The sequence below is a fragment of the Streptomyces sp. ISL-100 genome, from assembly GCF_018614615.1.
GTDB lineage: Bacteria > Actinomycetota > Actinomycetes > Streptomycetales > Streptomycetaceae > Streptomyces.
Genome location: NZ_JAGGOK010000070.1, coordinates 1 through 115,343 on the forward strand (window position 1 = coordinate 1; position 115,343 = coordinate 115,343).

General features: G+C 70.1%; 86 protein-coding genes and 4 pseudogenes (1 of these 90 running past the window's edge). 61 read left to right on the forward strand and 29 right to left on the reverse strand.

The window, feature by feature from the left end; all coding sequences use genetic code 11:
- Positions 1-7,713: non-ribosomal peptide synthetase (locus tag J7E89_RS29945; protein WP_214977603.1), on the forward strand; the 7,713-nt coding region annotated here is incomplete at its 5' end.
- Positions 7,714-7,786: 73 nt separating this feature from the next.
- Here J7E89_RS29945 and J7E89_RS29950 read toward each other — a convergent pair.
- On the reverse strand, positions 7,787-8,824 hold the full coding sequence (locus J7E89_RS29950) for a threonine/serine dehydratase (RefSeq protein WP_251061288.1): 1,038 nt from the start codon (positions 8,822-8,824) through the stop codon (positions 7,787-7,789).
- Between the two features lie 250 nt (positions 8,825-9,074).
- Between J7E89_RS29950 and J7E89_RS29955 the strand changes: the two genes are divergently transcribed.
- From J7E89_RS29955 to J7E89_RS30000, 10 genes are all read left to right on the forward strand, one after another.
- Positions 9,075-9,986 (forward strand): ATP-binding cassette domain-containing protein, encoded by a 912-nt coding sequence (locus J7E89_RS29955; protein WP_308315642.1) that lies wholly within the window; start codon positions 9,075-9,077, stop codon positions 9,984-9,986.
- Entirely contained in the window at positions 9,983-10,840 is an 858-nt protein-coding gene (locus tag J7E89_RS29960) for an ABC transporter permease (protein WP_214977606.1), read from the forward strand. Before J7E89_RS29955 ends, J7E89_RS29960 begins: the two co-directional genes overlap by 4 nt.
- A 418-nt stretch (positions 10,841-11,258) precedes the next feature.
- Complete coding sequence (locus J7E89_RS29965; protein ID WP_214977607.1) at positions 11,259-12,842, forward strand: MBL fold metallo-hydrolase; 1,584 nt, start codon at positions 11,259-11,261, stop codon at positions 12,840-12,842.
- 79 nt (positions 12,843-12,921) lie between these two features.
- On the forward strand, positions 12,922-13,944 hold the full coding sequence (gene hppD / locus J7E89_RS29970; protein ID WP_214977608.1) for a 4-hydroxyphenylpyruvate dioxygenase: 1,023 nt from the start codon (positions 12,922-12,924) through the stop codon (positions 13,942-13,944).
- Entirely contained in the window at positions 13,941-16,394 is a 2,454-nt protein-coding gene (locus J7E89_RS29975) for an aminotransferase class I/II-fold pyridoxal phosphate-dependent enzyme (RefSeq protein ID WP_214977609.1), read from the forward strand. Before hppD ends, J7E89_RS29975 begins: the two co-directional genes overlap by 4 nt.
- Positions 16,395-16,442: 48 nt before the next feature.
- On the forward strand, positions 16,443-17,519 hold the full coding sequence (locus J7E89_RS29980) for a pyridoxal-phosphate dependent enzyme (RefSeq protein WP_251061289.1): 1,077 nt from the start codon (positions 16,443-16,445) through the stop codon (positions 17,517-17,519).
- Entirely contained in the window at positions 17,519-18,991 is a 1,473-nt protein-coding gene (argH, locus tag J7E89_RS29985; RefSeq protein ID WP_214977610.1) for an argininosuccinate lyase, read from the forward strand. Before J7E89_RS29980 ends, argH begins: the two co-directional genes overlap by 1 nt.
- Entirely contained in the window at positions 18,988-20,331 is a 1,344-nt protein-coding gene (locus J7E89_RS29990; RefSeq protein ID WP_214977611.1) for an ATP-grasp domain-containing protein, read from the forward strand. Before argH ends, J7E89_RS29990 begins: the two co-directional genes overlap by 4 nt.
- A complete protein-coding gene (locus tag J7E89_RS29995) occupies positions 20,324-23,563 on the forward strand; it encodes an amino acid adenylation domain-containing protein (protein ID WP_214977612.1) in 3,240 nt (1,079 codons plus the stop codon). The genes J7E89_RS29990 and J7E89_RS29995 overlap by 8 nt, the downstream gene beginning before the upstream one ends.
- A 54-nt stretch (positions 23,564-23,617) precedes the next feature.
- On the forward strand, positions 23,618-24,487 hold the full coding sequence (locus J7E89_RS30000) for a kinase (RefSeq protein WP_308315643.1): 870 nt from the start codon (positions 23,618-23,620) through the stop codon (positions 24,485-24,487).
- A 76-nt stretch (positions 24,488-24,563) separates the two neighbouring features.
- Here J7E89_RS30000 and J7E89_RS30005 read toward each other — a convergent pair whose 3' ends face one another.
- Entirely contained in the window at positions 24,564-25,502 is a 939-nt protein-coding gene (locus J7E89_RS30005; protein ID WP_214977613.1) for a TauD/TfdA family dioxygenase, read from the reverse strand.
- Between the two features lie 432 nt (positions 25,503-25,934).
- Between J7E89_RS30005 and J7E89_RS30010 the strand changes: the two genes are divergently transcribed.
- Both J7E89_RS30010 and J7E89_RS30015 read left to right on the forward strand, forming a co-directional pair.
- Positions 25,935-26,618: an FkbM family methyltransferase gene (locus J7E89_RS30010; RefSeq protein WP_308315644.1), complete on the forward strand. Its 684-nt coding sequence runs from the start codon at positions 25,935-25,937 to the stop codon at positions 26,616-26,618.
- A 16-nt stretch (positions 26,619-26,634) separates the two neighbouring features.
- Positions 26,635-27,792 carry a glycosyltransferase family 4 protein gene (locus J7E89_RS30015; protein WP_214977614.1) on the forward strand — a complete coding sequence of 386 codons (1,158 nt, stop codon included), beginning with the start codon at positions 26,635-26,637 and terminating at the stop codon, positions 27,790-27,792.
- A 51-nt stretch (positions 27,793-27,843) separates the two neighbouring features.
- On the opposite strand, the gene J7E89_RS30020 is transcribed toward J7E89_RS30015, so the two are convergent.
- From J7E89_RS30020 to J7E89_RS30030, 3 genes are read right to left on the reverse strand one after another with little or no spacing between them, the layout of a single operon-like run.
- On the reverse strand, positions 27,844-28,134 hold the full coding sequence (locus J7E89_RS30020) for a cold-shock protein (protein WP_214977615.1): 291 nt from the start codon (positions 28,132-28,134) through the stop codon (positions 27,844-27,846).
- A gap of 40 nt (positions 28,135-28,174) precedes the next feature.
- Complete coding sequence (locus tag J7E89_RS30025; protein WP_214977616.1) at positions 28,175-30,124, reverse strand: ABC transporter ATP-binding protein; 1,950 nt, start codon at positions 30,122-30,124, stop codon at positions 28,175-28,177.
- 29 nt (positions 30,125-30,153) lie between these two features.
- A complete protein-coding gene (locus J7E89_RS30030; RefSeq protein ID WP_214977617.1) occupies positions 30,154-30,954 on the reverse strand; it encodes an alpha/beta fold hydrolase in 801 nt (266 codons plus the stop codon).
- Between the two features lie 503 nt (positions 30,955-31,457).
- On the opposite strand from J7E89_RS30030, the gene J7E89_RS30035 reads away from it, so the two are divergent.
- Positions 31,458-31,670 carry an MbtH family protein gene (locus J7E89_RS30035; RefSeq protein ID WP_308315645.1) on the forward strand — a complete coding sequence of 71 codons (213 nt, stop codon included), beginning with the start codon at positions 31,458-31,460 and terminating at the stop codon, positions 31,668-31,670.
- 135 nt (positions 31,671-31,805) lie between these two features.
- Here J7E89_RS30035 and J7E89_RS30040 read toward each other — a convergent pair whose 3' ends face one another.
- The 7 genes from J7E89_RS30040 to J7E89_RS30070 all read right to left on the reverse strand — a co-directional run bounded on the left by J7E89_RS30040 (position 31,806) and on the right by J7E89_RS30070 (position 39,318).
- Positions 31,806-32,990: a ParB N-terminal domain-containing protein gene (locus tag J7E89_RS30040; protein ID WP_251061290.1), complete on the reverse strand. Its 1,185-nt coding sequence runs from the start codon at positions 32,988-32,990 to the stop codon at positions 31,806-31,808.
- A 701-nt stretch (positions 32,991-33,691) separates the two neighbouring features.
- Positions 33,692-34,693: a proline racemase family protein gene (locus J7E89_RS30045; RefSeq protein WP_214977619.1), complete on the reverse strand. Its 1,002-nt coding sequence runs from the start codon at positions 34,691-34,693 to the stop codon at positions 33,692-33,694.
- Entirely contained in the window at positions 34,693-35,652 is a 960-nt protein-coding gene (locus tag J7E89_RS30050) for a dihydrodipicolinate synthase family protein (RefSeq protein WP_214977620.1), read from the reverse strand. Before J7E89_RS30050 ends, J7E89_RS30045 begins: the two co-directional genes overlap by 1 nt.
- Positions 35,649-37,124 (reverse strand): FAD/NAD(P)-binding oxidoreductase, encoded by a 1,476-nt coding sequence (locus J7E89_RS42130; protein ID WP_214977621.1) that lies wholly within the window; start codon positions 37,122-37,124, stop codon positions 35,649-35,651. Before J7E89_RS42130 ends, J7E89_RS30050 begins: the two co-directional genes overlap by 4 nt.
- Positions 37,121-37,432: a (2Fe-2S)-binding protein gene (locus J7E89_RS30060; RefSeq protein ID WP_214977622.1), complete on the reverse strand. Its 312-nt coding sequence runs from the start codon at positions 37,430-37,432 to the stop codon at positions 37,121-37,123. The genes J7E89_RS42130 and J7E89_RS30060 overlap by 4 nt, the downstream gene beginning before the upstream one ends.
- Positions 37,429-38,637 (reverse strand): FAD-binding oxidoreductase, encoded by a 1,209-nt coding sequence (locus J7E89_RS30065; RefSeq protein ID WP_214977623.1) that lies wholly within the window; start codon positions 38,635-38,637, stop codon positions 37,429-37,431. Before J7E89_RS30065 ends, J7E89_RS30060 begins: the two co-directional genes overlap by 4 nt.
- Positions 38,638-38,694: 57 nt before the next feature.
- Complete coding sequence (locus J7E89_RS30070) at positions 38,695-39,318, reverse strand: XRE family transcriptional regulator (RefSeq protein WP_308315646.1); 624 nt, start codon at positions 39,316-39,318, stop codon at positions 38,695-38,697.
- Positions 39,319-39,552: 234 nt separating this feature from the next.
- Between J7E89_RS30070 and J7E89_RS30075 the strand changes: the two are divergent.
- A pseudogene (locus J7E89_RS30075) lies at positions 39,553-41,546 on the forward strand (SpoIIE family protein phosphatase).
- A gap of 3 nt (positions 41,547-41,549) precedes the next feature.
- Here the strand turns inward: J7E89_RS30075 and J7E89_RS30080 are convergent.
- The gene (locus tag J7E89_RS30080) at positions 41,550-44,267 is read right to left on the reverse strand and encodes a SpoIIE family protein phosphatase/ATP-binding protein (RefSeq protein WP_214977774.1); all 2,718 of its coding nucleotides are present in this window, start codon (positions 44,265-44,267) and stop codon (positions 41,550-41,552) included.
- Positions 44,268-44,445: 178 nt separating this feature from the next.
- On the opposite strand from J7E89_RS30080, the gene J7E89_RS30085 reads away from it, so the two are divergent.
- From J7E89_RS30085 to J7E89_RS30110, 6 genes are all read left to right on the forward strand, one after another.
- Positions 44,446-45,024, forward strand: coding sequence for a PadR family transcriptional regulator (locus J7E89_RS30085; RefSeq protein WP_214977624.1), 579 nt, complete (start codon positions 44,446-44,448; stop codon positions 45,022-45,024).
- Positions 45,025-45,075: 51 nt separating this feature from the next.
- Positions 45,076-46,803, forward strand: a complete 1,728-nt coding sequence (locus J7E89_RS30090; protein ID WP_214977625.1) for an acyl-CoA dehydrogenase family protein — start codon at positions 45,076-45,078, stop codon at positions 46,801-46,803.
- A 250-nt stretch (positions 46,804-47,053) separates the two neighbouring features.
- A complete protein-coding gene (gene lanKC, locus J7E89_RS30095; RefSeq protein ID WP_251061308.1) occupies positions 47,054-49,675 on the forward strand; it encodes a class III lanthionine synthetase LanKC in 2,622 nt (873 codons plus the stop codon).
- A 6-nt stretch (positions 49,676-49,681) separates the two neighbouring features.
- Positions 49,682-49,825, forward strand: a complete 144-nt coding sequence (locus tag J7E89_RS30100; RefSeq protein ID WP_214977627.1) for a SapB/AmfS family lanthipeptide — start codon at positions 49,682-49,684, stop codon at positions 49,823-49,825.
- Positions 49,826-49,957: 132 nt separating this feature from the next.
- Positions 49,958-51,712 (forward strand): ABC transporter ATP-binding protein, encoded by a 1,755-nt coding sequence (locus J7E89_RS30105; protein WP_214977628.1) that lies wholly within the window; start codon positions 49,958-49,960, stop codon positions 51,710-51,712.
- A complete protein-coding gene (locus J7E89_RS30110; protein WP_214977629.1) occupies positions 51,709-53,517 on the forward strand; it encodes an ABC transporter ATP-binding protein in 1,809 nt (602 codons plus the stop codon). The genes J7E89_RS30105 and J7E89_RS30110 overlap by 4 nt, the downstream gene beginning before the upstream one ends.
- Before the next feature lie 27 nt (positions 53,518-53,544).
- Here J7E89_RS30110 and J7E89_RS30115 read toward each other — a convergent pair whose 3' ends face one another.
- A complete protein-coding gene (locus J7E89_RS30115; protein ID WP_214977630.1) occupies positions 53,545-54,150 on the reverse strand; it encodes a response regulator transcription factor in 606 nt (201 codons plus the stop codon).
- A 224-nt stretch (positions 54,151-54,374) separates the two neighbouring features.
- On the opposite strand from J7E89_RS30115, the gene J7E89_RS30120 reads away from it, so the two are divergent.
- From J7E89_RS30120 to J7E89_RS30130, 3 genes are read left to right on the forward strand one after another with little or no spacing between them, the layout of a single operon-like run.
- Entirely contained in the window at positions 54,375-55,055 is a 681-nt protein-coding gene (locus J7E89_RS30120; protein WP_214977631.1) for an ABC transporter permease, read from the forward strand.
- A complete protein-coding gene (locus J7E89_RS30125) occupies positions 55,052-55,726 on the forward strand; it encodes an ABC transporter permease (RefSeq protein ID WP_214977632.1) in 675 nt (224 codons plus the stop codon). Before J7E89_RS30120 ends, J7E89_RS30125 begins: the two co-directional genes overlap by 4 nt.
- Positions 55,723-56,673 (forward strand): ABC transporter substrate-binding protein, encoded by a 951-nt coding sequence (locus tag J7E89_RS30130; protein ID WP_214977633.1) that lies wholly within the window; start codon positions 55,723-55,725, stop codon positions 56,671-56,673. The genes J7E89_RS30125 and J7E89_RS30130 overlap by 4 nt, the downstream gene beginning before the upstream one ends.
- A 4-nt stretch (positions 56,674-56,677) precedes the next feature.
- Here the strand turns inward: J7E89_RS30130 and J7E89_RS30135 are convergent, their stop codons facing one another.
- Both J7E89_RS30135 and J7E89_RS30140 read right to left on the reverse strand, forming a co-directional pair.
- Positions 56,678-57,397, reverse strand: a complete 720-nt coding sequence (locus J7E89_RS30135) for a cupin (protein WP_214977634.1) — start codon at positions 57,395-57,397, stop codon at positions 56,678-56,680.
- Between the two features lie 112 nt (positions 57,398-57,509).
- Complete coding sequence (locus J7E89_RS30140; RefSeq protein WP_214977635.1) at positions 57,510-58,679, reverse strand: ABC transporter ATP-binding protein; 1,170 nt, start codon at positions 58,677-58,679, stop codon at positions 57,510-57,512.
- Between the two features lie 110 nt (positions 58,680-58,789).
- Between J7E89_RS30140 and J7E89_RS30145 the strand changes: the two genes are divergently transcribed.
- Positions 58,790-60,088: an alpha/beta fold hydrolase gene (locus J7E89_RS30145; RefSeq protein ID WP_214977636.1), complete on the forward strand. Its 1,299-nt coding sequence runs from the start codon at positions 58,790-58,792 to the stop codon at positions 60,086-60,088.
- Positions 60,089-60,156: 68 nt separating this feature from the next.
- Positions 60,157-60,918: a PIG-L deacetylase family protein gene (locus J7E89_RS30150; protein ID WP_251061291.1), complete on the forward strand. Its 762-nt coding sequence runs from the start codon at positions 60,157-60,159 to the stop codon at positions 60,916-60,918.
- Between the two features lie 73 nt (positions 60,919-60,991).
- On the opposite strand, the gene J7E89_RS30155 is transcribed toward J7E89_RS30150, so the two are convergent.
- Positions 60,992-61,897 carry a SigB/SigF/SigG family RNA polymerase sigma factor gene (locus J7E89_RS30155; RefSeq protein WP_214977637.1) on the reverse strand — a complete coding sequence of 302 codons (906 nt, stop codon included), beginning with the start codon at positions 61,895-61,897 and terminating at the stop codon, positions 60,992-60,994.
- A 300-nt stretch (positions 61,898-62,197) separates the two neighbouring features.
- On the opposite strand from J7E89_RS30155, the gene J7E89_RS30160 reads away from it, so the two are divergent.
- From J7E89_RS30160 to J7E89_RS30225, 14 genes are all read left to right on the forward strand, one after another.
- Positions 62,198-64,840 (forward strand): beta-N-acetylglucosaminidase domain-containing protein, encoded by a 2,643-nt coding sequence (locus J7E89_RS30160; protein WP_214977790.1) that lies wholly within the window; start codon positions 62,198-62,200, stop codon positions 64,838-64,840.
- Between the two features lie 256 nt (positions 64,841-65,096).
- Positions 65,097-66,488, forward strand: coding sequence for a hemolysin family protein (locus J7E89_RS30165; RefSeq protein WP_214977638.1), 1,392 nt, complete (start codon positions 65,097-65,099; stop codon positions 66,486-66,488).
- A complete protein-coding gene (locus J7E89_RS30170; RefSeq protein WP_214977639.1) occupies positions 66,485-67,519 on the forward strand; it encodes a hemolysin family protein in 1,035 nt (344 codons plus the stop codon). Before J7E89_RS30165 ends, J7E89_RS30170 begins: the two co-directional genes overlap by 4 nt.
- Positions 67,520-67,625: 106 nt before the next feature.
- Positions 67,626-68,594 carry an NADPH:quinone oxidoreductase family protein gene (locus J7E89_RS30175; RefSeq protein ID WP_214977640.1) on the forward strand — a complete coding sequence of 323 codons (969 nt, stop codon included), beginning with the start codon at positions 67,626-67,628 and terminating at the stop codon, positions 68,592-68,594.
- Complete coding sequence (locus J7E89_RS30180; protein WP_214977641.1) at positions 68,591-69,772, forward strand: acyl-CoA dehydrogenase family protein; 1,182 nt, start codon at positions 68,591-68,593, stop codon at positions 69,770-69,772. The genes J7E89_RS30175 and J7E89_RS30180 overlap by 4 nt, the downstream gene beginning before the upstream one ends.
- Positions 69,769-70,878: an acyl-CoA dehydrogenase family protein gene (locus J7E89_RS30185; protein WP_214977642.1), complete on the forward strand. Its 1,110-nt coding sequence runs from the start codon at positions 69,769-69,771 to the stop codon at positions 70,876-70,878. The genes J7E89_RS30180 and J7E89_RS30185 overlap by 4 nt, the downstream gene beginning before the upstream one ends.
- An 89-nt stretch (positions 70,879-70,967) precedes the next feature.
- Positions 70,968-72,563, forward strand: coding sequence for an ABC transporter substrate-binding protein (locus J7E89_RS30190; RefSeq protein ID WP_214977643.1), 1,596 nt, complete (start codon positions 70,968-70,970; stop codon positions 72,561-72,563).
- Between the two features lie 38 nt (positions 72,564-72,601).
- Positions 72,602-73,567, forward strand: coding sequence for an ABC transporter permease (locus J7E89_RS30195; protein ID WP_214977644.1), 966 nt, complete (start codon positions 72,602-72,604; stop codon positions 73,565-73,567).
- Complete coding sequence (locus J7E89_RS30200) at positions 73,560-74,441, forward strand: ABC transporter permease (RefSeq protein ID WP_214977645.1); 882 nt, start codon at positions 73,560-73,562, stop codon at positions 74,439-74,441. Before J7E89_RS30195 ends, J7E89_RS30200 begins: the two co-directional genes overlap by 8 nt.
- 392 nt (positions 74,442-74,833) lie before the next feature.
- A complete protein-coding gene (locus J7E89_RS30205; protein WP_214977792.1) occupies positions 74,834-75,745 on the forward strand; it encodes an ABC transporter ATP-binding protein in 912 nt (303 codons plus the stop codon).
- Positions 75,738-76,400 (forward strand): ABC transporter ATP-binding protein, encoded by a 663-nt coding sequence (locus J7E89_RS30210; RefSeq protein ID WP_214977646.1) that lies wholly within the window; start codon positions 75,738-75,740, stop codon positions 76,398-76,400. The genes J7E89_RS30205 and J7E89_RS30210 overlap by 8 nt, the downstream gene beginning before the upstream one ends.
- Before the next feature lie 134 nt (positions 76,401-76,534).
- Positions 76,535-77,410, forward strand: a complete 876-nt coding sequence (locus J7E89_RS30215) for a phosphatidylinositol-specific phospholipase C/glycerophosphodiester phosphodiesterase family protein (protein ID WP_214977647.1) — start codon at positions 76,535-76,537, stop codon at positions 77,408-77,410.
- 120 nt (positions 77,411-77,530) lie between these two features.
- A complete protein-coding gene (locus tag J7E89_RS30220) occupies positions 77,531-77,725 on the forward strand; it encodes a hypothetical protein (protein ID WP_214977648.1) in 195 nt (64 codons plus the stop codon).
- A gap of 79 nt (positions 77,726-77,804) precedes the next feature.
- A complete protein-coding gene (locus tag J7E89_RS30225; RefSeq protein ID WP_214977649.1) occupies positions 77,805-79,382 on the forward strand; it encodes a hypothetical protein in 1,578 nt (525 codons plus the stop codon).
- Between the two features lie 20 nt (positions 79,383-79,402).
- Here the strand turns inward: J7E89_RS30225 and J7E89_RS30230 are convergent, their stop codons facing one another.
- The gene (locus J7E89_RS30230) at positions 79,403-79,753 is read right to left on the reverse strand and encodes a DUF779 domain-containing protein (RefSeq protein ID WP_214977650.1); all 351 of its coding nucleotides are present in this window, start codon (positions 79,751-79,753) and stop codon (positions 79,403-79,405) included.
- A gap of 226 nt (positions 79,754-79,979) precedes the next feature.
- On the reverse strand, positions 79,980-80,306 hold the full coding sequence (locus J7E89_RS30235; protein WP_214977651.1) for a hypothetical protein: 327 nt from the start codon (positions 80,304-80,306) through the stop codon (positions 79,980-79,982).
- A gap of 212 nt (positions 80,307-80,518) precedes the next feature.
- Between J7E89_RS30235 and J7E89_RS30240 the strand changes: the two are divergent.
- A pseudogene (locus J7E89_RS30240) lies at positions 80,519-80,680 on the forward strand (ABC transporter ATP-binding protein); the annotation flags it as partial.
- A 65-nt stretch (positions 80,681-80,745) separates the two neighbouring features.
- On the opposite strand, the gene J7E89_RS30245 reads toward J7E89_RS30240, so the two are convergent.
- Complete coding sequence (locus tag J7E89_RS30245; RefSeq protein ID WP_214977652.1) at positions 80,746-81,330, reverse strand: antibiotic biosynthesis monooxygenase; 585 nt, start codon at positions 81,328-81,330, stop codon at positions 80,746-80,748.
- A gap of 213 nt (positions 81,331-81,543) precedes the next feature.
- Positions 81,544-82,443: an SGNH/GDSL hydrolase family protein gene (locus J7E89_RS30250; protein ID WP_308315647.1), complete on the reverse strand. Its 900-nt coding sequence runs from the start codon at positions 82,441-82,443 to the stop codon at positions 81,544-81,546.
- Between the two features lie 183 nt (positions 82,444-82,626).
- Between J7E89_RS30250 and J7E89_RS30255 the strand changes: the two genes are divergently transcribed.
- From J7E89_RS30255 to J7E89_RS30275, 5 genes are all read left to right on the forward strand, one after another.
- Positions 82,627-83,265 carry a LysE family translocator gene (locus tag J7E89_RS30255; protein WP_214977654.1) on the forward strand — a complete coding sequence of 213 codons (639 nt, stop codon included), beginning with the start codon at positions 82,627-82,629 and terminating at the stop codon, positions 83,263-83,265.
- An 87-nt stretch (positions 83,266-83,352) separates the two neighbouring features.
- Positions 83,353-84,153, forward strand: a complete 801-nt coding sequence (locus J7E89_RS30260) for an SDR family oxidoreductase (RefSeq protein ID WP_214977655.1) — start codon at positions 83,353-83,355, stop codon at positions 84,151-84,153.
- Positions 84,154-84,176: 23 nt separating this feature from the next.
- Positions 84,177-85,181: a M28 family peptidase gene (locus J7E89_RS30265; RefSeq protein ID WP_308315648.1), complete on the forward strand. Its 1,005-nt coding sequence runs from the start codon at positions 84,177-84,179 to the stop codon at positions 85,179-85,181.
- A 156-nt stretch (positions 85,182-85,337) separates the two neighbouring features.
- A complete protein-coding gene (locus J7E89_RS30270; protein WP_374196915.1) occupies positions 85,338-87,761 on the forward strand; it encodes a SpoIIE family protein phosphatase in 2,424 nt (807 codons plus the stop codon).
- A gap of 144 nt (positions 87,762-87,905) precedes the next feature.
- The gene (locus J7E89_RS30275; RefSeq protein WP_214977798.1) at positions 87,906-88,553 is read left to right on the forward strand and encodes an SUMF1/EgtB/PvdO family nonheme iron enzyme; all 648 of its coding nucleotides are present in this window, start codon (positions 87,906-87,908) and stop codon (positions 88,551-88,553) included.
- 48 nt (positions 88,554-88,601) lie between these two features.
- Here the strand turns inward: J7E89_RS30275 and J7E89_RS42135 are convergent, their stop codons facing one another.
- Both J7E89_RS42135 and J7E89_RS42140 read right to left on the reverse strand, forming a co-directional pair.
- Positions 88,602-88,898, reverse strand: a complete 297-nt coding sequence (locus J7E89_RS42135) for a hypothetical protein (protein ID WP_308315649.1) — start codon at positions 88,896-88,898, stop codon at positions 88,602-88,604.
- Positions 88,898-89,086, reverse strand: a complete 189-nt coding sequence (locus J7E89_RS42140; protein ID WP_308315650.1) for a hypothetical protein — start codon at positions 89,084-89,086, stop codon at positions 88,898-88,900. Before J7E89_RS42140 ends, J7E89_RS42135 begins: the two co-directional genes overlap by 1 nt.
- A 282-nt stretch (positions 89,087-89,368) precedes the next feature.
- Between J7E89_RS42140 and J7E89_RS30285 the strand changes: the two genes are divergently transcribed.
- The gene (locus J7E89_RS30285) at positions 89,369-89,923 is read left to right on the forward strand and encodes an HPP family protein (RefSeq protein ID WP_214977656.1); all 555 of its coding nucleotides are present in this window, start codon (positions 89,369-89,371) and stop codon (positions 89,921-89,923) included.
- A gap of 91 nt (positions 89,924-90,014) precedes the next feature.
- Positions 90,015-90,491, forward strand: coding sequence for a hypothetical protein (locus J7E89_RS30290; RefSeq protein WP_374196920.1), 477 nt, complete (start codon positions 90,015-90,017; stop codon positions 90,489-90,491).
- Positions 90,492-90,537: 46 nt separating this feature from the next.
- Here the strand turns inward: J7E89_RS30290 and J7E89_RS30295 are convergent, their stop codons facing one another.
- Positions 90,538-93,300, reverse strand: a complete 2,763-nt coding sequence (locus tag J7E89_RS30295) for a BTAD domain-containing putative transcriptional regulator (RefSeq protein WP_214977657.1) — start codon at positions 93,298-93,300, stop codon at positions 90,538-90,540.
- Between the two features lie 250 nt (positions 93,301-93,550).
- Here J7E89_RS30295 and J7E89_RS30300 point away from each other — a divergent pair, with 250 nt between their 5' ends.
- Both J7E89_RS30300 and J7E89_RS41255 read left to right on the forward strand, forming a co-directional pair.
- A complete protein-coding gene (locus J7E89_RS30300) occupies positions 93,551-93,970 on the forward strand; it encodes a nuclear transport factor 2 family protein (protein ID WP_214977659.1) in 420 nt (139 codons plus the stop codon).
- Positions 93,971-94,094: 124 nt separating this feature from the next.
- Entirely contained in the window at positions 94,095-94,298 is a 204-nt protein-coding gene (locus tag J7E89_RS41255) for a hypothetical protein (protein WP_251061292.1), read from the forward strand.
- Here J7E89_RS41255 and J7E89_RS30305 read toward each other — a convergent pair.
- Positions 94,243-94,629 (reverse strand): annotated as a pseudogene (locus tag J7E89_RS30305) (GNAT family N-acetyltransferase); the annotation flags it as partial. The gene J7E89_RS41255 and the pseudogene J7E89_RS30305 sit on opposite strands and share 56 nt — an antisense overlap.
- 308 nt (positions 94,630-94,937) lie before the next feature.
- Between J7E89_RS30305 and J7E89_RS30310 the strand changes: the two are divergent.
- A complete protein-coding gene (locus J7E89_RS30310) occupies positions 94,938-96,452 on the forward strand; it encodes an alpha-N-arabinofuranosidase (RefSeq protein ID WP_214977660.1) in 1,515 nt (504 codons plus the stop codon).
- 67 nt (positions 96,453-96,519) lie between these two features.
- Here J7E89_RS30310 and J7E89_RS30315 read toward each other — a convergent pair whose 3' ends face one another.
- Positions 96,520-97,383, reverse strand: coding sequence for a rhamnogalacturonan acetylesterase (locus J7E89_RS30315; protein WP_214977661.1), 864 nt, complete (start codon positions 97,381-97,383; stop codon positions 96,520-96,522).
- Positions 97,384-97,542: 159 nt separating this feature from the next.
- Here J7E89_RS30315 and J7E89_RS30320 point away from each other — a divergent pair, with 159 nt between their 5' ends.
- Together J7E89_RS30320 and J7E89_RS30325 are read left to right on the forward strand one after the other, a co-directional pair.
- The gene (locus J7E89_RS30320; protein ID WP_214977662.1) at positions 97,543-98,799 is read left to right on the forward strand and encodes an alginate lyase family protein; all 1,257 of its coding nucleotides are present in this window, start codon (positions 97,543-97,545) and stop codon (positions 98,797-98,799) included.
- Between the two features lie 97 nt (positions 98,800-98,896).
- On the forward strand, positions 98,897-100,963 hold the full coding sequence (locus J7E89_RS30325) for a pectinesterase family protein (RefSeq protein ID WP_214977663.1): 2,067 nt from the start codon (positions 98,897-98,899) through the stop codon (positions 100,961-100,963).
- A 10-nt stretch (positions 100,964-100,973) separates the two neighbouring features.
- Here the strand turns inward: J7E89_RS30325 and J7E89_RS30330 are convergent, their stop codons facing one another.
- Positions 100,974-102,503: an APC family permease gene (locus J7E89_RS30330; protein WP_214977664.1), complete on the reverse strand. Its 1,530-nt coding sequence runs from the start codon at positions 102,501-102,503 to the stop codon at positions 100,974-100,976.
- A 157-nt stretch (positions 102,504-102,660) separates the two neighbouring features.
- Between J7E89_RS30330 and J7E89_RS30335 the strand changes: the two genes are divergently transcribed.
- Complete coding sequence (locus J7E89_RS30335) at positions 102,661-103,500, forward strand: class I SAM-dependent methyltransferase (protein WP_214977665.1); 840 nt, start codon at positions 102,661-102,663, stop codon at positions 103,498-103,500.
- Positions 103,501-103,538: 38 nt separating this feature from the next.
- Here the strand turns inward: J7E89_RS30335 and J7E89_RS30340 are convergent, their stop codons facing one another.
- Together J7E89_RS30340 and J7E89_RS41260 are read right to left on the reverse strand one after the other, a co-directional pair.
- On the reverse strand, positions 103,539-104,522 hold the full coding sequence (locus J7E89_RS30340; protein WP_214977804.1) for a LacI family DNA-binding transcriptional regulator: 984 nt from the start codon (positions 104,520-104,522) through the stop codon (positions 103,539-103,541).
- A 2,355-nt stretch (positions 104,523-106,877) separates the two neighbouring features.
- A pseudogene (locus tag J7E89_RS41260) lies at positions 106,878-107,468 on the reverse strand (NACHT domain-containing protein); the annotation flags it as partial.
- Between the two features lie 431 nt (positions 107,469-107,899).
- Between J7E89_RS41260 and J7E89_RS30350 the strand changes: the two are divergent.
- The 7 genes from J7E89_RS30350 to J7E89_RS30380 all read left to right on the forward strand — a co-directional run.
- Positions 107,900-108,583: a CPBP family intramembrane glutamic endopeptidase gene (locus tag J7E89_RS30350; protein WP_214977666.1), complete on the forward strand. Its 684-nt coding sequence runs from the start codon at positions 107,900-107,902 to the stop codon at positions 108,581-108,583.
- Positions 108,584-108,655: 72 nt separating this feature from the next.
- Positions 108,656-111,481: a SpoIIE family protein phosphatase gene (locus tag J7E89_RS30355; RefSeq protein ID WP_374196917.1), complete on the forward strand. Its 2,826-nt coding sequence runs from the start codon at positions 108,656-108,658 to the stop codon at positions 111,479-111,481.
- 182 nt (positions 111,482-111,663) lie between these two features.
- Positions 111,664-111,942, forward strand: a complete 279-nt coding sequence (locus J7E89_RS30360) for a hypothetical protein (protein ID WP_214977667.1) — start codon at positions 111,664-111,666, stop codon at positions 111,940-111,942.
- A 118-nt stretch (positions 111,943-112,060) separates the two neighbouring features.
- Positions 112,061-112,378, forward strand: coding sequence for a carbonic anhydrase (locus tag J7E89_RS30365; protein WP_214977820.1), 318 nt, complete (start codon positions 112,061-112,063; stop codon positions 112,376-112,378).
- A 92-nt stretch (positions 112,379-112,470) separates the two neighbouring features.
- Positions 112,471-113,925 carry a SulP family inorganic anion transporter gene (locus J7E89_RS30370; protein ID WP_214977822.1) on the forward strand — a complete coding sequence of 485 codons (1,455 nt, stop codon included), beginning with the start codon at positions 112,471-112,473 and terminating at the stop codon, positions 113,923-113,925.
- A 179-nt stretch (positions 113,926-114,104) separates the two neighbouring features.
- Positions 114,105-114,497 (forward strand): MmcQ/YjbR family DNA-binding protein, encoded by a 393-nt coding sequence (locus tag J7E89_RS30375; protein WP_214977668.1) that lies wholly within the window; start codon positions 114,105-114,107, stop codon positions 114,495-114,497.
- Positions 114,498-114,833: 336 nt separating this feature from the next.
- On the forward strand, positions 114,834-115,343 hold the start of the coding sequence (locus J7E89_RS30380; RefSeq protein ID WP_214977669.1) for an RICIN domain-containing protein. It continues 1,515 nt past the right edge of the window; 510 of the gene's 2,025 nt are visible here — the first part of the coding sequence; it begins with the start codon at positions 114,834-114,836; its stop codon lies off the right edge, out of view.

The window sequence follows — 115,343 nt, forward strand, 5'->3', positions numbered from 1 at the left end:
CGCCTCGTCGCCTACGTCGTAGCCGCCGAGCATGAGAGCGACACCAGTGGACTCCCCGCACTGGTACGGGAGTTCGCGACTGATCAGCTGCCCGGGTACATGGTGCCCTCCGCCGTTGTGGCCCTGGAATCCCTGCCGCTGTCGGCAAACGGCAAACTGGACCGCAAGGCCCTGCCCGCACCGGACTACTTCGACACAGAGGCGGCGGGCCGAGGCCCTGCGACCCTCCAGGAGGAGCTGCTGTGCGGCGTGTTCGCGCAGGTGCTGGGGATCCAGAGCGTCGGAGTCGACGACGACTTTTTCGCGCTCGGCGGGCATTCGCTGCTCGCGGTCCGGTTGGTCAGCCGGATCCGTACGGTCCTGGATGTGGAGGTGCCGCTGCGGGCGCTGTTCGAGGCCCCGACGGTCGCCGCTCTCGCCGCCCACCTCGTCGGCGCCGACACGGCCCGGCCGGCGCTGACGGCGAGGGAGCGTCCGGAGCGGGTGCCGCTGTCGTTTGCTCAGCGACGCCTTTGGTTCATTGGGCAGTTGGAAGGACCGAGCGCCACCTACAACACTCCGATCACCGTGCGGCTGTTCGGCGAGGTGGACCGGGACGCACTTGGTGCGGCGCTGCGGGATGTGATCGGCCGGCACGAGGTGCTGCGCACGGTGTTCAAGGTGGCGGACGGTGAGCCGTATCAGCGCGTACTGAACCTGGACGACCTGGCCTGGGACCTGAGCGTGGTCGAGCTCGCCCCGACGGAGATGAGCGATGCTGTCGCCGAGGCCACCAGGTATGCATTCGATTTGGCGTCCGAAGTGCCGATCCGGGCCTGGTTCTTCGATGCCGGGCCGGATGAGCAGGTACTCGTGGTCGTGGTCCATCACATAGCGAGCGACGGCTGGTCGCGGGCACCGCTGGCCCGGGACTTCTCCGCGGCCTACGAGGCGAGGTGTGAGGGCCGCACCCCCGAGTGGCAGCCGTTGTCGGTGCAGTACGCCGACTATGCCCTGTGGCAGCGCGAGGTGCTCGGTGGAGAGCGGGACCCCGAGAGCCTGATGTCCCACCAGGTCGCGTACTGGCGTGAGGCGCTGGCGGGGGCTCCGGAGGAGCTGGCGCTGCCCTTCGACCGTGCGCGGCCGGCGGTCGCTTCTCACCGTGGGCACACCGTGCCGTTGGTCGTTCCGGCGGAGGTGCACGCGAGCCTCGCGCAGGTGGCGCGGGCCGAGGGCGTGACGAGGTTCATGGTGCTGCAGGCCGCCTTGGCGGTGCTGCTGTCCCGCCTGGGCGCGGGCACCGACATCCCGATCGGTTCGGCACATGCCGGGCGTACGGACGCGGCCCTGGAAGGCCTGGTGGGCTGCTTCGTCAACACCGTCGTACTACGTGCTGACTTGACCGGCGATCCGACGTTCCGTGAGGTGCTGGCGCGGGTACGGGAGGCGGGCCTTTCGGGCTTCGCGCACCAGGATGTGCCGTTCGAGCGGCTGGTGGAGGAGCTTGCACCGAGCCGGTCGATGGCTCGTCACCCGCTGTTCCAGACCGTCCTGACGATGCAGAACACCATCGATGCAATGCCGGACCGGCCGGTTGCACGGGCCGGAGGGGAGCCGACGGACGGGCGGGCGGCGAAGTTCGACCTGGACGTGATGGTGGGGGAGGTGCTCGATGCGGATGGCGCCCCCGCCGGGTTGCATGGTTCGGTGACGGTGGCGGCTGATGTATTCGAGCCTGAGTGGGCTGGGCGGATCGCGCAGAGGTGGGCGCGGGTTCTCGAGTTGCTGGCTGGTGATCCGCAGATTCGTCTCAGTGCTGTTGACGTGCTCGATGAGGCTGAGCGGCAGCGGGTGTTGGTCGAGTGGAATGACACGGCGACCGATTCTGTGGCTCCGTTCGTTCACGAGCTGTTCGCGGCTCAGGTGGGGCGTACTCCCGATGCGGTGGCGATCGTCGCCGATGGCGTGGAGGTGTCCTTCGCGGAGTTGGATGTGCGGGCGAATCGGCTGGCGCATTATCTGGCTGGTCAGGGTGTGGGTGCGGAGTCGGTTGTGGGTCTGTGCCTGGGCCGGGGTGTGGAGATGATCGCCGGGATCCTGGCGGTGTGGAAGGCCGGTGCGGGCTATCTGCCCATTGATCCGGAGCAGCCGACCGAGCGGATCGCGTTCATGATGCGTGACAGCGGTGCGGTGCTGACGCTGACGACCGAGGAGATCCTTGACGAGCTGCCGGCCGGACGCGGGCGTCTGGTCGCGGTGGACGATGTCCTGACCGGGATGCAGCTGGCCGCGGCACCGACGACGGCACCGGAAGCCTGGGTGGCGCAGGGCTCGTTGGCCTATGTCATATACACCTCTGGGTCCACGGGGCAACCGAAGGGTGTGGCGGTTACGCATGGTTCGTTGGCGAACTATGTGTCTTCGGTGCCGGGCCGTGTGGGGTTCGGTGAGCCGGGTGGCCGGTATGCGCTGCTGCAGGCGCAGGCGACGGACCTGGGGAACACGGTGGTGTTCGCCAGCCTCGCGACCGGCGGTGAGCTGCACATTCTGGAGGAGGGTGCGGTCACCGATCCGCAGGCGGTGGCGGCCTATCTGGCCGAGCACGCCATCGACTGTCTGAAGGCGGTGCCCTCACACCTGGCGGCGCTGAGTGCGGCCGGCGGTGTGGAAGGCGTGCTCCCGGGGAAGTCGCTGGTGCTGGGCGGTGAGGCTGCTTCGCCGTCGTGGGTACGGGAGTTGATGGCTGCGGCCGGTGAGCGCGGGGTGTTCAACCATTACGGACCCACCGAGGTCACCATCGGCGTGGCGACCACCCGGCTGACTCCGGAACGTGTGGCGGGTGAGGCGGTCCCGGTGGGATCGCCGATCGGCAACACCCGCTTCTATGTTCTGGATGAGTGTCTGCGGCCAGTTCCGGTAGGTGTGGTGGGTGAGCTGTACGTCGCGGGCGCTGCTCTGGCGCGTGGGTATGTCCGTCGTGCAGGTTTGACGGGGGAGCGCTTCGTTGCTGACCCGTTCTCTTTTCCCGGGGAGCGGATGTACCGGACGGGTGACCGGGTGCGGTGGACGGCTGAGGGCCAGGTCGTGTTCCTGGGGCGGGCTGACGATCAGGTGAAGATCCGTGGTTTCCGGATTGAGCCGGGTGAGGTTCAGGGGGTACTGGCTGGTCATCCGCTGGTGGACCAGGCGGTCGTGATCGCCCGTACTGATTCCTCGGGTGACACGCGTCTGGTGGCCTACGTCGTCCCCGACGACGCGGAGAGCGTGGATGAAGAACTGCCCGTAACCCTGAGGAAGTTCGCTGCCCTGCGGTTGCCTGAGCACATGGTGCCCTCGGTGGTTGTGGTGCTTGACAGTCTGCCCCTGACAGGCAATGGCAAGCTGGATCGCAAGGCTCTGCCCGCACCGGACTACGCCGCCACGACGGGCGGTGGCCGTGGCCCGGCCACTGTTCAGGAAGAGATCCTCTGCCTGGCGTTCGCCGAGGTCCTCGGCCTGGAGAGCGTCGGTGTCGACGACGACTTCTTCGACCTGGGCGGGCATTCGCTGCTTGCCGTCCGGCTGGTCAGCCGGATCCGTACCGTGCTGGGCGTCGAGGTCGAGATCCGCGAGCTCTTCGAGGCTCCCACGGTCGCCGGCCTCGCTGCCGGCCTGGCCGACGCGGGCGCGGCACGGGCCCCGCTGACGGCAGCGGAACGCCCCGAGCGGATACCCCTGTCCTACGGACAGCGCCGCATGTGGATCATCGCCCAGCTCGAAGGTCCCAGCGCCACGTACAACATCCCGGTCGCCGCACGGCTGTCCGGCGGTGTGGACGCCGAAGCGATGGCGGCTGCCTTCCGTGACGCGCTCGCGCGGCACGAGGTGTTGCGCACCGTGTTCCCGGTCACCGACGGTGAGCCGTACCAGCAGATCGTCGACGTCGAGGAGCTGGCCTGGGAGCTCACCGTGGCCGATGTCGCCCCGGGTGACCTCGCGTCGGCCGTGGCCGAGGCGGAGGGCCACACATTCGATCTGTCCTCCGAGATCCCCATACGGGCCTGGCTGTTCCGGGCCGGACCGGCTGAGCATGTCCTCGTGGTGGTGGTCCATCACATCGCCAGTGACGGCTGGTCCTGGGCCCCGCTGGCGCGGGACGTCTCCACGGCCTACGCGGCCCGGTGCGAGGGCCGGGCTCCGGAGTGGGCACCGCTGCCGGTGCAGTACGCCGACTACGCCCTCTGGCAGCGCGACGTCCTCGGGGACAGTGAGGATCCGGACAGCCTGATCTCCAGCCAGGTCGGCTACTGGCGCGAGACACTCGCCGGTGTGCCGGAGGAGCTGGAGCTGCCGTTCGACCGGATGCGTCCGGAGGTGGCCGGCCACCGGGGGCACCGAGTACCGCTCGAGATCCCGGCGGATGTGCACGCGCGGCTGCAGGGGGTGGCGCGGGCCGAGGGCGTGACCATGTTCATGGTGCTGCACGGCGCCCTGGCGGTGCTGCTGTCCCGGCTGGGGGCGGGCACGGACATCCCGATCGGGTCGGCGATCGCCGGGCGCACCGACGAGGCGCTGGACGACCTGGTGGGGTACTTCGTCAACACCTTCGCTCTGCGCACCGACCTGTCGGGCGACCCGACCTTCCATGAGGTGCTGGAACGGGTGCGGGAGGCCGGTCTCGGGGCGTTCGCGCACCCGGACGTACCCTTTGAGCGCCTGGTGGAGGAGCTGGCCCCGACCCGCTCGATGGCGCGCCATCCGCTGTTCCAGGTGATGCTGCTGTTGCAGAACACCGCGAGCGCGGTGCTCGACCTGCCCGGTCTCGACGCCGGTCGCGGAGCGCAGACCGAAGTGCCGGCCGAAGCGCCGGCCGACGCGGGGCCCGAGAAGCCGGCCGACGCGGAGGCCGGTACATCCGTCGGCACGTCGGTCGTGAAGTTCGACCTGGACGTGAGCCTGGCCGAGACGTTCGACGCCCAGGGCGCACCGGCGGGGATGCGCGGCGGGATGGTCGCGGCGGCGGATCTGTTCGACCCCGAGTCCGTCGCCCGGATCGCTCAGCGGCTGGTACGCGTCCTCACGACCCTGGCCGCCGACCCGGGCATCCGGCTGAGCGCCGTGGACGTACTGGACGAGGACGAGCGCCAGTGTGTGCTCACCGAGTGGAACGACACCGAGGCCAAGGTGCCGCACGCGACGGTGGTCGAGCTGTTCGAGGCACAGGTCGCCCGTACCCCCGACCGGACCGCTCTGACCTTCGGGGACGTGGAGCTCGGCTACGCGGAACTGGAAGCCCGGGCGAACCGCCTCGCGCGGTACCTGATCGGCCGGGGAGTGGGGCCGGAGTCGGTCGTCGCGGTCGTCTTCGAGCGCACCGTCGACCTCGTGGTGGGGCTGCTCGCAGTGATCAAGGCAGGCGCCGCCTACCTGCCGATCGACCCGCACTACCCGGCCGACCGCATCGCGTACGTGATCGCGGACTCGGGCGCGGTGTGCCTGCTGACCGGCGAAAGCATGCGCGAACGGCTGCATGAGTTCGAGGTCGACGCCAAGGACGGAGCAGGCGTGCCCGTGGTGATCGTCGACGACCCCACCATGGCCGAGGAGTTGGCCGGCTACGCCGACGATGCGCCGGCCGACGCCGAGCGGACGACCCCTCTGCTGCCCGAGCACCCGATGTGGGTGATCTACACCTCCGGGTCCACTGGACGCCCCAAGGGCGTGCTCGTCGAACACCGGGCGATCGTGAACTTCCTGGCCTCCATGCAGGACAGGTTCACGCTGGACGCGGACGACCGGCTCCTCGCGGTCAGCACGCACGGCTGCGACATGGCGGGCTTCGAGTTCTACCTGCCGCTGATCAACGGCGCGAGGCTGGTGCTCGCCGCGCAGGAGCAGGTGCTCGACCCGTGGGCGCTGCGCGAGGTGATCCGTTCCACCGGTACGACGATGGTGCATGCCACGCCGAGCCTCTGGCGCGGCCTTGTGGCCGACGCCGACGACCCGGTGGACTGGACACGGGTGCGCGCGATGATCGGCGCCGAGGCACTGCCCAGTGACCTGGCACGCACCATGCTGGCCAGGACGCCCACCCTGACGAACCTGTACGGCCCGACCGAGACCACGGTCTGGTCGACCGCCGCGGAGCTTCGGGGTGACTCGGCCGACGTGTCGTCGATCGGCGGCCCGATCGGAAACACCCAGGTGTACGTCCTTGACGACGCGCTGGCCCCGGTACCCCCGGGCGTGGCGGGCGAGTTGTACATCGCCGGCAAGGGCATGGCGCGTGGATATCTGGGACGGCCGGGTCTGACGGCGGGCCGCTTCGTGGCCTGTCCGTTCGGCGCTGCCGGTGAGCGGATGTACCGTACGGGCGACGTGGTGCGGTGGACCGCCGGCGGCGAGCTGCGGTACGTCGGACGCTCCGACGACCAGGTGAAGGTGCGCGGGTTCCGCGTCGAGCTCGGGGAGATCGAGGCGCTCCTGGCCTCGCACCCCGAGGTGTCGCAGGCAGTGGCGCTCATACGGGAGGACAACCCCGGCGACCAGCGGCTGGTGGCCTACGTCGTGCCGACCCGGGATGCCGCGAGCGACGCGACCGACGGGCTCGCCCAGGCGGTACGCGCGATCGCCCAGGACCGGCTGCCCGGGTACATGGTGCCCTCGGCGGTGGTGGTGATCGAAAAGCTGCCGCTGATGCCGAACAGCAAGCTGGACCGCAAGGCACTGCCGGTCCCCGACAGCACGGCGGGGGAGGAGACCACCAACTGGGAGGTCAACTCGGTCGAGGCGAATGTCTGCGCGGCGTTCGCCGAGGTCCTCGGGGTGGAGTCGGTCGGGGTGGACGACGACTTCTTCGCCCTTGGCGGACACTCCCTGCTGGCGGTCCGGCTGGTGGAGCGGCTGCGGGCGCGTGGAGTGTCGATCGCGGTCCGCGACCTGTTCGCGGCCCCGACCGCCGCCGAACTCATGAAGCGGATGTCCCTGTCGTCCGTACGGGACTCACTCGACGTCCTGCTGCCGATCCGGACCCAGGGCAGCGAGCCGCCCTTCTTCCTCGTGCACCCCGCGGGCGGGCTGAGCTGGTGCTACATGCCACTGGCCCGGTACGTCCCGGCCGACATCCCGCTGTACGGACTGCAGGCCCGAGGCCTGGACGGAGCGGGCGAACTCGCCGGTTCCATCCGGGAGATGGCGGCGGACTACATCGAGCAGATCCGCTCGGTGCAGCCGAGCGGTCCGTACCACCTTCTGGGCTGGTCCTACGGAGGTCCGATCGCGCACGAGATGGGCGTTCAGCTGCAAGCCGCGGGAGAAGAGATCGCGGCCCTGGTCATCATGGACATGAGCCCGTGGGTCCAGCAGCCGGACGAGGAGCCCGCCGGGCAGGGCGACGAGCCGCAGGAGGATCTGGAGGCCAAGGTGGACCGGCTGCTGGACGTCGTGCGCCAGGAGGCCGGCAGTACTCTCGGGGCGGTGACCGACGAGGAGTACCGGAGGTTCGCACGCGTTCTTCAGAACCACCGGACGATACGGGTCGGTCATGAGTTCGGGCGATTCGACGGTGATGCCCTGCTGATCGTGGCGGAGGAGGACAGGCCGGAGGACGGTCCCACCGCCGAGCACTGGAAGCCGTATGTGGCGGGTGAGGTCTCCGAGACCGGAATTCCGTGCACTCACTACGAGTTGGGCAGTCCCGAGGCTCTGGGCACGGTGTGGTCCGCCGTGTCGGATTGGCTGGGACGCGAGGAGTGACAACGCGAAGGGAGCTCCCGCCATCTGGCGGGAGCTCCCTTCGCGTGGGGGTGTTCGCACTTCATCCGGGCGCTTACGGCATCGGGATCCCGTCCACGTGGTCGGTCAGCAACGAGGTGACCAGGCCCGGTTCGACGTTTCCGCCACTGAGCAGGACTCCGACGTCGGTCCCGCAGTCGGCGGCGTGACTCAAGGCCGCCGCCAGCGCGGTGGCTGCCGCCGGCTCGATGACCAGCCGGGAGTGGAGAAAGGCGGCGCGCAGCGCATCGGCTATCGCTGATTCCCGTACGGTGACGACCGTGGCAACGCTCTGCCGGGCGAGGTCGAAGGGAAGGTCGCCGATCCGGTCGGGGCGGAGCCCGTCGGCGATGGTGTGCAGTGCGGGAACGGTCACCGGCCGCTGTTCGCGCAGTGCGGCGGTGAACGCGGGCACAGCCTCCGGCTCCGCCCCCACCACCGTCACGTCGTGCCCCGAGGCCGCCAGGCAGGCACCGGCGATCGCGCTGCCACCGCCGATCGGCACGACCACGGCGTCCAGCCGGGTGCCTTCCCCGGCCACCTGGCTGATCAGTTCGGCTGTGGCGGTTCCCTGGCCCGCGACTACGTGCGGGTTCTCGTAGGGGTCGACCACGTCGTACCCGTGCAGCTCCCGCAGTTCCTCCACCACGGCCACCCGCTCGGCGAGCCTGGTGCCGACGAGTACGACCTCGGCCCCGGTTTCCCGAATACGCCGGACTTTGGCCGGTGCCGCGTCGGAAGGCAGCACCAGTGTGGTGGGTAACCGGTATTCGCCGGCGGCCATGGCGACCGAGATCGCGTGGTTGCCCGTACTCTGCGCTATCACGCCCCGGCTCCCGGCGGCGGCCAGTTGCTCCACGGCCAGGAGCGCTCCCCGGATTTTGAATGACCCACCGCGCTGCAGGTTCTCGGCCTTCAACCACAATCGGGCGCCCGAAAGCGCGTCCAAATGGTCCGAGCGGACAACCGGAGTCCTCCATACCCGTCCGATCAGCCGCCGCTCCGCGCTGTCAATGTCGCCGCGGGTAAGTCGCGGAGTGCATTTTGTCGCCGCGGAAAATGCGGATGTCTCCTGCGTCCACGTTTTCCCCATGGGGGTCTCCTTATGGGGGATCGGGGAATGCTGTAGGCGTGCCCGTCATCGTTGCATGGCAGTTCTCGCGGGCGGAAGGTTCAGACGATGACGCATATGTACCGTCCAAACCCTGGTTACTTGACTTCAATAACCTCGGTGGCATTAGGGCATCAGACCATTGGGGTACCTCTCAGGAGGCAGACGCCTGCCCCCAAGTACCCCCGGTGGAGGGATGACGTCCGGGGCCGGCAACGGCACCGTTGGGAGCGTGATCGAAGCCAATGAACTGACGAAGCGCTACGGCAGTACGACGTCCGTCAACTGCCTGAGCTTCACCGTGCGCCCCGGGCGCGTCACCGGGTTCCTCGGCCCGAACGGTGCAGGCAAGAGCACCACGCTGCGGATGATCCTGGGGTTGCACGATCCCACCAGCGGATCCGTCACTGTCGACGGCCGCAGCTTCCGGGACCGCCCCCGCGGGTTGCGGCACGTCGGCGGGCTGCTGGACGCGCACGACGTACACGGCGGGCGCAGCGCGCGGGCGCATCTGTCCATGCTGGCCCGCAGCAACCGCATCCCGCGGCGCCGGGTGGGCGAGGTACTGCAGGAGGTCGGCCTGGCCGAGGTGGCGGGGCGCAGGATCGGCGGCTTCTCACTCGGCATGAAGCAGCGGCTCGGAATCGCCGCCGCTCTGCTCGGCGACCCGCCGGTGCTGCTGTTCGACGAGCCGCTGAACGGGCTGGACCCCGAAGGTGTGAAGTGGCTGCGCGGGCTGTTCCGCCGGCTGGCTGACGAGGGCCGTACGGTGTTCGTCTCCAGCCATCTGATGAGCGAGATGGAGAACACCGCGGACGAGCTCATCGTCATCGGCCGGGGCGAGTTGATCGCCGCGGAGAGCTTGGCGCAGTTCTCCGCCCGCGGCTCCGGCACGAGTGTGACCGTGCGCACGCCCGACGTCGCCGCGCTGACAGCGATTCTGACCGACGAGGGCGCGACGGTACGGCTGGACGCCGGCGGCTTGCTGACGGTCACCGGCATGGACGCGGCCACCATCGGAGACCTCGCCTTCGAACACGTGGTGCCGGTGCAGGAGTTGACCACCCGTACGTCCTCGCTGGAGGACGCCTTCATGGAACTCACCGCCGACAGCGTCCAGTACCTGGCAGGAGAAGGCCGATGACCGCCCCGACGACCGAGCAGTCCCTCACCGCGCCGGTGACGGAACCCCGAGCCCGGTTCGGCGACCTCGTCGCCGCCGAGTGGCTGAAGCTGTGGTCGCTGCGCTCGACGCCCTGGGCGCTCCTGATCAGCGCACTGGCCGTCATCGCGTTCAACGTGTTCACTGCCTACGACCACTACCGTTACTGGTACGAGTACGACGCGCTCGCCCGGGCCGAATTCGTCAGTCGCGGCATCGCGACGGCCGACGCCTTCACCGGCAACGCCGCCACGGCCCTGCTGCTCGCGGCCGGCTCCATCGGTGCGGTCTCGATCACCAGCGAGTACAGCACCGGGCTGATCCGCACGACCTTCGCGGCCGTACCGGCCCGCCGCTCGGTACTGGCGGCCAAAGTCGTCGTCATGGCGGTGGTCATGACCGTGTTCGGCGCCGTCGTCGCGGCGGCTTCGTTCGGTCTGACCCAGGCGATCCTGTCCGGGCGGGACGCCGCGGCCTCGATCGGTTCCCCGGGCGCACTGCGCGTCGTCGTGGCCTCCACACTGCTCGCGCCGGTCGCCGCGCTCGTCGGTCTGGCTCTCGGCGCCGTCATCCGGCACAGCGCGGGCGCCGTGATGGGCTCCTTCGCCATCCTGCTGGTTGTGCCCACGGCACTCAGCGACGACCGTTACCTGCCGGCCGTCATCGATCACGTGCTGCCCTACAGCGCTTGGATGCGCCTGTCCGATCTCGCCTACGATCCCAACGTCGGCCACCCCTACCCGTGGACGGTCGCCGGCGCATGGGTCGTGCTCGCGGCCTGGGCGCTCGTCGCCGCCGTCCTCGCCGTGACCACCGTGCACCGCCGCGACCAATGAGCGCGTAACCCGTCATGACGACGACCGGCCTCCGCTGCTTGGGCAGCGGAGGCCGGTCTGTTTCGTGGCGACGCGCATGCGTTCCCGCGCTGCCCGGTGCTGTTCAACTGCCGCAGTAACGCAGTTGAACAATGCGCCCGCGCCAGGAGAGCCCGCCCATCGCTTCCGCTTGTGTGTTCAAGCGTCGTGAGGATGCAGAGTCTTGATCGACCGTGTGGCGCGGGCCATCCTCGGATAGGAGAGCACCCTGTGTGCGGCGAGCCGGATGTGATTTCGTCGGCGCACTGAACTTCAGGTCTGTGTGTTTTCCCTGTGGTTGTCTGTTTTCTCTGCGGTCCGGTGTGGCGCCATGGGTAATTTGCGGTGTGTCTCGGGCCGGTAAAAACGTTTTCGGTTCTCCTGGAGGGATGGGGTGCAGATGTCTGATGAGCAGGTGTTTCTGCGGTCGAAGGTCATAATTGAGCCGCTGGTGGACAGGTTCGTCGCCCAGCCGCACACGCTGGCGCCGATCGAGGCGGCGATGAATCTGGCATTCCTGCATGTACCGCTGCTGGAGTCGTATCTGCAGTCTCCGCAGGTTCATGTCGCGGCCAGTAACAACCCGGAGCTGCGCGGCGGCTACTTCATCAATATCGCGGAGGAGCGTGCCGACGAGGTGCGCGATCTGCTGTCCGCGATCAAGCAGGACCGGGCAGACATGCTGCGCTTCGCCGAGGCGATCGCCGCCGGCCAGGAGCTGCTGCGGGCGAACGCGACCGGATTCGATCTGACTCCGCTGTACCCGAAGCTGCCGCCGGAGCTGGGCGGCCTGGTCGAGCTGGCGTACGACACCAACAACCAGGCGCAGATGCGTTTCATGGAGCCGGTGATCTACAAGAGCCCCGTCTACACCGAGGCACGCCAGTCGGTGCAGCTCTCGTTCGAGACCGGGATCGAGCGTCCGTTCATCCTGAGCACGCCGAGGCTGAAGTCACCGGACGTTCTGGAGCTGGATATCCCGTTCCGGCACGCGGGACTTGAGGAGCTGTTCAAGACCCGAGTACGTCCGACCACACTGGGCCACCTGCGCGAGGCGCTGGAGCTCGACGACGCGCAGGCGGCTCAGCTGTCCACCATGCTGAGTGCGCGGCCCAGCCTCGCCGAGGACCGTCACATCGAGGGCGGCGGCCGTATCCGGTACTTCGGGCATGCCTGTCTGGTCCTGCAGACGCCCGAGGCAGCCATCGTCACCGACCCGTTCATCAGCGCGGACAGCACCGCCGGCGACCGGTACACCCTGGACGACCTGCCGGACTTCATTGACCTGGTCCTCATCACGCACGGCCACCAGGACCACATCGTGCTGGAGACGCTGCTGCAGCTGCGCGGGCGTGTCGGCGCGATCGTCGTGCCGCGGTCCTCGCGCGGCAACCTGGCCGACCCGTCGATCGCCCTGATGCTCAAGCACCAGGGCTTCCCGGTCATCGAGGTCGACGACTTCGATGAAGTGGAGTTCCCGGGAGGCAAGATCACCGCGACCCCGTTCCTGGGTGAGCACTGCGACCTGGACATCCGCGGCAAGTCGACCTACTGGGCCGAGCTCGCCGGCAAGAAGATCTACATCGGCGCCGACTCCTCGGGCATCGACCCCTCTCTCTACCGCTATGTGAAGGGGCACCTGGGTACGGCCGACTACGCCTTCCTGGGCATGGAGTGCGACGGTGCGCCGCTGACCTGGCTCTACCAGGCGCTGCTGACCATCCCGGTCACCAAGAAGATGAGCAACTCGCGCAAGCTCTCCGGCTCGAACGCCGAGCAGGCCGCCGCGATCATGACCGAGCTGGGCGCCAAGGAGGCGTACATCTACGCCATGGGCGAGGAGGACTGGCTCGGCCACGTCATGGCCACCACGTACACCGAGGACACCTACCAGATCAAGCAGATCGACGAGTTCCTGGCGTGGTGCGCCGACCGCAACATCAAGGCGGGACACCTCTTCAAGCAGCAGGAGTGGCGCTGGTAGCGAGGTGTTCCCACACCCCGGCGAAACCTGACGAGCACGCACCGACTTCTGGCGACCAGCCCCTTCAGGAGGTACTTCCATGGCTGTGCACGACATTGCGTACGCTGAGTTGTACACGAAAGACAAAGTGTCCACTGTCAACTACTTTGTCTCGGCCATGGGCTTCACACCGGTCGCGGACTCCGTGGAGGTCGACAGAAGTTCGGTGCTGCTTCGTCAGGGCGAGGTGCAAGTGGTCGTCACCTCGGGCCGGGGTATCTGGAAGTTCCTGGATGACCACGGGGATGGCATCGCCGATATCGCGATGACGTGCGACGACGTGACGGCGACCTGCGAGGCGGCGGTGGCAGCCGGCGCCAAGGTGGCCGACTCCGTGCAGGGCAACCCGGTCGTGTCGGGGTTCGGCGACGTCTCCCACACCCTGCTCCCCCTGGTCGAGAGCCCCGCGAGCCGACTGCCCAAGGGCCGTAGCTGGGTCGACACCCCGCAGCCGCCCGCCCGGCCGGCGGAGCGGATCCAGCTCCTCGATCACGTAGCGATCTGCCTCGAAGGGGGCAGCCTCGAGCGTTACGCCGATTTCTATCGCGACGCCTTCGGTTTCTCCCGCTTCTCCTCGGAGTACGTCGCCGTCGGGGGCCAGGCGATGGACTCGGTCGTCGTGCGCAGCGCGTCCGAACGCGTCATATTCACCCTGGTCGCACCGGATCCCGGGAAGGAGCCGGGACAGCTCGACGCCTTCCTGGAGCGCAACGGCGGCCAGGGAGTGCAGCACCTCGCGTTCCTGGTCGAGGACATCGTTCCGGCCGTTCACGAATTCCGGGACCGCGGTGTGGAGTTCCTCAGCACCCCGGACTCGTACTACGACCTGCTCGCCGAGCGGATCCCTGAGACCGGGCAGCAGATCGCGGCGCTGAGGGACGCGCAGGTACTGGCCGACCGCGACGAGTGGGGCCACCTCCTGCAGCTGTTCAGCCGCTCCCCGTATCAGCGCAACACTCTCTTCTTCGAGCTCATCCAGCGCGAGGGCTCCCGGGGATTCGGCAGTGCCAACATCCGGGCCCTGTACGAAGCGGTGGAGCGCGACCGGCTGACCGCCGGATGAGCGACGCAGGCTCCACCACCGCCGGGAGCCCGATCACCCTTGCCGACTACGCGGCCGAGGCGCGGCGGGGCATGGATCCCGCCGTCTGGGACTTCCTCGAAGGAGGCGCGGGGGAGGAGCGGACCCTCGCGGCCAACCTGGAGGTCTTCGACCGGACGAGGATCCGCCCGCGGGTGCTTACCGGCCTGGGCGTGCCCGACACCAAGACCGAGATTCTCGGACGGACCTGGGCGGCGCCGCTCGCCGTCGCGCCGATGGCCTATCACACGTTGGCTGACCCGGAGGGCGAGGTCGCGACGGCACGCGGCGCGGGAGCGGCCGGTGGTGTCCCGCTCGTCGTGAGCACCTTCGCCAGCCGTACGTTCGAGGACATCGCCGCAGCCGCCGCCGGCCCCCTCTGGCTCCAGGTGTACTGCTTTCGCGACCGCTCCACGACGCGGCAGCTCGTCGAACGCGCCGAGCGGGCCGGCTTCGAGGCACTGGTTCTCACGGTGGACGCACCCCGGCTCGGCCGCCGGTTGCGCGACCTGCGCAACGACTTCCGGCTGCCGCCGGGGACCGGGCCGGCCAACCTCAGCGGCACCGGCTTCTCCTCACCCAGCGGTCATGCCCTCGCCGAATTCGATTCTTCCCTCGACTGGTCCGTGATCGAGTGGCTGCGCTCTGCCAGCTCGATGCCCGTACTGCTCAAGGGCATTCTCACCGCCACCGACGCCCGGCAGGCGATCGACGGGGGTGCCGACGGCATCGTGGTGTCGAACCACGGCGGCCGACAGCTGGACGGCGCCCCGGCGACGCTCGAGGTGCTGCCGGAGATCGCCGGAGCGGTCGCGGGGGCCTGCCCGGTGCTCCTCGACGGCGGGATACGCCGCGGGGCAGACGTACTGGCATCCCTGGCCCTGGGCGCGGACGCGGTGCTCCTCGGACGCCCTGTGCTGCACGGGCTGGCCGCCGGCAGGGAGGAGGGGGTGGAGCGTGTTCTGGGCATCCTCACCGACGAACTGACAGAGGCCATGACGCTCACCGGCACCCGTTCCGTCGCCGACGCGGGGCCCGGACTGGTGCAGGCCCAGCCGGGTGGCGCGCGGATGTCCGGCACGGCGCCCGCACCCATGGTGCCTGCCCGTACGGTCCCGAGGCCGGCGGCCGCGGACGATGGTGGGCTGCGGAAGCAGGACCTGCACGGCAGCGTCCGCGACCCGGTGCTCGACACGATGAACTTCCTCAACGAGATCACCCACCGCTACCCCGAGGCGATCTCGTTCGCGCCCGGCCGCCCGTACGACGGCTTCTTCGAGACCGAGCAGATCTTCACGTACCTCCGCCGCTACGTGGACCACCTCGCCGAGGGCGGGGACTCACCCGGCCAGATCCGCTCCGCGCTCTTCCAGTACGGCCCGACCAGTGGCCAGATCCGCGAACTGATCGCCGACTCGCTGCGCCTGGACGAGGGCATCGACGTACCCGCGGAATCCATCGTGGTCACGGTCGGCTGTCAGGAGGCGATGTTCCTCGCGGTACGGGCGCTCATCTCGGGGCCCGAGGACGTGCTGCTGGTCTCCAGCCCCTGCTATGTGGGCATCACCGGCGCGGCCCGCCTGCTCGACGTCGTACCGACCGCTGTCGAGGAGGGCGAAGGCGGATTCCGTTGTGCCGATCTCGAGGCGGCGATCCTTGCCGAGCGCGCGCGAGGACGCCGGCCCCGGGCCTTCTACGTCGTTCCCGACCACTCCAACCCCTCCGGCACCACCATGTCCCTGGAAGCGCGCCGGGAGCTTCTCGACCTGGCCGCCCGTCAGGACATTCTGATCCTGGAAGACAGCCCCTACCGGATGGTCAGCCCGGGGAAGCAGCTGCCGACCCTCAAGTCCCTCGACCGTGAGCGCAGAGTCGTTCACCTGGGGTCGCTCTCCAAGACGCTCTTTCCGGGCGCCCGGGTGGGTTTCGCCGTCGCGGACCAGCTCGTCGTGGACAGCGCGGGCCGAACCGGACTGCTGGCGGACGAACTCACCAGGATCAAGAGCATGGTGACGGTGAACACCTCACCGGTGAGCCAGGCCGTCGTGGCGGGCATGCTCCTCTCCGCCAACGGCGGGACCGCGCAACTCAACACCAGGACGGCCGCGTACTACGGCGACGCGATGCGCGTAACGCTTCAGCAGCTCGAGGAGTGCTTCCCCGAGGACGAGCGGGCAGCGCTCGGCGTCAAGTGGAACAAGCCCGCCGGAGGATTCTTCCTGGCGCTCAGTGTTCCCTTTCGCGCGGACAATGCCGCGCTGGTGCGTTCCGCGGAGGAGTTCGGAGTCATCTGGACGCCGATGTCGTACTTCTACCCCCAGGGCGGCGGAGAGCACACCCTCCGGCTGTCCGTCAGCTACCTGACACACGAGCAGATCGCGGAAGGCATCGCACGGCTCGCGCGTTTCGTCAGAGCCGCGGGTGAGGGGTGATCACGTTCTGACGTGTTGTTGTCCGCCCCGAACCCCAGGAGCTCCACCATGCCGGTGACCACTCGGACGTACCACTCGATCACCGAGGCGCAGATGATGCCGCGCCTGATCCGCCTCGGCCCCAACCTGTACGGTGCGGCCTTCACCCTGATGAAGCTGCTGCCCGCCACCTACATCCTCCAGCGCGCCGATGAGCGCGGTGAGCTGGGCCCCGGCACCGTGATCGTGGAGACGACGTCCGGTACCTTCGGGCTGGCCCTGGCGATGCAGGCGGCGCTGCTGAAACGCGAGCTCATCCTCGTCAGCGATCCTGCCATCGACGCGAACCTGTACCGGCGACTGACCGACCTCGGCGCCAAGGTCGAGATCTGCCCGGAGCCCGCTCCGGTCGGCGGATTCCAGGAGGCGCGGCTGCGCAGGCTCGCCGAGATCCGAGCCGAGCTGCCCGACACCTTCTGCCCCGAGCAGTACAGCAACCCCGACAACCCGCGCTCGTACTCAGTGGTCGCGGAGCAACTCTCCCAGGCCCTCGGCACGGTCGACTGCGTCGTCGGCCCGGTCGGTTCCGGCGGCTCCATGTGCGGCACTGTGCGCGGCCTTCGCGAGCGTAGTGACCACACCCTTGCCATCGGCGTCGACAGTCACCGCAGCGTCCTGTTCGGCCAGCCCGACGGTGAGCGCCCGCTGCGCGGCATCGGCAACAGCCTGTGGCCCGCCAACCTCGACCACAGCGTCTTCGACGAGGTCCACTGGTGCTCGGCCGGCGAGGCCTACGCCCAGGCCCGCGACCTGCACGCCCGGCATGCCCTCTTCCAGGGGCCCACGAGCGGCGCCGCGTACCTGGTCGCCCGGTGGTGGGCGGAGCGCCACCCCGACCAGCAGTGCGTCGTCATGCTCCCCGACGAGGGCTACCGCTACCAGGCAACGGTGTACGACGACGCGTGGCTCGCCGACAACGGTCATCTGCTCGCGGAAGCCGGCAAGCCGGTCGAGCCCGTGACCGTCGACGGACCCGATCAGGCCGACGACAGCTGGACCCGCCTCGCCTGGGGCCGCCGCTCCTACGACGAGGTACGGGGCACCGTGCCCCGCTTCTCCACCTCTTCCGCCGAGCGGACCCTGTGATGACGGGCACCGGGCGGCTCACCCGCATCCTGGGCCCGCGCACCCGCCGCGTCGTCTACGGCGAACCCGGCCCCGACGAGATCCGCCGCGAGCTGGAGCTCACCAGCACCGTCGACCTCGCGCACGTCGTGATGCTGACCGAGGCCGGGCTGCTCCCCGCGCCCGCGGCCGCCGCACTCCTCGCACAGATCAAAAGCCTGCGCGCGAACGGCTTCCGGGAGCTGTACGGCCTCGACGCGCCCCGTGGCCTCTACCTCATGTACGAGGGCCACCTGGTGGCCGAACTGGGAACGGACATCGGCGGAAAGCTGCACACCGGGCGCTCCCGCAACGACATCAAGGCGACCATCACGTCGATCAGGCTGCGCGGCGAGCTGACCGACCTGCTGGGCGACCTCCTGCGCCTCCAGGCCGCGCTGCTGTCCCGCGCCCGGGTTCACCGCGACGTCGTCATGCCCGTCTACACCCACTTCCAGCCCGCGATGCCCATTGGCTACGGCTACTACCTCGCCGGCCTCGCGACCGCGCTCGACCGCGACATCGCCGCCCTGCGGCACGCCGTCGACGAGCTGCGTCGCTGTCCGCTGGGCGCGGGCGCCGTGGCGGGCACCGACCTGCCCATCGAACCGGCGCGCACCGCCGCCCTGCTGGGCTTCACCGAGCCGCCGCTGCACGCCACCGACGCGGTGGCCGCTCGCGACACCGTGCTGCGCGCGCTCGCGGCGGTCGCCTCGGCCGGACTGACCCTCAGCCGCCTCGCCACCGACCTCCAGCTGTGGAGCACCCAGGAGTTCGGCTTCATCGAGTTCCCCGAGCGGCTCGTCGGCGGCAGCTCGGCCATGCCGCAGAAGCGCAACGCCTTCCTGCTCGAACACGTCAAGGGGAAGGCCGCGGTCGCCGTCGGCGCCTGGACGGCGTCGGCGTCCGCCATGAAGTCGACGCCTTTCACGAACTCCATCGAGGTCGGCACGGAAGCGGTCGCCGTGGCCTGGCCCGCGTTCGCCGCCGTACACGACTCCGTGCTGCTCGCACAGGTCCTCGTCACCGGGGCCCGGCCGGACGCCGCGCGCATGGAACAGCGCGCGAGGGAAAGCTTCGTGACCGCGACGGTGATCGCCAACCGGCTGGTCGCCCAGGGCGTGCCGTTCCGTACCGCGCACCATGTCGTGGGCGCCGCCGTCCGGGAGGCCGTCGAGGCCGGGGACACCGAACTGACCAAAATCACGCTGCCGGACGGTGTGCTGACGGACATGGGCGCCGAACTCCCCTCCCTGCGCGACGTGGTCGCCGCCCACAACCGGGGTGGGGGCCCCGGCGAGTGCGACAGGGTGGTGAGCGTCCTGCGACAGGCTCTCGCCGCCCACAGCGACTGGCTCACCGCCCACCGGACCCGCGTACGCGAAGCGGGCCGGGAGCTGGACGCGGCGGTCGACGCCGTCGTGGCACAACACGGAACTGGAGGCACCGCGTGAGCGGGGCAACACGCACAGAGGCGAGCGGGACAGGGCCCGGCAGGCCCTGGTTGGCGTTTCTCGAAAGCAACACCACTGGCACCGGGCGGGAGTTCTGCGCCGCCGCGCGGGCGCGCGGGTTTCGCCCCGTGCTGCTGACACGGGACCCGGGCCGTTATCCGTACGTCTCCCAGGACGGCGTCGCCACCCGGGTGCTGGACACCGGCGACCTGTCGGCCGTCCTCGACGCCTGCGCCGCGCTCGTCGCCGACGGAGGCCTCGCCGGAGTCGTGTCGAGCTCCGAGTACTTCGTGTCGGCGGCCGCCCACGCGGCCGCGAAGCTCGCACTGCCGGCCGCTGACGGTGACGCCGTCGCCCGCTGCCGCGACAAGGAAGCCCAGCGCCTGGCACTGGAAACCGGCGGGGTGCCGGTGCCCGCGTTCGTGGCCGTCGACGACGTGGAGAAGGCGGTACGGGCAGCCGACGCGATCGGCCATCCCGTCGTGCTCAAACCCGTGAGCGGGTCCGGTTCCGTCGGCGTACGGCTGTGCCGCGACCCGGACGAAACCCGGTCGTGGGCGGGCGAACTGCTCGGCCGGGCGACCGACGAGCGTGGAAACCCCCTGCCGACGCGGATCCTGGTCGAAGCGGCCGTCACCGGGCCGGAGTTCTCGGTCGAGACGTTCGACGGCGCCGTCGTCGCCGTCGTCGCCAAACACCTCGGACCGCAGCCGTACTTCGTGGAGACCGGGCACGACGTACCCGCGCCCGTGCCGCACGCGACCGCCGCCGCGCTCGGTGACACCGCGCTGAGGGCCCTGTCCGCGCTCGGCCTCGGCTGGGGCGCCGCCCACACCGAACTGCGCATGTCCGCCGACGGCCCCGTCGTCATCGAGGTCAACCCGCGCCTCGCGGGCGGCATGATCCCCGTCGCCGTACGCGCCGCCACCGGCGTCGACCTCGTCGACGCGGTCATCGCACGGGCGGCCGGCCAGACCCCCGCGCCCGCCGCGTCCGGCGCCGGACACGCCGCCGTTCGCTTTGTCCGGGCGGAGAAGGAGGGCCGGATCGCGGCCGTCGACGGGGTGCAGGCCGCCGCGGCGGCCCCCGGAGTCGTGGCCGCGACGGCCGGCACGGCCGCGGGCCGGACCGTCCGCATCACGCACTCGTTCCAGGACCGCCTGGGCTGCGTGGTCGCCACCGGCCCCGACGCGGACCGGGCGGTGCGGCGGGCCGAGGCCGCCACACGGCTCATCAGCGTCCGCCTGGAGAACCCGGCGACGCCGGAGGAACCGCGTATCCCCGACACATCGCACGCACGCACGCACGGACTGGACAAGGAGTCGGGCGCCAATGAATGACGACACGAAGAAGCAGGCGTTTACGGGGATCCCCCGGTGGACCGCGCCGTCCGGCGGCGAGCAGGGCGCCGGCCTGCACCGCACGGTGCTCTCCCCGGACCTCACGGGTGAGCTGGAGCGTACCGCCACCGAACTCGCCACCACGCTGCCCGCCCTGCTGATCGCCGCGCACGCGCGCGTCCTGGCGAGCGTCGCCTCCGAACGTGACCTCCTCTTCGGCTACGTACCGCAGCCGGGCCGGAGCGAATCCCCGCTGCGGCTGTACGTCGCCGACTCCACCTGGGCCGGCCTGGTCGGCGCCGCCGCCGAGGCCGCGGCCACCGGGCACCACGCCGAATCCCGTCCCGAAGTGGTGCTCGACCTGGCGCGGCTCGCTGCGGACGCCGACGCCCCGGGCGATTCGCCGGGCGACTTGCCGGGCGACGGCGTCGTACTGCGTGTCGCCTGGGAACGCGAGGGCGACGGGCTGGCGCTGCGCGTCCTGTACGACCGGGGCGCGCTCGACGCGACGTACGCCGAGCGGCTCGCCGGATACCACCTCACGGCGCTGCGCCTCCTCGTGGCCGGTCCGGGGGAGCGGCACGACCGGCAGAGCCTGCTGTCCGAGGCGGAGGTCGACACGCAGCTCTACGGGCTCGCCGGGCCCCGGGCCGCACTGCCGGACCAGACCTTCGTCGACCTGTTCCAGGAGCGGGTCCGCACCGCCCCCGACGCCATAGCCGCCCGGCACGGCGCACAGCGGTGGACGTACGCGGAACTCGACGCGCGCGCCAACCGCGTCGCGCACGCGCTCCTCGCCGCGGGCGCGGGCACCGAGGACGTGGTCGCCGTCGTCATGGACCGCACCCTCGACTGGATCGCAGCCGCGATCGGCGTCTTCAAGGCGGGCGGTGTCTACCTCCCGGTGCGCCCCGACTTCCCCGCCGACCGCGTCGCCGCCCAGTTCGACCGGAGCGGCTGTGCGTTCGCGCTCACCGAACCGGGCAGCGACAAGCTCGTCGAGGACGCACGCGCCGCGGTCACCGCGCCGCCCGTCGTCCTGTCCGTCCCGGCGATCCATGCCGCGGGCGGCCCCGCCGTGCCGCCCGCCGTGGCGGTGGCTCCGGGGCAGGCGGCGTACATCTACTTCACCTCGGGCTCCACCGGCGCCCCCAAGGGCGCCCTGTGCGAGCACGTGGGTTTCCTCAACCACCTCTACATGAAGATCGAGGACCTGGGGATGGGGGAAGGGCCCGACGAGGTCGTCACGCAGACCGCCTCCCAGTGCTTCGACATCTCCCTGTGGCAGTTCGCCGCACCGCTCCTGGTGGGCGGCACCGTCCGGATCGTCGACACGGACGCGCTCCTGGACGTCGCCGGCTTCATCGACGAGATCGTCGACGGGCGTGTCACGGTGGCTCAGATCGTCCCCTCGTACCTGGAAGTCATGCTCACGCACCTGGAGCAGCACCCCCGCGACCTCGGCGTGCTGCGGATCGTGTCGGTGACCGGTGAGGCACTCAAGTACGAGCTCGTGCAGCGCTGGTTCGCCGCTTTCCCGGGCATCAAGCTGTCCAATGCCTACGGTGCGACCGAGGTGTCCGACGACACCATGCACGAGATCCTCGATGCCGTGCCCGAGCGTGACTTCGTGACGGTCGGACGCTCCCTGCGCAACGTCAACACGTACATCCTGGACGAGAACCTGGATCTCGTACCGCTCGGCTCGGTCGGCGAAATCGCCTTCTCCGGAGTGTGCGTGGGCCGCGGCTACATCAACGACGAGGAGCGCACCCGCGAGGCGTTCGTGGCCGACCCGTTCCGGGCGGACACCCGGATGTACCGTACGGGCGACTACGGGCGCTGGCTGCCCGAGGGCCGCATCGAGTACCGGGGGCGCCGCGACGAGCAGGTCAAGATCCGCGGATTCCGCATCGAGATCGGCGAGATCGAGAACAAGCTCCTGTCCATGGAGGGCATCCGGGAGGCCGCGGTCGTCATCGACGGCGCCACCGGGGAACAGCGCAACCTCGTAGCGTTCTTCAGCAGCGCCGGCACGGTCCCCGCCGAGCAGGTCCGCGACTTCCTCGCGGCGCTCGTTCCCGACTACATGATGCCCACCTACTTCCACCAGCTGGAGCGCCTCCCGCTCACCGAGAACCTCAAGGTCGACAAGAAGGGCCTGGCACGTCTCGCGGGCACGCTGGGCCACGGAGGCGCCACCTACGCCGCGCCCATCACCGACTCCGAGCGGCGGCTCGCCATGCTCTGGGCGGAGGTCCTCGGCGTACCCCTCGAACGGATCGGGCGGGCCGACAGCTTCTTCGAGCTCGGCGGCACCTCCCTCGCCGCGGTGCGCCTCCTGGTCCGCCTCGACCGGGCTCTCTCACTCAAGGACCTGGTCGCCCATCCGGTCCTCGCCGACCTCGCGGCCGCGCTCGACGAGCGTGGCCGCGGCGAGGCACAGGACGCGGCGGCCGGGCTGCTCCAGCCGCTGTCCTCCGTACGCACCCCGCACCACACGCTCGTCTGCTTCCCCTACGCGGGCGGCAACGCCGTCAACTTCCGCTCGCTGGCGGCGGAGCTGGCGCGCGACGGCATCGCCGTACTCGGCGTGGAACTGCCCGGGCACGACTTCGTCGACGACACCGAGGCCATGGAGGACGTACCCGCCGTCGCCCGCCGGGTGCGCGACGAGATCGCCGAGGTTATCTCCACGCCCGTCCTGCTGTGGGGCCACTGCGCCGGCGCCGCGGCCGCCCTGGAGACGGCCCGACTCCTGGAGGAGGCCAAAACCCCCGCGGAACGTGTGTTCATCGGCGCCCTCCTGCTGGACGACACCGAGACCCTGCGCGCGGAGATGGCCGAGGTGTCCGACGCCGACAACAACGCCCTGCTCGGCCGGCTGCGCGCCGACAACGCCTACGTCGAACTCGACGCCCTCAAGCCGGAGCGCGCCGACGTGGTGGGACGCGCGTACCGGCACGACGTCCTCACGTCGAACACTCACCTCCTGCGGATTCACGAGGACGCCGCGCCCCACCGGGTCGAGTCCCCGGTCGACGTCGTCCTCGCACGGGACGACGCCTCCACAGAGCGGTTCGGTGAGGGATACGGAGACTGGAAGGCCGTGTCCGACCGGGTCACCGTCCACGAGCTGGAGCAGGGCGGTCATTATTTCGTCAGTACGCGGCCGGCGGACACCGCGGACCTGGTGCGGGCCGCTTGCCCGCGGCCGAAGCGACAGGACTAGGCAGGCCACGTGACCATGTTCCGGACACTCGCTGCACGGCCGGACTACCGACGCGTGGCCGCCACCGGGGTCAGTGCGGCTTTCGGTACGTTCGGGGAGCTGCTCCAGGGGGTGCTGCCCGAGGACGACGGCAACTTCCTGGTGACGCTGCCCGTCGCCCGCTGGGCCATGGCGCGCTTCGAAGTCCACCCGGAAAGCAGCGAGTTGCTGGTCTGGCCACCCCACAAAAAGAAGGCTCTGCGGCTCACTTCCATGATTCTTCAGGACGTGGGGCGGCCGGCGGGAGGCGCCCTGAAGATCGACAGCATGCTGCCCGAAGGCAAGGGCCTCGCCAGCTCGTCCGCCGACCTGGTGGCCACGGCCCGGGCGGTGGCCAACGCTCTGGACGAGCCCATGCCGGCGCGCCGTATCGAGTCCTACCTCGCCCAGATCGAGCCGACCGACGGCGTGCTGTACCCGTCGGTTGTCGCGTACCACCACCGCAGCGTCCGACTGCGGGCCTGTCTGGGCTCACTGCCCTCGATGGCGGTGGTCAGTGTCGACGAGGGCGGCGAGGTCGACACGGTGAAGTTCAACAACATCCCCAAGCCGTTCACCGTCGACGACAAGCGGGAATACGCGCGCCTGCTCGACCGCATCACCCACGCGGTGCGCCGCCGCGACCTGGCCGAGGTCGGCAGGGTCGCGACGGCCAGCGCCTGGATGAACCAAACCCTGCGCCACAAATGGTCGTTGCAGGCCATGACCGCCATCTGCGAATCGGTCGGTGGTCTCGGCGTGGTCGTGGGACACAGCGGCACCACCCTCGGCGTCCTTCTGGACACCAGGCTCCCGGACTGCCCCAGCCAGCTGGCGGCCGCGGCGCAGGCATGCCAGGAGCTCGCCGGCAACGTCACGGTCTACCGCACACTCAGCTTCGACTGAGGCCAAACCCTTTCTCGTACGAGAGGTGGCGCACCCGGCACCGGGATGCGCCACCTCTCGCGTACGGCTCGAAAGCTCAGAGGCGCAGCGGTTCGCCCAGGCCCACGACGATCTCCCGCGCGCCCCGGTAGGGCTCGCGGCTGTGCGCCGTACGGATGTTGTCGACGACCAGGAGGTCGCCGCGCTGCCACGGTTCGCGCACCGTGTGCCGCTCGTACACCTCGTTGATGTGGTCGACGGTCTTCCGGTCGAGGGGCGAACCGTCACCGAAGAAGGTGTTGAACGGAAGGCATTCGGAGCCGAACTCGTGAGTGAGGAACTCCCGCACCTCGGGGTCCATCGTCCATTCGTTGAGGAACGCGATCTGGTTGAACCAGCAGCGGTCACCGGAGTCAGGATGTGCCACGACGGCGGCGCGGGTCTGCGTGGTGACCAGGCCGTCGTCCCCCTGCCAGGATGCCTCCAGGCCATTGTTCTCGCAGTAACGCTCCACCTCCGAGCGGTCCTTGGTGCCGAAGGCGTTCTGCCAGGCGGTGCCGACCAGCGGGTTGTAACTCCGGGTCAGACGCCAGCCGTGCCGCTCGAAGCGTTCAACGAGATCCGCCGGCAGATCGCGCAGGACGGCGCGCGCGTCCGCGACGGCAGTGACGCCTCCGGCCACTGGCGGCGTGACACAGGCGAACGCGAGCAGTCGGGGGACCTCGGTGACGTAACTCAGCTCGTGGTGCATGCACATGGGCTGGTCGGCGGGCCAGTGCGACGACGAGTACACACCGCCGCCGTAACTGTCGCGCGGCGCGAACGCCTCGCGCTCGGCCATGCCGTCCACGATGACCGCACGCACGGCGGCGACGGCCGCGGCGCGGTCACCGATCGGCAGGCCGCGCACGAGGACGGCACCGTGGGCCGCCACCGAGTCCCGGATCCGGGTGCGGTGTTCGCTGATCCAGGACGCGGCGTCGGGGCAGGGGCCGGCATCCAGGCGGGCGAGGAGGCCCGTGAGCTGCTCGGACATAGAGATCTCCGTGTCTCGTGGGGAGAAGGGGCGTCGGCGGCGGCAGCGGTCGAACGAGCCATCTGCGCCCAGCATTTGATTTTCTCCGAGCACGCACAGGGCGTCCATCCCCACGCCTGTGCACACATTTCCGGTGCCATGTACGCATCTGGATGACCCCAGAGTTGTACATCCCGGGGAGGAGATGGGGCAGTGGCATCACCTTGGAGGGTGAGCCGGATCCAAGCTCAGCGGCTGATGTGATTGAACACGGTCACACGTAACCTCGATCTTCGGCGCTGGTCGCCGTTGAAAGGTGAAAGGTCAGCGATGAGCTACGAGTTACCCCCACAGGGGCTGATACGTCCTGCGTCCGCCGGTCGCAGGTATGCGGGGCTGCGTGTGACGTCGGTGGCGCTCGCACTGCGCTGGGGGTCGCAACGATGGCCTTTCGTGGAGGACGAGGTGGCGGGCCTGCGGCCGTTCGTACGCCCGGGCGCCGTCTGCCTCGACATCGGCGCCGAATACGGCCTCTACACCTGGGTCCTGTCCACGCTGGCCGGACCGTCCGGAGCGGTGCACAGTGTCGAACCGCTGCACGGCCCCGCGAAGTGGCTCAGCACCGCGGCCACGGTGCTCGGCTGCGACAACGTCACCGTGCACCGAACGGCCCTCGGCGAGCGGGAGTACCGGGGCACGATGAGTCTGCCCCGGCGCCGACTGCTTCCCGTACACGGGCGCGCCTATCTCACCGAGGGCACTTCGGGGCCCGGCCCCAACGTCGAATTCCCCAGTTCCAGCCCGGTGGACACCCCGGTACGGACAGTGGACGGCCTGTGCCGTCGCATGGGGCTGGACAGGGTCGATTTCATCAAGGCCGATGTCGAAGGGGCGGAGGCAGCCGTTCTGTCGGGTGCTCAGAGCACCCTGCTGCGCCACCGGCCCACTCTCCTGCTGGAGATCGAGGACCGCCACCTCGCGAAGTACGACGAGAAGTCGACCGACCTCGTTCGCCGGCTGAACGAGCTCGAATACGACATGTACCGCTGGCGGAACCGTGGTTGGGAGCGCGTGGCGGACGTCACTGACGACTGCCGCAACTACCTCTTCACAGCCCGGCCGATTCCATCCAGCTGAAGGAACTGACACCCCCATGGGTTCCACTCTTGTCATAACCAACGACTTCCCGCCCCGTCAGGGCGGGATCGAGACGTTCGTGCACGCGATGGCCACGCGGATGCCGGACGACGACGTCGTTGTCTACACCTCGCGCGAGCCCGGTGACACCGCCTACGACGCGACACTGCCGTTCCCTGTCGTACGGGACTCCAGCGGCATGCTGCTGCCGACCGCCCGGGTCACCCGCAAGGCCATCGAGATAGCCAGGGCCCACGGATGCGACCGGGTCTGGTTCGGGGCCGCCGCGCCACTGGCACTGATGGCGCCGGCCCTGCGCCGCAGTGGCGTACGCCGCATGGTGGCGACCACCCACGGTCACGAGATCTGGTGGGCCAGGACACCCGGTGCGCGTCAGCTGATGCGCCGGATAGGCAGTGGCGTCGACGTCGTCACCTACCTCGGCCAGTACACGCGCGCCCGGATAGAGCCCGCGCTCGGTCCGCGTGCGCGGATGAGCCGCCTGGTGCCCGGTGTCGACGCCGAGGTGTACCGGCCGGGAGCGGACGAGGGAGCCGTCGCCCGTCTGCGGGCCGAACTGGGCCTCGACGGCAAGCGCGTGATCCTCTCGGTGTCCAGGCTGGTCCCGCGCAAAGGGCAGGACACGCTGATCCGCGCCATGCCCCTGGTCCAGCAAGAGGTTCCCGACGCGGTGCTGCTGGTGGTCGGTCAGGGCCCCAACGAAGCCCGGCTGCGCAAGCTGGCCCGGCGTCACGCCGAGGGCTCCGTGCGGTTCGTGGGCGGCCTGTCGCACGTCGAGACACCGCCCTATTACGCCGCGGCGGATGTGTTCGCCATGCCGTGCCGGTCGCGGAAGGCCGGTCTGGAGGCGGAAGGGCTCGGGATCGTCTTCCTGGAGGCAGCGGCGAGCGGCCTGCCGGTTGTCGTCGGCAGGTCGGGTGGCGCCCCGGACACCGTGCTCGACGGCCGTACGGGCCGGGTCGTGGACGGCACCGACCCCGCCGCGACAGCCGACGCGCTCACCCGGATACTGCTCGATCCCGACCGCGCCGACATGGGTGCCGCGGCCCGTCGGTGGGCCATGGAATCCTGGTCCTGGGACGCGTCGGCACGCCATTTGACACACCTTCTGACGCCCGAGCACGTCCCGGTGGCCACGCGGTGCGAGGAGTAGCAACGGGGCGGCGGCTGTCACTCCTCGGACCGCTCCACCGGGCGCTGTCTGTCAGCTCTCGGTCCAGCCACGACTCTTGGCGAACCCCGCGAGCCCGCCGCGGATCTGCAGGATCTGCTCACCGGTGAGCGAGGGCGCTGCCTGGAGCAGGACCTCGGTCACCTCACCGATGAACTCTGCGGCGCCGAGCACATCACACAGGGAGTCGTCACTGTCCACCTGCCGGGGCACGGCGGCCGCAGAGGCCGCCGGAGCGGGCCTCGGTGGCGTCAGCGGCGTGCCGTCCGCGCCCTCGGCGAGCCGGACGGACGACGCCTTCAGCCCTCGGTCCCCGTCCTCCACCTCGAACTCGACCGCGGTGCCGGAGCGAACGTAGGCCCCGTCAGTGAGGTTCGGGGCTGAGACCGATCTCCTTCGACGGAGCCTGCTTGGCGAACTGAGTGCGGTAGAGGTGGGCGTAGAGGCCGCCCGCCTCCAGCAGTTCGTCGTGGGTTCCACGCTCACCGATCCGGCCGGCCTCCACGACCAGTATCTGGTCGGCCTCGCGGATGGTGGACAGCCGGTGTGCGATCACCAGCGAGGTACGTCCGGCCAGTGCCGTGGTGAGCGCCCGCTGGATGGCCGCTTCCGACTCCGAGTCAAGGTGTGCGGTGGCCTCGTCGAGGACGACGACCGGCGGTGCCTTGAGCAGCAGCCTGGCCAGGGCGATCCGCTGCTTCTCGCCACCGGACAGCCGGTAGCCGCGGTCCCCGACCACGGTGTCGAGGCCGTCGGGGAGGGCGCGGATCGTGTCCCAGATCAGCGCTGCCTCACACGCCTCGATCAGTTCGTGCTCGCTCGCATCGGTCCGGGCGTACTCAAGGTTGGCCCGCAAGGTGTCGTGGAAGAGGTGCGCGTCCTGCGTGACAACGCCGACCGTGTCCCGCAGGGACTGCAGCGTCAGGTCCCGCGTGTCGTGGCCGCCGATCCGGACCGCCCCCTCATTCGGGTCGTAGAGGCGGGGCACGAGCTGGGTGATCGTGGTCTTGCCCGCGCCCGACGGCCCGACCAGTGCGGTCAGCTTGCCGGCCGGGACGCGGAAGCTCAGCTCCTTGAGCGTCCACGCGTTGTCGGTCCGCTCGGGCCGGCGAAACGCGATGGACTCCAGTGAGGCGAGGGAGACGTCCTCGGCGCTGGGGTAGCGGAAGCTGACCCGGTCGAACTCCAGGTCCGGCGCGTCACCGTCACTGCCACCCGCTGCCTCCCGCGACCGGACTTCGGTCAGCGAACTGGCGCCGGACCGCTCAGCGATGTGCGGCTTCAGATCCAGTATCTCGAATACCCGGTCGAAACTGACCAGGGCCGTCATCGCGGTCGCCTGCATCGTCGACAGCTGGTTGACCGGCCCGTAAAGCCGCATGAGCAGAGTGACCATGGCCACCAGGGTGCCGAGCTCGAGCGCCCCGGAGATGGTCAGGGCTCCGCCCAGGCCGTAGACCAGAGCCGTGGTGAGCGCGGTGAGCACGGTGACGACGATGCCCAGTACGTTTCCGTAGACCACTGACATGACGGAGATGTCGCGGACCTTGCTCGCTTTGCCCGCGAACAGTCCCGCCTCGTCCTGGGAGCGGCCGTAGAGCTTGGCGAGCATCGCCCCCGAGACGTTGAACCGCTCGTTCATCATTGAGCTCATATCGGCGTCCAGCTGCATCCGTTCCCGGGTGAGCCGCTGCAGTCTGCCCGCGATCAGCCGGGCCGGCAGAAGGAAGCACGGGATCATCACCAGTGCTGCGAGGGTGATCTGCCAGGAGAGGTAGAACATCGCCGCGAGCACGAGAATCAGGGTGAGTACGACGGACACCGACTGGGACAGCAGCGTCGTCACGGCCTGCCGGGCCCCCACGACATCGGTGTTGAGCCTGCTGACCAGTGAGCCGGTCTGAGCGCGGGTGAAGAACGCCAGCGGCTGCCTCTGGACATGCTCGAACACCTTGGTGCGCAGGTCGTACACCAGGCCCTCGCCGATCCGGCCGGAGCACCAGGCATTGACGTACATCGCCCCGGCCTCGACCAGTGCCAGCCCGGCCACGAGCACGCACAGCCACACCACAACCGCGGTCCGCCGCTCCAGGATCCCGTCGTCGATGATCGCCTTGAGGATCAGTGGACCTGCGGCCGTGATGACCGCCTGAGCGATCGTGGCCAGCATCAGGAGGGCCATCGGCCATCGGTACCGGAGGGCGTACGGAAGAATTCTCCGCACGGTGCCCGGCTTCACGCGCTGGCGGGTGATCGATTCGTCCTTGAAACGTCGCCCCGCCCGGCCCGTCGCGGGGCCGCCCTTCGTCGCCATAGATTCCTGCCTCGCGGTCGTGATGGCCGTCAGTATTTGTCGAGGAATTCGATGATCGCGGCGTTGACCTTCTCGGGGCGTTCCAGGTTCCCGAGGTGGCCGCAGTCGGGAATCTCCTCGTAGTCGCAGTCGGGAATGGCGTCCGCTACTTCGGCGACCAGGTGGGGCGGGCAGATCAGATCGTCGGTGAAGGCGATGGCGCGGCAGGGCACGGTGATCCTGCGCAGGGCTTCGCGCCGGTCTCCCATGGTGTCGACCGCGGCCTGCCCGTCAGCGGTGTTTCCGTTGTCGGTGAGTTCGAATATGTCCAGCCATCCGGACACGGCGGCTTCGTCGTTCAGCGTTGCCGGAGACAGCATTTCGAGGACTGTCCTGGCGGCCTGATAGTTGGCCGGCAGGCGGATGCCGCTGTCCCGCAGTGTCCGTTCCGCTGTCAACAGCGCCTTGCGGGTCGCGTCCGATCGGGCTCTGGTGGCCATGAGGACCATGGAACGCACCAGGTCCGGCCGGCCGATCGCCAGTTCCTGGGCGATCATGGCGCCCATGGACGTCCCGATGATGCGGCATGGGCCGAGGCCCAGCGCCTCGATCAGTCCTGTGGTGTCGGCGACCATGTCGGCGAGCGCGTAGTTCCCCGGAGGCACGTCCGAGGGCGCGATGCCCCGGTTGTCGAAGACGATCGTCTCGTAGCCGGCGCGATGCAGCGCCGGCGTCTGGTGCATGGTCCAGACATGGCCTGCCGCTCCCGAGCCCATGATGAGGAGTACGGGCTCTCCCCGGCCCGAGCGCTGGTAGGAGAGCCGGATCCCGTTGGTCTTCACGAAGGGCATGACACGCCCTCGTCGGTGGTCGTTGCGGGCAAGAGGGCCTCCTGGTCGTCGTAGAGGGAGCGGTCCAGGGGTGGCAGACGGCAGCGTGCGCGCGGCACTGGGCGATGGCCCCCGGCTCTTTTGGCCCCGTGGCATCCGTGGCATCCGGGGTGGGTTCCGGCCCGCCCGGTTCACGCCATGGCTCCCGGCGCCCCACCATGGCACCGTGCAAGCACGCTGATCAAGGGCAGCACACGGAGTGAACCAGCTCGTTCCCAGCCGGCGGCCGCCCGTGCAACTGATGCATCGGCGCAGTTGAACGGGCGATTGCGAACGAGTGGAGTCCGAAGCCGCGGGCCGCTGTTGACGCGCTCACCGAGGCTGGGGCCATAGTGGATCTCGGCGGGGGGCCGAGCGACGTACGAGGCGGCCACTGAGTACGGAAATGGGGCAGGTGACACAGCCCCGGTGACTGCCCGCCACCGACGTGATCCACATCATGAACCCAATGAAAGGACGACGTGGTGACGAATCCCTTCGACGACCCCGATGCCGAGTACATGGTCCTGGTCAACGACGAGGGCCAGCACTCCCTTTGGCCTGTCTTCGTAGAGGTACCCGAGGGCTGGGAGACCATCTTCGGGAAGGCGGGGCGCCAGGAATGCCTCGACTTCATCGAGAAGTCCTGGACCGATATGCGCCCCAAGAGCCTTATCGAGGCGATGGCGCAGAAGTAAGCCCGGCTCCATCACGTCGCCGACCGCGTCTTCGTGGTCGGCGACGTTGGCGTGTCGCCACTCCGACGCCGGCCGGGCGATGTTGGGCGCCCGTGACACGGGCGCCCAACTCGCCGCTTGCCAACAGTGGTCAGGTCACTGTCCTGAAGCCTTCCGGGGGACGGAACGGTCACGCTCGTCCAGGTGCTGCGCGAACTCCAGCCACGTCGCCGCGTACTGCCGGGCGAGGCTCCCCACCAGGGCTCCACAGTGAGGTGGCACCGCGGCGGTCAGGGTGGACCATCCCTCCATTGCCACCGCGTTCTGCTGCAGGAGCCGCAGAAGGTGTCGTCCCTCCTCCTTGAGGCGCAGCGACGGATCCCGCAGCAGTTTCTCGAGCACCGAGGCCGGATCCGGCTGAACGAGTCGTGGCGTCCGTCCCGGTCTTCGCCGGTCTCCCTGGGTGGCCTCCGCCGTGTCGCCGTCCGCTTCGGCCGCGACTGGCGCTTCCGAGGCCTTGGCAGTGTTCGGCGGTACAGCTGCGGGCAGCTCACCTGACTGCAGACGCTTTCGGACGTCGCTGGCCGTCGCGGGCGAGATCGACGCCAGCCGCGCTATCTCACGCAAGGAAGCCTGGGGGTTCTCGGCTATCACCTCGGCGGCCCGCCACCGGCCTTCGGCGCTGCTCAGGGGGCGTACTCTCCCGTCGCGGCCGATGCGTGCGTTCAACTGCGGCACGGAATCGGTTGAACGGCGCCGGATGGACGCCACGGCCCTGGCGCCCAGCCCCGAGGCCCGGGCGATCGCCCGGTCGGACATATGCGGATGCGACGCCACGATCCGTGTGGCAGCGATGCGACGGTCGGCCTGCGACAGCGGGAGGCCGTGCGCGATATTCGCTTGGACGGAATGCAGGAATGCGTCTTCGGCGGTGCCTTGGAAATATTCGACATCGATGGTGTCCTGACCGCGGATCAGCGCGGCGAGCAGGCGGTGCATTCCATCGATTACGCGCATGTCGGATCTGCGGACAAGTATGGGAGGTAATGGCCCGTCGATTTCGGCCAGTCGGGCGACGTGCTCCTGGTCGGGCCCCTCGGAGCGCGGAGACTCGCCAGGCAGGAGTGTCGCGATCGGAACAGGGACGACAACCTTCTGCTCACGAGCATCGGGGAGAACCGATGGACCGGTCGAATGCGTCGTCGTTTCCATGTGACGTGTTGAATCGAGTGTCTCTGTGTCAGGAGAATGCAATTCGTCCACCCCGTTGGTTGTGCTCATGATCTGGCTGCCGTGAGATTCCGGCGGATTCGCGCCGTTGGTGCGCAGCAGCCGTTGCATGCCGGCGTTCCGTAACCTCGTCCCAAGATGTTGATCTCGGCCGGGCACCGCACAGTCGTGTCCTTCTTTCCCCTTGGTCATGTGGCTGGGCCCCAGCGCCCGCTTGGACCCCCGTGCGCCTGGTACGAGCCCAGGTTCACAGTCGCCACGTTGTTGTTCTGCTCGTTCAGGACGGGATTGCCGCCCCGAAACACCGACGCCTCTACCCGTTCCAAGAAGTGGCGTCGCACAGCACTGTTGTTGAGCTTTCCCTACATTACGCGCACGCGCACGCGCAGTCGCATTTCGCGTGGTCGTTCGAGCCTTCGGCTTCGCACCAAGACCCGCACTCATGTTCGTCATTCGCCGCAGCGCTGTCGAGGCGTTCAAGGTCACCCGGGCGCGTGGTGCGCCGGTGTGATGCCGTCATTGCTGTGATCCGTGCCAGCGTGACCGGAATGATGGGTGCGCCGGCGACAGCGGGGCTGGGAAGCCGAAGGCCGAGACTGCGCAGCACCGTTCCGGCGGGGTGCGGGGGAGTGGGGACGCCGCGCACCAATGCGACTCTCTCGCCCGAGGTCGCCGCTCTTGATGAGGAGACGCAAACGGACCGCACCTTATCAGATTGGTGCTGACTTCCGTCTGCCTTATTTTCGCAGTGTGTTGGCCGAACTAATGCTTTCTATTTCCGTCGTCTCGCGTACACAGCCAGGCCCCACTCGCTACATAACGAAGCCGTGGGGGAACGGATCAGTCGGATCGAGGAGATAGTTCGCAGTCCCGGTGATCCACGCCCGGCCGGAGAACTCCGGCACGACGGCCGGCAGGCCGGCCACCTCGGTCGCCGCGAGCAGGTGTCCGGTGAACCGGGTGCCGATGAACGACTCGTTGACGAACTCCGCGTTCAGCGGGAGCTCCCCGCGAGCGTGCAGCTGCGCCATGCGCGCCGACGTTCCGGTGCCGCACGGTGAGCGGTCGAACCAGCCGGGGTGAATGGCCATGGCGTTACGGGAATGCCTCGCATCCGACCCCGGGGCGATGAACTGCACATGCTTGCAACCGCCGATGAGCGGATCCAGCCGATGCACCGGCCGCCTCTGCTCGTTCACCGCCGCCATGATCGACAGGCCGGTGGCGAGAATCTCGTCCTTGCGCGCCCGGTCGAACGGGAGCTCGAGCTGCTCCAGTTCCACGATGGCGTAGAAATTCCCGCCGTACGCCATGTCGTAGCGGACGACACCCACGCCCGGGACCTCCACGGCCGCGTCCAGCTCGGTGACGAAAGCATCCACATTGCGCAGGGTGACGCGTTCGGCCACCCCGTCGCGGACGGTGACGCGCGCCTCGACCAGCCCGGCGGGTGTGTCGAGGCGTACGACGGTCTCCGGCTCGGTCACCGCGACCATTCCGCTCTCCACCAAAACGGTGGCCACGCCGATGGTGCCGTGTCCGCACATCGGCAGGAATCCGCTGACCTCGATGTAGAGCACGCCCCAGTCGGCGTCGGGCCGGGTCGGCGGCTGGAGAATCGCGCCGCTCATCGCCGCGTGTCCACGTGGCTCGTCGACCAGATACCGGCGCAGCGGGTCGAGGTTGTCCACGGCGTAGCGGCGGCGCTCGGCCATGGTGTCGCCGGGGACAGGGCCGACACCGCCCGTGACCACCCGGGTGGGCATGCCTTCGGTGTGGGAGTCGACCGCGCTGATCGTACGGACCGAACGCATCAGGCCGACCGCTTCCCGAGCGCCGCGACGGCGCGGGCCACGTCGGCGCCGATCTGCTCACGCTGAGCCGGGGACAGGGGTCCGCGGGGCGGGCGGCAGGCGCCGCCGAACCGGCCGACCTGCTCCATGCCGAGCTTGATGGCCTGGACGAATTCGGTACGGGAGTCCCAGCGGAAGGCAGCGACCAGTGGCTCGTAGAGCGCGCGGGCCTCCTCCAGCTTGCCGGTGGTGGCCAGCTCGAACAGCAGGGCCGACTCGGCGGGAAACACGTTCGGGAAGCCGGCGAACCAGCCGGTGGCTCCCATCAGCAGGCTCTCCAGCACGACATCGTCGGCGCCGCTGATCACCTCGAGGCCGGGCGCCCGTTCCTTGATCTCCAGCACGCGTCGCACGTCGCCGGAGAACTCCTTCACCGCGACGATGTTGTCGATCTGCGCGATCTCGGCGAGCAGGCCGGGGGTCAGGTCGACCTTGGTGTCGATGGGGTTGTTGTAGACCATCACCGGAAGGCCGACGGACGCCACCGCTTCGTAGTGCGCCAGGACTTCGTCCCGGTTGGCGCGGTACATCGTGGGCGGCAGGCACAACAGTCCGTCGGCCCCGTCCTCGGCCGCGATCTGCGCCCAGTGCAGGGCCTGGTGTGAGCCGGCGCCGTGCACTCCCACGACGACCGTGCCGGAGCCGTCCACCGCCTCGATCGCGGTACGGGCCACCGCCCGCCGCTCCTCGTCCGTCAGGGACGAGTACTCGCCCAGCGAGCCGTTCGGGCCGACTCCGTGACACCCGTTGTCCACCAGCCACTTGCAGTGTTCGGCGTAACGGTCGTAGTCCACTGCGAGCCCGGCCGGCGCCGACGCGCTCTCGTAATAGGGGAGGGCTGTGGCCACGACGACGCCGCCGAGACCCCTGAGCTCGCCGAGCCCCCCATGAGTACTGAGCTGCTGCGTGGTGTCGCTCACGAATCGTTCTCCTTTGTCGGGTCGGGGGGCGCGGCCAGTTCGCCGAGCCGAATGGGCTGGGCGATCGGCCGACGGTGCGGGCAGGCGGCCGGCATCCCCTCCACGGGGCCGGCGCCGGCAGCGGGTGAACTGCCCAGCGCGCTGAGTTCGGCGACCGTGGGGCCACAGATACGGGCCTGACACGGACCGAGGCCGGCCCGGGTCTCCAGCTTGGCGACGCGCGCCGCAGCGCCTGCCGGGTTGGTGAGGGCCTTACGGAGCGTGGCGTAGTCGGTCTCCTCGCAGCGGCAGACCACCGTGTCCGGCCGCAGCCACCCGGACCAGGCCGCGCCGATGGGGTGCGCCCGGGCCAGCCGCTCGGCGAAGGCCCGGCCCTGGTCCCTGCTCCGGCGCAGGCGGCCCAGGGCAGGGGCCGCCGGGTCGCCGCTGCCGGCGATCCACCCGGCGACGGCCCCCTCCGCGCGCGCGGCCACGGCACCCGCGATGCCGGTGATCTCGCCGGCGGCATACGTCTCGGGGCGGCTGGTCCGCTGGTCGTCGTCGACCGCCACGAATTCGCCGCCGTACGACACGTGCAGCGCGCAGCCCGCGGCCAGCGGCAACTCCAACTGCGGGCTGAAGCCGTGCGTGACGCACAGCGCGTCCACCGCCGTGGTCCGCTCACTGCCAGGCAGCACCGACCAGTCCGGCCGCAGCCGCGCGGTGACGACCTCTTCCACCCGGCCCTCGCCGCGGGCCTCGACGACGCCGCGCCCGGTCCGGTACGGCACCCGACGGCGGATCAGGCCCGCCGAGTACACGAAGAGTTCGCGGGCCTTTCCGGCCGCCTGTGCGGTCAAGTCCCAGGGGCGGCTTGACCAGCCCCGCGCCAAGGTGGCCGGTCCGTTGGCCTCGAGTACCTCCAGTACCCGGGAGCCGGCTTCCAGTAGCGACGCGGCCACGGGAAGCAGGAACGGTCCGGTGCCGGCGACCACCACGCGGTCACCGACCACCACCCGTTCCCCCTTGGCCAAAGCCTGTGCCGCGCCGGCCGTGAACACCCCGGGCAGCTCCCAGCCCGGAAAGGGCAGCACCCGGTCGTGAGCACCGACGGCGAGCACCAGCGCGTCGGGAACGAGCACATGGCGCCGCCGGTCACCCCCGTCGGCCTGGCCGCGCAGTACGTGCACCCGTGGCGGGCCCGGCTCACCCGGAGCCGGACGCTCCAACGCCCACACCGCGGTCTCCGGCCACCACGTACAGCGCGGATGGGCCAGCACCCGCCGGCGCCGGCGGTCGAAGGCGCCCCAGCCGTGCTGGAGCCGCTCCGGGTGGGCGGCGGCGTAGGCAGCGGGCAGCATCCGGTGGTACTGCCCGCCGGGCTGCTCCGCCGTGTCGACCAGCGTCACATCGGCGCCCGCGCCGAGCGCCGCGCCGGCCGCCGCGAGGCCGGCGGGACCTGCGCCGATCACAACGACATGACGGGGCGTCACTCCTCCTCCTCAACCCGGGACTGGGTGGTCACCACGTCGCCGTCGCGGGCCCGGCGGCGGCAGGCGCGCACGTCGCGCTCGGTGCCGACGGTCACCACGCAGTCGAAGCAGACGCCGATGCCGCAGAACGCGCCGCGGGCGGCGCCGGAGGGACCGCGACGCCAGGCCAGGCGGTCGGCGGCGAGCATCACGCCCGCGAGACTCTGGCCGGCGATACCGTCGAGGGGCTCGCCGTCGACGGTGATCCGCAGCGGCCGGTCGTGCCGTCCGGTGGCATCGCTCTCCACTGGGACACGTCGCGGGCTCATACCGTCTCCTCATTTCCGGTGCGCGCGGCGGCGCCGAGTACGGCCGGACGGTCCACCCGGAACGCCGTCGCGTCGATCTCCGTCGGCTGATTGAGCATCAGGTCGCGCAACAGCACCGCCGTGCCGAGCGACAGGCCGATCCCGGCGCCCTCGTGACCGCCGGCGTGCCACAGGCCCGCAAGCCGGGGGTCGGAGCCGATGACCGGCAAGTGGTCGGGGACGTAGGGGCGGAAGCCGCCGTACGCACGCATCACCGGTACGCCCGCCAGGCCGGGGAACAACCGCAGGGCCTTGGCGGCGATCGCCGAGAGCACCTCGGGCCGCAGCCGGTCGTCGAATCCGACCCGACGGCGTGCGGAACCCAGCAGTACGCTGCCGGCCCGGGTGGACTCCACCACCGCCGAGGTCTGCAAATCCTCCGCGCTGTTGCCGACCGCGCCGACGTAGTCGGCGTCGTAGACCTTGTGGAACACCATGGGCGGCAGGGGCGTCGTTACGAGGATGTCGCCGCGCCGGGGCCGGACGTCGACCGGCGCCCCGAGGCGGGCGCTCAGCTCGCCGGCCCACGGGCCCGCGGCGTTGACGAACAGGTCCGCGTCGATGAGGCCGGCCGAGGTGCGTACGGCGGTGAGGCGGCCCCCGCGCGTGACGGACCCGAGCACCTCGCACCCGCTCCGCAGCGCCGCGCCGGCCGCGAGCGCGTCCGTGAGCAGGGCCACGGCAGCGCCGGCGGGCTGCACTTGGGCGTCGTCGGGATAGTGCAGGGCCGCGGTGTGGTCGCGGGTGACATGGGGCTCGGCCTCGGCGAGCGCGTCCGGGCCGAGGGCCTCCGCCCGTACGCCGGCCTCGCGCTGGGCGCCGGCGAAGCGGGCCAGCTCACGGGCACCGGCGTCGGTGGTCGCGACGACGATGCCTCCCTTGGGTTCCCACTCCACCGCCGCCACCGCCGCGGTCCCCTTGGCGGACCGTTCGGCGATCGCGCCGAGCACTTCGGGCCAGAGCCTGCGGGACAGCTGGGCCAGCAGCAGCTCCGGGCCGGGGCCCTTGTCGGAGACGAGGACGTTGCCTTCGCCGTGCGAGGTGGTTGCCGCGGCGGGGCCACCCCGGTCGACGACGGTGACGCGGAAGCCGGCGAGGGCGAGTTCGCGAGCGCAGGCCGCACCGACGATCCCGGCGCCCAGCACAGCCACGCGCATTCCGCCCATCGCCCCTCCGTTCGCTTTATCGAACGAAATTGAGGCTAAGGCGGGGTGAGGGGCATGTCAACGGCCAAGCGGCGGCAAGGAATCGAGGTGGGGCGCCACCTGCGGCGCCCGCTGGTCCTTCCGGTATTCCAGCAGCAGTACGGAGCGCACCGGCCCCTCGGCGGCAAGGTATGCGTGCGGCAGGGACGCGTCGAAGCCCACATAGTCGCCCGGGCCCAGCTCCACCTCGTGCCCGTCCACCTGTACGCCCAGCCTGCCGCACTGTACGACGGTGTGCTCGGTGCCGGTGTGGCCGAGCGACTCCTGCCGGCAATCCGCCCTGAACTGCTGGTCGTAGACCTCGAAGACGGTGTCGCCAGTGTCGATCCGCCTGAGCGCGCGCAGGTCGACCCCCTCGCCGCTCAGCACCTCCACGTCATCGGCGCGCACCACGGTCAGCCCGCCGGGTGCCCGGGCGTCCAGGAGATCCGACACCGGCATTCCCAGTGCGCTCGACAGGCTGAACACCGTCTCGATCGTCGGGTTGCCGCTCCCGGACTCCAGCTGCGACAGCGTCGCTTTGCCGATCCCGGAGCGCCGTGACAGCTCGGAGAGCGACAGCCCGTGCAGCGCCCTGGCCCGCCTGAGATTGGCCGCCAGCATCTCCTGGATCGAGCCCATCGAGCCCCTGTGGTCGCTCACGCCTTCCCCCTCCATCGCCTTCGTTCACTTTATCGAACGAAGGGGCATGCGCGCGGCGCCCACCATAGCCGCGGCATGGGCACGTTTCGCCGGGGGAGCACCCCGCACCGAAGCCTCGGATAAGGTGATTCCGTAGGAAATACACCCTCCCGGGGTTAGGTCGATGCGTTGGACACACACCAGTCGGCGGGCGAGGTTCCGGCACAGCCCCCGGCGGTCGTCGGGTACGCGGGTGTGCTCCGCGAGATCCTTCCGATCGCGCTGTGGCGGGAGGACGCGGACGGGCGCATCGTCGAGTGGTCGCTGGCCGCCCGGGACCTGCTCGGACATCAGCCCGAAGACGTCCTCGGACGCCCTGCCACCCCCCTGCTGGTTCCCGACGGCAACCGGGACCTGGCCGATCAGCTGACGCGGCGGGTCCAGGCGGGTGAGACCGTCGTCGGAACCCTGCCGGTGCGCCATCGCGACGGTCACGACGTGACGATCGAGATGTGGATCGTCCCCGCCACCGACCCGCGGGGACGGCCGGGCACCCTGCTGATCGCTGTGGAGACCTCGGAAGTCCTGCACATGCGGGACTCGCTGGCGGCCCTCGAGAGTCTCTTCACGCAGTCGCCCATCGGCCTCGCCACCCTCGGCCCGGACCTTCGTTTCCTGCGCGTCAACGACGCCCTGGCCCGGATGAACGGTGTCTCCGCCGCCGAGCACCTGGGCAAGCGGCTGACCGAGGTGGTGCCCGGCGTCAACGCCACGGCGCTGGAGTCGATGATGCGCCAGGTCCTGGAGCGGGGTACGACCGTGGTCGACGCCCGCCGGACCGGCCGGACCCCCGCCGACCCCGACCGCGACCGTACGTGGTCCTGCTCGTACGCCCCGCTGCTCGACAACGCCGGCCGGCGGCTGGGAGTGATCGCCTCCCTCATCGACATCACCGAGGGCCAGCAGGCACAGATCGAGGCCGAACGGGCCCAGCACCGTTTCGCCCTGCTCGCCGAGGCCGGCACCCGCATCGGCACCACCCTGGACCTGCGGCAGACCGCCGAGGAAGTCGTCCAGCTGCTCGTGCCGCAGCTCGCCGACTCGGCCGACGTACAGCTGCTGGAAGAGGTCCTGGAACCGGACGAGGCCGCCGCGTCCACCCGCGGTGTGGTCCGCCGGCTGGCGGCCGCCTTCCCCGAACCGTCCGCCCCCACGGCGAAACTGGTGCCGGGCATGACCTTCCGGATTCCGCCCGGCTCGGTGTACGAGCGGGTCATCGCCGACGGGCTGCCCATGAACCTGTACCAGTCCGACGTCCCGGCGCTGATCACCGACCCCCGCTCCGACAGGCTGCGTACGTACCTCACGACCCTCGGTTCCGCGCGGCTGATCCCCCTGGTCGCCCGCGGCAAGGTGCTCGGCGCGGTGGTGGTCACGCGACTGCGCACCCGCGAGCCGTTCGACGAGCAGGACTGCGTACTCGTCGACGAGCTGGTCGCGCGCGCCGCGCTGAACATCGACAACGCGCGGATGTACACCAGCCAGCGGGAGGCCGCCCTCACCCTGCAGCGCAGCCTGACCAACAACGCGCTGCCCGAGGTCACCGGCCTCGAACTCACCGGGCGCTACCTCCCCGCCAGCGACCACGAAGTCGGCGGCGACTGGTTCGACGTCATCACACTGCCGGAGGGCAGGACCGGACTGGTCATCGGGGACGTGATGGGGCACGGGATCCATGCGGCAGCCGTCATGGGACAACTGCGCACAGCGGTACGCACGCTCGCCCGCCACGACGTCTCCCCTGCGCAGATGCTGCGATCCCTCGACGCCGTCGTCTCCGACCTGGGCGAGGACGAAATGGCGACCTGCGTCTACGCCGTCCACGACCCGGCGACGGCCCCTGCGTGATCGCCAGAGCGGGCCACCCCCCGCCGGCCGTGGCCACGGCCGGCGGGGGGATCACGTTCCTCGACGGTCCGCAAGGCGTGCCCCTGGGGACAGGAGGGGAGGACTTCCGCACCCAACGGGTGGCGCTCCCGCCGGGCAGCCTGCTGGTGCTCTACACCGACGGCCTTATCGAAGCCCGCGACAGGGACCTCGACGAGGGCCTGGAGCAGCTCGCGCGGGCGCTGGTCCGCCGTGAACAGCCGCTGGAGGAACTCTGCGACGGCATCCTCGAACAGTTGCTGGCCGCCCGGCTGGCGCAGGACGACGTGGCGGTGCTGCTGGCCCGCACCCGGCGGACATGAGCCTCAGAGCGTGTCGATGTCGATGTTGTCGATGTCGAAGAAGCCCAGGAGCTCCTGCTCCGGGTCTCCCGAGGCGCCCGGCAGCGCCTGCTCGGCCCAGATGACCTTGCCCGCCGGCGTGTACCGGGTCCCCCACCGCTGGCTCAGCTGCGCCACCAGGAACAGTCCGCGTCCTCCCTCGTCCGTGGTGGCGGCGTAACGCAGATGAGGTGAGGTGCTGCTTCCGTCGGACACCTCGCACGTCAGTGTGCGGTCACGCAGCAGCCGCATCCGGACCGGCGCGGAGCCGTAGCGGATGGCGTTGGTGATCAGCTCGCTGAGTATCAGCTCCGTACCGAACGCGAGAGCCGACAGGCCCCATTCGTCCAGTTTCTTCACGACGACGGCTCGCATGGCACCGACCGCGCTCGGTTCGAACGGCACATCCCATTCGGCGACACGGTCGGCGCCGAGTGTCCGGGTCCGGGCGATGAGCAGAGCCACGTCGTCCCGCGGACGAGCCGGCAGCAGGACGTCGAGAATCGCCCGGCAGCTGGCCTGCGGGGGCCGGTCCGGGTGGCTCAGGGCCGTGCGCAGCAGCTCCAGTCCCTCGTCGATGTCACGGGTGCGGTCCTCGATCAGCCCGTCGGTGTAGAGCACGAGCTGGCTGCCCTCGCTCAGGTGGAACTCCGCGGTTTCGAACGGCATCCCGCCCAGCCCCAGCGGTGGTCCGATCGGCAGCTGGAGGATCTCCACCGGACCGTCGGGGCGGACTAGCACGGGCGGCGGGTGTCCCGCCCGCGCCATGACGCAGCGCTGGGACACCGGGTCGTAGACGGCGTACAAACAGGTGGCACCCAGCATGCCGTCGTCGTCGGCGTCCGCGCCGTCCTCCCCGTTGTGGTCGATGCGCTGAACAAGGTCGTCGAGACGGGACAGCAGCTCGTCGGGCGGCAGGTCGAGGGACGAGAAGTTGTGCACCGCCGTACGCAGCCTCCCCATGGTGGCCGCGGCGTGCAGTCCGTGGCCGACCACGTCACCGACGACGAGAGCGACGCGGCTGCCCGACAGCGGGATCACGTCGAACCAGTCGCCGCCCACCCCGGACTGCGCGGGCAGGTAGTAGTGCGCCACCTCGACGGCGCTCTGTTCGGGGATGCCGCGCGGCAGCAGGCTGCGCTGGAGGGCTACGGCCACGGTGTGTTCGCGGGTGTAGCGGCGGGCGTTGTCGATACTGACCGCAGCCCGCGCGACCAGTTCCTCGGCCAGGGACACGTCGTCGTCGTCGAAGGGTTCCGGCTTCTCCATGCGCCAGAAGTTCACCACTCCGAGAATGACGCCCCGCGCCTTGAGGGGGGCCGTGATGAGGGAGTGGATGCCGTACTCGATGATGCTCCGCGCCACAGGCGGGTCCTGGGCGAACCAGCCCGGAGCGTCGGCCAGGTCGGGCACCAGCTCGGCCTGGCCGGTGTCGAGCCCGCGAGCCTGCGGTGTGGACGGGAGGAAGTCGATCAGTTTGCCGCGCGGATACAGCGGCTGGTCGTCGCGGATGCCGCTGACGGCGGTACGTCGCATGTCGGCGCTCGTGCCGGTCGGCTCGTCGCCGTGCAGCACCTGGTCCGCCAGATCGACGGTCACGAAGTCCGCGAACCGGGGTACGGCGACGTCCGCCAGCTCCTCGGCCGTACGCACCACGTCGAGCGTGGTACCGATGCCGACACCCGCGTCGTACAGCAGTTTCAGCCGTCGGCGAGCCGCGTCGGCCCGGCTCGTCAGGACGCGCATCTCGGTGGAGTCGCGGATGGTGACCGCGGTCCCCTCTGGCTGGCCGTGGGGTTTCGTCGGCCGCTGGTTCACCACCAGCAGGCGGTTTCCGGCCGCGAGGACCTCGTCCGTGGCCTCCCGGCCGGACAGCAGGAGGCCGGCCATCTGCTGATCGAGGCGGGGCAACTGCCCGATGTGCCGTCCCTCCGCGTCGGGCGGAAGATCGAGCAGCCGTTTGGCCTCGTCGTTCGCGAGCAGCAGGCGGCCGTCCCCGTCGGTGATCAGTACGCCCTCGCGGACGGCGTGCAGGACCGCGTCGTGGTGTTCGTACATCCGGGTCATCTCAAGGGTCCCGAGACCGTGGGTCTGCCGCCGCAGCCGTCTGGTGACCAGCGCCGTGCCGATCGTGGCCACGGCCAGGCCGGCCGCGCTGACGCCGAGGATGACCGGGAGCTGCCGCTCGACCACACCGGTGACGTTCTGCACGGTGAGACCGGCCGAGACCAGCGCCACGACCTCGCCGCCCGTGGCAGTCACCGGGACGATGGCCTGTATCTCCCGGCCCAGAGGCCCTTCCACGCTCTCCGTGTGGACCCGGCCGGCCAGGGACGGCTCGATCGTGCCGACGAACCGCTGGCCGATCCGGTCGGGCTGGGGATGCGTGTAGCGGATCCCACGGGTGTCCATCACCACGATGAAGTCCACGCCCGCCCGTCTGCGTGTCTCTTCCGTGAGCGGCTGGAGGATCTTGGACGGATCCGGCGCCTTCAGCGCCTCCTGAAGCCCGATCGAGTGGGCGAATGTCTCGGCGACCGCGACCGACCGGTTACGGGCCTCACGGTCGCCGTCGTGGCGCGACTGAAGCACCAGTGCCAGCACGGCACCGGCGGCGAGCAGCAGCACGACCGCCACCTGGAGGACGAAGACCTGTCCGGCGACGCTCCGCGGGCGCTTCCTGGTTAGTGACCGCACCGACACGCCCGGCACGGGGTGAAACGATCGACCACATTGTTATTTGTACTCCCGCGCGGGCTCCCGCGCCTAGGTGGTGCGCAGATCTACCTGATGCGCAGGGCCATTCGCGCGACGGGTGAGCCGTGTCTCACCCGCGCGGTGCGGCTTGTCTATGCAACGAGTTGCATAGAAAGATCGGGGCATGGCGCTCGAACACGCGATCCTCGTCTCCCTGCTGGAACAGCCGGGCTCCGGCTATGAGCTGGCCCGGCGGTTCGAGCGGTCCATCGGTTACTTCTGGAACGCCACGCATCAGCAGATCTACCGCGTGCTCAAGCGCATGGAGAGCGACGGCTGGATCGACGCCCGCGACGTACCGCAGCAGGCCCGGCCGGACAAGAAGGAGTACTCCGTCGCGGCCCTCGGCCGAGCCGCCCTGTCCCAGTGGCTGCACGAGCCGATCGAACCCGAGAGCGTCCGGCACGACCTCGCCGTGAAGATCCGCGGCGCGGCCTTCGACGACCCGGCCGCGCTGATCCGCGAGGTCGAGCGGCACCACCGGGCGCACACCGACCGGCTCGCGCACTATCTCGCGGGGGAGCGGCGGGACTTCACCGGACCCGAGGCCGCCGCTGGAGTGCCTGATGCCGCTGGAGTGCCCGATGCCGGGCGGGAGCTTCAGCATGTGGTGCTGCGCGGCGGCATCGCGTACGAACGGATGACGCTCGCCTGGCTCGACGACGTACTCGCCACGCTCCACCGACTGGGCGCCGAGCGCTGACGCCCCGCACCCTTCGACCCCTCATCACCTCAACCCGGAAGGCGAACATCCATGGCGGACCCGTTGCTGTTCAACCCGCGTACCTACGACCCGGCGCACTTCGATCCCGAGACCCGCAGGCTGCTGCGTGCCACCGTCGACTGGTTCGAGGACCGCGGCAAGCGCAAGCTGATGGACGACTACCGCTCCCGTGCCTGGCTGGCGGACTTCCTCGCGTTCTCGGCCAGGGAAGGGCTCTTCGCCGCCTTCCTCACCCCCGCCTCCGCCGCCGACGGGCAGCCGGAGCAGGACAAGCGCTGGGACACCGCGCGGATCGCCGCGCTCAACGAGATCTTCGGCTTCTACGGGCTCGACTACTGGTACGCCTGGCAGGTCACTATCCTCGGTCTCGGCCCGGTCTGGCAGAGCGACAACGCCGCCGCTCGAACGCGCGCGGCCGAACTCCTCTCCGAGGGCGAGGTGTTCGCCTTCGGCCTGTCCGAGAAGGCCCACGGCGCCGACATCTACTCCACCGACATGCTGCTGGAGCCCGACGGTGACGGCGGCTTCCGGGCGAGCGGTTCGAAGTACTACATCGGCAATGGCAACGCCGCCGCGCTGGTCTCCGTCTTCGGCCGCCGCACCGACGTCGAAGGCCCCGACGGCTACGTCTTCTTCGCCGCCGACAGCCGCCACCCGGCGTACCACCTCGTGAAGAACGTCGTCGACTCGTCGAAGTACGTCAGCGAGTTCCGCCTCGACGACTACCCCGTCGGTCCCGACGACGTGCTGCACACCGGCCGCGCCGCCTTCGACGCCGCCCTCAACACCGTCAACGTCGGCAAGTTCAACCTGTGCACCGCCTCGATCGGCATCTGCGAGCACGCGATGTACGAGGCCGTCACCCACGCGCACAACCGGATCCTCTACGGCCGCCCCGTCACCGCCTTCCCGCACGTGCGCCGGGAGTTGACCGACGCCTACGTACGCCTCGTCGGGATGAAGCTGTTCAGCGCCCGGGCCGTCGACTACTTCCGCTCCGCCGGCCCCGACGACCGCCGGTACCTGCTGTTCAACCCCATGACGAAGATGAAGGTGACCACGGAGGGCGAGAAGGTCATCGACCTCATGTGGGACGTCATCGCCGCCAAGGGCTTCGAGAAGGACACGTACTTCTCACAAGCCGCCGAGGAGATCCGGGGGTTGCCGAAGCTGGAGGGCACGGTCCACGTCAACCTCGCGCTGATCCTCAAGTTCATGGCCAACCACCTGCTGCGTCCGGCCGAGTACGCGCCCGTGCCGACCCGGCTCGACGCGGCCGACGACGCGTTCCTCTTCCGTCAGGGACCGGCCCGTGGCCTGGGGTCCGTACGCTTCCACGACTGGCGCCCCGCCTACGACGCGTACGCCGATGTGCCCAACGTCGGCCGCTTCCGGGAGCAGGCGGACGCCCTGTGCGAGTTCGTCACCACCGCCGCCCCGGATGAGAAGCAGAGCCGCGACCTGGACCTTCTGCTCGCCGTCGGCCAGTTGTTCGCGCTGGTGGTTCACGGCCAGCTGATCCTGGAACAGGCGCGCCTGACCGGCCTGGACGAGGACGTGCTCGACGAGCTCTTCGCCGTCCTGGTACGGGACTTCTCCTCGTACGCCGTCGACCTGTACGGCAAGGATTCCGCCACCGCGCAGCAGCAGCAGTGGGCCCTGGGCGCGGTCCGTCGCCCGGTCGTCGACGACGCCCGCGCCGCCCGGGTCTGGGAGCGCGTGGAGGCGCTGTCCGGGGCGTACGAGATGGCGCCGTAACAGCGCAGCGAGTGAGCGGTGTGCCGCCGGCCAGGGCCGATGCGCCCTGGCCGGCGTTCCTACCGGGCCCGAGGTGACGATCTCACGCCGCATGGGTGACGAAGGGTGGTGTTGTCACGGCGGTCGACTCTGGGATGCTCACTAGTGATTCAGGGCGGTATTCCCTGCAAACGCCCACAATTTCAGCCAGGCCGCAGAGCAACGGATCTGCCTCACGGGCACTGAGCCCTCGATGGAGACTCCCGTGGACATGCGCTACGAGGCCTTCTGCCTCATGGATCCCCACTTTTACGACACGCCCACCGGCGCGCAAGGGGAGCGAATCGACTTCGACCGGACGCGATGTCCGGCTCCCGACGGCTGGGTGCGCTCCGAGCGGGGCGACTGGGTGATCTTCAGTCCCGACGGCGTCGAGCTGCCCGCGCAGGGCTGGAAGATTCACGTGTCCGCGTGCCTCGACAACGCCCGGGACATCCTCAGCGACGTATGGGACTACTGCGTCCCCCGCCGCGTCGCCTTCAAGTTTCTCCCCAGCGAGGACAACCTCCTCCTCGCCAACGCGAAGTACGCCCCCCGCGGATCCAGCGGCAAGTTCGTGACGATCTATCCGGCGGACGAGGCCCAGCTCGAGGTGGTCCTCCACGAGCTGGGCACCGTTTTGGCCGGCCGGCCCGGCCCGTACATCCTCAGCGACCTGCGCTGGGAGTCCGGTCCGCTGTATGTCAGGTACGGCGGGTTCGCCGTCCGGACCTGCGTATCGCCCGAGGGAGAAGTCGTGCCGGCGATCGAGGACGGATCCGGCCGGCTCGTGCCCGATGTGCGCGGACCCGCGTTCCGGGTGCCCGAGTGGGTGACGCTGCCCTCCTTCCTCGAACCCCAGGTGGCCGCACGCAACAACATGACCGTCGCCGACCTGCCGTACCGCATCGAGAGCGCCCTGCACTTCTCCAACGGCGGTGGCCTCTACACCGGTCAGGACGTACGGACAGGGCAGCGCGTCGTGCTCAAGGAGGCCCGGCCGTACGCGGGGCTCACCCTGGACGGCGCGGACGCGGTCACCAGGCAACGCCGCGAGCGGGAAGCCCTTGAGCGCTTGCGCGGGCTCGACTGTGTGCCCGCCCTGCTCGACCACTTCGTACTGGGAGAGCACCACTTCCTGGTCGAGGAGTTCGTCGAGGGGACGACCCTCAACAGCCTCTTCGTGGACAAGTGCCCCCTCGTACATCCGGAAACCGATGACGACGACACCTCCGCCTACACCGCGTGGGCTCTCGACATGCTCGACAAGGTCGAGCGCGCCGTCGCCGCTGCGCATGACCGGGGCCTGATCATCGGCGACCTCCACCCCGACAACATGCTCGTCCGCCCCGACGGCCGGCTGGTGCTGATCGACTTCGAGGGCGCGGTGGACGCGTCCGACCAGCGGACGCAGCGCCTCGCCGCCCCCGGGTTCGTGGCCCCGGAGGGCCTGACCGGAATCGACATCGACCGCTACGCACTGGCCTGCCTGCGCATTTCCCTGTTCATGCCGCTCACCGGCCTCCTCGCACTCGACCGGGCAAAGGCACGGCAGCTCGCCGAAGAGGCTGCCCGGGAATTCCCGGTTCCCCCCGGATTCTTCGACGACGCGGTACGAGTGATCGCCGGGGAAGGCGCGAGCGCGCCGGCGGACTCCGGCACGCCGCAGCGGCTCGAACCGGACCACCAGGGCTGGACGCGCGCCCGCGACTCCATGACCGCCGCCATCCTGGCGGCCGCCACACCGGACCGTGACGACCGGCTCTTCCCGGGCGATCCCGAGCAGTTCGCCGCCCCGGGCGGGGGCCTGAACCTCGCTCACGGTGCGGCAGGGGTGCTGTACGCGCTGGACGCGGTCGGTGCCGGGCGCAACCCCGGCCACGAGGAGTGGCTCGTACGGCATGCCCTGAACCCGGAATCCGGAACACGCCTCGGTTTCTACGACGGCCTGCACGGCATCGCGTACGTACTCGACCACTTCGGCCACCGCGAAGAGGCGATGAAGCTCCTCGACATGTGCCTGGGCGAGCAGTGGCAGCAGCTGGGGCTCGGCCTGGAGGGAGGCCTGGCGGGTATCGGCCTGAACCTCCAGCACTTCGCCGAGACCACCGGTGACCTCGCCCTGCGTGACGCGGCCTTCTCGGTGGCGGGCATCGTCGCCGACCGGCTGGGACTCTCCGGCGGAGCGGCGGAGGGCGACGACGAGGACCAGTACACCGGCCTGCTGCGCGGTTCCACGGGGCCCGCCCTGATGTTCCTGCGGCTTTACGAGTACAGCGGCGACCCGGAATTCCTCGACCTGGCCGGCGCGGCGCTCCGTCAGGACCTTGCCCGCTGCGTCCTGCGTGAGAGCGGGGCCCTGGAAGTCGACGAGGGCTGGCGGACCTTGCCGTACCTCGGGATCGGCAGCGCGGGCATCGGCCTCGTGCTCGACGACTACCTCGCCCACCGCGAGGACGACCAGTTCCGCGGGGCGAGCGCCGCGATTCGCACGGCAGCCACGGAGCGGTTCTTCATCCAGGCGGGGCTCTTCCAGGGCATGGCGGGGCTGATCCTCTTCCTCAGCCGACCGCATCCTCCGGGCACGGCCGCGGAGCGCGACCCCGTGGTCGCCGCACACATACGCCGCCTGTCACGCCACGCGCTCAGCTACCAGGGCCACCTCGCCTTCCCCGGCGAAATGCTGATGCGGCTCTCCACAGACCTGGCCACCGGCAGCGCGGGCGTCCTGCTCGCCGTCGGCTCGGCCCTGCACAACAGCCCCGTACGGCTGCCGTTCCTCGCTCCAGCGACCGACGGAACGCGCCGCACGGCACACACTTCCCTGTCCCCACGAGGTCATGAAAGGAGGTGAACCCTGATGACACTTCTGGAACTGCAGGCCATGGACCCCACCATCGCGACCGGTGGCGGCGGTGGTCGCAAGAGGCACAGCAACCTCAGCGTCACCCTGTGTGCTGGCTCTGCCAGTAGCTACAGCGTGCTGCTTTGTAGCGGCAAGTAACCGTCGGATGCGGGGGCGCCCCGTGCGTCCCCGCCCAACCCGTCCACCGGTCTCGCACGGACCCGAGGTATTGACCATGGCGCACGTGCGCCGCCTCGGCAACGGGCGCGGCCGGGACGGCTGGGAGGAGCCATGAGCCTCCGCGCGGCGGACCGCCTTCTGCTGGCGTCAGCCAGACAGGGCGGTGTCTGGGTGGGCGTCACGGTGGTCACATCCTTGCTGCTCACCGGCGCGACCCTGGCGCTGCCGGCCGTCATGGGCCGCACCCTCGACGCCGTCCTCGGCGACGGGGACGTGGCGCGGTGGCTGGCTGTGAGCGGCGCGTTGATCTTCGTCCTGGTGGTCTGCGATGCCGTGGACGATCTCGTCGGTCAGGCCGCCGAGGCCAGGTCGACCGCGTGGCTGCGGCATACGCTGCTGGGGCACGTGCTCGCGCTGGGCACGCGCGCCACCCGCAGGTTCACGCCCGGAGACCTGGTGAGCCGCCTGGTCGGCAACTCCGCCCGGACCGGGAACGTCGCATCGGGTCTGGTATGGGTCGTCATGGGCATCGTCCCGCCGCTCGGAGCGATCATCGCCCTGGCGCTCATCGACTACTGGCTGTGCCTCACCTTCCTGGTGGGGATGCCCCTCGTGGTGCTCCTGGTGCGGGCCTTCCTCCGAGACATCTCGGACGCCAACGAGGGCTACTTCCGCGTGCAGGGCACCATCGCCGCACGACTCGTCGATGCCCTGGGCGGAATCCGGACGATCACGGCGGCAGGGACCGTCGACCGTGAGGCGCAGCGTGTGCTCGCGCCCCTTCCCGAGCTGCACCGGCACGGGCTGGGCATGTGGAGGGCGATCGCGCGGATCTCGGCACGCGGAGATCTTGTCGTCCCCCTGCTGGTCGTAGCCGTCCTGGCAATGGCCGGACTGGGGCTCGCTCAGGGGCGCATCACGGCGGGAGACGTGCTCGCGGCCAGCGAGTACGTCGTCATGGCGGCCGGTATCGGCGGCGTGATGTCGTCGCTGAACCAGCTGGCCCAAGCCCGCACGACGGCCGGGCGGATCGCCGAGGTGGTCGACGAACCACCCGTGGCGTACGGCCACGAGCAACTGCCCGAAGGCTCCGGGCGGCTGGAGTTCCGGCGCGTGACCGTACAGGGAGCGAGCGGACCCGTCCTCAAGGACCTTGACCTGATCGTCCCCGGCGGCGCCCTGGTCGCCGTCGTGGGGAACTCCGGCGCCGGCAAGTCGCTGCTGGCCGCGCTGGCCGGGCGCCTCGTCGACCCGGACGAAGGCGACGTACTGCTGGACGGCGTGCCGCTGCCCCGCCTGGCGCGCGACGAGCTCCGGCAGGCTGTGGCGTACGGCTTCGAACGCCCGGTTCTGCTCGGTGAGACCTTCGCCGACGCGATCGGATTCGGCCCACGGGCCCCTTCGGCGGACGAGCTGTCGGCGCAGGCCGCGGCGGCCCGGGCCGACGTGTTCATCCGGCACATGCCGTCCGGCTACGACAGCCGCGTCGCCGACACCCCGATCTCCGGCGGGGAGGCGCAACGCGTCGGGCTGGCGCGTGCGTTCGTCCAGGCCCGGCGGGTGCTCGTCCTCGACGACGTCGCCGCCAGCCTGGACACCGTGACCGAGCACCACATCAGCCAGGTGCTCACCGGCGCGCTCGCCGACCGTACGCGCCTCATCGTGACGCACCGGGCCTCCACAGCGGCGCGGGCGGAAGTCGTGGTCTGGCTCGCCGACGGCGGCGTACGCGGGCAGGGGACGCATCGCGAACTGTGGGCGGATCCCGAGTACCGGGCCGCTTTCCAGCCGGTTTCGGTCAACGGCACGGCCCCTTCGACTCGCACCGGTCCGGTGGTCGGTCTGGGTGGAAGGAGTGTGCGGTGAACCGGCGGTCCCTCCAGATCCTGCGCTCGTCGCTGAGCCGTAGGCGCCGGGCGTACTGGCGGCTCGTGGGCTGGTCGCTGGTGCAGGCCGTACCGGCCTTCCTGTCGGGGTGGATCGTTGCCCGCGCCGTCGACCGCGGCTTTCTCGCGGACCGGCCCGCCACCGGCTTCCTCTGGCTGGGCGTACTGGCGGTCGCCTACGTCGTCGGAGCGTGGGGAACCCGGCACGCCACGCTGGGGCTCGCGCCGCTCATCGAACCGTTCCGGGACGATCTGGTCACCCTCGTGACCACGGGCACGCTGCACCGGTCCGCCCGGCTGGGCGAGCCGGCCGACACCGCCGGGGTGGCACGGCTCACCGAGCACGTGGAGCGGGCCCGCGACGCCTACGGCGCGGTCGTCCTGTTCGTCCAGGGTTTCGTGGTCACCGCCGTGGGCGTCCTGATCGGCCTCGCCAGCCTCGATCCCGTGCTGCTTGCGCTCGTCCTGCCCCCGCTTCTGCTCGGGCTCGCGCTGTTCATCGCGGCGCTACGGGCGATGGCCGCACGGCAGCGCGCGGTCATCCTGGCGGACGAGCGCATCGCCGAGATCGCGAGCGCCATGACGGGCGGGCTGCGGGACGTGGTCGCCTGCGGCGCGGAGGAGCGCGTACGAGCGGAGACGGGTGCGCAGGTTGACGCCGCGCGGCGGGCGACCCTGGCGCTGGCGCGGCTCACCGCGGTGCGGACCGGAGCCCTGGGCATCAGCGCCTGGGTTCCCCTGCTGCTCATCCTGCTGGGAGCGCCGTGGCTGGTGCGCAACGGTGTGACGACAGGGGCGATCCTGGGCGCGGTGACGTACGTGTCGCAGGGCCTGCAACCGGCCCTGCAGGGCTTTGTCCAGGGGCTCGGCAGCAGCGGGCTGTGGCTGTTGGTGACTGTGGGCCGAATGGCCGAGGTCGCGGACGTCCCTGACGACACGGAGAACGCCGACGCGCCGCAGCCGGTGGCCGTTACCGGCCCTCCGGCGGAGCAGGTGTCAGGGCGACCCCGCGGATCCGGACTGGTGGAGGTGCGCGGTCTCACCTTCGGCTACGCACGGTCCGCGGAGCCGGTGATCCGCGGCCTCGACCTCGTACTGCGCCCGGGTGAGCACCTCGCCGTGGTGGGCCCGAGCGGCGCGGGCAAGTCCACCCTCGCCGCGCTGATCGCCGGGGTGCTCAAACCGCAGGCCGGGCAGGTGCTCCTCGACGACGTGCCGGTCCGTACCCTGAGCGGCGACGACCTGGCCCGCCACCGCGTGCTGATCCCGCAGGAGGCGTACGTATTCACCGGCACGCTGGCGGAGAACCTCACCTACCTGGCGCCCGGCGCCGCTCCGGCGGACATGGAGTCGGCGGTCCACGCTGTCGGCGCGGCACCGCTCGTCGAGCGCCTGGGCGGCTACGACGCTCCTCTGGACTCCCGTGCGCTCTCGGCAGGTGAGCGCCAGCTCATCGCCCTGGCGCGCGCCCTTCTCCCGTCGCCGCGGCTGACCCTGCTGGACGAGGCCACCTGCCACCTCGATCCGGTCGCCGAGGCGGTCGCCGAGGACGGCTTCACCCGTCGCCCGGGCACCCTGATCGTCGTCGCCCACCGCATCAGTTCGGCGCTTCGGGCCGACCGGGTCATGGTCATGGACGGTACGCGGGTACGCCTGGGCACGCACGAGGAGCTGATGGCCGACTCCGCGCTCTACCGGGACCTGGTCGGCCACTGGGGCGCGCCCGATCCGTTCCCTGAAGTGAGGGCCCCCGCACCCGTCGGTCGAATGGCATGTACGCGATGATCGTGTTCCGTGTTCCGTGCTCCGGCGTCACACCCAGCCCGACTCCCGAGCTATCCGGATCGCATCGATCCGGTTGCGTCCCCCGAGCTTGTTCGTGATTGCCGACAGGTGGTTGCGGACCGTGCCCACAGACAGGGACATCCGCTCGGCGATGTCCCTTGTGGGCGTGCCGTCAGCGGCCATCCGCAGGACTTCCACTTCTCGGGGGGTCAGCGGGTTCTCTCCCGCGTCCAGGGCGACCAGCGCGAACTCCGGATCGATGAACCGCTGGCCCCTGACCAGCTTCCGGACGCCGTAGACAAGGCGGTCGGGCGGGGCGTTCGTGCTGATCACACCGGCGGCGTGCAGGTCGAGCACGCGCCGGAGGCGCTCGGGTGTGGGGGAGGCCATCATCAGCAGCATCTGGCAGTCGGGGAGACGCGCGCTCAGTTCACCCTTCGCGGCGAGATCCTCGCCCTCCTTGCAGTCGACGTCGATCACGACCACATCGGGGCGGCACATCAGCGCCCGCGCGAGGACCTCGCCATTCCCGTCGCCTTCGGCGACCACTTCGATGTCCTCTTCGCGAGAGAGAAGAGCGGCAAGCGCTCCCCGCACGAGGCGGGTGTTCTCGACGAGAAGAACGCGGATCAAGGCTGCTCCCACCTGGCCGTATGCGGACTGTTGTCACACCTTGCCTGGCTGTCACACCTCGCCTTGTCTTGTTCCACCCCCTTGGAGACCACTAGACGCATTATCTCTGCTCATGTCCCGAATTTCAGTTTGGCCATGAACAGGGGAGCGCAGCCAGGGGCAGCCCACCCCGAACAGTCCACCAATACGCGCGGCCCCGACCGGCCCCGGGCTGCAATGAAAGGGTGACCGCGCCCCCGGACGACTGCCTCGCGCGCAATGAGTGGCTCTGCGCCGAGTACCTTTCCACCCGCCGCGAGATCCTCCTGGACGCCGTACTCCAGCACCTCCAGCTGACCGTCGTCTCCGTCCTCCTCGGCCTGGTGCTCGCCGTCCCCCTCGCCGTGGCCGCCCGCCGCCGGCGCGGGGCGGCGGGGCCGGTGCTCGGCGTGACGACCGTCCTCTACACGATCCCGTCGCTCGCGATGTTCTCGCTGCTGCTGCCGGTGTACGGGCTCTCCGCCTGGCTCGTTATCGCGGGGCTCGTCCTCTACTCCCTCACCCTGCTCGTACGCAACATCCTCGCCGGACTGCGCGCGGTGCCCGAAGAGACCCGGCAGGCCGCCCGCGGCATGGGTTACGGGCCCGTCAGGCTGCTGCTCGCCGTCGAACTGCCCCTCGCACTCCCCGCCGCCATGGCCGGCCTGCGCATCGCCACCGTCTCCGCGGTCTCCCTCGTCACCATTGGCGCGATCGTCGGGTACGGCGGCCTCGGCAACCTCATCTACACCGGCATGAACACCTACTTCAAGGCCCAGGTGCTCACCGCGTCCGTCCTGTGCGTCGTGATCGCCGTCGCCGCCGACCTCCTGCTGCTCGGTTTACAGAGGGCGCTGACGCCCTGGATGCGGGAGGCGCGAGCGTGAACACCCTCAGCGCCGCCTGGGACTGGCTCACCAGCTCCGCGAACTGGTCGGGCGAGGGCGGCATCTGGAACCGGCTCGGCGAGCATCTCTTCCTCACTGTCGTCTGCCTGCTGCTCAGCTGCCTGATCGCGCTGCCCGTCGCACTCGTACTCGGCCATCTCGGCAAGGGCGGGGCGCTCGCCGTCAACATCTCCAACGTCGGCCGCGCCGTGCCCACCTTCGCCGTCCTCGTCCTGCTGCTGCTCACCCCGATCGGCAGGCACGGCGACTGGCCGACGATCATCGCGCTGGTGCTCTTCGCCGTACCACCGCTGCTCACCAACGCCTACGTCGGCATGCGCGGCGTCGACCGCGACATCGTCCGGGCGGCGCGCGGAATGGGCATGACCGGCGGCCAGCTGCTGTGGCGCGTCGAGCTTCCGCTCGCCCTTCCGCTCATCCTCACCGGAGTGCGTATCGCCGCCGTACAGCTCGTCGCCACCGCGACGATCGCCGCGCTCGCGGGCGGCGGCGGCCTCGGCCGGATCATCACCGCCGGCTTCAATCTCGCCAGTACCCCGCAGGTGGTCGCGGGGGCCGTGCTGGTGGCGGGTTTCGCGCTGCTGATGGAGGGTCTGTTCGAGATCGCACAGCGGCTCGGACCCCAGTGGACAAGGCGCGGTGCGACGTGAGAGCCGTCCGCGTCGCCGCCGTCGCGTTTCTGCTCACCCTCACCGCCTGCGCCACAGGGCCCGCCCTGGAGGAGCGGGGCGAGGTCACCGCGCCGCCCGGCGACAGCCACCGGCTGACCGTCGGATCGGCGGGCTTCACCGAGAGCGACCTGCTCGCCCGGATGTACGCGCTCCTCCTCGACCGGGCCGGATACGAGACCACGATCCTGTCCGTAACGAACCGGGAGATCTACGAACCTGCCCTGGAGAGCGGCCAGATCGACGTCGTACCCGAGTACGCCGCCACCTTCGCCGACTGGCTGAACTCCAAGGCCAACGGCGCCGACGCCGCGCCCGTCGGCTCTCCCGACCTCGGCGCCACCATGACCGCCCTGCGCGCGCTGGCCGCCCCGCGCGGCCTTGTCGTCCTCGACGCGGGCCGCGCCGTCGACCAGAACGCCTTCGCCGTCGCCGCGTCGTACGCCGCGAAACACCGGCTGAAGACCCTCTCCGACCTGGGCAGGTCAGGGCAGCCGGTGCGTCTGGCGGCGGGTGACGAGTGCGTCCAGCGCCCCTACTGCGAGCCCGGCCTCAAGAAGACGTACGGCATCGACATCACCGCCGTCGATCCCTTGGGCGTCGGCACCACCCCGGCGAAGCAGGCCGTCCAGAACGGCCAGGACCAGATGGTCCTCACCACGACGACCGACGCGACCCTCGACGACTTCGGCCTGGTCCTGCTGAAGGACGACAAGAAGCTCCAGAACGCCGACTGCATCGTGCCGGTGGTCAACAGGTCGCGGGCCGGATCCGCCGGGGTGAAGCGCGCGCTGGACAGGCTCAACACCGTACTGACGACCAAGGACCTGGCGTCCCTCAACGAGCAGGTGGACAGCTGGCGCAGGCTGCCGGAGGACGTCGCCCGGAACTACCTGGAGTCCAAGAGGCTGATCCCGGCGGGCAGCTGAGGCATCAGGCCGCGGGGTAGACGTCCAAACGGCCGCACATGCCGAACCTTCCGCGGTGCGCCGGCTGCTCGGCACGTACGAGCGCCTGCGCGAGGTATCCGCAGTCACCGTCCCCCAGCCGGTCGAGCTGGTCCCCGGTGGCGGCCGACGCGGCAGCCGCCCCCTCCCGCCACCGTTCGCGCCAGCCGCCGGTCAGCGGGCCGACCAGAGCCGCCGCCGCCCGGTGGAACGCGGCGAGCGGTCCGGGGTCACCGGCGTCGGCCGCCGCGCGGAGCGCCGCGAACCCCGCTACGGCGAGGTCGCGGCGTACCCGGGCCGCGTGCGCCAGCTCCTCCTCGGTGCCGTCGGCGGGCAGCGTCACCGCGGCCCGGTACGCCGCCGGGTCGGCCAGCAGGGGCGGGGGCAGGGTGAGTACCGCGTCGCCGGCCTCGGGGAGGCCGCGGTTCTGCATGAGTACGACGATGGTCAGGCCGCCGTCGTTGACCAGCCGGTGAATGGTGCCGGGCGTGAACCACACCAGCGCCCCCTCGGCGAGCGGTGTCTGCCGGAAGCCGGACGCGGTGAGCGTCTGCACGGCTCCCTGGCCGGCGGTCACCAAGTAACCCTCGGAGCAGGTGAGGTGGAGGTGGGGTGTGCCGCCGCGCAGCCCGTCGGCGGCGGGCCAGTCGTACACCCGGAGCAGCGAGACACCGATACCGCCGGGCAGTCCTTCGTGTCCGGTCACCACGCGAGCTCCTCGGCGTCACTCGGCAAGCGCTTTCCCCCGCTTTCTTCCCCGCAACCCGGAGTCACCCGGCATGCCGGTCAAGAGGCCCCCGCGCAAGGGCGATTGGCCGCTACGCGTCCGCCACCGAGTCGAAGGCCACCTGGCCGCGCGGTACGCCGCGCGCGTCCGCGTCGACCGACCGGCGCAGCGCCTCGTGGAGCTTCGCCGGAGTGAGTACGCCGACGAACTTCGCGCCGTCGAGCACCGCCACCCACCCCGCGTCGTACTGCAGCATCTCGCTGAACGCCTGCTTGAGAGGCGCCCCGACCGGCACCCGGGCCTCCATCCGGCGGGCCAGGTCACCCACTGTGCCGCCGCTGCCCTGTCCCGCGATGCTCAGCTCTTCGGTGGACACCCAGCCGTGCAGGTCGTTCCCGTCCGTGAGGACCACGGCCCACCGGGCGCCGTCGGCGCGCAGCCGCGCCGCCGCGTCCTGCGCGGGCTCGTCCAGGCGGGCGACCGGTGGCTGTTCCAGGTCGGCGGCCTCGATCTCGGTGACGGACAGCCGCTTCAGGCCCCGGTCCGCGCCCACGAACTGGGCCACATAGGGGGTGGCGGGCGCGCCGAGCACCGTCGCCGGCGTGTCGAACTGCTCGATGCGCCCCTGTCCGTACACCGCGATCCGGTCACCCATCCGCACCGCCTCCTCGATGTCGTGCGTCACCAGCAGAACCGTCTTGCGGACCGTCGCCTGGAGGCCGAGGAACTCGTCCTGGAGGCGCTCGCGCACCACGGGGTCGACCGCTCCGAACGGTTCGTCCATCAGGAGCACCGGCGGATCGGCCGCCAGCGCGCGGGCGACACCGACCCGCTGGCGCTGCCCGCCGGACAGCTGGTCCGGGTAGCGGGACCCGTACACGGACGGATCAAGCCCCACCAGGTCGAGGAGCTCCGCCGCCCGCGCCCGGGCCTTCGGCTTTTTCCAGCCGGTGAGGAAGGGGACCGTGGCGGTGTTGTCGAGGACCGTGCGGTGCGGGAAGAGGCCGACCTGCTGGATGACGTAGCCGATACGGCGGCGCAGCCCGACCGGGTCGACGGCCGCGATGTCCTCTCCGGCCACCAGGATCCGGCCCGAAGTGGGCTCGATCAGCCGGTTGACCATCATCATGGTGGTCGTCTTCCCGCAGCCCGAAGGGCCGACCAGGGTGACCAGCTCACCCTCCGCCACCTCGAAGGACAGGTCGTGGACGGCGGCCGTGCCGTCCGGGTACACCTTGCCGACCTGCTCGAACCGGATCATGTACGCCACGGTAGAAGCGGCAGGGACAAGGCGCACACGGGCCGCGACTGTACGAGTCACCGCCCCAGGGTGTGCTGAACTATGCAGAAGTGATCAGAACGGGAGTAACTGTGACCAGCTATCGCCAGCCCGGCACCGTCCTCACCGACCACCGTTTCACCGTCCCCCTCGACCACGCCCGCCCCTCCGGGGAGCGCATCGAACTCTTCGCGCGAGAGGTCGTGTCCAGCTCCCGGGCCGCCGCGGACCTGCCGTGGCTGGTCTACCTGGAGGGCGGCCCGGGATTCGGCGCACGCCGCTTCGTCGGGCGCCAGGCGTGGCTCGGCCGCGCACTCCAGGACTTCCGGGTACTGCTCCTCGACCAGCGCGGCACCGGGCTCTCCACGCCCGCCAACCGGCAGAGCCTGCCCCTGTGCGGCGGCCCGCAGGAGCAGGCCGGCTACCTCGCCCACTTCCGCGCAGACTCGATCGTCCGCGACTGCGAGACCATCCGCCCCCAACTGACCGGCGGCTCGCCCTGGACCGTACTCGGCCAGAGCTTCGGCGGCTTCTGCGCCACCCACTACCTCACCACCGCCCCCGAAGGGCTGAGTACGGTGCTCATCACCGGCGGCCTGCCGAGCCTCGACGGGCACGCGGACGACGTCTACCAGGCGGCGTTCCCCCGCATGGAGCGCAAAAACGCCGCCCACTACGCCCGTTACCCCCAGGACGTCGAGCGGGCGCGCCGGATCGCCGAGCACCTGACCGAGAACCAGACCGTGCTGCCGAGCGGCTACACCCTCAGCCCCGAGGCATTCCAGTCCCTCGGCATCGTGCTCGGCTCCGGCGACGGCAGCCACCAGCTGCACTACATCCTGGAGAACGCCTTCGCCCGTACGTCGCACGGCCCCGCCCTCTCGGACACCTTCCAGGAGGCCGCGCAGACGGCACTCTCGTACGCCGCGCACCCGCTCTACGCCGTCCTGCACGAGGCGATCTACGCCCAGGGCGCGCGGCCCACCGCCTGGGCGGCCGAGCGGGTGCGCGCCGGATTCCCGCAGTTCGACGTCGGCAAGGCGCTCGCGGGCGAAGGGCCGGTGCTCTTCACGGGCGAGACCATCCACCCCTGGCACTTCGACTGCGACCCGGCGCTGCGCCCGCTGCGCGAGACGGCCCAGCTGCTCGCCGAACGTACCGACTGGCCCGTGCTGTACGACGCGGAGCGCCTCGCGGCGAATGAGGTGCCGGTCGCCGCCGCCGTCTACCACGACGACATGTACGTCGACACGGAGCACGCGCTCCAGACCGCGCGGACCATCAAGGGCCTGCGCACCTGGGTCACCGACGAATTCGAACACGACGGTCTGCGGACGGGCGGCGCGCGCGTACTGGACCGGCTGCTCGCACTGACGCGCGGCGACATCTAGTGCGGCAACCAGCGGCGACAGCCCGCGAGTAGAACCGGAATGGGAGGTTCGCCGCTTATTCTGCGCCCATGACAACCGAGCCGACACAGCAGCCGCAGCAGCCCCACCAGCTTCAGCCGATGCCCTCCGACTGGCAGCGCGCCCTCGCCGTGGTGGCGCACCCGGACGATCTCGAGTACGGGTGCGCCGGCGCCATCGCGGGATGGACCGACGGCGGCCGCGAAGTGACGTACCTGCTCGCCTCCCGTGGCGAGGCCGGGATCGACAGCCTGGAGCCGGACAAGTGCGGCCCGCTGCGCGAGCAGGAGCAGCGGGCCAGCGCGGCGGTTGTCGGCGTCTCGGCGGTCGAGTTCCTGGACTACAAGGACGGCGTGATCGAGTACGGGACCGGGCTGCGCCGGGACATCGCCGCCGCCATCCGCAAGCACCGCCCCGAACTCGTCATCACCCTCAACCACCGCGACACCTGGGGCGGCGTCGCCTGGAACACGCCCGACCACCGGGCGGTGGGCCGGGCCACCCTGGACGCGGCGGGCGACGCCGGCAACCGCTGGATCTTTCCCGAGCTCACCGAGCAGGGGCTCGCGCCCTGGGACGGGGTGCGCTGGGTCGCCGTCGCGGGCTCCACGACGCCGACCCATGCGGTGGACGCGACGCCCGGGCTCGAGCGCTCCGTACGCTCGCTGCTCGAACACCGTGCGTACATCGAGGCGTTGACGACGGAGGACCCGGAGGCCTACTGCCGTACGTTCCTCACCCAGAACGCGCAGCGCGCGGCGGAGCGCTTCGGTGGAAAGCCCGCGGTCACTTTTGAGGTCTTCAGCCGCTGAGCCTGATGCGGTGATGCGGTGATGCGGTGATGCGGTGATGCGGTGATGCGGTGATGCTGCGATGCGGTGATGCTCACGCTTCGCTGAGCATGCCGGCGCGGAGCCTGGTGAGGGTCCGGGTGAGGAGGCGGGATACGTGCATCTGCGAGATGCCCAGCTCGGCTCCGATCTCGGACTGCGTCATCTCCTGGCCGAAGCGCATCTCGATGATGTTCCGCTCACGGTCGTCGAGTTCGCCCAGCAGGGGTGCCAGGGTCTGGAGGTCCTCGACCGTCTCCATGGCGGGGTCCGTCTCGCCCAGCACATCGGCGAAGGTGCGCGACTTGTTGGCGTGGCCGTCGTCGCCGGGGTCGTTGGGCATGTCCAGGGAGCCGGCGGTATAGCCGTTGGCGGCCACGAGGCCTTCGACGACCTCGTCCTCGCTGAGCTCCAGGTGCCCGGCCAGTTCCCTGACCGTCGGGTCCCGGTCCAGCGTGGCCGCCAGTTCCTCCCGGGCCTTGGCGAGCTCGACCCGCAGCTCCTGCAGCCGCCGGGGGACGTGGACGGCCCAGGTCGTGTCGCGGAAGAACCGCTTGATCTCGCCGACGATGTAGGGGACGGCGAAGGTGGCGAACTCCACCTCGCGGCTCAGGTCGAACCGGTCGATGGCCTTGATCAGCCCGATGGTGCCGACCTGGACGATGTCCTCCATGTCGCCGCCGCCACCGCGGCCCCGGAACCGCCCGGCGGCGAACCGCACCAGCGAGAGGTTCATCTCGATGAGCGTGGTACGGGCGTACTGGTGCTCGGGCGTGCCCTCCTCCAGGACCTGAAGCTGGTCGAAGAACGCCTTTGACAGACTGCGGGCATCCTTCGGGGCAACCGCCCCCGCATCCTCGATCCACGGCAGCTCACCCGTCCCGGGAAGCGTCCCGGTCCGCGCGCTCGTCGCGACCTCCGTCCGCGGAACTTCCGAAATCAGCACCGGCGTTGCCGTCATGTTCCCGCCTCTCTTCTGATCGCTCCGTTCCTCCCGACTGCCCAGGCATCCTCCATGTATGTCTCCCGCCGCCGAATGGGGGAAGAGACGGGCCCGGCGGGGACCAAGGGACGGATACCGCTATCCGGCCCAACGTTGAATGGGCATGGGCGACTTGCGGAATCGTCTGGATTAGACGTGCGCGCCATTGACAGCCTGTCAGGCCCCAGGAGGATTCTGTGGCGTTGTGATGCGCGATCGCCCACAGTTTTCGCCGGGACCTCTGGAGGACGTGTGACGCTCCGCCTGCGCCCGCTCGCCATGCTCGCTTCCGCTCTCGCTCTCGTGCTCGGGATTCCGGCCGCCGGGGCTGCCGCCGACCCCCCGGCCGACACCGACCGAAGATCCGCCCCCGTCATCACCCCGACACCGCAGGATCTCCGGCAGCGCGACGACCGCGTCACCATCACCCCGACGGTGACGCTCGTCGCGGGCGTCGACGCTGATGCCGCCGCCCTGAAGGTGACTCAGCAGGCGCTCCTCGACGCCGGTGCGCACCAGGTCGTACGCGGGGAACGCCCCGTCCCGAGCCGGCTCACCGTGTACGTCGGCGGCCCGGGGGAGACCCCGCAGACCGCCGGGGCGCTCGAAGCGCTGGACATCGAAGGCCCCGGACAACTCCCACCCGAGGGGTATGTCCTGGGCATCGGTGAGCGCCGTATCGCGCTCTCCGGCAAGGACACGGCCGGTACGTACTACGCCGCCCAGTCGCTGCGCCAGCTGCTGCCCGAACGCAAGGGCCCCGGCGCGAAGGTCGGGGGGGCCGAGATCCGCGACTGGCCCACCACCACGATCCGCGGCGTCATCGAGGGCTTCTACGGCATCCCGTGGACCCACGCGGCCCGCCTCGACCAGCTCGACTTCTACGGCGAGCACAAGATGAACATCTACGTCTACTCGCCCAAGGACGACCCGTACCTGCGGGAGAGGTGGCGGGAGCCGTACCCCGACGCGCAGCTCGCGAAGATGAAGGAGCTCGTCGACCGGGCCCGCGCCCGGCACGTGGAGTTCACGTACGCGCTGTCGCCGGGACTGAGTGTCTGCTACAGCTCCGAGGCCGACATCAAGGCGCTGACCGACAAGTTCAAGACGGTCTGGGAGCTCGGCATCCGCACGTACGCCGTCCCGCTCGACGACATCAGTTACACCAAGTGGAACTGCCAGGCCGACCAGGACAAGTGGGGAACGGGCGCGGCCGCAGCCGGCGCCGCCCAGGCGTACCTCCTCAACCGGGTCAACCGGGACTTCATTGCCACCCACCCGGGCGCCGCGCCGCTCCAGATGGTGCCGACGGAGTACTACAACGTCACCCCGTCCCCGTACAAGAAGGCGCTCGCCGAGCAGCTCGACGAGGACGTGGTGGTCGAGTGGACCGGTGTCGGCGTCATCGCGCCGGTCATAACGGTGGCGCAGGCGAGGGCCGCGCGTGACGTTTTCGCGCACCCGATCCTGCTCTGGGACAACTACCCGGTGAACGACTACGTCACCAACCGGCTGCTGCTCGGTCCGTACAACGGCCGGGAGAAAGGGATGCCCGCCGAGCTCGGCTCCGGCATCACCGCCAACCCGATGAACCAGGCGTACGCCTCGAAGGTCCCGCTGATGACGGTCGCCGACTACACGTGGAACGACGCGGCCTACGATCCGGTCACCTCATGGCAGACGGCGATCTCCGAGTACGCGGGCGGCGATGCGAAGACCGAGAAGGCGCTGCGGATCTTCTCCGACGTCAACTACAGCTCCCGCATCAACGCACAGCAGGCACCCGCTCTGGCCGCCTCGGTCGAGCGGTTCTGGGAGTCCGGGAACGCGGCCCGGCTGGACCGCGCCCTTGAGGGTCTGCAGAAGTCCCCGGACGTGCTGCGCGACCGTATCGCCGAGCAGGAGTTCATCGACGACAGCGAGCCGTGGCTCGACGCCGCCGAGGCGTGGGGCGTCGCGACGCGCGCGGCTCTGCGGCTGGTCGAGCTGGCCCGCGACGGAGACGGCGCCCGGGCGTGGGACCAGCGGCAGCGACTGCCCGGGCTCGTGGCCGCCGCGAAGTCGTTCACGTACACCGACCTGAACGGGCGCAAGATCCCGGTCGTGGTGGGCGAGGGAGTGCTCGACAAATTCACCGAGGACGCGGCCGCCGAGCACGACCGGCTGCTCGGCGTCAGCGGCGCCGTGAAGGGCCTCACCAACCTGCCGACGTACCAGGGCAACGTGATCGGGCGGATGATCGACGGGGACGACAGCACGTTCTTCTGGAGCAGCCGGGCCACCGCCACCGGTGATCAGGTGACGGTCGACCTGCGCACGGAACGCGAGATCGGCCGTATCTCGCTCGCCATGGGCAAGCCGGGCAGTGTGAACGACTACATGCGGAACGGGGTGCTGGAGTACTCGTCGGACGGTGCTTCCTGGGAACAGCTCGCGACGTTCTCCGGCAAGCCCGTCGTGACGGCGACGGCTCCGGCAGGTACCAAGGCACGGTACGTACGGGCGCGGGCCACCGCGGGGCAGACGAACTGGCTCGTCGTGAGGGAGTTCGCGGTCGAGACGACGGACGCGTTCGTGTCCGGCGGACCGTCGGCGGCGACGGGCAGCAGCCTGCGCGCGGCGGCCGACGGAGACGTGACGAGTGTCTACCGCGCCGCACGCGCGGCAGAACCGGGCGAGGCACTCCAGGTCGACCTCGGCGGGGCGCGCGCGGCGTCGTCAGTGACCGTCCTCCAGCCGAAGGGCAGCTCCGCTCAGGGCGCCGTGCAGGTACGGGCCGCGGACGGCGACTGGCGTACGGTCGGCGCGCTCAAGGGCGGCTACGGCGAATTCACGGTGGACGACGAACCGGTCTCGGCCGTACGACTGCTGTGGAGCGAGGGCGCCAGCACCCCGCAGATCGCGGAGGTGGTCGTCCGGTAGCGGACGTCCGGCGCGGCGCGGCCCCCGGGCGATCGATCGGCCCGGGGGCCGCGCTGTGTCCGGCCGTACTGTGGATGTGACCGCCGTTACCTGACGCCTGACGCCGCTTTGCGCCCCCTTTACTCTTGGAGGGCGGGATCTTCCGTCCCGCCCGGAACATGTGACCAAGAAGGAGCTGCAGTCCCGCAATGGGTGAGCCTCCCAGTACGAGCCGTGCCATTCCCGCCCCCTCGAACCGTGGGGCGGAGGTGGCACGGTGATCGAAGTTCTTCTTCTGCTCCTCGCTCTCGCACTCACCCTGGCGTGCGCGTTGTTCGTCGCGGCCGAGTTCTCGTTGACCACGGTCGAGCGTGGCGAGCTGGAAAGGGCCGCGCAGGCCGGTGAGCGGGGCGCGGTGAGCGCCCTGAAGGCCGCCAAGCGCCTGACCTTCCAGCTCTCCGGCGCCCAGCTGGGCATCACGGTGACCTCGCTGGTGATCGGCATGCTCGCCGAGCCGTCCCTGGCCGTGCTGCTGCGCGGCCCGCTGGAAGCCGCCGGGCTGCCCGCCGGAGCTGTGTCCACCGTCGCGACGCTGCTCGGCGTCGCCCTGTCCACCGTGGTGCTCATGGTGGTCGGCGAGCTCGTTCCGAAGAACTGGGCGATCTCCAATCCGCTGGCCGTAGCCAAGGTCGTGGCCGGACCGCAGCGCGCGTTCACCGCCGCCTTCGGTCCGCTGATCCGCCACCTCAACAACACGGCGAACCGCATGGTGCGACGCTTCGGCCTGGAACCCGCCGAGGAACTGGCGTCCGCCCGTACCCCGCAGGAACTGGTCGCACTGGCGCAGCACTCCGCCCGCGAGGGCGCGATCGAGCAGGACTCCGCCGAACTGTTCGTCCGTACCCTGCACCTGGGCTCGCTGACCGCGGAGAACGTCATGACGCCGCGCGTCGACGTTCAGGCCCTGGAGGCCCGCGCCACCGCCGCCGACGCCGCCAACCTCACGCTGGCGACCGGGCTGTCCCGGTTCCCCGTCTACCGGGGCACGCTGGACGAGGTGATCGGCACGGTTCACATCCGTGACGTACTCGCCCTGGACGAGACGAAGCGGGACCGGACGCCGATCACCGACCTGACCACCGAGCCACTGCTCGTACCCGATTCGCTCCCCGTGGACCGGATGCTTCAGCAGCTGCGCCGCAGCCGCACCATGGCCGTGGTGATCGACGAGTACGGCGGCACGGCGGGAGTCGCCACCGTCGAGGACATCGTCGAAGAAGTCGTCGGTGAGGTACGTGACGAGCACGACCCGGACGAACGCCCCGGCCTCGCGGCCGGTGACCCGTCGCCGGACGGCCACGCGGTGTGGGAAGCGGACGGCAGCGTCCGTCTGGACCAGCTCCAGGAGATCGGCTTCACCGCCCCGGACGGCCCGTACGAGACACTCGCCGGGCTCATCGCGACGCGTCTGGAGCGTATTCCGGCGCCCGCCGACCGGCTCGACGTCGACGACTGGAAGATCGCCGTCCTCGATGTGGAGCACCACCGCGCGGACCGGGTCCGGATCACCGCACCCGCACGCGCGTCGTCCACGACCGCGACAGCGTCCGTCTCCGCCCCCGCTGCCGCCCCCGTTTCCGCAGCGAAGATCGCGGAGGAAGCCCGATGACCGCCCTCCAGCTCGCCATCGGCGCGCTCACCCTCCTTACCAACGCGTTCTTCGTCGGCGCGGAGTTCGCTCTCATCTCCGTACGCCGCAGCCAGATCGAACCGCAGGCCCTCCAGGGCAGCCGCCGCGCCAAGAGCACCCTGTGGGGCCTTGAGCACCTGTCCGCCGTGATGGCCTCCGCGCAGCTCGGCATCACCATCTCCTCGCTCGTGCTCGGTGCGGTCGCCGAGCCGGCCATCGCCCACCTGCTGGAACCGCCATTCCAGGCCGTCGGCGTACCGGACTCGCTGATCCACCCGATCGCGTTCGTGATCGCACTGACGCTGGCGACGTACCTGCACATGCTCATCGGCGAGATGGTTCCGAAGAACATCGCACTCGCCGCCCCGGTCCCGACCGCGCTGGCGCTGGCTCCGGCACTGGTGGCGCTGACCCGCGCTCTGCGGCCGGTCATTTTCGGCATCAACGCGTTCGCCAACGTGCTGCTGCGGATGCTCAGGGTCGAGCCGCAGAACGAGGTGACGTCCGTCTTCACCGACGACCAGCTCGCCCGTCTCGTCAAGGACTCCAGCGAGGCCGGTCTGCTGGCGCCGGCTGACGGTGAGCGCCTGCGCGACGCCCTGGAACTGGGCAACCGGCCGGTGGGTGAGGTGATGGTGCCGCTCAGCAGGATCGTCACCGTCGACCACACCACCACCCCGCAGCAGCTGGAGCGGGCGGCGGCGACCTGGGGATTCTCCCGGCTGCCGGTCACCGGGCCGGGCGACGAGGTGCTGGGTTACCTGCACATCAAGGACGCCCTCGGGGTGGTCGAGCGCACCCGGCCGTTCCCGCGCGGCGTGCTGCACCCGGTGATCCGGGTCGAGATCGACACGCCGCTCGACGACACCATGACCGCCATGCGGGCCGCGGGCACGCACCTGGCCGCCGTCACCGGCGACAAGGGCACTGTCATCGGCTTCGTGACCATGGAGGACGTACTGGAAGAGCTCGTCGGGCCGGCGGCTGCGGGCGGGGCGGTCGCGCTCTGACGACGTCCGGCTGAGCTGATCGTGCCGAGACTGTTCCCATCGGGGCAAGCGACCGCTTAGTATGCGCCGAGCGTGGTACTGCCTACGGTGTTGTGGAGGATCTCGGATGCAGGCATGGCGAGTGCACGAGAACGGCGAGCCGGGCGAGGTGATGCGGCTCGACGAGGTCGACAAACCCACGCCGGGCGAAGGGCAGCTTCTGCTGAAGGTGCGCGCCGCGAACATCAACTTTCCCGACGCCCTGCTCTGCCGCGGCCAGTACCAGATAAGGCCGCCGCTGCCCTTCACGCCGGGCGTCGAGATCTGCGGCGAGACGGAGGACGGCCGCCGGGTGATCGCCAACCCGGCGCTGCCGCACGGCGGTTTCGCGGAGTACGTCGTTGTTGACGCGGCCGCGGTACTGCCCGCCCCCGAGTCGCTGGACGACGCCGAAGCGGCCGCCCTGCACATCGGTTACCAGACGGGCTGGTTCGGCCTGCACCGCCGGGCGCGTATCGAGGCGGGGGAGACCCTGCTGGTGCACGCGGCGGCGGGCGGCGTCGGCAGCGCCGCCGTACAGCTCGGCAAGGCGGCCGGCGCCACCGTCATCGGCGTCGTCGGCGGCCCGGACAAGGCCCGTATCGCCCAGGAGCTGGGCTGCGACGTGGTCATCGACCGGCGCAGCGAGGACATCGTCGCCAAGGTCAAGGAAGCCACCGGCGGGCGGGGCGCGGACGTCGTCTACGACCCGGTCGGCGGCGACGCGTACGCCAAGTCGGTCAAGTGCGTCGCCTTCGAGGGCCGCATCGTCGTCGTCGGCTTCGCCAGCGGCGCGATCCCCTCGCCGGGCCTCAACCACGCCCTGGTGAAGAACTACTCGATCCTCGGCCTCCATTGGGGCCTTTACAACACCATGGACCCGGCCGCGATCCTCGCCTGCCACCAGGAGCTGACCAAGCTGGCCGCCAAGGGCGCCATCAAGCCCCTGATCAGCGAGCGCGTGGCCATGAAGGACGCGGCGGACGCCGTCCAGCGCGTCGCCGACGGCACGACCACCGGACGCGTGGTCGTCGTACCCGAGGGGATGGCCCGATGACGGACGCAGCTGAAGTGCGCAGCCTGACCCAGGAGTTGCTGGCGGCCCACCCGCCGGCCACCACGGACCGTACGGACTTCCTCAAAGCCCGCTTCGACGCCGGACTCGCCTGGGTGCACTACCCGGTGGGCCTCGGCGGCCTCGGCGTGCCGCGCTCCCTGCAGAGCGTCGTGGACGCGGAGCTGGCGGCGGCCGGCGCACCCGACAACGACCCGCGGCGCATCGGCATCGGCCTCGGCATGGCCGCGCCGACCATCCTGCGCTTCGGTACGGACGAGCAGAAGCAGAGCCTGCTGCGGCCCCTGTGGGTCGGCGAGGAGGTGTGGTGCCAGCTGTTCAGCGAGCCGGGCGCGGGCTCGGACCTCGCGGCGCTCGGCACGCGCGCCGTGCGGGACGGTGACGACTGGGTCGTCGACGGGCAGAAGGTGTGGACCTCCAGCGCCCATGTGGCGCGCTGGGCGATCCTCATCGCCCGTACGGACCCCGACCTGCCCAAGCACCGGGGCATCACGTACTTCGTCTGCGACATGACCGACCCCGGGGTCGAGGTCAGGCCGCTGCGCCAGATCACCGGCGAGGCCGAGTTCAACGAGGTCTTCCTCACCGGCGTGCGCATCCCCGACAGCCGGCGCCTCGGCGCCGTCGGCGAGGGGTGGAAGGTCGCCCAGACCACGCTCATGAACGAGCGCGTCTCGATCGGCGGCTCCCGCATCCCGCGCGAGGGCGGCATGATCGGCCCGGTCGCCAAGACCTGGCGCGAACGCCCCGAACTGCGCACCCACGACCTGCACCAGCGCCTGCTGGACCTGTGGGTCGAGGCGGAGGTCGCGCGCCTCGCCGGCGAGCGGCTGCGCCAGCAGCTCGTGGCCGGGCAGCCGGGACCCGAGGGCTCGGGCATGAAGCTGGCCTTCGCCCGCCTGAACCAGGAGATCAGCGGCCTGGAGGTGGAACTGCTCGGCGAGGAAGGGCTGTTGTACGACGACTGGACCATGCGCCGTCCCGAACTCGTCGACTTCACCGGCCGCGACGCCGGTTACCGCTACCTGCGCTCCAAGGGCAACAGCATCGAAGGCGGTACGAGCGAGGTGCTGCTCAACATCGTCGCGGAACGTGTACTCGGCCTGCCGTCCGAGCCGCGCAGCGACAAGGACATCGCCTGGAAGGACCTGGCTCGATGACTGATCTGCTCTACTCCGAGGCCGAAGACGACCTCCGCGCGGCCGTACGCTCCCTCCTCGCCGACCGCTGCGACGCCGCGGCCGTGCTCACGCGGGCGGAGTCGGACACGCCGTACGATCCGCGACTCTGGGCCTCACTGGCCACCGACATGGGCCTCGCGGGCCTCCTGGTGCCCGAGAAGCTCGGCGGCCAGGGCGCGACGCATCGCGAGGCCGCGGTGGTGCTGGAGGAGCTGGGACGCAGCGTCGCACCGGCCCCGTACCTCACCGGAGCGGTCGTGGCCGCCGAGACGCTGCTGGGGTGTGCCACCGACGACGCCGATGCGGCCGTCGCGGAGCTCCTCGGCGCGCTCGCGTCCGGCCGTACGGTCGTGGTGCTCGCCGCTCCCCTGTCCGCCGCTCCCTCAGCCGAACTGTCCGGTGCGGTACGGGCGGACGGCAGCTCTCTGAGCGGACGTATCACCGGCGTTGCGGACGCGGCTGCCGCCAAGGTCCTGCTCGTACCGGCCGAGGACGGGCTGTACGCGGTGGAGACGGGAGCGCCCGGCGTCACCGTCGAGTCACTGACGCCGCTCGACCTGACCCGGCCGCTGGCCACCGTCACCCTCGACGGCGCCCCCGGCCGCCGGCTCGCCGGCTCGGCGGCGGCTCCCGTACGGCGCGGACTGCTCGCCGGGGCCGGGCTGCTCGCCTCCGAGCAGCTGGGGCTCGCCGAGTGGTGCCTGGAGGAGGTCGTCCGCTACACCCGCGACCGCAAGCAGTTCAACCGTCCGATCGGTTCCTTCCAGGCGCTCAAGCACCGCATGGCGCAACTGTGGCTGGAGGTCGTCTCGGCGCGGGCCGCCGCCCGCAACGCCGCCGACGCCCTGGCCGCCGGCAGCGAGGACGCGCCCCTCGCGGTGGCGGTCGCGCAGACGTACTGCTCCCGGGTCGCGGTGCACGCGGCAGAGGAGTGCGTACAGCTGCACGGCGGCATCGGCATGACCTGGGAGCACCCCGCGCATCTGTACCTGAAGCGCGCCAAGGCCGACTCGATCGCGCTGGGAGCGCCGGGCCGGCACACGGTGGCGGTGGCGGAGCTGGTGGGTCTGCCGGCACCCCTGTAAGGGTCAGTGGATCAAGCACCCCTCTACATACGGTTTAATTGCGAGTCATTCGCAATAACTGTTGATCTTGTTTAGGGGTGTGGAGAGCCATGCTGTCCCGATCGATACGTGGGGCGGCCGCTGCGGCGCTGGCCGGAACACTGGCCATCACCGCGGCGGCTTGCTCGAAGCCCGGCGAGTCCGGAACCGGGCACGGAGCCGGGGATTCCGCGGTCGTCGGCATCGCGTACGAGCCCGAGACCCTCAGCCCGCTCCTGGGCTACGGCAAGGACGGCAACTCCAAGATCTTCGACGGGCTGCTCACTTTCGACGACGACATGACGCTCCGGCCGGCGCTCGCCGTCGAGCTGCCCGAAGTCGCCGACGGCGGCATGACGTACACGTACACGCTGCGCGAAGGCGTGAAGTTCAGCGACGGGCAGCCCTTCACGTCGAAGGACGTGGTCTTCACGTACAGGACCATCCTCGACAAGAAGACGAACAACGCCTCCAAGACGGAACTCGACGCGATCAAGGACGTCAGGGCCGACGGGGACCACAAGGTCGTCTTCACGCTCAAGTACCCGTACGCGCCCTTCGCCGAGCGGACCGTCCTGCCGATCGCTCCCGAGCACGTCGCGGGCAAGCAGGACGTCAACAGCGGCTCCTTCACGACGAAGCCGGTCGGCACCGGGCCGTACGTCCTCACGGGCTGGTCCAAGGGCGAGAAGCTCAGCTTCAAGGCGAACCCCGGTTACTGGGGCGGCGAGCCGAAGGTGAAGAAGTTCACCATGGCGATCATCAAGGACGACGACGTGCGTGCCACGCGACTGCGCACCGGTGACCTCGACGGAGCCATCCTCCCGCCCAACCTCGCCAAGACCTTCAAGGACGACAACGGTCGTACAACGCACGCCGCCAGGTCCTTCGACTACCGCACCGTGACCCTGCCGACGCACAACAAGGTCGCGGGTGACACGGACGTACGGCGTGCCCTCGACGTCGCCGTCGACCGCGAGGCCATGGTCGACAAGATCCTCGAAGGCGCGGGCAAGCCGGCCTACGGGCCCGTCCCGACCGACAGCCCCTGGTTCGCCAAGGGCACCGAGCGCACGCACGACCTCGCCAAGGCGAAGAAGATCCTCGACGAGGCCGGCTGGAAGCCGGGCGCCGACGGCACCCGCGTCAAGGACGGCGTACGCGCCCAGTTCCCGCTCTGGTACCTCTCCGGCGACAAGCTCCGCCAGGACCACGCCCTCGCCTACGCGTCCGACGCGAAGAAGGCCGGCATCGACATCAAGACCCAGGCCGGCACCTGGGAGGTCATCATGCCCCGCATGAAGCACGACGCGGTGCTCGCGGGCGGCGGCTCACCCGGCGACCCGGACTTCGACCAGTACACGCTGCTTCAGTCCTCCCTCGCGGGCGACGCCTTCAACAACATGGCCTGGTACGACAACCCGGCCGTCGACAAAGCGCTCAAGGAAGGCCGCGAGAGCGGCGAGACGGCGGACCGCAGGGCCGCGTACGACACCGTCCAGCGCGAGCTCGTCAAGAACCCCGGCTACACCTTCCTGACCCACATCGACCACCTGTACGTCGTCGACGACAAGTGGTCCGGGCTGACCACGCAGACCGAGCCGCACGACCACGGTCTGGCCTCGGGCCCGTGGTGGAACGTCGAGGACTGGACGCCGAAGAAGTGACACACCCGGGCGGGAGCCGAAAGCTCCCCTGGGGGCCGATGGCGAGGATGGCCGGGCGGCGGATCCTGTTCGCCGCCCCCGTCCTGCTGGTGGTCACTATCGGCGTGTTCGCCGTCGCCGCCGCCTCGCCCTTCGACCCGGTGAAGGCCTACGCGGGCACCGCGGGGCTCACCGCATCGCAGGAGAACCTCGACCAGCTGCGGGCCAATCTCGGCGTCGACCAGCCGCTCGTAGAACGCTGGTGGCACTGGCTGACCTCGGCCGTCACCGGGGACCTCGGCGACTCCAGCGTGATGCGCCAGCCCGTCACCGACGTCATCGCCGAACGCCTCGGCTGGTCGGTGCTCCTCGCCGCCACCGCGTTCCTCGTCGCGATCCTGCTCGGTACGTCGCTGGGCGTACTGGCAGCGCGCCGGCAGGGCGGCTGGCTGGACCGGGCGGTCACCTCGGCGGCGTACACCCTGGAAGCGGCGCCCGCCTTCTGGCTGGGCCTGCTCGCCATGTGGTTCTTCGCGCTGGAGCTGGGCGTACTGCCGGCGGGCGGTCTGACCGACACCGACAGCGACGTGATCACTTTCGGACAGGTCGCCACGCACCTGGTGCTGCCGGCGGCCGTTCTCGGGGTTTCGCAGCTTCCCTGGTTCTTTCTTTTCGTACGCCAGGGTGTCGCCGACGCGCTGGAGGAGGACCCGGTACGCGGCGCCCGCGCGCGTGGGCTGAACGAACGCACCGTGCTGCTCGGGCACGCCCTGCGCTCCGGGATTCTCCCGACACTCACGCTCGTCGGCTCGCGGGTGCCCGAACTCATCACCGGTGCGCTGCTCGTGGAGACGGTCTTCAGCTGGCCGGGCATCGCGGCGGCGACGGTACAGGCGGCGACCTCTGTGGACTTTCCCCTCCTCGCGGCGCTGACGGTGCTCGCCACGGCGGCGGTCCTCGCTGGAAACCTCCTCTCCGACCTGCTGTACGGACTCGCGGACCCGAGGGTGGGCTTCGATGGCTGAACCGGCTGCTGAAACGGCTGTATGGCACTCCCACGGGCGCACGCGCCGCTCGACGCGCACGATCCGCGTCCGCATCTCGGCCGTGATCGTGGCGGCGGTGGTGCTCGCGGTCCTCGTCGTGCCGCCGCTTGCCAACCTCGACCAGCAGGCCATCGACTTGTCGATGAAGCTCCAGCCGCCATCCCTGGCCCACCCCTTCGGGACGGACGACGTTGGGCGCGATCTGCTGCTGCGCTGCGTGTACGGTCTGCGTGTCTCGCTCCTGGTCGGGCTCGTCGCGGCGCTCGTCGCGACGTTCATCGGTACGGCGGTGGGAGCGGCGGCCGCGGCGTTCGGCGGCTGGACCGACCGCGTGGTGATGCGCCTTGTCGACACCTTCTCCTCCATCCCGCACCTGCTGCTCGGCATCTTCATCGTCGCGATGTTCCGGCCGGGCGTATGGCCGGTGATCGTGTCGGTGGCGCTGACGCACTGGCTGTCCACGGCCCGAATCGTCCGTTCCGAAGTGCTGTCGCTCCGCTCGCGCCCGTACATCGACGCGGCGGTCTCGGGCGGCGCGTCGCGGTGGCGGGTCGCCGTACGGCACCTGCTGCCGGGCGTACTGCCGCAGGCGGGACTCGCGGCCGTGCTGATGGTCCCGCACGCGATGTGGCACGAGTCGGCGCTCTCATTCCTCGGCCTCGGCCTGCCGACGCACCAGGCGAGCCTGGGCAACCTGGTTCAGTCGGCGCGCAGTTCGCTGCTGGCCGGCGACTGGTGGCCGACCCTCTTCCCCGGCCTCCTCCTGATCATTCCAACCCTCGCCATAGCGGGCCTGGCCGGCGCCTGGCGGGAACGGATCAATCCCCGCCGCCGATCGGAGCTGATGCTGTGACGACGCCCAAGAACGCCAGTCCGGCCTCCTCGGCCGGTGCCACCCCCGACGCGCAGACAGCGACGGTGGTCGCCCCGTGCGCGGCGGAAGCAACTGCGGCGGCCGCGCCGGCACCGCACAGGAACGCCTCCAGCACAGACGGCACACCGGAACGACCTGCTGACCCGCACGTCTCGGAAACGGCTCATGAGAGTGCCCGTGTCGCGCCCGAGTCCGTTCCGGGGAACGTTCATAAGGCGGCCGGTTCGGTGTCGGACACCGACAGGGGTAGCGACGCCCTTGCGGGCCGCACGTCGGAGCCCTCCGCCGGCCCGCGAGCCGCCACGGGCCCTCCCGCGTCGCCGAACACGAGGTCCCTGTTGTCCGTACGGGGGCTCTCCGTGCGGTTTCGGATGCGTGGGGGGCGCTACATCGCCGCCGTCACCGACGCCGACTTCGACCTGGCGCCGGGGGAGTGCCTCGCCCTCGTGGGGGAGAGCGGGTGCGGCAAGTCCGTGCTCGCCTCCGCGCTGCTGGGGCTGCTCCCCGGCAACGCTCAGACCGCGGGTTCCGCGCGCCTCGGGGACGTCGATTCGCTCACCGCCGACGAACGCACTCTGGCGCGCACGGTGCGGGGGCGCCGTATCGGACTCGTACCGCAGAGTCCCGCCGCGCACCTCACCCCCGTACGGACCGTCGGAGCGCAACTCGAAGAGACACTGCGCGAGCTGACCGGCACGCCCAAGTATGACCTGCGCGAGGCGGCCCGCGCGGCGGCCGAGCGGGCCGCGTTCCCCGCGGACCATCTCGACCGCTACCCGCACGAGTTGTCCGGCGGCCTCGCCCAGCGCGCCGCGACTGCCCTCGCCCTTGTGGGCGACGCGCCCCTGCTGCTCGCGGACGAGCCGACCACCGGCCTCGACCGCGATCTCGTCGACCGCACCGTCGACGAGCTGCGCCGGCACGTCGGCGAGGGCCACGCGCTGCTGATGATCACCCACGACCTCGCGGCCGCCGAGCGCATCGCCGACCGCGTCGCGGTGATGTACGCGGGCCGGATCGTCGAACTCAGCGACGCCACCCGCTTCTTCGCAGCGGCGCCCGGCCCCCGGCACCCGTACGCCCGCGGCCTGCTCAACGCCCTTCCCGAGCGCGCTTTCGCGCCGATCCCCGGAATGCCGCCCGAGCTCGGCGACCTGCCCCCGGGGTGCGCCTTCGCGGCCCGCTGTACGTACGCCACTGACGCCTGCGCCGTACAGCCCGACTTCGTGGACGGCATCGCCTGCCACCACCCGCCTGCCGAGGAGCGTGCCGCACGTGCTTGAACTCGACGCGATCACCGCTGGTTACGAGCGCGGGGCACCGGTCGTACGGGACGCGCACCTCACGGTCGCACCCGGCGAAGTGGTCGGCCTGCTCGGCCCGAGCGGCTGCGGCAAGTCGACGCTCGCCAGGGTCGCCGCCCTCCTGCACCGCCCCGACGCAGGGACCGTCACCCTCGACGGCCGCGTCGTCACCGGCTGGCGCCACCGCACCCCACGCGAACAGCGCACAGCCATCGGTGTGGTGTTCCAGCAGCCCCGGCTGTCCGCCGACCCCCGCCTGCGCCTGCGCGACCTGATCGCGGAACCCCTGCATGCCACTGGGCGGCGTAACGAAGCGGCCGCCACCGTGCGGGAGCTGTCCGAGACCGTAGGCCTCGGCGACGACCTCCTCGGCCGGCGCCCGCACGAGGTGAGCGACGGCCAGCTCCAACGCGCCTGCCTGGCCCGTGCCCTGGTGCTGCGTCCACGCTGGCTCGTCTGCGACGAGATGACAGCGATGCTGGACGCGTCGACGACGGCAGCCCTGGTCGCGGTGGTCGAGGAGTACCGGCGCGAACGCGGCGCCGGACTGCTGACCGTCGGCCACGACCGGGTCCTCCTGGAGAGCTGGTGCGACCGTACGGTCCGCTGGGAGGACGTCGCGGCGTCGCCCTGAGCCTGACGCGCCGCCAACGCCCCTGAACCGCGGGCGACAGGTGGCCGAACTCTTGTCGTGGCCCTGCCCATTGGTGCTGTACGGGGCGGATACTCGCCGGAGCCCCGAACGCCCCGTACACCTCCGGAGGCACCATGGCCGTCGCCGCGTCCACCCGCCGCAGAGTCGTCACCACCCTCGCAGCCGCCCTCGCGGGAACCATCGCCGTTCCCGCGTACGCCCAGGCCGCCGAGAACAAGCCCGCGAGGCACAAGAAGCCACTGCGCCGCGCCCACGCGCACAACGACTACGAGCACGATCGCCCACTCCTCGACGCCCTCTCCCACGGCTTCACCAGCGTCGAGGCGGACATCTTCCTCGTCGAAGGACAGCTCCTCGTCGCCCACGACCCGGTTGACCTCGACCCCACCCGCACCCTCGAATCGCTCTACCTGTCCCCCCTCGCGGTCAGAGTCAGGGCCAACCACGGCTCCGTGTACCGCGGATACCGCCGTCCCGTGCAGCTGCTCATCGACATCAAGAACGAAGGCGCCGCCGCCTACGCCGAGCTGCACCGCCAACTGCGCCGCCACCGCCGGATGCTGAGTACGTACGCACACGGGAACGTCCGCCCCGGCGCCGTGACCCCCGTCATCTCCGGCGACCGCGCCGCCCGCGCCCCCATGGAGGCACAGCCGGTGCGTCACGCCTTCTACGACGGGCGCCTCGACGACCTCGCCGCCGCCGATCCGGCCCCCGCCTCCTTCATCCCGCTGATCAGCAGCAACTGGACGCACAGCTTCACCTGGCAGGGCGCGGGCCCCTTCCCCGTCGCCGAGCGGGCCAAGCTGCACGCCATCGTCTCCGCCGCCCACCAGCGCGGTCAGCGGGTCCGTTTCTGGGCCACACCCGACCTGCCCGGACCCGCGCGCGACGCCGTCTGGACCGAGCTGCTCGCCGCGGACATGGACCACATCAACACCGACGACCTCGCCGGCCTGGAACGATTCCTCCGTACGCACGACGCGTAGCCGGCCGTCACAACCAGTCAACACCCGTACGGCGTACACGTCTTCCGCCCGGATGGGCCCTCCGCTGGGCCAGACTGACGGCCGAATGCCGCAATTCAGGCGCGGCGGAGGAGGTTGACCATGGCCATTTCGATCTCGTTGGTGCTGCTTCTGCTGATTCTCGCGGTGATCTTCCTGCGCAACGGGGGACTGAAAATCTCGCACGCACTGGTCTGCGCCCTGCTCGGCTTCTTCCTGGCCGGGACGAGCATGGGCCCGACCATCCAGAACGGGATCGCCGCCACCGCGGACGTGGTCGGCGACCTCAGACCGTGATGCTGGCTTCCATGGACACTTCAAGAGGTCGGCTCTAGCCTCGGGCGGCGGCGCGACCCGCCCCCGTCCAAGGAGCCCGATGTCCCGGTCCTGCAGAGCGTACGCGCGTGCACTGGCCCTCGCCCTGGCCCTCGTTGTCCCGGCGGTCCTGCCGCCGGGCGGCGCCCTTGCCGAGCAGATACCCAAGGCGCCGGGCCACCGGCTCGTCGGCTCGTACGAGGGCGAGCCGGCCACCGCACAGCCGGTCCCCGGCGACGCACCGCCTCAGCACCCCTACCTGGCCCCGAACGGCCGCAGTGGCATGCACGCGGACGCCGCGGGCAGCGGCACCCACCCGTACTCCGGACCACTGGGACGCGACCCGCAGGTCACCAGTGAGAAGATCGCGGCGCTGGGCGGCGAGTGCGCGACCGCGACCTTCGACGCGGCGGGCCGCCTGATCACCGTCTGCGGCACGTTCCAGGGCTTCCGGCTCAAACTGCTCCACCCGCGAACGCTCGCGACCCTCGCCGAGTACAAGCTGCCGCAGCGCTCTTCCACCGTAGAGGCCATCACCCGCCTCGACTTCGAGAAGATTTTCAAGGACACCTCGGGCGGCGCCTACTTCTACCTGGACGACCAGGACCGGGTGGTGCTCGCCGACTCGCGCCAGCACGTCCTGCGGATAGCGCACGAGCGGACGGCCGACGGCAGTTGGCGCTTCGTCGTCGAGGACGACTGGGACCTCACCGCGCACGTCCCGCACGACTGCGTGACCTGGACGAACCTCCACCCCAGCGGCACCTGCGATCCCGTGACCTCCGTGATGCCCGACTGGCAGGGACGGATCTGGTGGGTGACCCGGCTCGGCCGCGTCGGCACAGTCGACCCCGAGACGGCCCGGATCCGTGCCGTCCGGCTGGCAGGGGAGGAGATCCAGAACTCCTTCTCGGTGGCCGAGGACGGCGTCTCGATCGTCTCCGACCACGCCCTCTACAGCTTCCGCGCCGACCCCGACGGCACACCACGGGTGCAGTGGCGCCAGACGTACGACCGGGGAACGGGCACAAAGCCCGGCTCCGTCAACCAAGGATCGGGCACCACCCCCGACCTGTTCGGTGACGACTACGTGGCGATCACCGACAATGCCGACGACCGGAGGAACGTCCTTGTCTACCGACGCGGAACGAACGTTCCCGGGAACGTCCGATTGGTCTGCAAGGTGCCCGTCTTCGCCGCCGGGAAGTCCACCACGGACAACTCCCTCATCAGCTGGGGCAACAGCCTCGTCGTCGAGAACAACTACGGCTACGAGAACCCGTCGTCGACGCTCCTGGGACGCAGCGTCCCCGGCGGCGCCACCCGGATCGACGTACGCGAGAACGGTAGCGGCTGCGACACCGTCTGGGAGAGCGACGTACGATCGCCGTCCACCGTCCCCAAGCTCTCCACCGCCAACGGACTGCTCTACTTCTACGCCAAGGAGCCGAACCGGCTGGGCATCGACGCCTGGTACCTCACAGCCGTCGATTTCCGTACGGGAAAGACCCGCTGGCGGCAGCTCACCGGCACGGGACCGGCGTACGACAACAACTGGGCGCCGATCACCATCGGCCCGGACGGCACCGCCTACGCCGGTGTCTTCAACGGCATCGTGGCGGTGCGCGACCGGGACTGACGGCGGCGCACGGGAACCGGTCAGAGCAGCCGCGACCGGATCAGGAACCGCACGCCTTCCGGCGCCTCCAGCGAGAAGCCGCTGCCGCGGCCCTCCACCACGTCGACAATCAGCCGGGTGTGCCGCCACACCTCGTACTGCGCGGAGGACATCCAGAAGGGGACGGCCTCCTCGACACCCTCAACAGCGAGGGCTTCCAGGAGTACGTCGGAGCCGCCCGTACGGAACTCGCCGTCCGGATAGCACATGGGCGCGCTGCCGTCGCAGCAGCCGCCCGACTGGTGGAACATCAACGGGCCGTGGGACTCCCGCAGCCGCCGCACCAGACCGGCGGCCGCGGGGGTGAGCTCCACGCGAGGCGTGTCAGTCATCGTCGCGCTCCTCTCGTCGAGGGCAAGCCTCCCACCGTATCGGCACCTGATTGGCGGAGTTCCGTGAGTCCGGACGGTCAGTGGACCAGTCCATACGGGTGCCACGACAAGGGCGGTGCTTGCATGCCGTATTCGGCTCGCGCAGAGTCCAAGTCCATGCAGCCCGCTCTTGCCTCGTGGGCGAGGGCAGGCCTGTTGCCGCGTGCAGGGGCGAAAGGGTCACCCATTACATGCCCAGGACTTCAAGGCACCGCCGCAAACTGTCCATCTGGACCAAGCTGTCCGCCCTGGTGCTTTCCGCCGCCATGCTTGCCATGGGCAGCGCCGTATGGGCGAGCCAGCCGCAGCGGCCGGCCGGGGTGGTCGTCGACTCGCTGTCGGTTTCGGCGGCAGCAAGTGGCCGGCTGACGGCAACCGCGAAGATCCATTCCGCTCGTACGGTCCGGGTACAGGCGCTCACCGTCGCCGTTCGCTCGGCGAGCGGAGCGAAGGTCGACTTTCCCGGGGCGACCGGGCGAAAGAGACTGGGCCGCTCGCAGACGACCTTCACCACCGGTAGCCGTACATTCCCCGCCGGTACGTATTCCTACTTCGTCGCGTACAAATTCCGCGGCGCCTGGCACAACCTCTCCCCGGTGAAGTCCTTCACCTCCGGCGCCCCGGAGACACCGGCGCCCGACGATCCTCCGACGGGTATCCCGGGCACCTGGCGCCAGGTTTTCGCGGACGAGTTCGACGGCACCAGCCTCGACACCACGAAGTGGCCACGACCTCGCGCTCGTACGGCATGTGGCCCATCGGGTCGCGGTGCTGCACCGGGGACGGATCGTGGAGGAGGGCGCGGTCGCGGAGGTGTGCGAGGCCCCCTCGCACGCGTATACGCGCGAACTGCTGGCAGCCGTGCCCGCTCTCCCGGCCGTCCGCTGAGCGGTACGCGCCCGAAGGGGCTCGGTCCCTGCGCGCTCCCGACCGAGGACGTCGTCCGCCGGTGGTCAGACCCGGTTCCTGCAGAGCCATCCGCGCAGCAGCCGACTGACGGCCGGCATGGCCACGTACGTCATGCCCACGCTCAGCACGGCCGATATCACCGCGGTGTTGACCAGCAGCGGCAGCGCGGTGGCAAGCGGAGGGACGAACGTGACGCTGGCGATCAGCGAGATCGGGTAGACGGCGAGGGACGAACTGATCGCCATCTTCCACCGGGGCGGGGCCGGCTGCACGGACCCCGGCTTGGCGAACCAGGTTTCCATGCCCGTCAGTTCGCGCCGGGCGATCTCGGTGTGATGGTGCCCCTCACAGTGGTCGAACCACGCTGCCCGTTCCGGTGATTCCTGCCATGTCCGGCACGCGGCGGCATCGCGGAAGCGGTGGACGAGGAACCACGGACTGCCGTCTGCCGAAGGCCGGAACAGGCCGTACCCCAGATGTCCGGAAAATCCGGCGGCGGTTTCGAGAATGCCCGACGCCCACTCCTCGAAGGCGGCTTCGTGGCCCGGCTCCACCTGGCGGGCGATGAGTAGCGTCACCTCTCCGGTGTCGGCCGGTACGGCGGCGTGCTCAAGGCTGATCGCGGTCACTGGTGTCTCCTCGTAATGTCCCGTGCCGCGCCGGGCTCCACCCTAGACCCTGTCGTCAAACTCCCGCCTGCCCCGCGACGCCTGGCACAGCCTGACGGCCGGGCTGACGGCAGCCGCCGGGTACCCGCAGTCGCACGCTCTGATGCGCGGAGATCCTGGCGAGACAGGTGATGCGTACGTTGTCGCGCTGCGTAGCGAGCGAAGTGCGAGCGGTCAGGCGCGTGGGCGCAGCCCGGCGTCGACGACTGTGGCGATCGCCTCGCAGTAACGCACGATGCCGGGTGAACGCACTGGACAAGGACGCGGCGTCTTGGTGGTCGGCGCGAGGCAGAAGTGCAGGTGGTCGTCGTCCCGGTGCACAGAGGTGAGCCCGCCGCGGCAGTCCTGCGGGCGCGCCCGCTCGTCGGCGTTGCAGGCCAGCCGTTGCGCCCAGGTGTAGCGGGCACCCGCTGGGCTCACCGACAGGCCGGCGTCCGCCACCAGGTCCCGGCCGGCAGCCGCCTGGGCCCGGTAGATGCCGTTGACCCGGCGGACGCGGTCCGGTGAGAAGGCGTCCGGGCCCTGCAGTACCCAGACGATTCTGGGACGGGGGATCCCGACGTCGCGTGCCGCCGCCGCGATCTGCTCCGTGAGAGCTTTCGCGTCGGCCGCGTAGCGGGTGTAGTAGCGCGACCCACCGCCCTGGGGAATCGAGTCCATGCAGGGCGTGTACGCCCAGGAGTTGCCCCAGAACTGGAGGACGACGACCTTCGGCCGCTGCGACCTGACCAGGGCGGCCGCCTTGTCCTGTGGCGGCACGAGCGAGTCGCGGGACGTGTCGGCCAGGTAGTCGCACAGGGTCGTACCGGAATACGGCGCACTGTGTACGGTCGCACGCCCCGCGGCGGTGATCCGGTCGGCCAGGACGCGCTGGGTCTCCATGGCAAGCGAGTCCCCGAGGTAGAGCACGCGCGACTTCGCCGGTGTCCCGGTGGGCGGGACCGAAGCGGACTCCACCGGCCGCGCGGCGGTCGGCGTACCGGGGCCGGCCGGTGGGGGAGCGGCAGCGATGGAGGCGTCCGACGGATCCGAGCAACCGGTCACCCAGGCCAGCGCGAGCGCGGCCAGAACCACTGATCGTCTGCTCAGTCGCCTCACAACTGGCCCCCTCCGCACGGCAATTGGGTGACCCACCCTGGACCCGCGAGGTGCGGACGTCCAGTCGCGTAGGTGACAAATCGCAGGCATCGTCCGGTGCGGGCCGGGGGGTGGAAAAGGGCTGTGGGCGTGACCGGACTCCGTGATTGCATGGGCTTCATGGTGTCCACTGACCGGCTGCTGGCATTCGCGGCCATGTCGTTCCTGCTGATCGTGATTCCCGGCCCCAGCGTGCTGTTCGTGATCGGGCGGGCGTTGGCGCAGGGGCGCCGTGCCGCGCTGACCACGGTCGTGGGCAACACGCTCGGAGCGTACGTCCTCGTCGTGGCCGTGGCATTCGGGGTCGGGGCCGTCGTGGAGCGCTCGGTGCTCGTCTTCACGGCGCTGAAGCTCGTCGGCGCCGCGTACTTGGTGTATCTCGGTGTCAAGGCGGTGCGGCAGCGCGGCTCGTTGCATGCCGCGTTCACCGGTGACGGTCCGGCGCATGGCAGCATGCGCACGTTCTGGGAGGGCTTCGCGGTCGGTGTGGCCAACCCCAAGACCATCGTGTTCTTCGCCGCGGTACTGCCTCAGTTCGTCGACCGGAGCCAGGGGAATGTCTCGGCTCAAATGCTGTTGCTCGGCCTGGTCTTCAACGTCATCGCGGTGGCTTCCGACAGCGTGTGGGGATTGGTCGCGGCCACCACGCGCGACTGGTTCGCCCGCTCACCGCAGCGGCTCGCCCTGGTCGGCGGGGTCGGTGGGCTCACGATGATCGGCCTCGGCGTCACCGTCGCCGCGACAGGCCGCAAGGACTAGGCCGCTCCGTCGGCTGCACGTGCCCCGACGTCGTACCGGTGGGAGAGTCGGGAGGGCGAGCTGTTCGAACCCGGAGGCGAGCTGCGCATGGACACTGTCCTGGTCACTGGTGGGACCGGCCATCTCGGGCGTGACGTGGTGGCGATGCTGAAGGCCCGGTACCGGGTGCGCGTGCTGGCCCGGTCCCCGGGCTCGGATCCGGACGTGGAGTGGATCAAGGGTGATCTCGCCACCGGCATGGGAACACAGGAAGCCGTATCCGGGGTGCAGAGCGTGGTTCATGCGGCGACGCTGTCCCCGGCTGCCCGGCGCGGTTACGTCCTTCCGACGGATTTCTGGCGCAGCCCTCCGGAGGTCGATGTCGACGGCACCCGCCGGTTGCTGGAGGAGTCCCGCAAGGCAGGCGTCGCCCACTTCGCCCATATCTCGATCGTCGGCGCCGACCGCCCCCGTATTCCGTACATGCAGGTCAAGCACACCGCCGAGAAACTGGTACGGGACAGCGGAGTGCCTTGGTCCGTCCTGCGGGCCACGCAGTTCCACTGGCTGACCGACCGCATGCTCGGCAAGGCGGCGAGGATGCCGTTGCTGGCGCTTCCCGGTGCCTTGGTGACTCAGCCGGTGGACTCGCGCGACTTCGCCGTGTACGTGGCCGGCCGCGTTCAGGACGGCCCGGGCGGGGATTGCGAGGAATTCGGCGGCCCCGAGGTCCTGGAGCTGCGTGATCTTGTCAGGCAGTGGCAGCAGGCGCGTGGCCGGGCGTTCCGGGTCCTGGACGTACCCGCGCCCGCTCGACTCCGGCGAGCGGCCCGTGACCTGACCAACCCGAATGGCCGACTCGGCCGGACCACGTGGTCGGACTGGCTGCACACCCACCGGCCCGAGTAGACAAGGGCCAAGGCGGTGAAACCGTGGTGCTCGAGCTCGTACGTGAACTGAACCGGCGGGCCGACCCGCTGCGCCTGCGCCATGACGTGGAATTCCTCGCAGACCGCCCGCGCAGCCGCCCCCGCGCCCCCGAGGCCATGCTGCGCGCCGAGGCCCACGTGATGCGTGAACTGGCCACCGCGGGCTGGCGGACCGAGCGGCAGCCGTTCGACGTACGGTGGCGACTGGGCGGCAGCGACCGCCAGGGCGCTCAGGCGATCGCACTCCAACTCCGTCTCCACCCGCGCCTGAGCGGCGCGAACCTCGTAGCCGGCCTGCCGGGGACCGACGACCGGCCCACCGTGGTCGTCGGAGCCCATCTGGACACCGTCGACGGCAGCCCCGGCGCCGACGACAACGCCTCGGGAGTCGCCGCACTGCTGGAAATCGCGCGGCTCCTCGGCGGGCTGCCGCGACCGCCCGCCGTCACTCTCCTGTTCTTCGACATGGAGGAGCTGGGCATGATCGGTTCCCGGTTCGCCGCCCGGGAGCTCCGGGACACCCGGGAGGTCAGGGGCATGATCTGCCTGGAGTCCGTCGGCTTCTTCGCGACCGAGCCCGGAACCCAGCTGATGCCTGCCGGGTTCCGGGCGGCCTTCCCCCGGGTGGCCGCCCGGGTCCGCTCGGGCGGGCAACGGGGCGATTTCACCCTTGTGGTCCACCGGCGCTCGACCGAGTCGGCGGCCTCACTGTGGCGCCGGGCAGCGGAGGCCGCAGAGCTCCAGCTGCCAACCGTCACCCTGCGCGACCCGCGGCCGCAAGGCCTGCTGGGCGCGCTCGCCGGCCTTGCGGCGCCCCCGCTGATCCACCTCGACCGCAGCGACCACGCGTCATTCTGGAACGCGGGGATTCCGGCCATGATGCTCACCAGTACGGCGAACTTCCGGAACCCCCACTACCACCGGCCGACCGACACCCCGGACACCCTCGATTACGGGCGTCTGGCGGCGGTCGCCGTCGCGACCGCCGCCACTGCCGCGTCCTGGTGAGCTGCGGACACCCGTAGAAGACAGCACACGTCGCCCACCTTCCCTAGGCTGGAACTGACTGGCAAGGTGCGCGTGGAGAGGTGGGCGGGCCACCTCCGACGGTGGCTCTGCCGGAGCGAAAAACCGGTGGTCTCGGCTACGGGGGCGCTGCGGGCTGTGAGAGAGCAGATGCGGGTGTTCGGCGGGGCATCGCTGACAGCTGTCTATGTGCTGGGCAAGAGCGACAACAGCCTGCGACTGTCGGAATGGGCCGGAGAATCCGGGGCCCCGTACGGGCTGTCGCCCAGCTACCCGCTCTCCGGTCGTGGCCCCGTCGTGGACGCCTTCCGCGCCGGCCGGCCCCTGTGGCTGAACGCGGCGGACCTGGCCGCTTACACCCGTCCCACTGACGAGAGTGCCGAGCAGACTCTGTCCGCCGGCATCTCGCTGGGCGCACTGCCGCTCGGAGCGAACGGGCGTCCACTGGGCTGTCTGGTCGTCGTGGACCGCCTCGGCCACGGTTTCGACGCCGAACGGCGCAATTTCCTGGAGCTCTACGCCGATCAAATCACCGCCTGGCTGGAAGCGGTCGGTGAACCGAGCACCCAGCACATCGGGCGCACGGAGCCCCGGCCGGTATGGGGCTCCGTCCTGGACTGTCTGAGTGTCGGCTCGTTCACCCTGGTCCTCAGCAGCGGGAAGATCGACGCGGACGGGCACGTGCTCGACCTCGTCGGCATCCCCCGGGACGACTTCGACGGACGTGTGGAGACCCTGCTGGCACACACTGTCCCCGACGATCTTCCCGCGCTCATGTCCATCGTGGAGCCGGTCCACATGGCTTCCGGCGGCCGGGAGCTGGAATTCCGTATCCGCCGCCCCACCGGCGAGCTGCGCTGGCTGCGCCTGCGGTGCCGGCTGCTGGCGGACGGCGGCGGCAGGCCGGAGCGGGTGCTTGGTGTGGTCGCCGATGCCTCGAATCTGCGGACCGGCGCCGACGAGGTTTCCAGGGTCCAGCGGCTGTCCGTCGCGCTGGCCGGTGCGATGACCGTGCGGGACGTCAGCAGGGCAGTGGTCGCCGCACTGCGCGACCCGCTGGGAGCCGATCGGGTGGCTCTCGCCGGACTCGAAGTGGACCGCCTGGTGGTCACGGTCCTGGACCCGCCGGAAGCCGATGCCTGGCCGGAGCTCTGGCGGACCGAATGGCGCTCCGAGTGGCCCGACGCGCCCGTCGCCGCCCTGCCCACGCTGCAGGCCGCACTGCGTGAGGGCCGCGCGAGCCTGTGGACGGCGGGCTCCGCCCTCGAACCGGGCCTCGCGGGCGTCGGCCCCGGTGGTCTCGCCGTACTGCCGCTGCCCGCCGAAGGCCGGGTGGTCGGCGCGTGCCTGGTCGGATGGGACGAGCCGCACGAGTTCGGCCCCGAGGAACGGTCCCTGCTCACCGCGACCGCCGGCCTGGTGGGGCAGGCATTGGTGCGCGCCCGCGCGTTCGACGCCGAGCACGAGCTCGCCACGATGCTCCAGCGCAGCCTGCTGCCCCGCAAGCTTCCGCGGCTGCCAGGGGGAGTGGCCGTCGCCCGCTACCTGCCGGCGACGGTGGGACTCGACGTGGGCGGCGACTGGTACGACGTGATCCCGCTCTCCGACAACCATGTGGCGCTGGTGGTGGGGGACGTACAGGGACACAGCGCCGGCGCCGCCACGATCATGGGTCAGATGCGTACGGCGATCAGGGCGTACGCCGTGGAAGGCCACCCGCCCGACGTGGTCGTCTCCCGCGCCAATCGCCTGCTCGTCGGCATGGAGACCGACCTCTTCGCCACCTGCTGCTACGTCGCCATCGACATGGAGGAGGGCGACGCCTGGTGCGTCCGGGCGGGCCACCTGCCGCCGTTGCTGCGCAACCCGGAAGGCGGCACCCATGAACTCACGCTCGAAGGCGGGCCTCCGCTGGGTGTGCTCGCGGAGGCGGAGTTCCCGATGACCGCAGTCGCCCTGGCCCCCGGCGCGGTTATGGCCCTGATGACGGACGGCCTGGTCGAGTCCTCCAGCCTTCACCTGGAGGACGGCATGCGGCGCGTGTGCGACGTACTCTCCACGACTGACCCGTCCGATGCCGGGCGGATGGCCGATGAACTGCTCGGCGGCGCCAACCGGCGCGACGACGACGTGGCCCTGCTGCTCCTGCGCTACGACGGAATGGGAGACCGGCCGCTCCGGGCGGGCTGGACGGTGTGGCGGCTGCCCGACGCCGTCGCGCACGCGCGACGTTTCACCTCCCGCACCCTGCGCACCTGGAACGTGTCCGAGCAGCGCGACGCGGTCCTGCTCATCGTCTCCGAGCTCGTCACCAACGCCCTGGTACACACGAAGGGCCAGGTGCGCCTCGACCTCACCCTCACCGGCGAGCGCCTGCGGGTGGCGGTGAGCGACGCGTCGCCGCGCGCGCCCGTCAGACCGGCGATCGTGGACTGGGAGGCGACTGGCGGCCGCGGCATCCTGCTCGTCGAGGCGGTCTCGACGTCCTACGGCTCGGTACCGCTGGGCGGCGGCAAACAGGTATGGGCCGAAACGCCCCTGCCGCCACCCGTGATCCTCTAGGCGGAGCCGAATCGTGGTCGCTTCCACGGGGAGGCCAACCAGCCACAACGTCATACGTATTGTGGGCGCGAGACGACCTTGTGGTCGCCCCGGACGGAGGCCCACCGCGTGCACCCAGCTACCGACGACCCGACGGCCCCCTCGATGGTTCATGTTCCCGGTGGCGCCGTGGACCTTCGGGACGACCGGCGCGGCACCAGCTGGCGGGCGGAGATTGCTCCCTTCCTGCTCGGCCGGTATCCCGTCACGGCGAGCCTCCACCGTGCCGTCTCGGGAGTGGATCTCTGTCCCTCTATGAGTGGATCCTCGCCCGTGACGAACGTCAGCTGGCTCGACGCGATCGACGTGTGCAACCGGATCTCGGACCTGTCCGGACTGAAGCAGGCATACTCCCGCGACGCACAGAGCGGGGAAGTGACCTGTGACTGGTCGTCCAACGGCTATCGCCTGCCGACCGAGGCGGAGTGGCAGTACGCCTGCAAGGCGGGTACCAGCGGCTACCGGTACGGGGAGACAGGCAACATCGCCTGGTACGCGGACAACTCGGGCGGCCGGGTCCACGACGTCGGCGGCAAGGCCCCCAATCCGTGGGGGCTGCACGACATGCTGGGCAACGTCTGGGAGTGGTGCTGGGATCTCTACGACGAGGAGATCTACGGCTCGTATCGCATCTTCCGAGGTGGGGGCTGGGCCGAGTCGATGCGGGGCTGCGGTGCCTCCGTGCGCCGCCGCAGTCACCCCTCGTTCAGGATCGACGACCTCGGCTTCCGGCTCGCTCGAACCGTGTCCTGAGGCACGGGGGCGCGGGCGCCGTCGCGCACCGGCTCCGCCGTCAGAAGGTCAGTCCGGAAGGGGGCTGCCACAGCGTGCGCAGTACCGGGCGCCCTGTTCGGTGGCCAACCGCCCGCAGTCGGGGCAGACCTGGGGGAGCAGACAGGCGGCTTCGCCCCCTTCGGCGGAGATCGGCGCCACTCCGAGGCCGGGCCGCCGGGTATGGACCGTCAGGTACGTCATCCCGTCCGGTCCGGCGGTCAGCGAGCGTCGCGAGCCCCGCGCCAGCCAGACGGCCGAGTGCAGCGTCACCGGATGGGCCTCGGCGCCGGTGCCGAGTCGGCCGCTGCCTTGGACGACGACCATCAGGACATCGAGGGCGGGTTCGGTGTGCTCCGCGATGACACCGCGGGCTGAAGGCGGATGAGATTGGCGTCCAGACCGCGCTGGGCCCCGGTCAGCCGCCACAGCGCGCCGGCCGCGTCGGCAGGAGCTTCGGCCATCGCTGTCTCAAGATCGGTCACGGCCCCGGCGAAGGGGGAGTGCCCCGTCATGTCCATCCTCTTTCGCGTCTCTTGTCCGACCACTTCAGCGCCTTCCAGAACAATTCTTCCGGCCGGCAACCGGCTCGACCGACCCGGTCCATTCCCTCGCAAACCTGAGCGATAAGGTCTTAGGCGATTGCGTCGGCCGAACCAGGACACGGGCGCAAGGGCGGGGCCGACTGTCGATCACAGTACTGCGCGCAGTTCGCCCGCTCCGACCCTGCGATCCTCCGATTCTCAGACTTTGCCCCCTGCCCGGCCGCCGGCCGCCCTGCCCCGGAAACACCTCACATGAGTATCGACGCTGCCCTGCGTCCCGAACCCGCCCAAGCCGCCCCTGAGGCGCCTCGCCGACGTAAGGCGGCCGGCCGTGCTCCGGCCCGGCCCACCCCGGCGACCGCCTTCCACAGCATCAGCGCCGTGACAGCCGTCCTGCTGGGACTCGTCGCGATCGGCGCGGTGATTCACGAACCAGTGCTGATACCCCCGCTGGCCGCCAGCGCGGCCCTCGTACACAGCGCACCCGCCCTACCGCTGGCCCAACCCCGCAGCGTGGTCATCGGCCACCTGCTCGGCACCGCCGTCGGTTACGGCGTAGGGGCAGCAGCGGGCAGCAGCGCATGGGCCGCTGCCGTGGCGGCCGGTGTCACGCTGGCCCTGATGATGGCCGCCCGCACGCCCCACTCACCCGCCTGCGCCACCGCCGTCGTCATCGTGCTCCAGACTCCCGCGCCCGCCCGGTTCATCCCCCTCGTGTTCGGGGCCACCGTCCTCCTCGTTGTGACGGGTTACGCCGCCTCACGCATCCGCCGCACCGCACTGAGGTACCCCGCCTACTGGTGGTGACCGCGGAACAGAACGGCATCGTCGGGCGCGACCAGGAAGATCCACCCTTCGGGGCAACGTCCGGCCGTCAGGCAGCGTCCTTCTGGGCGTGATCGAACTTATCGACCCCAGCAGCCCTGACGGCCCCTCCAGCCCCGACGACCACGAAGAGACCGTGCGGCCCGGCCCGTGGTGGCGTCATGCCTTGTGGGTGGCGGGCATCACCGTCCTCGGTGTGGGGGCGGGCTGGGCGGGCGCCTTCTTCCGTATCGGCCCCGAGGAATACGGGCTGCCGTCCGCTGCTCCGGGGGAAATCTGGCCGTATCTGCTCGCCTGGACTGCGAGCGGCCTGGCGGTGGCAGCCGTGCTGCGGGCTGTCGCCGCCAGGGTGCCGGTCTACGCCGTGGGGCGGATCGCAGCCGTGCTCACCGCCCTGGGAACCCGGGTCTCGCTGGGCTGGCGGCCGGAAGCACCGGTGCTGGCTGCGATGGCCGCGGCCGCGCTCACGGTGGCGGCCATCTGGTGCGCTATGGCGCTGCGCTCCCCCTCCCGTGGCGACCGCGAAAGGCGAGTTGCCTCCAGCGCCTGAGCGGGGCCTGATCAGAAGTTCTACGGCTTGGCGGTGTTCCGGTTCGCTACGTCTGCGCCATGAGCCGCAACATCGCCGTGTCGTACCGTGCTCGCAGCCCCACATCCGCCGACACCCGCAGAAGCGCGCCCAGCGCCCGTACCGTGCCCTCGTCGTAGCCGAACGACTCCGCCTCCCGCGCCGCGCCCTCGAGGCGCCGGATGCCCTCGGCCTCGTCACCCATCCCCAGCAGTGCCTCCCCGGCCGCCGTGAGCAACAGCACCCGGGTCGCTGCCGCGGACTCCTGGGGGTTGTCGAGGGCAAGCGCGGTGGTGGACGTGTCGAGGGCCGACTGCCATTGCCGGGTGTCCAGTTGGCGCCGGGCGAGGTGGTACAGGGCCAGCCGCTCGGTGTGCCGGTCGCCGGCACTGCGAGCCAGTTCGGCCGCCTGTGCGCATCCCTCGGCCGCTTCCTCCGGGCTGCCGAGCGCCGCTTGGGCCAGCGAAAGATTGACCAGCGCGGTCGCCTTGCCGCGCAGATCACCGGCCACGGCGGCGAGCGCCGGGGCGGCCTCCAGGTGGACCAGCGCCTCCTCCGTGCGGCCCTCTTCGGTCAGGATCCATCCGAGCAGGGCCAGTACCCGCGACTCGGCGCGGGCGTCGGCATCGGCCCGTGCCGCCTCAAGTGCCCTTTCCAGCAAGGGAGTCCAACCGTCCAGCACCCGCCACACCATCTGCGGCCACAGCGCCAGGACGATCCGCCAAGTCCTGCTGTGCAGTCCGGCGGCTTGCGCCGCGGCCGCCGCCAGGGTCAGGTCGTCACGCTCGGCCGCGTACCACGCCATGGCCTGTTCACGGTCCGCGAACTCCCGTACCGCCTCCGGCGGACGAAAGTCCGCAGGCAGCGCGAAGCACGACTCGTCGCCGGGCTCGGCCGCGTGGGCGGCGGCCAGGGCGGTGGCCACACTGTGGTCGAGTACGCGGACGAGGGCGTCGGGCCCGGCGTCCAGGCCGCGCGCGTACAGCCGTACGAGATCGTGCAGCGTCCAGCGCCCCGGCGCGGTCCGCGTGACGAGGTGCGCCGCCGTCAGCTTCTCCAGCGCGGCCTCGGCCGTGGCCGGATCCGTACCGGCGAGGGCCGCCGCCGTGTACCGGTCGACGTGCGTGCCCGGGTGGCGGCCGAGATGCGCGAAGTGGTGCGCGGCGTCGACGGGCAGCCGGCGCACGGTGAGCCGCAGCGCTGCCCGTACGCCCGTGTCCTCCACGTCCAGCAGGCTCAGACGGCGTGACTCGTCGGACAGTTCGGCGCTCATCGCGCTCAGGGACCAGTCCGGCTGATCCGCAAGTCTGGCGGCGGTCACGCGCAGCGCGAGGGGAAGCCCGCCGCACAACTCGGCCAGGCGCCGGGCGGCCACCGCCTCCGTGAGCACCCGCTCCTTGCCGAGCACCGCGGCGAGCAGGGCGGTGCTGTCCTGCGGTTCGAGTACGTCCACGGGCACGGGACGGGCGGCATCCGAGGCGATCAGGCCGCGCAGCCGGTACCGGCTGGTGACCACGGTGACGCACCGGGCGCCGCCGGGCAGCAGCTCTCTGACCTGCTCGCTGCCGCGCGCATTGTCGAGTACGACGAGGAGCTGACGATCAGCGGCAAGGGACCGGAACAGCGCGGAGGCACCGTTCGTCGACTCCGGGATCCGCCGCGGCGCGACCCCCAGCGCCAGCAGGAACTCGCGCAGCACTTCGAGATGGGCCGGCTCTCCCGTATCGCTGAAGCCGCGCAGGTCGGCGTAGAGCAGACCGCCGGGAAATCCGGCGCGGTTGCGGTGTGCCCAGTGCACCACGAGCGCTGTTTTGCCCACTCCCGCCGGCCCGGTGACCAGGCACACGGGTGCTTCGCCGGCGGCGGCCCGGGACAGTGCGGTGAGTTCGGCGGCGCGTCCGTGGAAGCCGCGCGGCATGCGCGGCAGCAAGTCGACCGTGGCTTTGGGCGCGGAGGCCGACGGCCCGTGGGCGGTGGCGGGAACGGGTGGCGGGACCGGAGCCGGCGCTTGTGCCGCACCGTAGCCTTCCCCTCCCTCCCCACCCTCCACACCCTCCCCGCGCAGCGCCACCGCGTACGCGTCCGCCAGTTCACGGCCCGGATCGACGCCCAGTTCGTCGGCGAGCAGTCGCCGGGTGCGGTGGAACCAGTCGAGCGCCTCCGAGCGGCGCCCCGCACGCTGAAGTGCCCTCATGAGCCCGGCGGACAGCGATTCGCGCAGCGGATGGTCACCTGCCTCCGCGCGCAGCACGGCCGCGGCCCGAGCGTGCTCACCCAACCGCGCGTAAGCTGCGGCCAGCGATTCCACGGAGGCCAGCCGAAGCTCCTCCAGCGCGTGCGCGGCCGCCTGCAGTGGCGGGCTCGGATACACGCCGGTCAGCGCGGGCCCCTGCCACAGCGACAGCGCCTCCTGATACATCGCCACGGCGTCGGCGGGCGCACGCTGACCGCGGGCCAACGTCACCAGCTCTTCGAAGCGGTGGGCATCCAGCAAGGTCTCCGGCATCCGCAGGACGTACGCCGCGCCCTGAGTGACCAGTTCGACACCGTACATCTCGGCATCCGCACCGGCGAGCATGGCCCTCAGGCGCGACACATGGCCCTGGATGACACTGCGGGCACGCGGCGGCGGTTCGTGATCCCACAGCGTGGCCGTCAGGTGGCCCACCGGCACAGGGCAGTTGGGCCTCAGCAGCAGAGCGGCGAGGAGACTGCGCCGCTTGGCGGGACCGAGTGGCAGTTCGCCGGTCTCGGTGGCGACGGAAACCGCTCCGAGCAGCCGGAACTCCACTGGTGCAACTCCTTCTGGGGGAAAGAGCCAGATTACCGGAGGTGTGTGCGGCGAACGTGCCGGGTGCCCGCGGGATCACTTCGGGTCACGGTGGATCAGCCCGGCGCCGTCCTGGACCACCTTCACGGCCACGGCTCAGAGCGCGGGCAGCGGCCTACGTCGACGAGCCGACAGGAAGGTGGCCCGCGACGGCCGCCCAGCCTGTTGAATGGCAGGCCGGAACTTCAACGCACGAGGTGACGGAGCAGCCATGGGCGAGACTGAGACTGAGAACACGCGACTGATGCAGGACATCTTTGCCGGGCTGGCGGAAGGGAACGGCCGGCCCCTCGCCGAGAGCCTCGCCGACGATTTCCACTGGACGATCATCGGCTCGACGCAATGGTCCGGGACCTACGAGGGCAAACAAGCCGTCCTGAACGAGCTCTTTCGACCGCTGCTCGCCCAATTCGCGGACACGTACACGAACACCCCACAACGTTTCATAGCTGCTGGCGATTATGTTGTCGTGGAGTGCAAAGGACGCGCCACAACCACGGAGGGGAAGCCCTACCACAACACGTACTGCTGGGTTTGCCACATCAAGGATGGAAAGTTGCAGGCACTGACCGAGTACTGCGACACCGACCTGATAGCAAGAACGCTTGGGAAACCTGGCGACATGAACTGAAGGCGGCAACCGTCCGATGACAAGCGCCGACTGGGTCACGATCGCGGCCTACGAAAACCTGCCGGGTTGCCTCCGGCCGATGGTGGCTGCGCGCGCTTGACTGCGAGACCGCGGCATCGACTGGATGCCCTTCGACCAGGATGAGATCCGCTGGGGCCTGGCCTGCGGTATCGGTTCTGACGGGCACTGGCACGGCTGGTTCGACGTCCGTGTCCACCCCGACGCTCTGCGTCGGCTGGGCCTCCACCCCGACCAGCCGCTCTCGGAAGTTACTACTCCTTCTCCACCTGGTTGGTGGCATGCCGCAGCTGAGCGCCAGGCTCACTGACGGAGCTTGGGCCGGCGGTCCAGGTGGTCCTGTAGTACTTCAGCCGTTCGTCTTCTGCGACCAGCCGCATGCCCACAGCGGTCATGACGTGCTGGGACGCAATGTTGTCGTGGTCCGTGTCGCCCTTCACGCAGGTGATGCCGCGTGAGCGGGCGAACGCCAGCAGGGCGCGGCGCGACTCGGAGGCGTATCCCTTGCCTTGTGCTGACGGGATCAGGCCGTATCCGATCGTGACACTGCCGCTGTGGTCGGGAGGGCTGTGGAAGCCCAGGCCGCCGATCGCGTGCTCGTCGTCGCGGCGCCGGATCTCATAGGAGCCGAAAGGCTGGGGGTGGCTCTCTTCTCTGAGTCACTCGCACCGTCGAGGGGCGCGAGCGCTTTCCTGCGGCTCGGAGGAGGCCGTCCCACGCCCCGTTCCGGATGTTCGAAATACCGGACGCCGCACGCACCTTCGAACGGACCGTAAAGTCGAACATCACGCGCGTCAACGGTTCGCGCACGCTCTCGTCAATTTCCCGGCCGCCGCGTTTGGCGCACCGGACGTGCCTGCCAGGCCATTGACCTCCGGATCCGGGCCGACTTACCGTCTGTCCGGGCAATCGTTCAACGTCCGGTATCCCGAACCTGGTTGAGGGAGTCATGACCCGTTCCGCCCGCTTCACCCTGCACCCCGACTACACCGTCGGCGACGTGGATCCCCGGCTCTTCGGCTCCTTCGTCGAGCACCTCGGCCGCTGCGTCTACACCGGCATCCACGAGCCGGGCCACCCCTCGGCCGACGAAGAGGGGCTGCGTACGGACGTACTCGAACTGGTCCGTGAGCTGGGCGTCACGGCCGTGCGCTACCCCGGTGGCAACTTCGTGTCCGGCTACAAGTGGGAGGACTCCGTCGGTCCTGCCGACGAACGGCCGCGCCGCCTCGATCTGGCCTGGCGGTCCACCGAGAGCAACCGCTTCGGGCTCAGCGAGTACATCGCCTTCCTGAAGAAGATCGGCCCGCAGGCCGAACCAATGATGGCGCTCAACCTCGGCACCCGGGGTGTGGCAGAGGCCCTGGAGCTCCAGGAGTACGCCAACCACCCGGCCGGCACGGCCCTTTCGGACCTTCGGGCGGCCCACGGCGACAAGGACCCCTTCGGCATCAGGCTCTGGTGCCTCGGCAACGAAATGGACGGACCCTGGCAGACCGGCCACAAGACGGCCGAGGAGTACGGTCGCATCGCCGCCGAGACCGCCCGCGCGATGCGCCAGATCGACCCGTCCGTCGAGCTCGTCGCCTGCGGATCGTCCGGTCAGTCGATGGACACCTTCGCCGAGTGGGAGGCGAAGGTACTCGCCGAGACGTACGACCTCGTCGACTACATCTCGCTGCACGCCTATTACGAGGAACTCGACGGCGACCGCGACTCCTTCCTGGCGTCGGCCGTCGACATGGAGTCCTTCATCGAGAACGTCGTCGCGACCTGCGACCACGTCGGAGCACGGCTGAAGTCGAAGAAGAAGATCAACCTTTCCTTCGACGAGTGGAACGTCTGGTACCTCTCCAAGACCCAGCGCGAGGCCGAGGAGAACCCCCTCGACTGGCCCGAGGCGCCCCGCCTCCTGGAGGACAACTACTCCGTCACCGACGCCGTGGTCTTCGGCTCCCTGCTGATCGCGCTGCTGCGCCACGCGGACCGCGTCACCGTCGCCTGCCTCGCCCAGCTCGTCAATGTCATCGCGCCGATCCTGACGGAGCCGGGGGGCCCGGCCTGGCGGCAGACGACGTTCTTCCCCTTCGCGCAGGCGTCCCGGCACGGACGGGGGCGAGTGCTGGACGTGCGCGCGGACTCACCGACGTACGAGACGCGGAAGTACGGCGAGGTGTCTCTGCTGCACGCGACAGCGGTACGCGCGGACGACGGCACCGTCACCGTCTTCGCGGTCAACCGCAGCCAGAGTGAGCCGCTGAAGCTCGAAGTGGCGCTCCAGGGACTTGGGTTGACATCGGTCTCGGAGCACAGCGCGCTGGCCGACGCGGACCCGGAGGCCCGGAACACTCTCGAGGATCCCGAGCGCGTCACCCCGCACGAGGCAACGGGCACGACGCTCCAGGGCGGCACGCTGAGCACCACCCTGGAGCCGCTGTCCTGGAACGTGATCCGACTGGGCTGAGGGTCCCGCTCGGATCACCGGGGGAGGAGGGGGTAGGCCGGGTGCGACCGGTCCACCCCCGGTCCCCTCACACAGAGGAAACCTGACGGGCCGGTATCACCTCGCCGGAGAGCGGCAGACCGAGCCCGGACACCGCCCGGGCGACCAGGCGGGACATCTCGGTGGCACCCTTCACCTGGAAGTGGGTGTTGTCCTGGATCCCGTTCGGGAAGTTGGGGTACTGACCCGGAGCCAGCCACAGGAAGATGCCCTTGGACGGCTCCACGCCGAGCCTTGTCAGGAAGACCCGGCTGAGCTCGGACAGGTCGACCAGCGGGGCCCTCTCCTCGGCTGCGACGGCGCGCGCGGCGTTCACGTACGCGGGGAAGGAGACGTTGAACTCGCCGGTCGACGTGTTGTAGGAGCGGCGGGAGACGGGCGTGACGACGATCGGTGTCGCGCCGCGTGCGCGAGTGGCCCTGATGTAGTCGTTGCGCAGGTACTCCTTGTAGTCCGCGGGTGAGGTGTAGCGGTCCGGGTTGCTGACGGTGGCGTCGTTGTGCCCGAACTGCACGCACAGATAGTCGCCCGGCCGGATCGCCCGGTGGATGGCGGCCAGCCGCCCCTGCTCGATGAAGCTCCGCGAACTGCGCCCGCCTATGGCGTGGTTGGCGATCGTGACGTTCTGGGTGAAGAAGCCGGGGAGTGTCTGACCCCACCCTGCCTCGGGGTAGTAGCCCGCGCGGTACGTCTGCGCGGTGGAGTCACCGGCGATGTACACGGTCGCGGTCGCCGCTGCGCCGGTGGCGGTACGCCGGGACTCCGCGGCAGCGGTGCCGGGGAGATACAGGCCGGCGCCGGCGCCGAGCGAGGCGGCGGCACCGACGAGAAAGCGTCTGCGGCTCGTGGCAGTGATCGGAGCCGGGTTGTCGTTGTCGCCGCTGAGACCCATATGGCGCTCCTGACAGTGGGGGGTTGAAAGCGTCGAGCTCTTGTCGCCGCCGCCCGTGAATAGGTTGCAGGGCTCTCTGTACGAGTTTTTTGTTATCCGGGGGCCTTCCGGTACGTCTCCTGAACGTTTTGCGCCCCCCACGACAACAGGAGTCCCCTCATGGGCCACGACAACAAGCACCGCGCGCTGAGCCGCCGCACCCTCCTCCAGATCGGTGGCGGCCTCGCGGTCGCGGGCATCGCCGGTGGTGCGGCGGCCGCCTTCTCCGGCGACGCCGCGGATGCGGCGGCCGGCGCCCCGGCCAACGCCGCGCCCGCCCGCACGTTCACGCACCCGGGCATGCTCCACGCGTACGGCGAGCTCAATCGCGCGAAGGGCAAGGTGGCGGCGGGGACTCAGCCGTGGTTGTCGGGATGGAACCGGCTCACCGCCAACCGGCACGCCCAGTCCACCTGGAAGGCCAGCCCGCAGGCGACGATCATCCGGGGCGGGACCGGCCAGAACTACACGATCCTCTACAACGACATCCATGCCGCCTACCAGAACGCCCTGCGCTGGAAGGTCGCCGGCACCGCGGCGCACGGCGACGCGGCGCGTGACATCCTCAACGCCTGGTCGGCGACGCTCACCACGGTCACCGGCAACGCCGACCGGTTCCTGGCCGCCGGCATCTACGGCTACCAGTTCGCCAACGCGGCCGAGCTGATGCGCGGCTATCCGGGCTTCGATCTCGCCAGGTTCCAGAAGATGCTGCGAGAGGTCTTCCACCCCCTCAACAACCAGTTCCTGACCCAGCACAACGGCGCCTGCGTCACCAACTACTGGGCAAACTGGGACCTGTGCAGCATGGCGTCCGTGATGGCGATCGGCATTCTCTGCGACGACACGGCGAAGTACGACCAGGCCGTGAACTACTTCAAGAACGGCGCGGGCAACGGCTCGATCAAGAAGGCCGTCCCCTTCCTCCACCCGGACGGACTGGCCCAGTGGCAGGAGTCCGGCCGCGACCAGGGGCACACCATGATGGGCATGGGCCAGATGGGCGCGATCTGCGAGATGGCCTGGAGTCAGGGCGACGACCTGTACGGCTACGACGACAACCGCTTCATGCGGGCCGCCCAGTACGTCGCCAAGTACAACCTCGGCCAGGACGTGCCGTTCACCAAGTACACCTGGGGTACCGGCACGAACTGCGCGTACCGCGAACAGACCGTTATCTCCGCGGACGGCCGAGGCCAGGTCCGCCCCGTGTGGGACCTCCTGCACTACCACTACGCCCGGCGCCGCCGGCTCTCCGTCCCGTACATCACCGCCATCGCGGAGAAGGCGCGACCCGAGGGCGGCGGCGGGGACTACGGTCCCAACAGCGGTGGTTACGATCAGCTCGGCTTCGGCACACTGATGTACGCCAAGTAAGGCGGTAAGCCCATTGGCCGACCCCGGCAACCCCTGCACCGTCGGCGGCAACTGCTCTGTGAACCCCATCCCCCCACGTACGGAATGGAAGCGACGCATGAGCGAGATACGCAGAACGGCGCACCGCCGCAGAGGGCGCAGGGCTCTGGCGGCCGGTGTCCCGACGGCGCTGGTCGCCGCAGGGGTGCTGGCCTACGGCACGGCCTTCGGGGTGTTCGGCGAGGACGCGCAGCCCCGGGCCGCTGCGGCCACCGTTCCGGCGGCGTGGGCCGACGACGTCGCCGACGGCTTCGCGTCGGTCGACGCGCTGGGACAGAAGGGCACGTACGGCGGCCGCGACGGACGGACGGTGACGGTACGGACCCTCCCCGACCTGGAGAAGTACGCGACCGCGGCGGAGCCGTACGTCATCGTCGTGGCCGGGGCGATCACGATGGATCCCAAGGGCAAGGAGATCAAGGCCGCCTCGGACAAGACGATCGTGGGGTCGGGAACCTCGGGCCAGATCGTCGGCGGCGGCTTCTTCCTCGGCCAGGGCGTCCACAACGTCATCATCCGGAACCTGACGATCCGGGATTCGTACGAGGGCATCTGGAACGACAAGGAACACGACTGGGACGCCATCCAGATGGACGGCGCGCACCACGTGTGGATCGACCACAACAATCTGCGGCACATGGCCGACGGCCTGATCGACGTACGCAAGGACTCCACGTACGTGACGGTGTCCTGGAACAAGCTGAGCGACAACAACAAGACCTTCGGCATCGGCTGGACCGAGAACGTCAAGACGGACATCACGATCCACCACAACTGGCTGCGCGAGAGCGAGCAGCGCAACCCCTCCACCGACAACGCCGCCCACGCGCACCTGTACAACAACTTCCTCGAGGACCCGCCGGACACGGAAATCACCACCTCCTACGGCAACTACGCACGCGGCAGCACGAAGATGGTCCTGGAGAACAGCTACTTCCGGGGCCTGAACAACCCCGTCATCAGGGACAGCACCGCCGGACTGGTCCAGCGCGGCAACGTGTTCTCCCGCACCAGCGGCCGCAACGAGAGCGGCGGCACCGCGTTCGACCCGACGACGTACTACAGCTACACCCTGGACCCGGCGGCGGACATTCCCGCGCTGCTCAAGTCCGGGGCCGGGCCCCGCAGATCCCTCGGTACGACGCCGAGTGCGGCCGGCTCCGGCGCCGCGGCCGCCCTCACGGTGGCCAAGGACGGCAGCGGCCAGTACACGAGAGTGCAACAGGCCGTCGACGCCGTCCCGGCGGGCAACACTTCACGGGTAGTCATCCAGGTCAGGCCCGGCACGTACCGCGAGCTGGTCAAGGTCCCGTCGAACAAGCCGCACATCACGATCCAGGGGACCGGTGCCGGCCGCAAGGACACCGTTATCGTCTACGACAACGCCGCCGGCACTCCGAAGCCCGACGGTTCGGGAACCTACGGCACCAGCGGCAGCGCCACTGTCACCGTGCAGGCCGATGACTTCCAGGCCCGTAACCTCACCGTCTCCAACGACTTCGACGAGGCGAAGAACCAGAACCTGAGCGGACAGCAGGCGGTGGCGCTGCGCACCGCGGCCGATCGGGTCCTTCTCGACAGCGTCATCGTCAGTGGTGACCAGGACACACTGCTGCTGGACACGGCCGCCACGGACAAGCTCGGCCGGGTCTACGTCACCAACTCCTACATCATCGGCAACGTCGACTTCATCTTCGGCCGGGCTACGGCGGTGATCGACAGGTCGGTCATCACCCTGAAGAAGCGCTGGGACGGCAGGTCGGCCGGTTACATCACGGCGCCCAGTACCGCCGCCGACCGCAAGGGCTTCCTCATCACCCGCTCGACCGTGAACGGTGACGTGTCAGCGGGGAGCTTCTTCCTCGGCCGTAACTGGCACGCGGGCGGTAACGCGGCTCTCGACCCGCAGGCCACCGTCCGCAACACCACCCTCAGCTCCGCCGTCAAGGCCACCCCCTGGTCCGACATGGGCGGCTTCTCCTGGAAGGATGACCGGTTCGCCGAGTACAAGAACACCGGACCCGGCTCCGGACCCGCCAGTGGCGACCGGCCCCAGCTGACCGACAGCCAGGCCGCGGACCAGGAGACCGCTGACTGGCTCGGCAACTGGACGCCCGGGAACTGAACGCCCCTGGTCAGTCCTCGATGACAAGAGGCGGCGTCGCCCGGTGCAGCACCTCGCCGCGGAAGAACTCCGGGCTGTGACGCCGCATCAGCAGCATGATTACGGCGCCGAGGAGCAGCAGCCCCACGCCGATGACGAAGACGCTGCCGATGCCGGCGACCGAGCTGCCGCTGCCGTAGGACGGCTCCCAGGCGTCCCTCAGCGTCCGGAGGAACACGCCGGTGAGCATCAGGCCGCCGAGGCCCGGCAGGAGACCCTTGATCAGGAGGTTGCCCGGCGAGCGCCGCAGCTCGCGGCGGAAGAACCAGACGCAGGCGAAGGCCGTGATCCCGTAATAGAAGCTGATCATGAGACCGAGCGCGAAGACGGTGTCCAGCAGGACGTTCTCGCTGACCAGTGTCATCAGCGTGTAGAACGAGCCGGTGATCACGGCCGCCGTGACGGTGGCGCGGGAGGGGGTCCTGAAGCGCGGATGTACGGCGGCGAACATCGTCGGCAGGGCTTTGTAGGTGCTCATCGCCAGGGCGGTGCGGGCCACCGGGAGGAACGTGGTCTGAAGGCTGGCTGCGGCGCTGGTCAGGACCGCGACGAAGAGCAGTACGCCGATGCCGGAACCCATGACCGGATAGGCGAGCGCGGCGAAGACGTTGTCGGCGGTGTCCGGGTTGGCGAGACCGGTGCCCGTGGTGCCGACTCCCGCGTACATCTGGGCGCCGACGGCGACGAGCAGGTACGTACAGACGATGACGACGATGGAGAGCAGCGCGGCGCGGCCGGGCGTCCGCTCACTGCCGATGCTCTCCTCATTGACCGTCAGGCAGGTGTCCCAGCCCCAGTACATGAACATCGACAGCGTGACGCCGGCGGTGAAGGCGGTGAAGGACTCGACGCCGAACGGGTCCAGCCAGTACCAGGAGAAGTCGAGAGCCCCCTCCGCCTCCCCGGATGTGGAGATCGCCATGACGATGAACAGGGCGAGTACGACCAGTTGCAGGCCGACCAGCACGGACTGGAGCCACTCCGTGACGGTGATACCGCGGTAACTGACGCAGGTGGCGGCGGTGATGAAGGCCAGGGTGGTCAGGATATGGACGGCCTTGTTGTCGTTGAGTTCGGTGACGTCGGGGCTGCCGGTCGCCTCGCCCAGGGAGAGGTAGAAGAACTCCGTGGCCACCCCCGCCAGGTTGGAGAGCACCACGATGGAGGCCATCAGCAGCCCCCAGCCGCACATCCAGCCGGTCGTCGGACCGAATGCCTTTACCGACCAGGCGAAGGAGGTGCCGCAGTCGGGCAGCACCTTGTTCAGCTCGCGGTAGGCGAAGGCCACCAGCAGTATCGGCACGAACCCGGCGAGGAAGATTCCGGGCATCCGCAGCCCGGCCTCGCCGACGGTCGGTCCCAGGGTGACGGTAAGGCTGTAGGCGGGGGCGACGGTGGAGATACCGATCACCGTGCCGCCGAGTAGGCCGAGGGTGTTGCCGCTGAGGCCCTTGGCTTTGAGGTCCTCGCGGTCCCCGGCGTGCGCGGCTCCTTGTTCCATTGCCCCAGCATTCCGTCCAGCGGTGGCGTTCAGCCCGCCGTGCCCACCCGTCAGCGTGTCGCGGTCCCTGCTTCCGGCTACTCCATCCCGGTCGAGGTGCCCCTGGTAGAGGTCTCGTACCAGGGCCGGAGCCCGCAGTCCTCCTACCTTGGCTGACATGACCGAGACGAACGACACTGTCGAGGCCGACCGCGCGATCAAAACCAAGCACCGCAAGATGTGGGCGCTGGGCGACTATCCGGCCGTGGCCACACAGCTGATCCCGGACCTCGGGCCGGCCCTGGTCAAGGCATGTGGCGTACGGAGCGGCCAACGCGTCCTGGACATCGCGGCCGGGTCGGGCAACGCCGCGATCCCCGCCGCCCTGGCCGGCGCGAGCGTCGTGGCGTCCGACCTCACGCCCGAGCTGCTGCAGTCCGGGCGCGCGCTCGCGGCCGAGCGCGGCGCGGAGCTGGAGTGGCGGGAGGCCGATGCGGAGGCGCTGCCTTTCGCCGACGGCGAGTTCGACACCGTCATGTCCTGCGTGGGGATCATGTTCGCCCCGCACCACCGGGCCGCCGCCGACGAACTGATCCGTGTCTGCCGCCCGGGTGGCACCATCGGACTGATCAACTGGACCCCGGAAGGCTTCATCGGCCAGATGTTCGCCACCATGAAGCCGTACGCTCCCAAGCCGCCGCCCGGAGCGCAGCCCCCGCCGCTGTGGGGCCAGGAGGACCACGTCCGCGACCTCCTCGGTGACCGGGTCACGGACGTCGAAGCGCGCCGGCAGACCGTACGGGTCGACCGCTTCAGGAAGCCGGAGGACTTCCGGGAGTACTTCAAGACCAACTACGGGCCGACCATCGCCACGTACCGCAACATCGCGGAGGATCCCGACCGGGTCGCGGCGCTCGACCGCGATCTCGACGCCCTCGCGCAGCGCCATGGCGGCGGGGTGGACAACGTCGTCATGGACTGGGAGTACCTGCTGTTCACCGCCCCTAAGCGCGGCTGAGCCGCCCGGCTTACGGCCTGCGGGTCAAGGCCTGCGGGTCAAGGCGGCGGCGCCGTACTCGCGCGCACCACGAGTCGCGTGGGGACGAGCGTGGTGCCTTTTTCGGTCGCATCGTGACGCATCTGCCGCAGGGCGCCCTCGACGCAGAGTCTTCCCACTTCCGCGAAGTCCTGGTGAACGGTCGTCAGGGGAGGCAGGAAAGAGCCGGCCTCGGGAATGTCGTCGAAACCCACGACGCTGATGTCTTCCGGCACGCTCCGGCCCCGCTCGTGCAGGGCCCGCAGTAGACCCAGCGCCATCTGGTCGTTGGCGGCGAACACCGCCGTGCAGTCCGCCTCTGAAGCGAGTTCCAGGCCGGCCCGGTACCCGGACTCCGCCGACCAGTCGCCCCGTACCGGAGGCGGCGGGGTGCGGCCCGCCTCGGTGAGTTCGGCACGCCAGGCGTCGGTGCGGCGCTGGGCCGCGTAGGACTCCTCCGGACCCGCGAGGTGCCAGACCGTGCGGTGGCCGAGGTCGAGCAGATGGCGCACGGCGGTGCGGGTTCCGCCCGCCTGGTCGGTGTCGACCACGGTATACCGGTCGCCGGCGTCCGAGTCGGCCACGACGACCTGGACGTTCGGCGGCAAGGAGAGGGTCACCGCGTCGAGCAGGTGCACCTCCAGGATGACAATGACGGCGTCCACGGCCAGCTCCCCGAGCCGCGAGAACGCGCCCCGCACCTCGTCCTGCGTGGGGACGGCGACGGGCAGGAGCGTGACCGCGTAGCCCTCGCTCGCCGCGGAGACGGCGATCGCCTCCAGGGTGCGTACGTTGCCTGTGGTGGACAGGCCGAAGGTGATGACGCCGATGGTGCGGAACTCGCCGCGCTTGAGTGCCCGCGCGGCGCTGTTGGGCCGGTAGCCCAACTCCTTCATCGCCGCCAGCACCTGACGCCGGGTCTCTTCCGTCACGCCCGCGTAACCGTTGGACACACGGGAGACGGTCTGCGAGGAGACCCCGGCCACGCGGGCGACGTCCGCCATGGACGCGCTCTGCCTGCGAGCCGCAGCCCGCTTCCTGGTACGTGCTCGCCGGCAGTTGGAGCCCGCTTGCGAAGCGGCTGTACGCACGACCGTACGACCGGGGTCGAGCGGTCCGCGGTCCCGGGTGAGGCACGGCGGCAAGTCCGGCCGGCTCGTGTGCTGGAGGCGCCGTAGCCGGTCTTTGGGCCAGTCGCCCCGCTCGGCCAGGTTGAGCAGCAGGAGGACATCGGCGAGGAGCTGCTGGGCGCGCGGGTGCAGGGAACTCCAGCCGGTGGAGGGGGGAATCCACAGGTGGTGCTTGCGGGCTTCGCCCCGTGGAGCCGTCTGGGAGCCGACGTGGGCGGCGACACCTGACTCGTCGATCCAGAGGAACCGCTCCGGCTGCCGGGTCTCCATGGCCCATACGCACAACTCGGCAGCCGCCTCGACGAAGGGGTGCTGCGGCTCGCCGTCCGGGAGAGCAAGCCACTGTCGTACCTGTTCGGCGGGATCGGAGCCGTGTCCGTGCGCGGGCTGTGTCACCGTGACGCCGTCGGGCAGCGCCCAGAGGGTCAGCGCGTGCAGCAGCGTGAGCCGCGTGAACCAGAACCGGGTGCGCTTGAGCATGTCCCAGGCCTGCCCGCTGAGGTACTCGCGGGCCTCGGGCCGGGCATGCGGATGGCGGTGGCGGCGGTTCGCCGCGTACTTGAAACCTTGAGCCAGAGCCACCTCCACGGTGAGGTCGAGGGCGGGCGCGCCGGCCCCGTCCGGAGCGCCGACCCGCCGCACCCAGCCCTCAAGGAACTCGTACGGCGTGTTCTGGTGGCGGTGCGTGGTGACGGATCCCACGAGCAGGGGGACCAGCCACGCGCACATGGTGTCGTCCCGCCATCTCTGCTCCTCGTCCTCGCGCTCCTTCTCCTCCCGTTTGCGCTCCTCCCGCCGTCGCTTCTCCCGCTCCTTCGCCTCCCGTTTTGTGCGGGCGATGTCACCTTCGGCCCGGCGGTGTCTCCTGTACTCCTCTTCCGCGACGGCCTCCGGTTGCTGGCTCACCCACAGCTCCTCCATCCAGTCCGGGTCGCGTTCCATTCGCGGTTCCTGGACACCCTGCGGCCCGCGCAACCGGGCCTGGAGCACCGCGAAGGGGCTGTCGCCACCCGCCCCGATCTCCTGCGCGATGGCGACCCGGATGGGGTAGGAGGGCTCCAGGCGCGCGATCTCGAAGAGCACCAGATAGGCGGGTTGCAGCGTGCGCCTGCGGGCGACGCCGCGCATCGCCTCGCCGAAGCGGGACACCAACAGCGCCTTGGCGACGCGCAGGGTGTGCGGATCGCGTGCGCGCAGGTCCGGCCAGGCGGTGGCCAGCCGCATGGCGATCAGGTGCTGCTGCGGTGCGGCGTCGACGCTGTCGATCTCCAAGGCGGCCGCGTACAGCTCCAGCGCCTTGGCGTGCAGCGTGCGGCCGACGAGCCGCTGGGCGGCGTCCGAGACCCGACGTTCCGGAGCGTGCAAGCCGGGGGGAACCGCCCGGTGGTCCCGGTCCGTCTGTGCCTGCCACGCCGCGTTCAGCAGGAGGTCGCGGGCGGCGGACACCGGGCACCACGGCTCCCCGTCACCGTGCGCCTCCTCGTGGAGGCACGAGCCCTCGGGCGTACGGGAGTAGAGCACCATGGCGATCAGAAGTTCCCGGCCCGGCTTCCGGAGCGCTGCGGGGAACATGGCAACCGCCCGACGCTTCCTCGGGAAGTCCGGATGAATCACGGCGTTCATGAACCGGGCGCCGAGGTGAGCCTGGATCATGCTGTGCTGGAAGCGGACCCGGTCCCCGCCGAGCTCCAGCAGCCCCATCCGCATACCCCAGTGTGCGGCGAGGCGAAGGTCCAGCCGACTGCCCTCAACCCTTCTGTCCAACTCCAGCACGATCTCGGGAAAGCGGGGACGTGAGGGATTCTGCTCGTCCATGACATCGCTGAAGCGCACCTCGGAGGAGTCCGTGGCCAGCCCGACACAGGCGATCGCCGACAGGTAGTGGATGGCCGCCCGCCGCTCCTCCTGGTTGAGCGGCAGTTCGGGGCGGAACCGCCCGCCGATCAGGGCGTTGATCCAGGTGTCGAGCAGATGGAACCGCAGCGCCGCCCGGTCTCCGCCGCGCGTCTCCACGGCCTCCTCCTCGGACTGGCCGGTGAGGGCGCGTTCCAACAGCCCTTCGTCGTGGAGTTCGGCGGCGATCTGCAGATAGGTGGGCGCCTCGGCGATGCCGGCCTTCTCGACGATCCAGTCCAGCCGCTGCCGGTCCTCCCAGGCGCTGCCGGAGGAGATGTACGTGAGGGCGGCCTCCTCGCTCAGCGGTTCCAGGTCGGTGAGGGAGGCCTCCATCCCCCTCAGTGAGTCGTGCGGCCGTGAGGTGATGATGAGCGGCAGCCGCTCTTCGTTTGCCCGGCGGATCGCCAGCCGGATGATGGTGTCGCGCTCCTCCGCCAGCTCCGGAGCGGTCAGTGCCTCCTCCAGACCGTCCGCGAGTACGACGATCCGTCCTTGCTGGCACAGCCGTCGCCACACCTTCTCCGCCTCGGCATCGGAACGGATGTGCCCCTGCACCTCACGGGAGAACCGTTCGAACGCCAGCTTCCGGAAGTCGAGTTCCTTCTCGGCACTCCGAAGCCGCAGTGGCACGGCAATGGCGCCGCGCCGGGCGAGCTCCTGCGTCAGCAGTACGACCAGCGCTGTTTTGCCGGTGCCGACGCCGCCGACCACGACGTGCGTACGGCGGAACCGGCTGTCCCGCTGGTCCTCCATGAGGATTTCGCAGAGCTGGTCACGCCCCACGACCTTGCCGAAGATTCCGCCCGCCGTCTCCACGAGCTCGTGCGGCTGCTCCCTGGCCTTCTTGAGATACGCCGTGCGCACACGGGTGAAGCGGAAGAAGAGGTACGCGACCGTGGCAAGGGCGAGGGTGAGAAATGGCATGACGACCGTCTGGAGAACGCCACAGGAGAGCTGACTCTTCCTGCAGTGGCCGTCGGCCCACCTGATGGGCGACCAGAACTCGTTGTCCGAGCCCTCCACCAGGGTGACCACGGCCGTGACCGCCAGGAACAGCAGGGTCAGCGCGCCCAAGAAGGTCAGGACGAGCAACGGGACGTACGACCCACGCTTGCGGACCCGCCACTTCCGGGCATGGGGCGCTGTCCGACGATCTCCTCCTCGCGCTCTTCCTCGTGCTGTATTGGCGACAGCAGCAAGAGAAAAGACGAGCCAGGGACTGACACACGAAGTAGCCGGCGTACGGGCAGAGCAGGAGTTGCGCGCGCGAGGCTCCGGAGTCTTCACCCGGAGCTATCGCCGTCCGGCGCGTTGTGCGGGGGACCGCCACGGGTTTCGGCGATTCTGGTACGACGATGCGGATCACTCTGGTCATCGCGGTTCTCGCTGCCGTACAGGTGTGGGGCAATCGGCTCTCGGCCGACTGGTACGTCCCCCTCTGCGTCGCCACGGCCGCCGTTCTCCTGCTGATCGCCCGGTGGGACGGCCTCAGCTGGGTGGACCTCGGCCTCGGGGCCGGCCGTGCCCGCCGGGGACTGCGCTGGGGACTGGTCCTGGTCGGTGCCGTCATCGTGGTCTATCTGCTGGGTCTGGCCGTGCCGTTCACCCGGGAGGCCTTCCTGGACGAACGCGCGGCGGGACTCACCCCGGAAGAGCTGGTTTACCGCGTGCTGGTCCGTGTACCGCTCGGCACCGTGCTGCTCGAAGAGATCGCTTTCCGGGGAGTGGTGTGGGCCATGGTCGAGCGGCGGCGGGGACACGTCTGGGCCACCGCCGTGTCCTCGGTGCTCTTCGGGTTCTGGCACGTGGCGCCCGCGCGGGGACTCACGCGCGCCAACGCGGCAGCCGAAGCGATCTTCGGCACGGGTACGACCGGAGTCGCCCTGTCCGTGGCAGCAGCGGTGGTCGGCACCGCCCTCGCCGGGGTGTTCTTCTGCGAACTCCGCCGCCGCTCCGGCAGTCTCATCCCGCCCGTCGCGCTGCACTGCGCCCTCAACAGCGCCGGCTATGCGCTCGCCTGGGCCGTCGCCCGCTGGTGAGGCGCGGGACTGCCCGGTCGGTGAGCTGCGGCGGTTCGCCGTCACACTCCCCGCGGGTGCTAGAAAAGGTGCGTGGCTAGACTTTTCGGTCGATCCGGGCGTCCGTCGCGCCGGCTGTCCGCTCCGGACGCCGACGGCTCGGACCACAACGAAAACCACGCTGCGAAGCAGCACGCGCCACCCCGCTCTCCCTGGCGGCGGCTGCGCTCCCTGCTGACGGTACGCAGCCTCGCCGGTCAAGTCTTCGCGCTGCAAGTCATGGTCGCGCTACTGCTGGTTGTCGCGGCCGTGGTGGCCCTGGTGCTGCAGGCGGAGCGCGACAGCACGCGGGAGGCCCGCAACCGGTCGCTCGCGCTCGCCGAGACGTTCGCGCGGGCGCCCGGGGTGGTGCGGGCGCTGGACAGCGCGGATCCGACAGCGGAGTTGCAGCCGAGGACCGAAGAGATCATGAAGCGGACCGGCGTGGACTACATCGTCGTGTTCAGTACGTACGGCGTCCGCTTTACCCATCCCGACCCCGACCTGATCCGCGAGCACGTCGTCGGCACGTACGAAGAGGCGCTGGAAGGCCGGACGGAAACGACGACCTTCACCGGCAGCCTGGGGCCGGCCGTGGACACCACCACCCCGATCTCCCGGCCGGACGGATCCATCGCCGGCATTGTCTCGGTCGGCATCACCGTCGAGACGGTGGAAAGCGCGGTGGACCAGCAGTTGCCGGTGCTCATGGGGACGGCGGCGGGGGCGCTTGCGCTGGCGGCGGGTGGCACGGCGCTGGTGGCGCGTCGGCTGCGGCGGCAGACGCACGGCCTGGGTGCAGTGGAGATGACCCGCATGTACGAGCATCACGACGCGGTGCTGCACGCCGTGCGCGAGGGCGTGCTGATCACCGGCGCTGACGGGCGGCTGCTGCTGGCCAACGACGAGGCCCGGCGGTTGCTGGACCTGCCGCAGGACGCGGAGGGTCGGCGGGTGTCGGAGCTGGGGCTGGACGGGGCGACGGCGGAGCTGCTGGCATCGGGTGACGCGGTGACCGACGAGGTGCGTCTGGCGGGCGACCGGCTGCTGGCGGTGAACAAGCGGCCGACTGAGCCGTACGGGGGGCCGGTGGGCAGTGTGCTGACTCTGCGGGACTCCACGGAGCTGATGGCGCTGACGGGCCGGGCGGAGGTGGCGCGGGAGCGGCTGACGCTGCTGTACGAGGCGGGGGTTCGGATCGGCACCACGCTGGATGTGGTGCGTACGGCGGAAGAGCTGGCGGAGGTCGCCGTCCCGCGCTTCGCCGACATCGTGACGGTGGAGTTGCTGGACCCCGTGCTGCGCGGCGACGAGCCGACCGGCTCCTTCACCGAGATGCGCCGCGCTGCTGTCGCCGGCATCCGGGGTGACGGGCCTCTCCAGCCGGTCGGCGACCTCATCCGGTTCGTCGCGCCCACCACTGCGATGGCGACCGCCCTCACGGCCGGCCAGGCCCAGCTCGTCTCCGATCTGACCACCGCTCAGGGATGGCGGGCACAGGACCCGGAGGGTGCCGACGAAGCCCTCGCGTACGGCATCCACTCTCTGATCACGGTTCCGTTGCAGGCTCGCGGTGTGATCCTCGGGATGGTGAACTGCTGGCGGGCGGACAGGGCCGAGCCGTTCGACGAGGAAGACGTGTCCTTCGCCGAGGAGCTGGCCGCGCGGGCGGCGGTGTCCATCGACAACGCCCGCCGTTTCACGCGCGAGCACGCCATGGCCGTCACCTTGCAGCGCAGCCTGCTGCCCCGCGGCGTGCCCGAGCAGAACGCCCTGGACGTCGCCTGGCGCTATCTGCCCGCGCAAGCCGGAGCGGGCGGCGACTGGTTCGACGTCATCCCGCTGCCCGGTGCCCGGGTCGCGCTCGTGGTCGGCGATGTCGTCGGTCACGGTGTGCATGCCGCCGCCACCATGGGCCGCCTGCGCACCGCCGTGCACAACTTCTCCGCCCTCGACCTCCCGCCCGGCGAACTCCTCGGGCACCTCGACGAGCTCGTCACCCGTATCGACCAGGACGAAGGGGCCAACGGCGACGGAATCACGGGGGCCACCTGCCTGTACGCCATCTACGACCCGGTCACCGGGGCATGCAGCGTGGCCCGCGCCGGGCACCCCGGCCCTGTGCTGGTGCATCCCGACGGGAGCGTGGGCTTCCCGGACGTACCCATCGCCCCGCCGCTGGGACTGGGCGGGACCATGCCGTTCGAGACCACCGACCTGCGTCTGGCTGAGGGATCCCGCCTGGTCCTCTATACCGACGGCCTGGTCAAGGACCGGAACCGTGACATCGACGCCGGACTGGAACTGCTCCGTACTTCCCTGGCCGCCACCGGGGACCGCGACCCGGACGCCACCTGCGAGGGCGTGATCGACACCATGCTCCCCGAACGCGCCAGTGACGACATCGCCCTGCTGGTCGCCCGCACCCGCCTGCTGGATCCCGGGCAGATCGCCGTGTGGGATGTGCCCGCAGACCCGGCCGCTGTCGCCCCGGTGCGCGCCCAGTGCGGTGCGCGGCTGCGGGAGTGGGGCCTGGAAGAGATCGGCTACACCACCGAACTGATCCTCAGTGAGCTGATCACCAACGCCGTCCGCTATGCCTCGCCGCCCATCCGCGTACGGCTGTTGCGCGATCGCAGCTTGATCTGCGAGGTCTCCGACGGCAGCAGCACCTCACCGCATCTGCGCCGTGCGGCGACCACCGACGAGGGCGGTCGCGGGCTGTTCCTGATCGCACACCTCGCCCACCGCTGGGGTACCCGCTACACCCCCGAAGGCAAGGTCATCTGGACCGAACAACCCCTCCACGACGGCACGGCCACCACCGGAGAATCCCTCGCCGACCTCTTCCTCGGCGCGTGGGACGAAACCGCTCTGTGACCCGTGCGCAACTGGGGTGACCCGCGGTATCCCCGCCATACGGCGGCTGTCAAGAGGTGTGACGCTCACGAATGTTTAACGAATCACAGACTTTTGCGCCTTCGTGGTGTCACAGTGACTCAAGAGGCTGGAGTTACTGACCAGTTGGGCCAACCGTCCATGACTGAAGTCGGGGAGGGACCGTGACACGGCGAAACGCGGCACTGGACGCACGTGCCGCACTGTGCGGCCTGTTGCTCGCGGTCACGCTGCTCTGCGAGGTAGTCCTGGCGGCCGCCGGGGGAGTGGAGTTGAGCGCCGGAGGGACTTCCCGAAAGGCGACCTCCCTACCCGATTCGCCCGGCGAGTCCAGGGCCGATCAGGACCCTCTGGACAAGCTGCCCCTTCGCAACGGCGGCCGGCACAACAGCCCGCCGACCGCCCAAGCCCCGCCCACAGGCGGTCACCCCTCCCCGGCCTGACAGGTGACGGCGGCCCCGCCGCCTCCTCGGCGCACGGGGCACCACCCCCCGGTACCCCCGGAGCTCGCCCTGCAGCACGGCCCGCCGTTCTGCAGGTGTTCAGCCTGGCGTCGCCGACATCGTCATCTGCGGCCATTCCCACTGCGGTGCCGTCGGTGCGATGGTGCGCCGCGAAGACCTCTCCGCCGTCCCCGCGGTGCGCGGCTGGCTGGAGAGCGCGTCACCGCCGCCCCTCTTCGACGGCCACTCGTCCCCGGCCATCGCCGAGGCCGTCCAGCACCACGTGCTGCGCCAGCTCCGGCGGTTGCGCGACTACCCGTGCGTCGCCCGCAGGACCGCGGAAGGACGACTGAACCTGCACGCCTGGTTCTACGAGATAGACACCGGCTCCGTGCTCGCCCACGGGCCGCACGACGACGCGTTCCTTCCGCTGTGAGCGCCGCCGACACCCGCGAACGCGGGAACCGCGGGCGCCACCGGCGGGCGGCGCCGCAGCGCGCGGACGCCGAGCGGCCCTCCGCCTCGACCCTGCGATCCGACCTCACCGCATCCGTCGTCGTCTTCCTCGTCGCCCTGCCGCTGTGCGTGGGCGTGGCCGTGGCCTCCGGTGTTCCGGCGGAACTCGGCCTGGTCACCGGCATCGTCGGCGGGCTCGTCACCGGACTGCTCCCCGGGAGCAGCCTCCAGGTCAGCGGACCGGCAGCGGGGCTGACCGTCCTCGTCCTCGAAGCCGTCACCGATTTCGGCCTCGGGGCCCTGGGTGTCTTCGTCCTCACGGCGGGCGTACTCCAGCTGGCCATGGGCGCGCTGCGGCTGGGCCGCTGGTTCCGCGCCATTTCCATCGCCGTGGTGGAAGGGATGCTGGCCGGGATCGGCCTCGTCCTGATCGCCGGTCAGCTGTACGCCATGGCCGACGCGAAGGCGCCCGGCTCGGGCCCCGCCAACCTGCTGGGCCTGCCCGAGCTGATTTTCCGTACGGCCCGCTCGCCCGAGGCGGTGACCGCGTTCGCGCTCGGCGCGGCCACCGTCGTACTGATGGCCCTGTGGAAGCACCTGCCGCCAAAAGTCAGGCTGGTCCCCGCACCGCTGGCCGCCGTGGCGCTGACCACCTCCGTTGTGGCGCTGTTCGCGCTGCCCGTGAAGCGGGTCGACGTACAGGGGCTGCTGGGCGCGATCCGGCCACCGTCACTCGACGACCTCGGCCACATCACGGATGCAGGAGTGGTCGGGGCGATCGGCACGGTCGTGGCCATCACGCTCATCGCGTCGGCGGAGAGTCTGTTCAGCGCCGCTGCCGTCGACCGGCTGCACAGCGGCCCCGGCACCGACTACGACAAGGAGTTGATGGCGCAGGGCGCGGGCAACGCCCTGTGCGGAGCCCTCGGGGCGCTGCCGATGACCGCGGTCATCGTGCGCAGCGCGGCCAATGTGCAAGCGGGTGCCCGGACCAAGGTGTCGCGAGTGATGCACGGCGTATGGCTGCTGCTCTTCGCGGCGCTCGTGCCGGCCGCGCTCGGCCTCATCCCGGTCGCCTCACTCGCCGGCATCCTGATCTACTCCGGCTGGAAGCTCATCCCGCTGAAGGAGCTCGGGCCACTGTGGCGCGAGCACCGCGGGGAGGCGCTGATCCTGGTGGCGACTGCGATCGCCATTGTCGCGACGAACATGTTCGAGGGCGTGCTGGCCGGGCTGCTGCTCGCCGTCGCCAAGTCGGCGTGGGAGACGTCGCACGTCCAGGTGCACGTGGATGAGGGCTCCGACCGGAACGGCCCCCTGCGTGTGGTCCTCTCCGGCAATGCGACCTTCCTGCGGCTGCCCCGGATCCTCGACACCCTCGAAGGACTGCCGAAGGGCCGGCATATCGAGCTCGACCTGCTCGACCTGCGGCACCTCGATCACGCGTGCAGTACGGCCCTCACCAACTGGGCCGACCGGCACAACAAGGGGGAAGGAGCGACCCGCGTGCTGATGCCCGCCGCCTGACCTCGTTCAGTACGGGCCCCCTCCCACGCAGACCCGCACCGACCGGTGCGGGTCTGCGTGGGGTGTTCGGGAACCGGCCGTTCCGTAGCTGCTCCTACGGGATGCTCTCGCCCGCTGGGGCTAGCTTGAGGAGCGGCTGTCCGTGCGGGCAGTGCGACCTGCGGTAGGAGGAGGCGTCGATGAAGGCTGCGGTGCGCAAGTGGGAGGCGGTGCGGGAGTTCGCTCTCGGACTGCCGGAAGCCGTGGAAGAGTTCCCCTGGGGCCCCGAGGACTGTGTAGTGAAGGTCAACAAAAAGATCTTCGTCTTTCTCGGCAACACGGACGGCCCCCAGCCCCCCGGTCTGTCCGTCAAGCTGAAGGATCCAGCGCTGCACGAGCACGCGATGACCGCGCCGGGGGCCGAGCCCACCGGTTACGGACTCGGCAAGGCGGGCTGGGTCTCCGTACCACTGGGGGAGAAGGGAGCGCCGACGGCCGAGGTGCTGTGCGAATGGGTGGAGGAGAGCTACCGGACCGTCGCCCTCAAGCGACAGGTCAAGGAACTCGACGCACGGATCGAGGCAAACGGCTAGACGAGCCACGAGGGTTTCGAAAACGGGTGCGAGTGCTGCGAGTTGCTCGCGTATCCGGCTTTCTTTGCGTGAATGGAAGTTACTCCGGCGTCTTGTTCCTCATGAGTCACTTGTGCAAGGGTGAACTTCCTCACGTGTGGTCAATGGTCAGGCTTGTTTCAGCGATCGAACCCCTCATGCCGGTCAGCCCAAAAGGCGCTCAGTCGTGCTGCTGTGACTCCGGTAAAAGGGTGCTTTCTCCCCGTCACGCGGACTTGGTATGCACCAATCACGGGCCGATTTCCGGCGACCAGAACTTCTCTGTGCCATTTTGCGCCTTGGAAGGAAAACAGTTCTGTGCACACCCCCCACCCCCCACGCCCGCCCTACCCTCCTGGTTCCGGCGCCGCTCCGGGTGAATCCGACGAGAGCCTCGCCGCCCAGTTGCGAGCGCGGCCGGAGAGCGAGACGGCACATGCCGTCGCGATGCTCCTCGCCCGGCACTGGAAGCCGGCTCGCGACTACGCGGCCATCTGCCTCGCTTCCTCGGCGGACATCGCGTCACAGGTCACCACGGCGGCCTGCCACCAGATGCTGGAGCGCCTCGTACGGGGAGAGTGGGCAGCGGCCCTGCGTCCCCGGCTCCTGGTGGCCGTAGGCGACACCGTCAAGGGGTGGGCCGCAGATCACCGCATATCCGCTTCCATGCCGGAACTGCAGAAACCGACAGGAGGCCGCGGCATGCGCGCGGCGCAGCCCAAGGCGGCCGAAAGCCGCAAGCTCGCCGATCACTCGTTCCGGGCATTGCCGGGAGCCGCGCAGTGCGTGCTGTGGCACGTCGAGGTCGAGGCCGAGCCCATATCCGTA

Bases quoted from the DNA above. Each gene is read 5' to 3' on its own strand.
- J7E89_RS29950 (WP_251061288.1), bottom strand. From the start codon at position 8,824: ATGGGGAAAACGTGGACGCAGGAGACATCCGCATTTTCCGCGGCGACA.
- J7E89_RS29960 (WP_214977606.1), top strand. From the start codon at position 9,983: ATGACCGCCCCGACGACCGAGCAGTCCCTCACCGCGCCGGTGACGGAA.
- J7E89_RS29965 (WP_214977607.1), top strand. From the start codon at position 11,259: ATGTCTGATGAGCAGGTGTTTCTGCGGTCGAAGGTCATAATTGAGCCG.
- hppD (WP_214977608.1), top strand. From the start codon at position 12,922: ATGGCTGTGCACGACATTGCGTACGCTGAGTTGTACACGAAAGACAAA.
- J7E89_RS29975 (WP_214977609.1), top strand. From the start codon at position 13,941: ATGAGCGACGCAGGCTCCACCACCGCCGGGAGCCCGATCACCCTTGCC.
- J7E89_RS29980 (WP_251061289.1), top strand. From the start codon at position 16,443: ATGCCGGTGACCACTCGGACGTACCACTCGATCACCGAGGCGCAGATG.
- argH (WP_214977610.1), top strand. From the start codon at position 17,519: ATGACGGGCACCGGGCGGCTCACCCGCATCCTGGGCCCGCGCACCCGC.
- J7E89_RS29995 (WP_214977612.1), top strand. From the start codon at position 20,324: ATGAATGACGACACGAAGAAGCAGGCGTTTACGGGGATCCCCCGGTGG.
- J7E89_RS30005 (WP_214977613.1), bottom strand. From the start codon at position 25,502: ATGTCCGAGCAGCTCACGGGCCTCCTCGCCCGCCTGGATGCCGGCCCC.
- J7E89_RS30015 (WP_214977614.1), top strand. From the start codon at position 26,635: ATGGGTTCCACTCTTGTCATAACCAACGACTTCCCGCCCCGTCAGGGC.
- J7E89_RS30025 (WP_214977616.1), bottom strand. From the start codon at position 30,124: ATGGCGACGAAGGGCGGCCCCGCGACGGGCCGGGCGGGGCGACGTTTC.
- J7E89_RS30030 (WP_214977617.1), bottom strand. From the start codon at position 30,954: ATGCCCTTCGTGAAGACCAACGGGATCCGGCTCTCCTACCAGCGCTCG.
- J7E89_RS30040 (WP_251061290.1), bottom strand. From the start codon at position 32,990: ATGCAACGGCTGCTGCGCACCAACGGCGCGAATCCGCCGGAATCTCAC.
- J7E89_RS30045 (WP_214977619.1), bottom strand. From the start codon at position 34,693: ATGCGTTCGGTCCGTACGATCAGCGCGGTCGACTCCCACACCGAAGGC.
- J7E89_RS30060 (WP_214977622.1), bottom strand. From the start codon at position 37,432: ATGAGCCCGCGACGTGTCCCAGTGGAGAGCGATGCCACCGGACGGCAC.
- J7E89_RS30065 (WP_214977623.1), bottom strand. From the start codon at position 38,637: ATGGGCGGAATGCGCGTGGCTGTGCTGGGCGCCGGGATCGTCGGTGCG.
- J7E89_RS30085 (WP_214977624.1), top strand. From the start codon at position 44,446: ATGGCGCTCGAACACGCGATCCTCGTCTCCCTGCTGGAACAGCCGGGC.
- J7E89_RS30090 (WP_214977625.1), top strand. From the start codon at position 45,076: ATGGCGGACCCGTTGCTGTTCAACCCGCGTACCTACGACCCGGCGCAC.
- lanKC (WP_251061308.1), top strand. From the start codon at position 47,054: ATGCGCTACGAGGCCTTCTGCCTCATGGATCCCCACTTTTACGACACG.
- J7E89_RS30100 (WP_214977627.1), top strand. From the start codon at position 49,682: ATGACACTTCTGGAACTGCAGGCCATGGACCCCACCATCGCGACCGGT.
- J7E89_RS30105 (WP_214977628.1), top strand. From the start codon at position 49,958: ATGAGCCTCCGCGCGGCGGACCGCCTTCTGCTGGCGTCAGCCAGACAG.
- J7E89_RS30140 (WP_214977635.1), bottom strand. From the start codon at position 58,679: ATGATCCGGTTCGAGCAGGTCGGCAAGGTGTACCCGGACGGCACGGCC.
- J7E89_RS30150 (WP_251061291.1), top strand. From the start codon at position 60,157: ATGACAACCGAGCCGACACAGCAGCCGCAGCAGCCCCACCAGCTTCAG.
- J7E89_RS30155 (WP_214977637.1), bottom strand. From the start codon at position 61,897: ATGACGGCAACGCCGGTGCTGATTTCGGAAGTTCCGCGGACGGAGGTC.
- J7E89_RS30160 (WP_214977790.1), top strand. From the start codon at position 62,198: ATGCTCGCTTCCGCTCTCGCTCTCGTGCTCGGGATTCCGGCCGCCGGG.
- J7E89_RS30170 (WP_214977639.1), top strand. From the start codon at position 66,485: ATGACCGCCCTCCAGCTCGCCATCGGCGCGCTCACCCTCCTTACCAAC.
- J7E89_RS30175 (WP_214977640.1), top strand. From the start codon at position 67,626: ATGCAGGCATGGCGAGTGCACGAGAACGGCGAGCCGGGCGAGGTGATG.
- J7E89_RS30180 (WP_214977641.1), top strand. From the start codon at position 68,591: ATGACGGACGCAGCTGAAGTGCGCAGCCTGACCCAGGAGTTGCTGGCG.
- J7E89_RS30185 (WP_214977642.1), top strand. From the start codon at position 69,769: ATGACTGATCTGCTCTACTCCGAGGCCGAAGACGACCTCCGCGCGGCC.
- J7E89_RS30190 (WP_214977643.1), top strand. From the start codon at position 70,968: ATGCTGTCCCGATCGATACGTGGGGCGGCCGCTGCGGCGCTGGCCGGA.
- J7E89_RS30195 (WP_214977644.1), top strand. From the start codon at position 72,602: ATGGCGAGGATGGCCGGGCGGCGGATCCTGTTCGCCGCCCCCGTCCTG.
- J7E89_RS30200 (WP_214977645.1), top strand. From the start codon at position 73,560: ATGGCTGAACCGGCTGCTGAAACGGCTGTATGGCACTCCCACGGGCGC.
- J7E89_RS30205 (WP_214977792.1), top strand. From the start codon at position 74,834: ATGCGTGGGGGGCGCTACATCGCCGCCGTCACCGACGCCGACTTCGAC.
- J7E89_RS30215 (WP_214977647.1), top strand. From the start codon at position 76,535: ATGGCCGTCGCCGCGTCCACCCGCCGCAGAGTCGTCACCACCCTCGCA.
- J7E89_RS30220 (WP_214977648.1), top strand. From the start codon at position 77,531: ATGGCCATTTCGATCTCGTTGGTGCTGCTTCTGCTGATTCTCGCGGTG.
- J7E89_RS30225 (WP_214977649.1), top strand. From the start codon at position 77,805: ATGTCCCGGTCCTGCAGAGCGTACGCGCGTGCACTGGCCCTCGCCCTG.
- J7E89_RS30230 (WP_214977650.1), bottom strand. From the start codon at position 79,753: ATGACTGACACGCCTCGCGTGGAGCTCACCCCCGCGGCCGCCGGTCTG.
- J7E89_RS30255 (WP_214977654.1), top strand. From the start codon at position 82,627: ATGGTGTCCACTGACCGGCTGCTGGCATTCGCGGCCATGTCGTTCCTG.
- J7E89_RS30260 (WP_214977655.1), top strand. From the start codon at position 83,353: ATGGACACTGTCCTGGTCACTGGTGGGACCGGCCATCTCGGGCGTGAC.
- J7E89_RS30275 (WP_214977798.1), top strand. From the start codon at position 87,906: ATGGTTCATGTTCCCGGTGGCGCCGTGGACCTTCGGGACGACCGGCGC.
- J7E89_RS42135 (WP_308315649.1), bottom strand. From the start codon at position 88,898: ATGGTCGTCGTCCAAGGCAGCGGCCGACTCGGCACCGGCGCCGAGGCC.
- J7E89_RS42140 (WP_308315650.1), bottom strand. From the start codon at position 89,086: ATGACGGGGCACTCCCCCTTCGCCGGGGCCGTGACCGATCTTGAGACA.
- J7E89_RS30285 (WP_214977656.1), top strand. From the start codon at position 89,369: ATGAGTATCGACGCTGCCCTGCGTCCCGAACCCGCCCAAGCCGCCCCT.
- J7E89_RS30300 (WP_214977659.1), top strand. From the start codon at position 93,551: ATGGGCGAGACTGAGACTGAGAACACGCGACTGATGCAGGACATCTTT.
- J7E89_RS41255 (WP_251061292.1), top strand. From the start codon at position 94,095: ATGCCCTTCGACCAGGATGAGATCCGCTGGGGCCTGGCCTGCGGTATC.
- J7E89_RS30310 (WP_214977660.1), top strand. From the start codon at position 94,938: ATGACCCGTTCCGCCCGCTTCACCCTGCACCCCGACTACACCGTCGGC.
- J7E89_RS30315 (WP_214977661.1), bottom strand. From the start codon at position 97,383: ATGGGTCTCAGCGGCGACAACGACAACCCGGCTCCGATCACTGCCACG.
- J7E89_RS30320 (WP_214977662.1), top strand. From the start codon at position 97,543: ATGGGCCACGACAACAAGCACCGCGCGCTGAGCCGCCGCACCCTCCTC.
- J7E89_RS30325 (WP_214977663.1), top strand. From the start codon at position 98,897: ATGAGCGAGATACGCAGAACGGCGCACCGCCGCAGAGGGCGCAGGGCT.
- J7E89_RS30330 (WP_214977664.1), bottom strand. From the start codon at position 102,503: ATGGAACAAGGAGCCGCGCACGCCGGGGACCGCGAGGACCTCAAAGCC.
- J7E89_RS30335 (WP_214977665.1), top strand. From the start codon at position 102,661: ATGACCGAGACGAACGACACTGTCGAGGCCGACCGCGCGATCAAAACC.
- J7E89_RS30340 (WP_214977804.1), bottom strand. From the start codon at position 104,522: ATGGCGGACGTCGCCCGCGTGGCCGGGGTCTCCTCGCAGACCGTCTCC.
- J7E89_RS30350 (WP_214977666.1), top strand. From the start codon at position 107,900: ATGCGGATCACTCTGGTCATCGCGGTTCTCGCTGCCGTACAGGTGTGG.
- J7E89_RS30375 (WP_214977668.1), top strand. From the start codon at position 114,105: ATGAAGGCTGCGGTGCGCAAGTGGGAGGCGGTGCGGGAGTTCGCTCTC.